Annotated in this window: 97 protein-coding genes and 5 pseudogenes (2 of these 102 running past the window's edge); 57 read left to right on the top strand and 45 right to left on the bottom strand. The window is 43.9% G+C overall.

Annotated features, from left to right (window positions below):
- The 5 genes from NLZ44_RS05080 to mnmG all read right to left on the bottom strand — a co-directional run.
- Positions 1-710, bottom strand: partial view of a Uma2 family endonuclease gene (locus NLZ44_RS05080; RefSeq protein WP_493752055.1) — the 5' portion only. It extends 19 nt beyond the left edge of the window; the window shows 710 of its 729 coding nt (coding positions 1-710); the start codon lies at positions 708-710; its stop codon lies off the left edge, out of view.
- 57 nt (positions 711-767) lie between these two features.
- Complete coding sequence (locus NLZ44_RS05075; protein ID WP_493752054.1) at positions 768-1,991, bottom strand: glycosyltransferase family 2 protein; 1,224 nt, start codon at positions 1,989-1,991, stop codon at positions 768-770.
- 3 nt (positions 1,992-1,994) lie between these two features.
- On the bottom strand, positions 1,995-2,207 hold the full coding sequence (locus NLZ44_RS05070) for a hypothetical protein (protein ID WP_035738179.1): 213 nt from the start codon (positions 2,205-2,207) through the stop codon (positions 1,995-1,997).
- An 87-nt stretch (positions 2,208-2,294) separates the two neighbouring features.
- On the bottom strand, positions 2,295-2,789 hold the full coding sequence (locus NLZ44_RS05065; RefSeq protein ID WP_493752053.1) for a DUF1269 domain-containing protein: 495 nt from the start codon (positions 2,787-2,789) through the stop codon (positions 2,295-2,297).
- 173 nt (positions 2,790-2,962) lie between these two features.
- Positions 2,963-4,876 (bottom strand): tRNA uridine-5-carboxymethylaminomethyl(34) synthesis enzyme MnmG, encoded by a 1,914-nt coding sequence (gene mnmG, locus NLZ44_RS05060; protein WP_493752052.1) that lies wholly within the window; start codon positions 4,874-4,876, stop codon positions 2,963-2,965.
- A gap of 241 nt (positions 4,877-5,117) precedes the next feature.
- On the opposite strand from mnmG, the gene NLZ44_RS05055 reads away from it, so the two are divergent.
- Positions 5,118-6,110, top strand: a complete 993-nt coding sequence (locus tag NLZ44_RS05055) for a hypothetical protein (RefSeq protein ID WP_493752051.1) — start codon at positions 5,118-5,120, stop codon at positions 6,108-6,110.
- Positions 6,111-6,137: 27 nt separating this feature from the next.
- Here the strand turns inward: NLZ44_RS05055 and NLZ44_RS05050 are convergent.
- The 4 genes and pseudogenes from NLZ44_RS05050 to NLZ44_RS05035 all read right to left on the bottom strand — a co-directional run.
- Positions 6,138-7,202, bottom strand: a pseudogene (locus NLZ44_RS05050) (adenylate/guanylate cyclase domain-containing protein); the annotation flags it as partial.
- Between the two features lie 510 nt (positions 7,203-7,712).
- A complete protein-coding gene (locus tag NLZ44_RS05045; protein ID WP_493752050.1) occupies positions 7,713-8,246 on the bottom strand; it encodes a Rab family GTPase in 534 nt (177 codons plus the stop codon).
- A gap of 10 nt (positions 8,247-8,256) precedes the next feature.
- Entirely contained in the window at positions 8,257-10,854 is a 2,598-nt protein-coding gene (locus tag NLZ44_RS05040) for an OmpA family protein (RefSeq protein WP_493752049.1), read from the bottom strand.
- Positions 10,855-10,963: 109 nt separating this feature from the next.
- The gene (locus tag NLZ44_RS05035) at positions 10,964-11,569 is read right to left on the bottom strand and encodes a hypothetical protein (RefSeq protein ID WP_493752048.1); all 606 of its coding nucleotides are present in this window, start codon (positions 11,567-11,569) and stop codon (positions 10,964-10,966) included.
- Positions 11,570-12,238: 669 nt separating this feature from the next.
- Here NLZ44_RS05035 and NLZ44_RS05030 point away from each other — a divergent pair.
- Positions 12,239-12,505 carry a hypothetical protein gene (locus NLZ44_RS05030; protein WP_493752047.1) on the top strand — a complete coding sequence of 89 codons (267 nt, stop codon included), beginning with the start codon at positions 12,239-12,241 and terminating at the stop codon, positions 12,503-12,505.
- Here NLZ44_RS05030 and NLZ44_RS05025 read toward each other — a convergent pair.
- Together NLZ44_RS05025 and NLZ44_RS05020 are read right to left on the bottom strand one after the other, a co-directional pair.
- Entirely contained in the window at positions 12,452-12,874 is a 423-nt protein-coding gene (locus tag NLZ44_RS05025) for a heavy metal-responsive transcriptional regulator (RefSeq protein WP_006616244.1), read from the bottom strand. The genes NLZ44_RS05030 and NLZ44_RS05025 overlap by 54 nt on opposite strands.
- A 9-nt stretch (positions 12,875-12,883) precedes the next feature.
- A complete protein-coding gene (locus tag NLZ44_RS05020; protein WP_493752046.1) occupies positions 12,884-13,183 on the bottom strand; it encodes a hypothetical protein in 300 nt (99 codons plus the stop codon).
- Between the two features lie 362 nt (positions 13,184-13,545).
- Here NLZ44_RS05020 and crtD point away from each other — a divergent pair, with 362 nt between their 5' ends.
- The gene (gene crtD, locus NLZ44_RS05015; protein ID WP_493752045.1) at positions 13,546-15,096 is read left to right on the top strand and encodes a C-3',4' desaturase CrtD; all 1,551 of its coding nucleotides are present in this window, start codon (positions 13,546-13,548) and stop codon (positions 15,094-15,096) included.
- 62 nt (positions 15,097-15,158) lie between these two features.
- Here crtD and NLZ44_RS05010 read toward each other — a convergent pair whose 3' ends face one another.
- Positions 15,159-15,572, bottom strand: coding sequence for a DUF4278 domain-containing protein (locus NLZ44_RS05010; RefSeq protein WP_493752044.1), 414 nt, complete (start codon positions 15,570-15,572; stop codon positions 15,159-15,161).
- 613 nt (positions 15,573-16,185) lie between these two features.
- On the opposite strand from NLZ44_RS05010, the gene NLZ44_RS05005 reads away from it, so the two are divergent.
- The 3 genes and pseudogenes from NLZ44_RS05005 to NLZ44_RS04995 all read left to right on the top strand — a co-directional run bounded on the left by NLZ44_RS05005 (position 16,186) and on the right by NLZ44_RS04995 (position 18,632).
- On the top strand, positions 16,186-16,797 hold the full coding sequence (locus NLZ44_RS05005; RefSeq protein ID WP_493752043.1) for a retropepsin-like aspartic protease family protein: 612 nt from the start codon (positions 16,186-16,188) through the stop codon (positions 16,795-16,797).
- A 154-nt stretch (positions 16,798-16,951) separates the two neighbouring features.
- Positions 16,952-17,560: pseudogene (locus NLZ44_RS05000) on the top strand (IS607 family transposase).
- Entirely contained in the window at positions 17,517-18,632 is a 1,116-nt protein-coding gene (locus NLZ44_RS04995) for an RNA-guided endonuclease InsQ/TnpB family protein (RefSeq protein WP_493752951.1), read from the top strand. The pseudogene NLZ44_RS05000 and the gene NLZ44_RS04995 overlap by 44 nt, the downstream one beginning before the upstream one ends.
- Before the next feature lie 26 nt (positions 18,633-18,658).
- Here NLZ44_RS04995 and NLZ44_RS04990 read toward each other — a convergent pair whose 3' ends face one another.
- Both NLZ44_RS04990 and NLZ44_RS04985 read right to left on the bottom strand, forming a co-directional pair.
- Positions 18,659-18,796, bottom strand: coding sequence for a hypothetical protein (locus NLZ44_RS04990; protein WP_006624191.1), 138 nt, complete (start codon positions 18,794-18,796; stop codon positions 18,659-18,661).
- A 17-nt stretch (positions 18,797-18,813) separates the two neighbouring features.
- Entirely contained in the window at positions 18,814-20,505 is a 1,692-nt protein-coding gene (locus NLZ44_RS04985) for a transglutaminase domain-containing protein (RefSeq protein ID WP_493752042.1), read from the bottom strand.
- 121 nt (positions 20,506-20,626) lie between these two features.
- Between NLZ44_RS04985 and NLZ44_RS04980 the strand changes: the two genes are divergently transcribed.
- From NLZ44_RS04980 to ilvA, 8 genes are all read left to right on the top strand, one after another.
- Entirely contained in the window at positions 20,627-21,475 is an 849-nt protein-coding gene (locus NLZ44_RS04980; protein ID WP_493752041.1) for a DUF928 domain-containing protein, read from the top strand.
- Between the two features lie 132 nt (positions 21,476-21,607).
- Entirely contained in the window at positions 21,608-23,350 is a 1,743-nt protein-coding gene (locus NLZ44_RS04975; RefSeq protein ID WP_493752040.1) for a ShlB/FhaC/HecB family hemolysin secretion/activation protein, read from the top strand.
- Positions 23,351-23,427: 77 nt separating this feature from the next.
- Positions 23,428-23,658 carry a hypothetical protein gene (locus tag NLZ44_RS04970; RefSeq protein WP_493752039.1) on the top strand — a complete coding sequence of 77 codons (231 nt, stop codon included), beginning with the start codon at positions 23,428-23,430 and terminating at the stop codon, positions 23,656-23,658.
- Positions 23,659-24,035: 377 nt separating this feature from the next.
- Positions 24,036-24,902 (top strand): ferredoxin:protochlorophyllide reductase (ATP-dependent) iron-sulfur ATP-binding protein, encoded by an 867-nt coding sequence (gene bchL, locus NLZ44_RS04965; RefSeq protein ID WP_006616040.1) that lies wholly within the window; start codon positions 24,036-24,038, stop codon positions 24,900-24,902.
- Positions 24,903-24,937: 35 nt separating this feature from the next.
- Entirely contained in the window at positions 24,938-26,515 is a 1,578-nt protein-coding gene (locus tag NLZ44_RS04960) for a DUF5331 domain-containing protein (protein WP_493752038.1), read from the top strand.
- 177 nt (positions 26,516-26,692) lie between these two features.
- Positions 26,693-28,096, top strand: coding sequence for a ferredoxin:protochlorophyllide reductase (ATP-dependent) subunit N (locus NLZ44_RS04955; RefSeq protein WP_493752037.1), 1,404 nt, complete (start codon positions 26,693-26,695; stop codon positions 28,094-28,096).
- 95 nt (positions 28,097-28,191) lie between these two features.
- Positions 28,192-29,100: a polysaccharide pyruvyl transferase family protein gene (locus NLZ44_RS04950; RefSeq protein ID WP_493752036.1), complete on the top strand. Its 909-nt coding sequence runs from the start codon at positions 28,192-28,194 to the stop codon at positions 29,098-29,100.
- A 37-nt stretch (positions 29,101-29,137) separates the two neighbouring features.
- Positions 29,138-30,649 (top strand): threonine ammonia-lyase, biosynthetic, encoded by a 1,512-nt coding sequence (gene ilvA / locus NLZ44_RS04945; protein WP_493752035.1) that lies wholly within the window; start codon positions 29,138-29,140, stop codon positions 30,647-30,649.
- A gap of 20 nt (positions 30,650-30,669) precedes the next feature.
- Here the strand turns inward: ilvA and NLZ44_RS04940 are convergent, their stop codons facing one another.
- The gene (locus NLZ44_RS04940) at positions 30,670-34,761 is read right to left on the bottom strand and encodes a PAS domain-containing protein (protein WP_493752034.1); all 4,092 of its coding nucleotides are present in this window, start codon (positions 34,759-34,761) and stop codon (positions 30,670-30,672) included.
- Between the two features lie 1,292 nt (positions 34,762-36,053).
- Between NLZ44_RS04940 and trpS the strand changes: the two genes are divergently transcribed.
- Entirely contained in the window at positions 36,054-37,064 is a 1,011-nt protein-coding gene (trpS, locus tag NLZ44_RS04935) for a tryptophan--tRNA ligase (protein ID WP_493752033.1), read from the top strand.
- 44 nt (positions 37,065-37,108) lie between these two features.
- Entirely contained in the window at positions 37,109-37,999 is an 891-nt protein-coding gene (locus tag NLZ44_RS04930; RefSeq protein ID WP_493752032.1) for a methylenetetrahydrofolate reductase, read from the top strand.
- A gap of 368 nt (positions 38,000-38,367) precedes the next feature.
- Here the strand turns inward: NLZ44_RS04930 and NLZ44_RS04925 are convergent, their stop codons facing one another.
- Complete coding sequence (locus NLZ44_RS04925) at positions 38,368-38,526, bottom strand: hypothetical protein (RefSeq protein WP_493752031.1); 159 nt, start codon at positions 38,524-38,526, stop codon at positions 38,368-38,370.
- Between the two features lie 321 nt (positions 38,527-38,847).
- Here NLZ44_RS04925 and NLZ44_RS04920 point away from each other — a divergent pair, with 321 nt between their 5' ends.
- Positions 38,848-40,749, top strand: coding sequence for a SpoIIE family protein phosphatase (locus NLZ44_RS04920; RefSeq protein WP_493752030.1), 1,902 nt, complete (start codon positions 38,848-38,850; stop codon positions 40,747-40,749).
- A gap of 41 nt (positions 40,750-40,790) precedes the next feature.
- A complete protein-coding gene (locus NLZ44_RS04915) occupies positions 40,791-41,306 on the top strand; it encodes a methylmalonic aciduria and homocystinuria type D protein (protein WP_493752029.1) in 516 nt (171 codons plus the stop codon).
- On the opposite strand, the gene NLZ44_RS04910 is transcribed toward NLZ44_RS04915, so the two are convergent.
- Complete coding sequence (locus NLZ44_RS04910; protein ID WP_493752028.1) at positions 41,254-41,676, bottom strand: hypothetical protein; 423 nt, start codon at positions 41,674-41,676, stop codon at positions 41,254-41,256. The two genes, NLZ44_RS04915 and NLZ44_RS04910, sit on opposite strands and share 53 nt — an antisense overlap.
- A 130-nt stretch (positions 41,677-41,806) precedes the next feature.
- On the opposite strand from NLZ44_RS04910, the gene NLZ44_RS04905 reads away from it, so the two are divergent.
- Entirely contained in the window at positions 41,807-42,436 is a 630-nt protein-coding gene (locus tag NLZ44_RS04905) for a M23 family metallopeptidase (RefSeq protein WP_493752027.1), read from the top strand.
- Between the two features lie 105 nt (positions 42,437-42,541).
- Here NLZ44_RS04905 and NLZ44_RS04900 read toward each other — a convergent pair whose 3' ends face one another.
- Together NLZ44_RS04900 and NLZ44_RS04895 are read right to left on the bottom strand one after the other, a co-directional pair.
- Positions 42,542-43,168: a hypothetical protein gene (locus NLZ44_RS04900; protein ID WP_493752026.1), complete on the bottom strand. Its 627-nt coding sequence runs from the start codon at positions 43,166-43,168 to the stop codon at positions 42,542-42,544.
- 211 nt (positions 43,169-43,379) lie between these two features.
- On the bottom strand, positions 43,380-43,556 hold the full coding sequence (locus NLZ44_RS04895) for a hypothetical protein (protein WP_493752025.1): 177 nt from the start codon (positions 43,554-43,556) through the stop codon (positions 43,380-43,382).
- 73 nt (positions 43,557-43,629) lie between these two features.
- On the opposite strand from NLZ44_RS04895, the gene NLZ44_RS04890 reads away from it, so the two are divergent.
- From NLZ44_RS04890 to NLZ44_RS04880, 3 genes are read left to right on the top strand one after another with little or no spacing between them, the layout of a single operon-like run.
- On the top strand, positions 43,630-44,223 hold the full coding sequence (locus NLZ44_RS04890) for an IS607 family transposase (RefSeq protein WP_493752950.1): 594 nt from the start codon (positions 43,630-43,632) through the stop codon (positions 44,221-44,223).
- Entirely contained in the window at positions 44,156-45,307 is a 1,152-nt protein-coding gene (locus NLZ44_RS04885) for an RNA-guided endonuclease InsQ/TnpB family protein (protein WP_493752024.1), read from the top strand. Before NLZ44_RS04890 ends, NLZ44_RS04885 begins: the two co-directional genes overlap by 68 nt.
- Before the next feature lie 39 nt (positions 45,308-45,346).
- Complete coding sequence (locus tag NLZ44_RS04880) at positions 45,347-46,111, top strand: HpsJ family protein (RefSeq protein ID WP_493752023.1); 765 nt, start codon at positions 45,347-45,349, stop codon at positions 46,109-46,111.
- Here NLZ44_RS04880 and NLZ44_RS04875 read toward each other — a convergent pair.
- The 6 genes from NLZ44_RS04875 to NLZ44_RS04850 form a co-directional block, all read right to left on the bottom strand.
- Complete coding sequence (locus tag NLZ44_RS04875; RefSeq protein WP_493752022.1) at positions 46,108-50,172, bottom strand: CHASE4 domain-containing protein; 4,065 nt, start codon at positions 50,170-50,172, stop codon at positions 46,108-46,110. The genes NLZ44_RS04880 and NLZ44_RS04875 overlap by 4 nt on opposite strands.
- Entirely contained in the window at positions 50,169-50,435 is a 267-nt protein-coding gene (locus tag NLZ44_RS04870) for a hypothetical protein (protein WP_493752021.1), read from the bottom strand. Before NLZ44_RS04870 ends, NLZ44_RS04875 begins: the two co-directional genes overlap by 4 nt.
- A gap of 225 nt (positions 50,436-50,660) precedes the next feature.
- On the bottom strand, positions 50,661-51,983 hold the full coding sequence (locus NLZ44_RS04865) for a flavin-containing monooxygenase (protein WP_493752020.1): 1,323 nt from the start codon (positions 51,981-51,983) through the stop codon (positions 50,661-50,663).
- Positions 51,980-52,804 carry an SDR family NAD(P)-dependent oxidoreductase gene (locus NLZ44_RS04860; protein WP_493752019.1) on the bottom strand — a complete coding sequence of 275 codons (825 nt, stop codon included), beginning with the start codon at positions 52,802-52,804 and terminating at the stop codon, positions 51,980-51,982. Before NLZ44_RS04860 ends, NLZ44_RS04865 begins: the two co-directional genes overlap by 4 nt.
- Positions 52,805-52,806: 2 nt before the next feature.
- Entirely contained in the window at positions 52,807-53,787 is a 981-nt protein-coding gene (locus NLZ44_RS04855; protein WP_493752018.1) for an SDR family NAD(P)-dependent oxidoreductase, read from the bottom strand.
- Between the two features lie 77 nt (positions 53,788-53,864).
- A complete protein-coding gene (locus tag NLZ44_RS04850) occupies positions 53,865-54,800 on the bottom strand; it encodes an NAD-dependent epimerase/dehydratase family protein (protein WP_493752017.1) in 936 nt (311 codons plus the stop codon).
- A gap of 303 nt (positions 54,801-55,103) precedes the next feature.
- On the opposite strand from NLZ44_RS04850, the gene NLZ44_RS04845 reads away from it, so the two are divergent.
- From NLZ44_RS04845 to NLZ44_RS04835, 3 genes are all read left to right on the top strand, one after another.
- Positions 55,104-57,095 (top strand): adenylate/guanylate cyclase domain-containing protein, encoded by a 1,992-nt coding sequence (locus NLZ44_RS04845; protein ID WP_493752016.1) that lies wholly within the window; start codon positions 55,104-55,106, stop codon positions 57,093-57,095.
- Between the two features lie 82 nt (positions 57,096-57,177).
- Complete coding sequence (locus tag NLZ44_RS04840; RefSeq protein ID WP_008052697.1) at positions 57,178-57,768, top strand: Uma2 family endonuclease; 591 nt, start codon at positions 57,178-57,180, stop codon at positions 57,766-57,768.
- Positions 57,769-57,776: 8 nt separating this feature from the next.
- A complete protein-coding gene (locus NLZ44_RS04835; RefSeq protein WP_493752015.1) occupies positions 57,777-58,373 on the top strand; it encodes a Uma2 family endonuclease in 597 nt (198 codons plus the stop codon).
- On the opposite strand, the gene xth is transcribed toward NLZ44_RS04835, so the two are convergent.
- From xth to ileS, 6 genes are all read right to left on the bottom strand, one after another.
- Entirely contained in the window at positions 58,370-59,161 is a 792-nt protein-coding gene (gene xth, locus NLZ44_RS04830; protein WP_006624231.1) for an exodeoxyribonuclease III, read from the bottom strand. The genes NLZ44_RS04835 and xth overlap by 4 nt on opposite strands.
- A gap of 105 nt (positions 59,162-59,266) precedes the next feature.
- On the bottom strand, positions 59,267-59,410 hold the full coding sequence (locus tag NLZ44_RS04825) for a hypothetical protein (RefSeq protein ID WP_493752014.1): 144 nt from the start codon (positions 59,408-59,410) through the stop codon (positions 59,267-59,269).
- A 90-nt stretch (positions 59,411-59,500) separates the two neighbouring features.
- A complete protein-coding gene (locus NLZ44_RS04820) occupies positions 59,501-60,028 on the bottom strand; it encodes an AAA family ATPase (RefSeq protein ID WP_006624232.1) in 528 nt (175 codons plus the stop codon).
- 173 nt (positions 60,029-60,201) lie between these two features.
- A complete protein-coding gene (locus NLZ44_RS04815; protein ID WP_006624233.1) occupies positions 60,202-60,624 on the bottom strand; it encodes a type II toxin-antitoxin system VapC family toxin in 423 nt (140 codons plus the stop codon).
- Entirely contained in the window at positions 60,621-60,866 is a 246-nt protein-coding gene (locus NLZ44_RS04810; RefSeq protein WP_006624235.1) for a hypothetical protein, read from the bottom strand. Before NLZ44_RS04810 ends, NLZ44_RS04815 begins: the two co-directional genes overlap by 4 nt.
- A gap of 67 nt (positions 60,867-60,933) precedes the next feature.
- Positions 60,934-63,828 (bottom strand): isoleucine--tRNA ligase, encoded by a 2,895-nt coding sequence (gene ileS, locus NLZ44_RS04805; RefSeq protein WP_493752013.1) that lies wholly within the window; start codon positions 63,826-63,828, stop codon positions 60,934-60,936.
- A gap of 137 nt (positions 63,829-63,965) precedes the next feature.
- Here ileS and psb30 point away from each other — a divergent pair, with 137 nt between their 5' ends.
- Positions 63,966-64,148 carry a photosystem II reaction center protein Ycf12/Psb30 gene (gene psb30, locus NLZ44_RS04800; RefSeq protein ID WP_493752949.1) on the top strand — a complete coding sequence of 61 codons (183 nt, stop codon included), beginning with the start codon at positions 63,966-63,968 and terminating at the stop codon, positions 64,146-64,148.
- Positions 64,149-64,247: 99 nt separating this feature from the next.
- On the opposite strand, the gene NLZ44_RS04795 is transcribed toward psb30, so the two are convergent.
- Positions 64,248-64,652, bottom strand: coding sequence for a DUF4346 domain-containing protein (locus NLZ44_RS04795; protein ID WP_111890995.1), 405 nt, complete (start codon positions 64,650-64,652; stop codon positions 64,248-64,250).
- A 234-nt stretch (positions 64,653-64,886) separates the two neighbouring features.
- On the opposite strand from NLZ44_RS04795, the gene NLZ44_RS04790 reads away from it, so the two are divergent.
- The 7 genes and pseudogenes from NLZ44_RS04790 to NLZ44_RS04760 form a co-directional block, all read left to right on the top strand.
- Positions 64,887-67,145, top strand: coding sequence for a ribonucleoside-diphosphate reductase subunit alpha (locus NLZ44_RS04790; RefSeq protein ID WP_493752012.1), 2,259 nt, complete (start codon positions 64,887-64,889; stop codon positions 67,143-67,145).
- A 150-nt stretch (positions 67,146-67,295) separates the two neighbouring features.
- Complete coding sequence (locus NLZ44_RS04785) at positions 67,296-67,508, top strand: hypothetical protein (protein ID WP_006668400.1); 213 nt, start codon at positions 67,296-67,298, stop codon at positions 67,506-67,508.
- A 366-nt stretch (positions 67,509-67,874) separates the two neighbouring features.
- A complete protein-coding gene (locus tag NLZ44_RS04780; protein ID WP_228116611.1) occupies positions 67,875-68,354 on the top strand; it encodes a ribonucleotide-diphosphate reductase subunit beta in 480 nt (159 codons plus the stop codon).
- A gap of 359 nt (positions 68,355-68,713) precedes the next feature.
- Positions 68,714-69,052, top strand: a complete 339-nt coding sequence (locus tag NLZ44_RS04775; protein WP_493752011.1) for a ribonucleotide-diphosphate reductase subunit beta — start codon at positions 68,714-68,716, stop codon at positions 69,050-69,052.
- Positions 69,053-69,344: 292 nt separating this feature from the next.
- Entirely contained in the window at positions 69,345-70,124 is a 780-nt protein-coding gene (map, locus tag NLZ44_RS04770) for a type I methionyl aminopeptidase (RefSeq protein WP_493752948.1), read from the top strand.
- A gap of 148 nt (positions 70,125-70,272) precedes the next feature.
- On the top strand, positions 70,273-71,013 hold the full coding sequence (locus NLZ44_RS04765) for a response regulator transcription factor (RefSeq protein WP_493752010.1): 741 nt from the start codon (positions 70,273-70,275) through the stop codon (positions 71,011-71,013).
- A 244-nt stretch (positions 71,014-71,257) separates the two neighbouring features.
- Positions 71,258-71,650 (top strand): annotated as a pseudogene (locus NLZ44_RS04760) (zinc ribbon domain-containing protein); the annotation flags it as partial.
- 236 nt (positions 71,651-71,886) lie between these two features.
- Here the strand turns inward: NLZ44_RS04760 and NLZ44_RS04755 are convergent.
- The 3 genes from NLZ44_RS04755 to NLZ44_RS04745 form a co-directional block, all read right to left on the bottom strand.
- The gene (locus NLZ44_RS04755; RefSeq protein WP_493752009.1) at positions 71,887-72,648 is read right to left on the bottom strand and encodes a PHP domain-containing protein; all 762 of its coding nucleotides are present in this window, start codon (positions 72,646-72,648) and stop codon (positions 71,887-71,889) included.
- A gap of 185 nt (positions 72,649-72,833) precedes the next feature.
- Complete coding sequence (locus tag NLZ44_RS04750) at positions 72,834-74,030, bottom strand: HetZ-related protein (protein ID WP_493752008.1); 1,197 nt, start codon at positions 74,028-74,030, stop codon at positions 72,834-72,836.
- Positions 74,031-74,616: 586 nt separating this feature from the next.
- On the bottom strand, positions 74,617-74,751 hold the full coding sequence (locus tag NLZ44_RS04745; protein ID WP_257720169.1) for a hypothetical protein: 135 nt from the start codon (positions 74,749-74,751) through the stop codon (positions 74,617-74,619).
- Positions 74,752-74,804: 53 nt separating this feature from the next.
- On the opposite strand from NLZ44_RS04745, the gene NLZ44_RS04740 reads away from it, so the two are divergent.
- Together NLZ44_RS04740 and NLZ44_RS04735 are read left to right on the top strand one after the other, a co-directional pair.
- The gene (locus tag NLZ44_RS04740) at positions 74,805-75,548 is read left to right on the top strand and encodes an AAA family ATPase (RefSeq protein ID WP_493752007.1); all 744 of its coding nucleotides are present in this window, start codon (positions 74,805-74,807) and stop codon (positions 75,546-75,548) included.
- Positions 75,515-75,976 carry an AAA family ATPase gene (locus tag NLZ44_RS04735; RefSeq protein WP_006624252.1) on the top strand — a complete coding sequence of 154 codons (462 nt, stop codon included), beginning with the start codon at positions 75,515-75,517 and terminating at the stop codon, positions 75,974-75,976. The genes NLZ44_RS04740 and NLZ44_RS04735 overlap by 34 nt, the downstream gene beginning before the upstream one ends.
- Here NLZ44_RS04735 and NLZ44_RS04730 read toward each other — a convergent pair.
- From NLZ44_RS04730 to NLZ44_RS04720, 3 genes are all read right to left on the bottom strand, one after another.
- Positions 75,973-77,901 carry a cation:proton antiporter gene (locus NLZ44_RS04730; RefSeq protein ID WP_368662909.1) on the bottom strand — a complete coding sequence of 643 codons (1,929 nt, stop codon included), beginning with the start codon at positions 77,899-77,901 and terminating at the stop codon, positions 75,973-75,975. The two genes, NLZ44_RS04735 and NLZ44_RS04730, sit on opposite strands and share 4 nt — an antisense overlap.
- Before the next feature lie 234 nt (positions 77,902-78,135).
- Positions 78,136-79,452 (bottom strand): GH25 family lysozyme, encoded by a 1,317-nt coding sequence (locus tag NLZ44_RS04725; RefSeq protein WP_493752006.1) that lies wholly within the window; start codon positions 79,450-79,452, stop codon positions 78,136-78,138.
- A gap of 152 nt (positions 79,453-79,604) precedes the next feature.
- Positions 79,605-80,267: a class I SAM-dependent methyltransferase gene (locus tag NLZ44_RS04720; protein ID WP_493752005.1), complete on the bottom strand. Its 663-nt coding sequence runs from the start codon at positions 80,265-80,267 to the stop codon at positions 79,605-79,607.
- Between the two features lie 180 nt (positions 80,268-80,447).
- On the opposite strand from NLZ44_RS04720, the gene trxB reads away from it, so the two are divergent.
- The 10 genes and pseudogenes from trxB to NLZ44_RS04670 all read left to right on the top strand — a co-directional run.
- Positions 80,448-81,800, top strand: a complete 1,353-nt coding sequence (trxB, locus tag NLZ44_RS04715; protein ID WP_493752004.1) for a thioredoxin-disulfide reductase — start codon at positions 80,448-80,450, stop codon at positions 81,798-81,800.
- Positions 81,801-81,834: 34 nt separating this feature from the next.
- Positions 81,835-82,718, top strand: a pseudogene (locus tag NLZ44_RS04710) (ABC transporter permease).
- 966 nt (positions 82,719-83,684) lie between these two features.
- Positions 83,685-84,848 (top strand): RNA polymerase sigma factor RpoD, encoded by a 1,164-nt coding sequence (gene rpoD, locus NLZ44_RS04705; RefSeq protein ID WP_006668411.1) that lies wholly within the window; start codon positions 83,685-83,687, stop codon positions 84,846-84,848.
- Between the two features lie 273 nt (positions 84,849-85,121).
- On the top strand, positions 85,122-86,489 hold the full coding sequence (locus NLZ44_RS04700; RefSeq protein ID WP_493752003.1) for an NAD-dependent succinate-semialdehyde dehydrogenase: 1,368 nt from the start codon (positions 85,122-85,124) through the stop codon (positions 86,487-86,489).
- Between the two features lie 161 nt (positions 86,490-86,650).
- Entirely contained in the window at positions 86,651-88,288 is a 1,638-nt protein-coding gene (locus NLZ44_RS04695) for an acetolactate synthase large subunit (protein WP_493752002.1), read from the top strand.
- A gap of 214 nt (positions 88,289-88,502) precedes the next feature.
- Positions 88,503-89,393, top strand: coding sequence for a fumarylacetoacetate hydrolase family protein (locus NLZ44_RS04690; RefSeq protein WP_111893800.1), 891 nt, complete (start codon positions 88,503-88,505; stop codon positions 89,391-89,393).
- A gap of 150 nt (positions 89,394-89,543) precedes the next feature.
- Positions 89,544-90,668, top strand: a complete 1,125-nt coding sequence (gene cbiD / locus NLZ44_RS04685; RefSeq protein ID WP_493752001.1) for a cobalt-precorrin-5B (C(1))-methyltransferase CbiD — start codon at positions 89,544-89,546, stop codon at positions 90,666-90,668.
- A gap of 111 nt (positions 90,669-90,779) precedes the next feature.
- A complete protein-coding gene (guaA, locus tag NLZ44_RS04680; RefSeq protein WP_493752000.1) occupies positions 90,780-92,405 on the top strand; it encodes a glutamine-hydrolyzing GMP synthase in 1,626 nt (541 codons plus the stop codon).
- A gap of 16 nt (positions 92,406-92,421) precedes the next feature.
- A complete protein-coding gene (locus NLZ44_RS04675) occupies positions 92,422-92,766 on the top strand; it encodes a hypothetical protein (RefSeq protein WP_006624269.1) in 345 nt (114 codons plus the stop codon).
- Positions 92,767-93,050: 284 nt separating this feature from the next.
- Positions 93,051-93,446 (top strand): annotated as a pseudogene (locus tag NLZ44_RS04670) (zinc ribbon domain-containing protein); the annotation flags it as partial.
- 102 nt (positions 93,447-93,548) lie between these two features.
- Here NLZ44_RS04670 and treS read toward each other — a convergent pair.
- The 3 genes from treS to NLZ44_RS04655 form a co-directional block, all read right to left on the bottom strand.
- Positions 93,549-96,869 (bottom strand): maltose alpha-D-glucosyltransferase, encoded by a 3,321-nt coding sequence (gene treS / locus NLZ44_RS04665; RefSeq protein ID WP_493751999.1) that lies wholly within the window; start codon positions 96,867-96,869, stop codon positions 93,549-93,551.
- 43 nt (positions 96,870-96,912) lie between these two features.
- Complete coding sequence (locus NLZ44_RS04660) at positions 96,913-98,244, bottom strand: dihydroorotase (RefSeq protein ID WP_493751998.1); 1,332 nt, start codon at positions 98,242-98,244, stop codon at positions 96,913-96,915.
- A 72-nt stretch (positions 98,245-98,316) separates the two neighbouring features.
- Positions 98,317-99,054, bottom strand: coding sequence for an AsmA family protein (locus tag NLZ44_RS04655; protein WP_493751997.1), 738 nt, complete (start codon positions 99,052-99,054; stop codon positions 98,317-98,319).
- Between the two features lie 153 nt (positions 99,055-99,207).
- Between NLZ44_RS04655 and NLZ44_RS04650 the strand changes: the two genes are divergently transcribed.
- The 5 genes from NLZ44_RS04650 to NLZ44_RS04630 all read left to right on the top strand — a co-directional run bounded on the left by NLZ44_RS04650 (position 99,208) and on the right by NLZ44_RS04630 (position 104,707).
- Positions 99,208-100,503 (top strand): glutamate-5-semialdehyde dehydrogenase, encoded by a 1,296-nt coding sequence (locus NLZ44_RS04650; RefSeq protein ID WP_493751996.1) that lies wholly within the window; start codon positions 99,208-99,210, stop codon positions 100,501-100,503.
- A gap of 237 nt (positions 100,504-100,740) precedes the next feature.
- Entirely contained in the window at positions 100,741-101,337 is a 597-nt protein-coding gene (locus NLZ44_RS04645; protein ID WP_111892592.1) for a COP23 domain-containing protein, read from the top strand.
- A 37-nt stretch (positions 101,338-101,374) separates the two neighbouring features.
- Positions 101,375-102,262 carry a S1 family peptidase gene (locus tag NLZ44_RS04640; RefSeq protein ID WP_493751995.1) on the top strand — a complete coding sequence of 296 codons (888 nt, stop codon included), beginning with the start codon at positions 101,375-101,377 and terminating at the stop codon, positions 102,260-102,262.
- 36 nt (positions 102,263-102,298) lie between these two features.
- On the top strand, positions 102,299-103,549 hold the full coding sequence (locus tag NLZ44_RS04635; protein ID WP_233497806.1) for a S1 family peptidase: 1,251 nt from the start codon (positions 102,299-102,301) through the stop codon (positions 103,547-103,549).
- 87 nt (positions 103,550-103,636) lie between these two features.
- On the top strand, positions 103,637-104,707 hold the full coding sequence (locus NLZ44_RS04630) for a hybrid sensor histidine kinase/response regulator (RefSeq protein ID WP_493751994.1): 1,071 nt from the start codon (positions 103,637-103,639) through the stop codon (positions 104,705-104,707).
- 71 nt (positions 104,708-104,778) lie between these two features.
- Here NLZ44_RS04630 and NLZ44_RS04625 read toward each other — a convergent pair whose 3' ends face one another.
- Together NLZ44_RS04625 and NLZ44_RS04620 are read right to left on the bottom strand one after the other, a co-directional pair.
- Positions 104,779-105,246 carry a Tic20 family protein gene (locus NLZ44_RS04625; RefSeq protein WP_006624283.1) on the bottom strand — a complete coding sequence of 156 codons (468 nt, stop codon included), beginning with the start codon at positions 105,244-105,246 and terminating at the stop codon, positions 104,779-104,781.
- Between the two features lie 160 nt (positions 105,247-105,406).
- Positions 105,407-105,601, bottom strand: coding sequence for a hypothetical protein (locus NLZ44_RS04620; protein ID WP_006624285.1), 195 nt, complete (start codon positions 105,599-105,601; stop codon positions 105,407-105,409).
- Positions 105,602-105,899: 298 nt separating this feature from the next.
- Here NLZ44_RS04620 and glyA point away from each other — a divergent pair, with 298 nt between their 5' ends.
- The 6 genes from glyA (at position 105,900) to NLZ44_RS04590 (ending at position 111,357) form a co-directional block, all read left to right on the top strand.
- Positions 105,900-107,183, top strand: a complete 1,284-nt coding sequence (glyA, locus tag NLZ44_RS04615; RefSeq protein WP_008052609.1) for a serine hydroxymethyltransferase — start codon at positions 105,900-105,902, stop codon at positions 107,181-107,183.
- Between the two features lie 141 nt (positions 107,184-107,324).
- Positions 107,325-108,392: a glycosyltransferase family 4 protein gene (locus NLZ44_RS04610; RefSeq protein ID WP_493751993.1), complete on the top strand. Its 1,068-nt coding sequence runs from the start codon at positions 107,325-107,327 to the stop codon at positions 108,390-108,392.
- 31 nt (positions 108,393-108,423) lie between these two features.
- A complete protein-coding gene (locus NLZ44_RS04605) occupies positions 108,424-109,668 on the top strand; it encodes a competence/damage-inducible protein A (RefSeq protein ID WP_315645420.1) in 1,245 nt (414 codons plus the stop codon).
- Between the two features lie 227 nt (positions 109,669-109,895).
- Complete coding sequence (locus NLZ44_RS04600) at positions 109,896-110,033, top strand: hypothetical protein (protein ID WP_315638645.1); 138 nt, start codon at positions 109,896-109,898, stop codon at positions 110,031-110,033.
- 42 nt (positions 110,034-110,075) lie between these two features.
- Positions 110,076-110,516, top strand: coding sequence for a type II 3-dehydroquinate dehydratase (gene aroQ, locus NLZ44_RS04595; protein WP_006624291.1), 441 nt, complete (start codon positions 110,076-110,078; stop codon positions 110,514-110,516).
- A gap of 16 nt (positions 110,517-110,532) precedes the next feature.
- Positions 110,533-111,357 (top strand): hypothetical protein, encoded by an 825-nt coding sequence (locus NLZ44_RS04590; RefSeq protein WP_493751992.1) that lies wholly within the window; start codon positions 110,533-110,535, stop codon positions 111,355-111,357.
- A gap of 220 nt (positions 111,358-111,577) precedes the next feature.
- Here NLZ44_RS04590 and NLZ44_RS04585 read toward each other — a convergent pair whose 3' ends face one another.
- Positions 111,578-111,814, bottom strand: a complete 237-nt coding sequence (locus NLZ44_RS04585; protein ID WP_235677450.1) for a hypothetical protein — start codon at positions 111,812-111,814, stop codon at positions 111,578-111,580.
- Between the two features lie 36 nt (positions 111,815-111,850).
- Positions 111,851-111,997, bottom strand: a complete 147-nt coding sequence (locus tag NLZ44_RS04580) for a hypothetical protein (protein WP_006624295.1) — start codon at positions 111,995-111,997, stop codon at positions 111,851-111,853.
- A gap of 1,781 nt (positions 111,998-113,778) precedes the next feature.
- Here NLZ44_RS04580 and NLZ44_RS04575 point away from each other — a divergent pair.
- Positions 113,779-115,343, top strand: the 5' portion of a protein-coding gene (locus NLZ44_RS04575) for an HD family phosphohydrolase (RefSeq protein ID WP_493751991.1). Its footprint extends 949 nt past the window's final position; 1,565 of the gene's 2,514 nt are visible here — the first part of the coding sequence; the start codon lies at positions 113,779-113,781; its stop codon lies beyond the right edge, outside the window.

Genomic DNA, 115,343 nt, shown 5'->3' with positions numbered 1-115,343 from the left:
CCCGCCGCCCGCAATTGGGCGATTAATTTTTCAGCTCGTTGACGTTCCTGGTCTAATAGTTGACGTTCCTGGTCTAATAGTTCAGTCGCCCATAGGAGTAGGTTTCCCTGTTGATCCCACCAACGTAGCCAGTAGCCCGTGAGATTTTCGCGGGTTCCTTGCTCTGCACCTAAGAAAAGCTGCATTTCTGGTATCCAAAATCTGCCTTCTTCATTAGGTGACTCTAGGTGATATCGTTGGTTCTCGTCTAAACGGTAGAGTTCTAATGTGCCTGTGTCTGGATCAAAAATGCCATAATTAGGTACTTGTAGAATCTGTTCATAGAAAAAGAACTTTCCAGGGGGATAGGTTTCTTTTATTGAATATTCACTCCCACCTGGATCTGATAAAAATTCTAGTACCAGTGCGGGAATATCCCCTTGTAGTCGGGGGGTATAACTACGAACTACCTCTTCCCGATTGACGGTAATTTGCGGAATATACGCCCAATCTGGCGCTTTTATGCTTATTTTACCGTTTATGGTGGCACAAATGCCGTAGTTGGTCGGAGTGAGCGATGTTTCTGGCAGTTTTCCGGCTAACCTTAAACTTTCGGTAAGGGCTGCTGCTAGAGCTGGTTGATATATATTATCCACGGGGTCATCGGGTAACACAAAATCATCTGGCAACTTTTCCCAAGTGATAGTGTAAGTTGGGGAAGTGGCTAACATGACTAACCTTGCAGGTATTTGAACACTTTTATCATATCACAATTTGAGAAAGTGGATCTATATTTTATCGGAATTTGGGGAGGATTTATCCAGGGGTTCTCTTTGAGTCCTTACCCATTCTTTTTGGGGTTTAATGAAATAGGTTAAATATAGGGGAATTTTCCACAGTATATACAGAGGTATACCTAAGAGGGTTTTGAGGGGGATAAGCGATCGCCCAAAATTTGCCCAAGCCATACCAATGGCGGTAATTAGCAGCAGTCCCTCTAGGGCTATGATGATGGTGGGAATAGCAGAGACTCCTAGGCTACTGGCGATTAAGGATATGGCGGCTGCACCGACCCACAAAATTACCAGAAGGGAGAGGGGGGGAACACATAGATCTAATGCCATTTGTAACAGTTCAAAACGTCTTTGGCTTAGGGAGGCTTTTAGCAGGCGCGGCACTTGAGTTTTCAGGGTTTGTAAATGACCGTGTTCCCAACGGGTGCGTTGACTGGTGCTGGCGGTTTCGTCTTGGGGAAGGTATCCAATTACTTTGGCTTTGGCTGTAAATTGGGGGGAATAACCAGCGATCGCTAAATCGACGCCTAGCTGCATATCTTCGACTATATTACTACTCGCTAAGGATATGCTTTGAATAATTGACCAGGGAAAAGCCATCCCAGTTCCTGTTAATAAACAAGGTCCCCCTAGTTTCGCTAATCCTTGGGGACGCACCCAATTTTTGACTAAGAATGCCAACGCAGAAATGGAGTTCTTGACAGATGGATTGGGGGGTGTTTCCATTAAATATAATGCTTGCACTGGCTTGGCTGTGATTAATGCTTGTTGAGCAATAGTGGCGATCGCTCCTGGTTGCACTAAACAATCAGCATCAATCATAACTATCACCTCTGGCGGGTTGGGCGCTAGGTGGCGTAATCCATAATCGAGAGCATATCCTTTTCCTCGGTTGTCTGGATCTTGCCTTTCCAGAACTTGCACTCCGTTTTCAGTGGCGATCGCTACAGTTTCATCTGTGCAGTTATCCGCAATTACAATTATTTCATCTTCCGGTTTCAGTTGAGGTAAAATATTAGCCAAAGTTTGACCAATAACTAACCCTTCATTATGAGCCGGAATTAATACCGAAATTGTCGGTTCTGGTAGGTCGTCATTTGATTGAAAACCTGGGTAATTAAACCCGGCTGCCAAACATTCAACGAACAGAACCATGATCGGAATTGCCAAACCAAAAGCTATTAATCCCAGCGTGAAACCAACCCAGATAGTGATCATTTTTTACATAGGCTCCATTTCAGGCACATCGGCTTCTGGCGCATCTAAATCAACTACAACATTGAGAGATTGGGAAATGAACCATTGACGAGGCATACCTTGAATAGTAATCTTTTTACCATCTCTTTCGATTTTAACATTGCCGCTTACTTTCTCAATATGTATATCTGAATTCATTAAGTAGGTAGCTTTATCTGTAACTTTAATCCACATCATTTAATTGCCTTATTTGGGGTGGGATATTTTTGTGGGGGATAATTCCAGCTTATCCCCCACATTTTACCAAGCTAAATTAGTGAAAAATTACTCGTCTGCGCCGAAGTCTTCCCGTAACTTAGCTTCCTGTTCATTGGTCAAGTTGGATTTAATTAACTCACCTTTTTCTTCATCTTTGAAGGCTTCCTCTACTTTATCTAAAGTCACACTACTGGTTAGTAAAAACAGTGCGGAAGTCCCTTCGGTTACTTGATTTCGCACATCTTTGATAAATTCATCATCGATCCCGTAGTCAGTGAAATATCCTGACAATGCTCCGGCTAAAGCACCGACGGCCATTCCTAATACGGGAACAAAGAAAATTAAGCCGAATAATAGACCCCAAAAAGCGCCGCCAAATGCACCAGAACCTACTAGGTCAACGGCTTGGGTGGTTTTGGGTTTCTTGCGACCTTGTGGCCAGAATACTATAGCCGCATCTTCGATTTGAATTAAACGTTGTTTCTGGAGTTCAGCCAGTTTACCCAGAGCCTTTTTAGCACCATCAGCGCTATTGTATTTCCAAACTGTTAGAGTTGCCATTGTTATCAATCTGGTGATAATTGTATGAGGATAGTATAATCAGAATTGTATAAAATTGTACAAATTTAAGCAAAATTTTATGATTAGTAGATGGCAATGTGGTTATATTTAAAATCAAAACCGGATTTCTGAATAAATAGAAACCCGGCGAATAGATAGTTAATCATCAACCGTTATTTAATAGCGATCGCCGGTTGACGGTGGCGCACTTCCAGATAAATTAACAAGGCGTTAATATCTGCGGGGTTGACCCCACCAATACGGGAAGCCTGACCAATAGTTAAAGGTTTGATCCGGTTTAATTTTTCCCGTGACTCCATAGATAGGGTTTCAATGGTAAGATAGTCTAAGTCTTGAGGGAGTTGGCGGTTAGCATGACGGCTGATCTGATCAATTTGGTTTTGCTGGCGTTCCATATAGCCGGAATATTTAATCTCAATTTCTGCGCCTTCTTTTTCCTCTAAGGATAACTGAGAATTACCTAGGTTATAATGTTCTAAATTCCCATAGTGGAAACCGGGACGACGCAACAATTCCGCCAGACTAATTGACCCTTTAATTTTTTGTTGAGTATCAGAGGCGATCGCTATACCAATTTCGTCGCGTTCCTTAACTCTGGTCTGGTCTAGCCGCTGCTTTTCCGCGATAATATTAGCCTGTTTTTGTTGGAATAATTCCCAACGGCGATCGTCAATTAAACCAATTTCCCGACCCAAGGGAGTTAGGCGGCGATCGGCATTATCCGATCGCAATAATAACCGATACTCCGACCGACTGGTTAACATTCGATAGGGTTCTCGCAGATCCTTCGTACACAAATCATCAATTAAAGTACCGATATAACTTTGTTCCCGAGGAAACACAATCATATCTTCACCGCGCACCAATTTAACCGCATTAATTCCCGCTACAATTCCCTGCGCGGCTGCTTCTTCATATCCAGTTGTACCATTAATTTGACCCGCACAAAATAATCCCTCAATTTTCTTAGTCATCAACGTAGGATAACACTGAGTCGCGGGTAAATAGTCATACTCCACCGCATAAGCAGGTCGCAGCATCACGCAGTTTTCCAAACCCGGAAGACTCCGTAACATTTCCAACTGTAATTTTTCCGGTAAACCCGTAGAAAATCCCTGAATATAAAGTTCCGGAATATGACGGCCTTCTGGTTCAATAAAAATCTGGTGACTTTCCTTGTCAGCAAACCGCACAATTTTATCTTCAATACTCGGACAATAACGGGGTCCTTTGGCATCCACCCAACCACCATAAACGGGGGATAAATGCAAATTTTCCCTAATTAATCGATGGGTTTCCGCTGTAGTTCTGGTTAAATAACAGTTCATTTGTTCCCTTTCCACCCACACTTCAGGGTCAAAACTGAACCATCGCACTCGTTCATCTCCTGGCTGAGGTTCCAAGTTGCTATAATCAACCGATCGCTTATCCACTCGCGCGGGAGTTCCGGTTTTTAGTCGTCCTGTTTCAAACCCTAAGCGGTTCAGCGTGTCTGTAAGTCCTACGGCGGCGAATTCTCCGGCTCGTCCCGCTGGCATGGATTTGTTGCCCACCCAAATAATTCCACCTAAAAAAGTCCCTGTAGTTAGGATGACCGCTTTACAGGCAAATGCTACACCGAAATAGGTTTCTACCCCTATGATTTCGTCATTTAATCCTAAGACTAAATCCGTTACCATTCCCTCCCGGACAGATAGATTTTCTTGGTTTTCGACTATTTGTCGCATTACTGCTGCATATTCGCGCTTATCCGTTTGCGCCCGTAACGCCCAAACAGCCGGTCCGCGAGAGTTGTTAAGTAGCCGTTTTTGCAGGTAGGTGCGATCGGCCATTTTGCCAATTTCTCCCCCCAGTGCATCGACTTCGTGGGTGAGTTGAGACTTCGCCGGAGCCCCCACAGCCGGGTTACAGGGTTGCCAGCCAATTTTATCTAAATTTAGGGTCAGCAGCAACGTGCGACAACCCAAACGCGCTGAGGCTAAAGCCGCTTCGCAGCCTGAGTGTCCGCCACCGACTACGATGATCTCAAATTCTTCTTGAAAGTCTACGGGTGAATTTACTGTCATAGTTGGGATATTTTACAATGTCGCTCTATTTGATTTTAGGGATATCTCATGATATTATAGTTATTTTAACATTGATTGGGGATTGTCTTATAGATAATTAGGGGCGATCGCTGCCAAATTTAGGTATTTTTTCAAGAGTAACCCTGGGAATAGATCATCAGTATATAGGATGATCACCCTAATTAATGATTACCCAGATGTATAATATCTGAATTAAATGTTGATTTAATCACCCACAAAAATGATAAATATTCCGGCTTTAGTTAATGTGGCGATCGGTCTGTTTTTTATTTACCTGATTTTTAGCCTGTTAGTCTCAAATTTACAGGAACTTATTGCCTCTTATTTGTTTGACTGGCGCGCCAAAAATCTGAAAGCATCTATTCAGAGCATTTTAGGGGATGCCATGACCGAAAAAATTTATAATCATCCTTTAATCGGGTCCTTACAAGATTATAAAATAGATAGATTTAACCTGGGTGTAGGTCCTTCTTATATTCCTGATGATACCTTTGCTTTGGTATTGATTAGTGTATTGATGGAAACGGCGGGACAAGAATCAAAAATTGTCACTTTATCTGTGGATGATTTTAAAGAGGCGATCGCTTCTCAACCCGTCGCCAAAATTCTCAAGCCGGAACATATAGGATTAATGCGATCGCTCGCTAATCAAGCACAAATTAATTGCTTTGAAAATGATTTTATTAAGGCTTTAGAAACCCAGTTAATTGATTGGTTTAATAAATCCATGGAACGCGCTTCCGGTGTCTTTAAGCGTCGAGTTAAGTTGATGATTTTAGCCCTGGGATTTGGGGTGGCTATCATCATGAATGTTGATACTATTAATATTGCTAACCGCCTCTCCTTAGAACCTGTTATTCGCCAACAAGTTAGCCAAGATATTCCGTTGATTTTAAGTGATAGTGATTCCTGGCAAAACTATATCAATTGTTTGAGTTCAAATTCCTTAGATAAAAAGGACTGTGAAACCCTTGTCAGTCCCGATTTTATGAAGATAGCACAAGAGAAACTCTTGGATCTTCCTTTGGGTTGGAGTTCCGCTAATTTACGCTACCAATTTGGGGGTGAAATTTCGGGATTGACAATTCTTAGAGTCATTGGTGGTTGGCTATTAACAGCGATCGCTATCTCCATGGGGTCTTCATTTTGGTTTGATCTCCTCAACCGATTGATTGATGTTCGTAACACCGGAAATAAGCCAGATGATACATAAAAGTAAATAGTCAACAGTCACAAGTTATCAATTCACATTAGTTGTGACTTGACTATAATTAACGTTGGGATTTCTTTTCGGTCCAAACAAAAAATAGGTAATCATTTTACCTTTACCTTTGACATCTATCATCTCTCGCTTTTCAAATAAATACTGATGTTGTAGGAGTTGATAAGTATCCTCAGAAACATGAATTTTGCCAGGTATACCATGGGACTCCATGCGAGATGCAGTGTTAACCGTATCACCCCATAAATCATAAATAAATTTTTTCAAACCAATCACACCCGCCACTACTGGTCCGCTGTGAATACCGATGCGGATACTTAATGTTCGGTTTTGTGTCTTATTTAATTCTGCCATAACTTTTTGCATATTAATAGCCATTTCTGCAATAGCAATAGCATGATCATCGCGACGGTTTGGGAGTCCTCCCACTACCATATAAGCATCTCCAATAGTTTTGATTTTTTCCAATCCATAGGCTTCTGTAAGCATATCAAAAGCCGAAAAAATATGGTTTAAAAGGTTGACTAAATCCACCGGAGAAAGTTCTGAGGCTAACTGAGTAAAACCGACAATATCAGCAAATAATACTGTAACTTCTGCAAAACTTTCCGCTACCACACTCGGTTTTTGTTTCAGCTTATCAGCAATCTTTTTAGGCAATATATTAAGTAAAAGACGTTCCGTTTGTTCTCGCTCATGCTGTAAAGCTGCTTCTGTTAATAAGCGTTCCGTAATGTCCCGTAAAATCGCTCGTGTGGCGATCGCTTTACCATTTTCTAATTTACAATTGATACTACCTTCTACGGAAATTTTCTGACCATCTTTAGTAATGAATTCCGCTTTAATAGAATCAACCAAATCTCCCGCCACTAGACGAGCCAAAATCTGCAAAAAATGAAATTTATTATCAGGATGAATAATCTCAAAAATAGTCAGATTAGATATTTCTGATTCAGTATATCCTAGGGTTTCTTTCCAAGCTCTGTTGACATAGATCAAACGACCATCCATCCCAAAAGACTGAATTAAATCACTAGCATTTTCAAATAAATCTCGATATTTTTCTTCACTTTCCGCTAACGCTCGTAATAACAGGCTAGTTTCGTTGGTACTTTGAACCAATTTCTGCTCTAAAACCATTCTATCTGTCACATCAGAAAAAAATAGAATTAGCTGATATTCTTGTTTCTCATCATCATAATAGCGATTTACAAAAAAATCTAAATAAAGCGGAGATTCTGGTTCAAAAAAACGACCAATTCCTTTGATTTCAAAAGATGGGAATTCTCCCCGCAATACCTCTATTAACATCTCCTCAGTTCCGAATAGTTCTGGTAAACCATTTCGGATATCTTCACCCGGTTGAAATTGCTCTGGTTCCTCAGCAAAACGCTCCACATTTGTTGACACTTCACAGATGATTAAATTAGCATCAACAATTAAATATTCTAAGTGATGGGGAACTACAATTTTAGAGCTAACTTGCTTCATATCATTATCTGGTATATTCAATATTTTTTAGACCCTGATTTTAACTAATTCTACCTGATTACTGAAATTTATGCCATTCTGGTCATCTCCCATGGCTAACCATTAAACAGTAACTACCATACTGTAAGCCAATTTTTGGAAGATTTCATCCACATAATCACCGGTTTTAGCCGAAGTTTGATAAATCCCCAAGGCTTTTTTTGTAACTGGTTCTGGTACATATTTAGTCAAGTTTTCCAGGTCTTTTTCTGCCACCAAATCCGCCTTATTCAAGGCAACAATTATTTGCCCTTTCGGGTTCACAGATAAAAATAAATTCAAGTGTTCAATTAACCGCTCAATAGTTTCTTGGCGAGTGAGATCTGCTACCAAAATCACCCCACCCGATCCCTGTAGGTAAGAAGGAGCAATTGCTTTAAATTTTGTGTGGCCTTCTATATCCCAAATTAACAACTGTAAATTGACTGTTTCTTGCTGTTTGACATTTTGTAATTCAACCGCTTTGCGGGAAATTTTCACCCCCACGGTTGACAGATATTGGTCGCTGAATTGACGATCTACAAAACGCCGAATTAGGCTGGTTTTACCAACACTAAAGTCGCCAACCATACACATTTTTTTAGAAATTGTAGACATTTGATTAAGGTTATTCTCCCTGGCCTGTTTCTTGGTTATCTATTATTTCAAATACCACAGTTCTCCCCAATAATAAAGGCTGATGAGATACAATGTCTGTAGGCGGCTGGGCGTTACCTACTACCTCTAGGCGCTTAGGGTCGATTCCTTGTTTTGTCAAAGCGTCGCGGACTGCTGTGGCTCGATTGAGGGCTAATTGCTGATTTATAGCAGCATTTCCCCTGAGATCAGTATGACCAATAATTCTCAGGGACAGTTGCGGATACTTATCCAAAAATTCTGTTATTCTGGTTATGATTTTCAGATCCTGGGGGTTGATCTGTGCTGAACCCGAATTAAAGTAGATGCGATTTTCTATGCGGACTGGATCAATTTTTAAGGTGCTAACAACTGATTTTACGCCGGGAATATTTTCAAAGGTGGCGGGAATTATTTGAGCATCTCTCATTTGTCTGACTTGACCACTAATAATAACTTGGCGATCGCTATAATTGGTTTCAATATTAACGCCAGACATTTCATTAAAAACCACCGTCATGCGTTCCACTTCCCCAGCCGTTACTATAGGCTCTGGAGGTACATCGACAGCGATAATTTGGTTGTCTATCTGCAAGTCAGAAGCCGTATATACAGCTAAGTTTTCCGCTAGTTCCCGTAATCTTTCATTAGGAACTTTTCCACTCAGTCTTAATTGCTCACCTTCCACTGATACAGCAATCTTATAAATCGCTAACTCAGGAGTTGCAGCCAAGGTTTGGGCGGTTTGATCTGCTATGCGTCTTTGTAGGTATTCTTGATAATAAAAATATCCCCAGGGAATGAAAATTAACATCCCTATCAATACTCCCAAACTAATGATAGCCAGAGGTAGCCGCTTTAATTTTTGTGCGAGGACAAATTTAATTAAACTTTCTAATAACTGATGTACAGCAATCGGAATATTATCGCGATCGCCATCAAAATTTTCGATAAATTCTCCATAATCTAAAACAATTAGACCCATAGTTTTTCGCATTTTCGTGATAAATTCTGGGGTAGGATCCCCTTTACTTACCACAGCTAAATAACAGTAACCCGCTACCTCTAGGATGATTTTAGAATCCCCATACTCAATCTCATTTAGTTCTGAATAATTATCAATTTGGACAATGCAATCATTCACAAAACTCCGAATAGCAGTTAACATCCCTGCTACCATTTCTGACTCAAGGCTATAGCTACCAGAAGCCTGCACCTCCGAAATCACTAACCCTGAGTTTTTATGAATTAAAAATATGGCTTGAACTGCAAAAGGTATAGATTCTTGAAGGATTAATTCTGCTTCCGAAACCCCCTTCATTTTAGATTTGATTTTCCGCGCCACTCCCTCCACGCTAAAAGCATTAGCTACTTTGTCGTTAATATTCTGAACAGCCTCGGCTAGATATTTACTGATGGTATTACCAATCACCGGATATAAAGCATCTACCATCGCATCACGTTCTAGGCGAATTTGCTCCTTAATAGCTTTACCCATTTCCGGTGCTAAAGCATTAGGTATGGCATTTTTATCTAATTTTATTTGCTCACTAATAGCGATCGCTATTTCCGGTGCTAAAGCCTTCGCCACTTCTTCCGGGCAGTTTTTCATGTGCTGAGAAATAGCCCCAGGTAATAAATCAGCGATCGCATTAATCATCCCCGACTTATCTTGTCGTTTTTTTCCCGCAATAATCTCATCAATAATCGGCACAATTGAGTCTATAACTTCTTGTTTAGACAGAAGCATTTGCTCATTAATGATAGCTGTTATAGCCGGAAGTAATAGGTTAAAAATCTGGTCAGGATCATCAAATTTATCCTGAACCGCTTGCAGTTTCTGTTCCGCCGAATTAATTTGGTTCTGTAGCCTCGGTAACTCAGTCTCAAGATAACTTTTAGTGACTTTTTCAAACTCCGAGAATTTGGAACCTAGCAGCAGATCTTGTAATGCGTCGAAAGGGTCAGACAAGTCCTGGCTTAGATCTACTTCTGTTTCTGTATCGCTGGTTTGGTTTTCTGGCGGCGCAGAAACAGAGGTTTTCTCCTCCTCCAAATCAGAACCATTATTATTATTTGCATGAGATTTAGCAGTTTCTCCAGACTCGACAGACACTGGATCATCAAAATACTTACTAAACTCATTTTGCGAAATTTCAATTAATCGAACCGCCTTAGTCACCACTTCCTCATCCTCTGGGATTAACTCAGAGAATGCTGTCTCTACCTTAGTCTCTACCTTCTTAGTAGTCTCTACCTTTTTAGTCTCTACCTTCTTAGTCTCTACCTGGGTAAAATCTTCTGGTTTAGCAGAAAGTATATCCTCCCTTTTCACCCCCAGATTTTGTGAATTACTTTTACGAGAATATGAGGATTTTTGTTCCTGCTTAATATTGCCATTTTGAGATGGAGAATTATCAACTTTGGGAGTTTGAGGTGAGTTAGTGATAGATTCATCATTAGGCTTCCCAAGCAACACATCAATCAAAAGATCAACCAACTCATCCAGTTGTGGTTCAGACTCAACAGATTCTAACTCAACCTCTTGTGATTGATTTATGCTCTTGGGAGTTTCTTGCGATATAGTCATAAATGCCACCCCTGATAGATAATTCAGTCACCTTACTAACAGTATAACCAAACCAACCTCACCCCAAAATCCTTTAAAATTCAATCAGCAATACTGATTAATTGCCCGATTAATTATCATTAGATTCCAGCAATTGAATATCAGTATACATATTAGTATCCGCCGCCTCTTGAAGCTGTGGCACAAACTCCGTCCCCTTTAGCTTCATCCCCATTTCAAACAGTATTTCTGCCATATCATGTTTAGAAACTTTGTCATTTCCCATCATCGACAAACGCTGCTCAAGTTGCTCAAATACCTGAGTTTTTAAATTCCTAAAGTCTTCTTGCAACCTATCTCTAGTTTGATTGAATTCATCACGGATCAGGTTAGTTTGAGTGTCCAGAGATTGATCCAAAGATTCAATACTGTTAGAAAACTTACGATTGATTCTCTCAAGCTGCTGTCGCAGTTCCGTGGCTTCTTCTTTACTCTCTGTACTTAGAGATTTAAACTTTTTATCAAAGGCTTCGTGAGTCGCCCTAATTTCAGTCGAAAAAACACTTTTTAGCTGTTGTGCATAATCATGCAATTCTTGCTGAAGCCTAGATAAATCAGACTCCATTTTCTCGAAGCGGTTATTAAACTCTCTGATATTAGAACCAAAAATGATATCGCGAATTTGCTCAATATTAGCTAATCTTTCGCGCATTTCTTCTTTACTTATATCCGACATAATTTCTCCTGGTAGTTGTAGCAGTTATCCTGGTTACTGAATCTTTGGGGGTATCCTCCCTACTTAACCCTGTGGATAAAGGGGGACATTTCCCAGACCCTATGATTGATAATTTTTGGGCTTTTTCCCCTAGGGCGGTTCTCGGGGGGTTGAGGGTTAGCGTGGCGAGATACACTCTCTTGGAGTCTTCCAGTCCTTACCCAGACTGATAGTCCGAGTCCCGCTGACCAAATATCAATGCTGGCTTTTCTGAACCTACCCCATAGCTGTTGGCTTGGCTTTGTAGGAAAGTTATCAATTTTCGCCACCCCTAATCACTGATAGCACGCGATCGCCTCCCATAGTAGGTTATTCCAGCCAAGTTCCAATTTTCCCACACTCTTACTTGCCCTTGGGGGTCCTTGCTTCCTGGCAAGGTGTCTTGATGACCATGACATTATACCATTGCACGACAAGTATTTGTTCGGTTTACTATGGGAGTTGTATATCACAAAACAAATAATTGTCAAGATGTATGTCACAATTGTTATGACCCTGTGTTATCCAATACTAGCAAGGACGGATACTGATAGTTATGTGGACTTAACCCAAGATACTATTGGCGCATTGACAGATTTTGGGTAATTAAGTTAAACTAGGGAGATAGTCCCAAAAACAACATAAAACCCAATGGCACAACAACTAAAGCGCTGGGAGTCCCCGCGTCGCCAAGGGCGCAACCACAAAGGTAAAGGTGGTGCGGCTAGAATGCGACAGCTAAAAAAACAACAGCAACAGTTGCGTAAACAACTCCAAATCAACCAACCCAAAGACCAACACCAACACCAAAACCCAAAATCACCAATTCAGGGGAAGGATCATTTATCCTTCCCTCTTTTGATTTTAGGGTTTCAGTTGAATATTGGGGCAAATAGTATCAGCCATGCGACTCGCTGACGGCTGATCTTCCCACTGACTCAGTAACTCCTGAAGTTCTCCCTTCAAGCCTTCTAGGGCGATAATTTGTTGATTAATATCCGCCACCTTAGCTTGTAAACGCTGCTTCACTTGGTCACAGGGAATGTCACCACGATCGCGAATTTTCAGAATTTCCGCAATTTCCGCCAAACTCAACCCCAACCCTTGCGCGCGTTTAATAAATGCCAGTCGGGTCAATACTTCCGGAGCAAATAGCCGATAACCCGACCTGCTACGATCAACAGTCGGCCAGAGTAACCCAATATCATCATAGTAGCGAATTGTTTTCACCGATAAACCACTTTCGGCCGCTACCTCTCCAATTTTCAGCAACTTATCAACCCCCAAGCTAACTCATTAGTAGGGAGGACGAGGCTTTTTATTCTGAGTCAGCATAGGTAAGGAAGGACGGGAACCACTCGGCGGTAAATAGTATTCCGGCGCGGTTTCCGTTTGTTGTTCCACCTGCGATCGCTGAAGAAGCCACCAACGCCAGGCTACCGCTACTCCCACGGTTCCCAGACCCAGGCTCAACAGCGGTAAACTCGCAGTTACACCACCAATTACACTATCAACAGCCCCAACTGTAATCACAAAACTGACAATTGGTTCTCTGCGGTAAGCAGACTTTAAAATTCTCGGTAACAAAGCGTTCATATTACTTTGACTCTGCTGTTTAGTATTAGTTTAGACGGAATCAGACTCAACCAGGTTGCTACAGCATTTAGGCTCCTTGTGAATTGTAGGGCAGCTAGGTCAACTTGAAAAGTCGCTTAGGTATCAATTTTTTGATCACCCCCCTACTGGTCGCTACTGGTCGCTATTCCTCCGACCCTTACCCTTACCCTTCCCCCATACCATTATAACTTCAGTCTAGGTGAACTGGAAACCGGGATAGTTTGACAAACCTACTCACCACCGGCCCCATTAGATTTTAACACAAGACAGAGCCAAAATAGGTAGTTAAGATTCCCCAAAATTTGCTATAATCCAAAACCAGCATTCCTACCCAATAATTAATGAAAGAAGTTGATAACCTTCCCACTCCAAATAGGGTAATTGTAATTGGTGCTGGTATAGGCGGATTAACCACCGCCGCACTACTGGCTCATCAAGGATATTCCGTGTTAGTCCTCGACCAAGCCATAGTTCCGGGCGGCTGTGCTTCCAGCTTTAAACGTAAAGGTTTTACCTTTGATGTAGGGGCGACCCAAGTTGCTGGTTTAGAACCCGGCGGCATTCATCATCGGATTTTCTCGGAATTAGAAATAGACTTACCAGCCGCCACCTTCTGCGACCCGGCTTGTGCCGTCTTTTTACCGGGAGAAACCCAGCCGATTCGAGTTTGGAGAGACCCAGAAAAATGGCAGCAGGAACGACAAGAACAGTTCCCAGGTAGTGAAAAATTTTGGCAATTAATGGGAACTCTATTTGAAGCTAGTTGGCGGTTTCAAAGTCGCGATCCGATTTTACCTCCTCGGAATTGGTGGGATTTAGTGCAACTGGTGAAAGCCTTGCGTCTCGATACGATGATTACCCTACCTTTTACCCTATTGACCGTAGGGCATCTATTGCGGATCTATGGAATAGACAACGATCGCCGTCTGAAAACCTTTCTGGATTTACAATTAAAATTATACTCCCAGGTGAACGCCGATGAAACCGCATTACTGTATGCAGCCACCGCCTTGGGAGTATCCCAATCACCCCAAGGACTCTATCATTTACAGGGGAGTATGCAAGTATTAAGCGATCGCCTAGTAGCCAGCCTGAAACGAGACCAAGGAACCCTATTAATGGGTCATACCGTAGAAGCGATCGAAACCGAAAACCGTCAAGTCGTAGCCGTCAAAATTCGCGATCAAAAAACCGGGAAAGTGTGGCGAGAAACCACCGATATAGTAGTTGCTAACGTCACAGTTCAGAACATAGTTAAGCTATTAGGTTGGGAAAACCACATTTCCACCAATCCCCTCGATCGCATTTACCACCACCGTATTAATAAACTCCCCCCAGCTTCTGGGGCTTTCGTGATTTATTTAGGAGTTGATCAGTCAGCCATTCCCCCGGAATGTCCCCCCCATCTCCAATTTCTTTACGACTATAACCGACCCATTGGCGAAAACAATTCCCTATTTGTTTCCGTCAGCCACCCAGGGGACGGACGCGCCCCCGACGGACAAGCCACCATTATTGCTTCTAGTTTCACAGATACGCAGCAATGGTGGCATAACCCAGATTATCAGAAACTCAAACACGAATACACCCAACAGGCCATTAATCGTCTAAGTTCCTCCTTTCAGCTTACCCCAGAAACAATCATTTATTCCTGTGCCGCCACCCCCCGCACTTTCGCCCGTTATACCGCGCGTGACCAAGGCGTTGTCGGTGGTGTAGGTCAGCGGATTTCCACCTTTGGACCTTTTGGCTTTTCCAATCGTACCCCCATTAATGGATTATGGCTAGTGGGAGACTGTACCCACCCCGGAGAGGGAACAGCAGGGGTATCCTATTCAGCTTTAACCGTAGTCCGACAACTCGAAAACCAGTTCACCCCTCCAAAACATTAGGGCGGCGCAGACATTTCTACACCACCCCAGACATTGATTTTGCGTCAAATATGCTGTAAAATCTAGCAGGCTATCTGTTGAGCTTCTGCCTCTAACAAACTCAACAATCTTTGGTCGCCTCGTTCCCGGGCTGCTTTCTGTCTCCGTTCCAGAAGACGGCACAAATTAGCCGAATGTACTTTAGCTAATTCTTCGGGAGCGATCGCACAGGTATCCCCACTCGTCGCCGGGGGTGGCTCAGGTTTAGCATCATTTGTCGCTACAGCCACCATCATAGTGTTTTGGTCTCTAGGTTCACCCACAGAGTACGAAGCACCCCTATATTTGAGGTTTCCGTGGGGTTGGGGGACAGGAATATGGCGAGGGTAATGGAAATGGCAATCTTGGCCCCTATATTTTCCACAAACCTCTGATTCTACCACATCCATTGGTTGAAATTCATGGTTATAGTTAACGCCGCGATAGGCTAGTTTCATATCTGTTTCTCCGAAAGGGTAATTTTTAAAGTCTACTTTGTTATTCTGTATTCATTGTTACATTTTTATCGGTTGATTCCCAATATTTTATAAAAATTTACATATTTCCCATAACAGCCTCAGCAGCGATTCTACCTAAGCCACCGACTGAGCATTCCCTCCAACCACACACCAGACACCCCATAAAACCTAATTCCCCTCCCCATCATGTAAATTTTTGTTACAAAAGTTAAGAAATATTACAAAAAATTTTTTTTGGGGGGGTGGGTTGCTGGTGGGGTTGACCTGTGCTATTATTTTAGATAATGGTAATATTTGCTTTTATTTACAAATTAAAAAGATTTGCATTATGAAGCTATTAACCTAAAGCGTACCATTAATTCTTGGCAGTTGTCAACCCCCGGCGGCAATTTGGCCGAACATTTTTTTTTAAATTGACGAAAACATCAACTTTGTCCCCAAAGATAAAGCTATAATGGTGGTAGACGGGTCCAAATGGGTCTGGGAATGTCAAAGTACCATCGAGATTAATCTTAGACCCCTATAAAAGGCGATAATCAAACCCTATAGAAACGAGATATAACTAAACCTCATTTCCAAGGAAAGTTGAGTTATGAATAACCACAGTATCAATGGTAAATCCCATTTTCCCAATTTGGTGCCGACTATACCTATTACAGTAGGTTTACTGGTGGTAAGTGCCGCCTTCTATCCCCAAGGGTTGGCTACGGCACAAGAACAACCAGGCTGTTTTGCTCGGACAAGATCGGGTCGGTTGATTAATCTTAATGAGATTTGTAATTTTCCCGAAGTTGTGACCCCCCCCGGCGGTACTGCTGTCCTTCCCAGCGCAGCGGGAGTTTACCAAGCACCGATTATTGACCGACACCAAGGCATCCCCGTTGTACTAGCTACTTTTAATGATAGCCAACCGTTTCCAATGATGATTGATACGGGGGCTAGTGGAACTGTCATCACGCCGCTGATGGCGGAGGTATTGGGTGTGATTCCCACGGGGCGAGGTTTGGCGAATACCCCCAGCCAGCAAAATGTTGAATTTGACCTGGGTCAAATTATCTCTATTGAAGTTGGCGGCGCAATGGCTAGTAATTTGACAGTGGCGATCGCACCTGCTTTAGAAGTAGGATTGTTAGGGCAGGACTTTTTTGGTCAGTATGATGTGACTATTAGAGAAGATGTGATCGAGTTTCGGACCAGGGGATAATCCCTAATCTGCCATTCCCACCCCCTCACCTACACTTACATTACCTTCACCCTAAATCAGAATCCCTGGGGGGGAGAGCATGATTTAATCTAAAATTAGGTTAATATTTTAGGGCAATAGGGTCTAATAAGCGAGAAGAGTTGAGGATAAACCTATTGCCAGATATGTCAAACCCAAGGAAGCCGCCCAAATCCTTGGAGTCCATGAAAGAACACTCCGCAGATGGGACAACAATGGCTCAATCGAGACCATCAGAACCCCCGCTGGGCAACGACGATACAACGTTGAGTGATATACTGCTGCCAAATCAGGCAGTGACAAACGCAAAGTCGTTATCTATGCCAGAGTTAGTAGCCGCGCCCAGCAGTCAGACCTCAACCGACAGGTGGCCGCACTGTCCAACCTCTACCCCGAAGCAGAAGTCGTCTCAGAAATCGGAGGCGGGCTCAACTTCAAGGGAAAGAAAATGCTGGCCTTACTGGGACATCATTTGTCAGGAGATGTCGGCATGGTTGTCGTTGCCCACAAAGACCGATTGGCAATATGGGGATTTGACTTGTTTCGATGGCTCTATGAGCAAAACAGGTGCTCACTCATGGTTCTCAACCAGACAAGTCTCAGTCCAGAACCAGAAATGGTTGAGGACATCCTCGCCATCCTCCACTGCTTCAGTTCCCGATTATACCGACGGAGTAAATACAAAACTCAGGTCAAAGAAGATCCGGATTTACCCCAGCCCCGAGCTAAATCAAGTCTGGCGTAAATGGCTGGCTGCTTGTCGGTATTGCTACAACCAAGCAATTGCATTATCTAGGAGTGGTAAACGACTAAGCAAACTGAAATTACGCAACGAAGTGATGCAGAGTGACTTACCCGAATGGGTCAAAGAAACACCCTGCCACATTCGGCAAAATGCCATCTTTGATGCCTATCTCGCCTTTTCAGCCAGTCCAGGCGCCAGGTTTAGGAGCTGTCGGGATAGTTCTCAAGCCATCAAGTTTAACGATGCTAATTTCTCTTCAGGGAGTTGGTATCCAAGACTAACGAAAGGATTAACTTTCATGGTTTCCGAACCCATCCCTAAAACTTGCGGGCAAGGGACTCAGTTGGTGTTTACCAAAGGTCGATGGTTTGCGGTGTTTCCTGAACCTGTGGCCGTTACCCCAACTGAAGCGAATGGCGTAATTGCATTAGACCCGGGTGTGCGAACTTTCATAACTGGGTTTGATGGTTCACGATTTCTGGAATTGGGCTCCGGGGATATTGGACGCATCACTCGGTTATGTCAACATTTGGATGATTTGATGAGCCGAATCGCCAAGGAACCCTGTCGTTCAAGAAGGCGACGGATGAGGCAAGCGGCTCAACGAATGAGAACCAAAATCCGCAATCTAGTTGATGAAGCCCACAAACAAATTGCTCACTACTTGACTCACAACTACAGCCTAATTTTTTTGCCCACCTTCGAGACTTCCGATATGGTTGCCAAGGTGAAGCGTCTAATCAGGTCTAAGACTGCCCGCGCCATGCTGACATGGGCGCATTATCGATTCAAACTAACCCTGAGACATCAAGGGGAAATAACTGGAACCACAGTTGTAGATGTGACGGAAGAATACACCAGCAAAACCTGTACTCACTGTGGTCATGTGCATTCCCAGCTAGGTGGCTCAAAAGTGTTCCGATGTCCTGAGTGTGGGTTCACTCTACCACGGGACTGGAACGGTGCTTTTGGAATCTTTCTAAAAGCTTTGCGGGATACCGCCTCTGTTACCTTAACCGGTAATAGTGCTATCGTCGCATTGTCCGGCAATAGCCGGATAAATGTCGCGTAAATGTATCAGGGTCAAGAAAAATGGGGTTATTGACCGCGACGTTCCTTTTCTCGGCGGCGGCGATCGCGCCAATCAGCAAAAGTCAAATAGGCGACACCACCGGTTACCAGAAGCAACAGAGCGATCGCCATGAGAAACAGAATATTAACCGTAGTAAACTCCATGAGTGTTGTATCTTCCCCTAAATGGCTGGCAGTTCATCCAAAATGGTAAACCGAACATGGTTAATCGCCAAATTCCCCAGAGAGACCTTTTCCTTATCGACAGGAAGCCCCTGGTTAGTCAGGCGTTGAAACTTCAGCCCCTTACCTATTTCTATATGATACCAAGCCAAGCCCATAAAAAACCGTAAAGGATAAGGTCCACTACCACCAGTATCATCAGGGTTAGACTCCATAGGAACCCAGCCAAAGCCAGGAATATAGAACTCCAGCCAAACATGATTATACTCTGGTTCTAGGGGAACGCCCCGGCGATCAGCAAAAGCCGGACATTTGTAGCGTCCCACCGTCCGACAGGGTATTTCATTTAGCCGTCCCAAAGCCAGCAAGACCCCCACATACTCACCGCAGGACCCTATCCCCCGGTCTAGTACCACGTCTGGGGTTTCAATTTTAGCGGTAAGGCTGTAGTCAAGGCGATCGTAAACATAATTCCGAACATTTAATAATTTCCGCAGAATATTAGTTTCTGTCCCCACGGCTTCTTCAGCGGCTTGACGGACTATGGATGATTCCATAGCGAGGTGATCATTATCTACTAGATATTTATCCTTAAATTCCTGAGTTAATGGCTGGATTTTTTCGACATCTAAAGGATGGATTTGATATTTAATTCCTCGGACTTCTAATAATGCTTTCCATCCAAAGATGCGTCTTTCGGCGGAGTTGAGGGGTTTAAACTTAAAAACTGCTACCCTTTCTCCGGCTTCTATTTCCTCGGTAAAGGGTGTACCAATATAGGAAATTTCCCGAACTTTTTGGCGATCAGTCTCGGAGGGTAGGGCGATACGCCATTCTACATCTTCTAGGTAAATCTCTTCTAAAGGTTCGATTTCCTCTACATAGGACATCTCAATCAGATATCCGTTAGATGTGGCATATCTTTGGGACTCATTGTAGTGAAAATAGAGGGGATGAATAAAAGTGCGATCGCGTTTAGCTAGTTGATATTGTTCATAGGAGTTCGGGTCATCTCGGATAAATAATTCATCTCCCGCATAGGCGACATATAGCACTTCTTCTCCGGTTTCCGGGTCAGTATAGAACCCCAAACCCGTGGGATACTCAAAGGGAGTTAACACATTAAACTTAGTTTCCCCGGTACCACGTTCGAGACAATAAACGGTTTGTTCGAGGCGATCGCATACCCACAATTCCTCATCTCGCACCGTCAAATTTTCTATCCCAATTCCCGGGGCATAAAACCGGGTAATTTCCCGACCGCTAATGAGACTATAAACAAAAATGCACCCCCCCTGTTTAGAACTAATATAAAGAGTAGAGTTCCAAACCGCAATCCCATCAAGATTATAGGGGAGAGTTACCAAAGGTTCCGGTTTCAGATTAGCGATATTCTCACCGACAAAAGCATCTCGACAAACATAAACCGTATCATAGCGAGTAAACCATAAATCATTGGACCACACCGCCAAACCCGTGACATCAGCAAACTCAGAAGTCTGATAAGGATTCACCACCGTAGCATTATCAGTTTCCGGGTCTATCCTGAGCAAAAACCCCCGCAAGGAATCAATCGCAAAACAATTTTTGCCGACAAAAGTGATACCATAGAGCGAAGAAACACCCATCGGTCTAATAGTTCGGCGCAGAGGATGGCTAGTTGTTCCAACATTCGTTAAATTGAGATTCATGCTAACTTTGACACTCCCACTTTAAAAATAAAACAATTTTTCACAGTCAATTACGGAAACATTGGATACAATTTAGCTATCGTTATACCCTGTATCTTAACGAGTTTTTGAGTTTAATCCTATGGTTAAGACAACCCCTACTATTTTGTGGACAACCCTGTTGGGTGCGCTGTGTACTCAAACCATTGTCTGGGGTAGCCTACTCCAAGCAGCTATAGCCTACCCATCAAAGGGAGATGTGATCAGTCAAAACCAACCATCTCCATGGTTAATAGCCTTCTCACCACCCCAGCGGGGAGTTCCCGGAAGACGGGAAGGGGGAGGAACCAGAGGGACACAATGTGCTGACTATGCAAGCCTGATCAGTCTGATTCCTGTTTCCACGATGGGTTTAACCGCCCATGAGAAACCCCAATTGTTTTTTTATCTCCCAGTAGCTAGTGGGGATACCCCCATTGAGTTACTTGTGACTAAGTTACCAGATTCAGAGTCTCCCGAAACAGAAGAAATAGTGATTTATAGCACCCAATTTCAACTGGATATGGAAAATCCTGGCATTGTGGGCATAGATCTGGGGGATCTCGATGGCTTTCCGGGTTTGGAAGTGAACCAATATTATCACTGGTACCTGACAATTTTATGTGATCCGGTGAATCAATCGGTGAACCAAATTGTGGATGGTTGGATCAAAAGGATCGACTTAGACTCTGATCAGATTCTGACATTAGAAGGACTCAATGGGAGCGATCGCCTAAAATTTTATACAGAAAAGACCCTTTGGTATGATATGGTCGCCGCCTTTTCGGAATTACTTTCAGATAATCGAAGAGATACTCAAGTCCAGCAGGCTTGGCTAGAATTGTTAAGATCGGAGAATCTTGATGAAGCAGGTCGTAACCGGGTGCGTCTGTATGAACAACCCTTTATTCCGGGTAGTGGCGGGTTACGCAATCAACTCCGTTCTTACTAAGTATCCCCACCAACCCCCCGTCAATCAAGTAAGCGAGAAATTAACCTGCTGGTAGTGCCACTAGCTGGGGCTACACTTGAAGCCCCCCCCATAACCCCTATGAGTTTACATATTCGATTGATAGGTTGTCAAATGACTACCGTTGGGTTGATTCTGTTTTCCCCCCCTGTTTCAGCCCAGGCTTTATTTTCCCCTAACTGTAATTCCGCAGACTGTTTAGGACTTTCTCAAAGTTTCCCCCTACCACCCCAAAGCGACCCTAACCGCGATCGCTTTTTACAACCCCTCCCGTCACCCCCCCAAAGACCACCCAACGGGGAACCGGAAATAGAAACACCACCCCCCTCCTCCCCGCCAATTCCCGGTGATGATACTCCCTTCCCCATTAGTCAAATTCAAATAATTGGCAGTAGTATTCTATCGACTGAGGAGATTAATGCGATCGCCTCTACCGTATCAAACCAGACCATCACCCTCAACCAACTGCAAAATATAGCCGATCAGATTACAGAAATCTATCTGAGACGGGGTTATATGACTTCCCGGGCTGTGGTTCCCCAACAGACTATCACAGATGGGGTCGTGGAAATTCTGGTCATAGAGGGAAGTTTAGAAAAAATCGAGGTCGAAGGAACCCGCCGCCTTAATCCTAACTACATTATCAGTCGGGTGAATTTGGGCGCACAAACTCCCCTAAATACCCTACAACTGGAAAATCAACTGCGACTATTGCGACTTAATCCCCTATTTGACTCTGTAGAGGCTAGTCTGCGTCCAGGAGGTGACGAGGGACAGAGTATTTTAGTGGTCCGAGTCACAGAAGCTAATCCCATACAGCTTAGTTTTAGCTTAGATAACTATTCCCCCCCCAGTATTGGTAGCCAACGTTTGGGGGTTAATTTTAGTCACCTGAACCTCACGGGAAGGGGTGATTTCCTCTTGGTTTCCTATCAAACTACTCGCCTAATTACTGGGGGGGAGTCGGATATCTTCGATTTTATCTACTCTATCCCGGTTAATGCCATGAATGGTACGATTCAACTGCGGATTCCTCCTTATCGCAATCGGGTGATTACCGAAGAGTTTGCAGACCTCAATATTCAGGGAAACTCTCAAGTTTACGAAATTAGCTATCGTCAGCCTTTGGTGAGGACTCCCTGGGAGGAGTTCGCTTTATCTGCGGGGTTGAGTTATCAGGAAAGTCAAACTTTGGTGGATAATCAGGGGTTGCGCTTTGGCTTTGGTCCAGATGATGATGGTGTGACCCGTCTGGTGGTTCTCAAGTTGGGACAAGACTATATCCGACGCGATCGCCTAGGAGTTTGGGCTTTGCGATCGCAGTTTAGTTTGGGTTTGGGGATATTAAATGCTACTAATACCAAATTTCTGCCCAATAGCGATTTTGTCAGTTGGCTAGGACAGATACAACGGCTACAGCGTATCGGTGACAATCACCTTTTGATTCTTCAGGGAGATCTACAGTTAGCCGCTAACCCCCTATTTCCCTCTCAACAGTTTGTTATCGGTGGCGCGCAGTCTTTGCGTGGCTACCGTCAGAATGTCCGCGCCGGGGATAATGGCTTTCGATTCTCTATTGAGGACAGAATTACCCTTAAACGCGATCGCTTGAATTTACCTACTTTACAGTTAGCACCTTTTCTCGATATGGGCCAGGTTTGGAATCATCCCAACAACCCTAATAGTTTACCCAGTCAGACCTTTTTGGTGGGAGGGGGTCTGGGGTTACTATGGGAACCTATCCCTCATCTGAATATCCGTTTAGATTATGGTTTCCCCCTCATACAACTTCGCGATCGTGGCGACAATCTTCAGGATCATGGCATCTACTTCAATCTAGTTTATACCCTTAACTAGGTAATCCTTACCTATGTCTCCCCCTCTGACCCAACCGAAAAAATTAATAACTTTTTACAAATGCTACCCGCTGATTTATGTCTACCCTCACTCAACCATCATCATTGCGGGGTAATGGTGGGTCAGAAGTCAATTATCCCGTTTCCCCATCATCATTGCCGGGTAATGGTGGGTCAGAAGTCAATTATCCCGTTTCCCCATCATCATTGCCGGGTAATGGTGGGTCAGAAGTCAATTATCCCGTTTTCCCATCATCATTGCCGGGTAATGGTGGGTCAGAAGTCAATTATCCCGGTTTCCCATCATAACTATCCCTATCTGACGCACCCTACTAATTTGTTTATTGTAACTCTTTTTATCTAAAAAATACATAAATTTTGATAAAAGTTTATAAATTAACTTGAGCTTTGATGAGAGACCATCAAAGATTAATATCTAACTGATAGACTGCAATACTCTGTTTTTCGAGCATAAATGAATTTATAGCCCCTTTCCATTTGGGGAAAATTCATCAATAATGGCAATCAAGAGGGACAGCGATGTGATCGGGTGAGACAAAAACCGTACTACCTGAAATAGCGATCGCCACCCCGACAAAACCAAAGATAAAAAACTTGGGATGCTGAGTTAGTCCCAACTACTCAGCCCCATTATTGAAAAACCACGCGCCGCAGGAGAAAAAATCGTGAAACTCGCAGTATATGGGAAAGGTGGAATTGGCAAATCAACAACCAGTTGCAATATTTCCGTGGCCCTAGCCAAACGGGGTAAAAAAGTCCTGCAAATTGGCTGCGATCCCAAACACGACAGCACATTTACCCTCACAGGGTTCTTAATTCCTACCATTATTGATACCTTGCAGGAAAAAGACTATCACTATGAGGATATATGGCCCGAAGATGTCATCTATAAAGGCTATGGCGGCGTTGATTGTGTAGAAGCAGGTGGTCCCCCGGCTGGTGCTGGCTGTGGTGGCTATGTAGTGGGAGAAACCGTTAAACTTCTCAAAGAACTAAATGCCTTTGATGAATACGATGTCATCCTGTTTGATGTTCTTGGGGACGTGGTTTGTGGTGGTTTCGCCGCCCCCCTCAATTATGCTGACTATTGCATGATTGTCACCGACAATGGCTTTGATGCCTTATTTGCGGCTAATCGCATCTCCGCTTCTGTGCGGGAAAAATCTCGGACTCACCCCCTACGGTTAGCCGGTTTGATCGGAAACCGGACTTCTAAGCGGGATCTGATTGATAAATATGTTGAGTCGGTCCCTATGCCAGTTTTGGAGGTATTGCCGCTAATTGAAGATATCCGGGTATCTCGGGTTAAGGGGAAAACCCTGTTTGAGATGGCGGAAACTGACCCATCCCTAAGTTATGTCTGCGATTACTATCTTAATATTGCTGATCAAATCTTGTCTCAGCCGGAGGGTGTAGTTCCCAAAGATGCGCCAGATCGGGAATTGTTCTCTCTTCTGTCTGATTTTTACCTCAATCCAACCAAGCCTTCTGTTCAAACTCAGGAAGATGAGCTAGACCTGATGATGGTTTAATAAGTCTAGCTACTCAGGATAAGGAATAAGAGGTTATGGCTTTCTTCCAGGAGTTTACTACTGCCCTGAAACAAAAATGGTTAGACTACTATCAGGCTAATCGTGAATGGTTGGTTTTACAAATGGACATCAGTTCCATTCCCACCCCGGATGGAGGTAGAAGGCCATCCTCAGCCCTAATCTTGGGGACTATCAACGCCTTGGACCCAGAAGCGGCTCTGTTGATGTTCCCCTTTTCCAAACTTAATCCTGATCCAGAAAAGTTGATTGAGGTTCTGGGTTTACATTTTGACCCAGATCATGAGCTGGTTAGGATTTCTGATTCTTCACCTGATCAGCCTCCGGTTTCTCAAGAACCTGTAAAGGCTGCGCCGGGATACCATCCTCCCCAACCCCTAGATACACTAGAGCCAGAGGAAGAATTAGTTAGCGATGGCTTAGATGATGCTCAGCAAAAATTAGACCTCCTTGATGGTGCTGGAGACGACTTAGCTACCGATGACATGGATTTAGGTCTAGGTGATGATGCTGAGGATGACTTAGCCACCGACGACATGGATTTAGGTCTAGGTGATGATGCTGAGGATGACTTAGCTACCGATGACATGGATTTAGGTCTCGATGATGCTGGAGATGACTTAGCCACCGACGACATGGGTTTAGGTCTAGGTGATGATGCTGAGGATGACTTAGCCACCGACGACATGGGTTTAGGTCTAGGTGATGATGCTGAGGATGACTTAGCCACCGACGACATGGGTTTAGGTCTAGGTGATGATGCTGAGGATGACTTAGCCACCGACGACATGGGTTTAGGTCTCGATGATGCTGGAGATGATCTAGCTACCGATGACATGGATTTAGGTCTCGATGATGCTGGAGATGACTTAGCCACCGACGACATGGGTTTAGGTCTAGGTGATGATGCTGAGGATGACTTAGCCACCGACGACATGGGTTTAGGTCTAGGTGATGATGCTGGAGATGATCTAGCTACCGATGACATGGATTTAGGTCTCGATGATGCTGGAGATGATCTAGCTACCGATGACATGGATTTAGGTCTCGATGATGCTGGAGATGATCTAGCTACCGATGACATGGATTTAGGTCTCGATGATGCTGGAGATGATCTAGCTACCGATGACATGGATTTAGGTCTCGATGATGCTGGAGATGATCTAGCTACCGATGACATGGATTTAGGTCTCGATGATGCTGGAGATGATCTAGCTACCGATGACATGGATTTAGGTCTCGATGATGCTGGAGATGATCTAGCTACGGATGATTTAGATTTAGGGGAAAGTAATCCATTTAAAGATGATTCCTCAGATGATATCGGAGAGCTAGATATGAGCCTGGATGGAGATGATGATTTAGGAGACTTTGGTAGTTCCTCTGATGATGATTTAGATATGGGAGACTTGGATGATGACGACAGCGATTTAGGCGATTTAGGAGACTTAGGAGATTTAGGAGATTTAGAGGACATCAGTTTAGATGAGTTAGGAGAGGTAACGACTGGAGATACAGATAAGTTTGATTTAGATCTGGACAGCCTGACCGAATCAAATGATGATGATGATATCTCAATATCAGACTTTAAATAAGTCAATCATTCCTTAACATCTAACAGGCTGGTGTACTCATTATGATTTTGGAAGTTAGTAGCCAAAGTCAACAGTTGATCATGTCTAAATTTCTGCCAGGTTGTCATCTCATAAATAGCTGGGTGTCAACAGCTTAAAAAATGACACTAAAACTGGCTTAATTATAAGGAGAAATATATGACTGTTGCTCAACCTGAAGCACTTAACTTTGAATGTGAAACTGGTAATTATCACACCTTTTGTCCGATTAGTTGTGTGGCATGGTTGTACCAGAAAATTGAGGATAGTTTCTTTTTAGTAATTGGTACAAAAACCTGCGGCTATTTCTTGCAAAATGCGATGGGGGTGATGATTTTTGCAGAACCTCGTTATGCAATGGCTGAGTTAGAAGAGGGTGATATTTCGGCTCAACTTAATGATTATGATGAATTAAAGCGACTGTGTTTGCAAATTAAACGCGATCGCAATCCTAGTGTAATTGTATGGATTGGAACCTGTACGACTGAAATCATTAAAATGGATTTGGAGGGGTTGGCTCCGAAATTAGAAGGTGAAATTGGGATTCCTATTGTGGTGGCGAGAGCCAATGGTTTAGATTATGCTTTTACCCAGGGAGAAGATACGGTTCTAGCCGCGATGGCTAATCGCTGTCCGAAAGAACCAGAAAAAGATGCGAATACGGCGGCTTCAAGCGATCGCAATGCGATTCAGAAATTACTGAGTTTTGGCAAAAAAAATGAGGATGTGACTAAGGAAGAGTCAGAATATGTAGACCATCCCCCCTTAGTGTTATTTGGTTCTCTCCCCGACCCGGTAGTAACTAATCTCAGTTTGGAGTTGAAAAAACAGGGGATTAAGGTATCTGGATGGCTTCCCGCGAAGCGTTATACGGAACTTCCGGTTTTAGAAGAAGGTTATTATGTATCGGGAGTGAATCCGTTTCTCTCGCGTACCGCAACTACTTTAATGCGTCGTCGTAAGTGTAAATTGATTGGCGCACCGTTCCCCATTGGACCTGATGGAACACGAGCTTGGATTGAAAAAATTTGCTCTGTATTCGGTATTGAACCCCAGGGATTAGATGAACGAGAAGCTCAAATTTGGGCGAATTTAGAGGATTATCTTGAGTTGATCCGGGGTAAGTCGGTGTTCTTTATGGGGGATAATTTGTTAGAAATTTCCCTAGCACGTTTCCTGATTCGCTGTGGGATGACTTGCTCGGAAATTGGCATTCCTTATATGGATAAGCGCTATCAAAAGGCGGAGTTAGACCTACTGGAAAAAACCTGTCAGGAAATGGGGGTTCCGGCTCCGAAAATTATGGAAAAGCCGGATAATTATAATCAGATTCAACGGATTTATGAACTTCAGCCAGATCTGGTAATTACGGGTATGGCTCATGCGAATCCTTTGGAGGCGCGCGGTATTAATACTAAGTGGTCGGTTGAGTTTACTTTTGCTCAAATTCATGGGTTTACTAATGCTCGTGATATTCTGGAGTTGGTGACTCGTCCCCTCCGTCGTAACCATAACCTGAAAGATTTGGGTTGGAGTAATTTGGTTAAGGAAGCTAAGGTCTAATCAATTACTTGTGTGGGAAAGGAGAGCGATCGCTTTTGGTCGCTCTCTTGGCGTGGGATGAGGATTTTTGAGAAATTATCCAGCAGATATGGACTATGAAAACTATTGTTAATTATCATGTGATTGACCCTAAGAATATTGGGGATTTGTTCTCGTCCCCAGTCAATTACTTTGAGTTTCCGGGTTATGAGGTTATTAAGCGAGATATTCGGAATCTGGATAATTCCCCAGCACCAGAAGACGGGGAAAGTTTGTTAAATCATCATGCGATCGTTGGTGGTGGTGGGTTAATGTTTGACCGCTTTTTGCACAATTTCCAACGTTTACAAGCTGGTAAAAATGGTAATAGTTTGATTTTATGGGGAGCCGGACAGCAGGTTTATAAAATTAAAAATTCTGGTGATAATTCCTCATCTTATCATGGTAGTGATTTTGACTATAAGCCTTATTTAAAAGATTTTAATCTCATGGGAATTAGAGACTATAACCAAGGCTATGATTGGGTTCCCTGTGTGAGCTGCATGGATAAAGTTTTTGATAAGGACTACTCGATACAACATGATTTTGTAGTATTTTCGCACAAAAAGTTTCAAATTAAAATTGATTCATTTCCTCGGATGACTAATGAAGATAAGAACTTTGAGGAAATTATTAGTTTTTTGGCTTCAGGGGAAACTATTTTAACCAGTTCTTTCCACGGAGCCTATTGGGGAACACTGCTAGGACGTAAGGTTTTAGCATTCCCATTTACCAGTAAATTTTTGACCCTAAAACACCCAGTTGCTATGTATCCAGGGATTCATTGGAAGCAACCAAAACGGGAGATTCAAATCTTGGGAAAAACTCTATATCAGCGATTTGATGAAAGTAAATTTTTGTGCGGTACGGATAATTGGCGATCGCATCTTAAAAACTGCCAATCTTATCCGGAAAGTTTGCCAGAATGTCGCGATCGCAATAATTGGTTTTATCAGCAAGTCATGAATCACCTAAGTACAGTATAATCTAAATTCATGCAATTTTGCCCTTTTGCCCAAAGTTATGCACTCCGACTACCTAAAACGAATCCTCACCGCCCGGGTCTACGATGTCGCCCAGGAAACCCCCCTAGAATTAGCGCCAAGACTATCAGAAAGGTTAAATAATCAAGTCCTCCTCAAGCGAGAAGATATGCAGTCTGTGTTCTCATTTAAACTGCGGGGAGCCTATAATAAAATAGCCCAATTAACCCCGGAAAGCCTCGCCCAGGGAGTAATAGCCGCCTCAGCGGGAAATCACGCCCAGGGGGTAGCTTTGGGAGCCAGTCGCCTAGGAAGTAGAGCAATTATTGTTATGCCAACTACTACCCCAGATGTGAAAGTACAAGCGGTTAAAGCTAGAGGCGGGGAGGTAGTTTTATATGGAGAAACCTTTGATGATGCCTATGCTTACGCGCGCCAATTAGAAGTCGAAAAAAACTTAACTTTTATTCATCCCTTTGATGATCCAGATGTGATTGCTGGACAGGGAACTATTGGTATGGAAATTTTAAGGCAATATCAAAAGCCTATTGATGCTATTTTTGTGGCTATAGGAGGCGGCGGTTTGATTTCTGGTATTGCGGCTTATGTGAAACGACTGCGACCAGAAATTAAAATTATTGGGGTGGAACCTGTTGATGCTGATGCTATGTCTCAATCTTTGAAAGCTGGACATAGGGTGAAATTATCGGAGGTGGGATTATTTGCTGATGGGGTGGCGGTGCGACAGGTGGGAGAGGAAACTTTTCGCCTCTGTCAAAGTTATGTAGACGATATTATTTTAGTGGGAACTGATGATATTTGTGCGGCGATTAAGGATGTGTTTGAGGATACTAGATCAATTTTAGAACCGGCTGGTGCATTAGCGATCGCTGGCATGAAAGCCTATGTCGAACGGGAACATATGCACAATCGTACATTAATTGCTGTAGCCTGTGGCGCAAATATGAACTTTGACCGCCTACAATTTGTGGCAGAAAGAGCCGAATTGGGAGAACGGCGCGAGGCGATTTTTGCCGTCACAATTCCTGAAAAACCGGGAAGTTTACGCAAGTTTTGTAACTGCTTAGGAAAACGTAATCTCACTGAATTTAACTATCGCATTGCGGACGAAAAAGAAGCCCATATTTTTGTCGGTGTTCAAATTAAAGACCGGGAAGATGCCCAAAAGTTAACGGAAACCTTTGCAGAACATGATTTAATCGCCATGGATTTAACAGATGATGAATTAACTAAAATGCACTTGCGCCACATGGTAGGCGGTCGTTCTCCTCTGGCTCATGATGAGTTATTATATCGTTTCGAGTTTCCCGAACGTCCAGGCGCATTAATGAAGTTTGTCGAGTCTATGAGTCACACTTGGAATATTAGTTTATTCCACTATCGCAACAATGGTTCAGACTACGGCCGTATTGTGGTCGGAATGCAAGTCCCCCCCCAGGAAATGCAGAAATGGCAAGAGTTTTTAGACACCCTCGGATATCGCTATTGGGATGAAAATCAAAATCCTGCCTATAAGCTATTTTTGGGTTAAGGATAATTGATAATTGTCCATTAACCATTGTCTCTGATTAACTGTTCGGGAATTTCGGCAAATTTAGCAACAGTTTTAGGAATGTTATCCCAATCAAAATCCTGAAGTTGCTGTTTGAGGGTTTCCACATAATCGAGTAAAACTGTAGATTGATGTTCCTGTGCTAACATCTCTAAATTTTGAAGAAATTGCTTAATTTCTCGGGAAACTAAAGTTTCTTGTAAATGGGGTAAAGTCACTTCTACTTCCTGACGCAATTTAGCGGCTAATTCTGTTAATCTCACGGGTTTTAAGGAGACTTTCTCTGAGGGCTGTTCATCTATTTTGTCGGTTAATTCAGCATGATTTAGGAACTTCTTGAGTTCAGCCACAATCTGTGATTTGGTCACTGGCTTTGATAAAAAACCATCGCACAATTGCCGCAAATCTTGTTCATTACGATGTTGGGGAGATGCGGTTAATAGGACAATGGGAATATGGCTAGTTAGTTCGTTGTGTTTGAGAAATTGGGTGGCTTCTCGTCCATCCATACGAGGCATCCGTAAGTCCATAAAAATAATATCTGGCTGATAAATTTGGGCTAACCTAATGGCTTCTTCTCCATCTTTGGCGCTGATAATTTTATGATATGTATTGGCGAAATATTCGGCTAGTAAATCCCGATTAGAACGGACATCATCAGCGACTAAAATAGTAGCAGTTTCAAATTGTTGTAAATTCTCATCAAGGGCTATTAGAGGCGATAATATTGTGGTTTCTGTGGCTATTTTGACATCGGGGAAATCAAAGGTAAATGCGCTTCCCTGGTTGATTTGGCTTTCCAGATGAATTGAACCACCTAGGAGATGGACTAACCTTTCTGTAATGGTTAAGCCTAAACCTGTCCCTCCGTATTTGCGGTTACTTTGACCTTGACTTTGGGTAAATGAGTCAAAAATCTTCTGTTGGTCTTCGGGAGAAATACCAATACCTGTATCAGTAATGGCAATTTTGAGGTTAATAGAATTATGGGGATGATTGGGTTTTGATTGTGAACAAGATGCTGTGATTTTCACTGAACCAAATTCGGTGAATTTGATGGAATTTCCGACAATATTAAATAGAATTTGTCGCAGCCTGACTTCATCCATGATAATACTGTAGGGTATTTGGGGGTCTACATAAACTTCTAGGTTTAGGTTTTTTTCGCTGGCTTTTTGTTCAAAAATATGCTCGATTTCATTAATGATGGTGCGGATATTAACGGGTTCATAGTGTAATTGTAATTTACCTGCTTCGATTTTTGATAGGTCTAAAATGTCATTGATTAATGCTAATAAAGTGCGACCACTAGAGGCGATCGCTTTAATATAAGAACTAGCTTGAGGGTCGGTAATTGTTGATTGCAATAAATCAGCAAAGCCTAAAACTGCATTCATTGGTGTCCGAATTTCATGGCTCATATTAGCTAAAAATTCGCTTTTCGCACGGTTGGCGGCTTTGGCTTCCTGAGTCATCTTTTTAAGTGTAATATTTTTATAAGTTAATTCTTGGCGTTGCTCTTTTTCTTGGGAAAGTAGTTGTGCGTGAGCGATCGCAATTCCTAATTGGCGTGCTACGGCTTCTATTAGTTCGATTTCATCAACAGTCCAGACTCGCTTATGGTCGCATTGATGCAGGCTAATAATACCATTAGGTTGACCATGATAGAAAGTGGCGATCGCTAACATGGATTTCAGATTGTCTGACTCCTTAAAATATTCCTTGGTCTGCAACAAAGGAGAGGTTAAATGAATTTCTGATAGCTTAATTAAGCAATCACTTTTATGGGATGAAATCGCCCTCTCTTGATCCACTAGGTATTCAATATAAGCGTCATTATCAAAGCTGACAGAATCATTTAAACTACCTAGTAAATGACATTTATGCTGAGAATATTTAGCTACCAATTTTCCATGAGCAAAAGGATGTTTTTGGTAAGTATGAATCAGACAACAGTTGACTTTAAAGGCTTTGCCAATTTCTGCGACGGCGGTTGTAAAAATTTCTTTAACATCTAAACTCTGGCGAATTTTTTCGGTGATTTTCTGCATAATTAGGGTTTTTCGTAGTTGATTATGCAGAGTATGTTCAATGGTTTTACGATGGGTAATATCTTCCGCAATACCAGTATATCGATAAATATTGCCCTGGCTGTCTCGCACCGGAAAAGCACGAGACTCAATCCAACGAATTGACCCATCTGGTCTGACAATTCGGTAAGTTTCATCAAAAGGAATACCTTGACTAATTTGCTTATTTAAAGCCTCAGCCATCCCGTCACGGTCTTCTGGGTGAACAGACATTAACCAGGAACTAGGATTTTTATATAAACCATCTCGACTTTGTTGCCAAATTGCCTCATAGGCTGGAGACACATAAATCATTTCTCCGGTAGCGCTATTAATAAAGAAGACTTGATGGATATTTTCTGCTAACTGACGAAACTTTTGTTCACTCTCTTTTAAAGCCAGTTCGGTTTTTTTGCGATCGCTAATATCTGTGTGAGTTCCAATGACCCGCAGCGGTTTTCCGTCGGGACTGCGATACATCACCCGACCCCGATCAAGAATCCATTTATAATTACCATCTTTGCACTTAATACGATGTTCACTAATATATTGCTCGGTTTCACCATTTAGGTGCTTATTTAATAGCTCTAAAACTTGCGGTTTATCATCAGAATGCACTCTGGTTTCCCACTCCTCAAGATTATCGCTAATTTCCTCCTCCCCAAAACCGAGAATTTGTTTCCAACGTCGAGAGAAATAAACCTTATTAGTTGCAGCATTCCAATCCCAAACGCCATCCCCATTTCCCTCTAAAGCAAATTGCCAACGTTGTTCACTTTCTTGTAAGGCAATTTCGGCTTTTTTGCGGTCGGTAATATCCCTAGCTGCTGCATAAATGCGATCGCCTACAGGAGTCGATCGCCACTCTATCCAACGATAAGAACCATCTTTAGCCTGATAGCGATTGACAAAATTAAGCACGGAATTGTGTTGGGATAAATCCGATATTGTATCTAGGGTAGGTTGAACATCATCAGGATGCACCAATTCTATAAAAAACCGACCCTCTAACTCTTCTAGCGGATACCCTAAGCTGATTTCCCACTGTTGATTTAATCGCAAAAATCGTCCTTGTAAATCAGCAATACAAAGCAAATCCAGAGCAATAGAAAAAAATCTATCTAATTCTTCGGTTTTCTGGTGTAAAGCCAGTTCGGTATTTTTGCGCTCCGTTATGTCAAAAATAGCGCCATCAAGACCGATTAAGTTTCCCTGTTCATCAAACTTACCCCTCCCCTTTTCATAAACCCAATGAATACTACCATCTCGATGAATAACTCGGTATTCTACAATAAATGATTCCTGTGCATCTAAAGCCTGTATAATCTTGGCTGTGACAGTTTTTTGGTCATCAGGATGAATTATGTTATTATAGGAGATAACCCGATTTTTGATGACTTCATCAGGTCGATAACCGCAAATATCTTCAATGGCATTGCTGATAAATTTCATCGTCCAAAACTCGTCACAAGCACAGCGATAAATAGCACCGGGAAGATTAGCAACTAAAGCACGAAATGAGACTTCCGAATATTGAGTATTGAGTGTATTGGGGTTGAAAGTTTGTGCTTTTGCTACCAAGTTGGCTTGTTGAATAGCGATCGCCAAATGTACAGATATCATATTCAGCAGATCTATTTCCTCTGGTAGCCAGTTCCGGCTATGGCTACATTGATCAATAATCAAATATCCCCAAATATCCCCACTAACCCAAATAGGGACTCTCAAACTAGCCCGCACTTGCAGCCGAGCCATAAATTCTATATAATCATCTCCTAGATGGGTCTGATAAATATCAGCGATCGCCATTACTTCGTCGATAAATTCCTGAGATTTCCAGAAGATTTTGGCGATATCTGGCTGACTGATTACAGTGCGAATATCACTAAAAGATGCTGCCCTTATGTGGACACTACCATCAGCTTGTAAGGGACAAATCAAAGCGCGATCGCTTTGCAACAACTCAGATAATTCCGTGACTACCGTATCAAAAATCGTGTTTAAATTAGCGAACTTAACCATCTGGTTAGCTATTTTGAAAAGCAAGTTTTCCCTAGGAGTCGCCGTAGTAAGTTCCCGTGAGTGTGCTAAAATCTGTGCATTGTGCGAGACGTTTAGGAGTCAAATAAGGCTGCAATGCCTGAAATAACCTCCTAGTGGGACTTTCACCCCTTGGTGAAATATAAGGGACTCGTACCCTGACCATCCCATAACTGTTTATATGTCCCAACGTTTGGTATAGAAATATACAAAACAAGGCAGGGAACTCAAGGTCAAAACGCCCAACTGGAAATATTAATGATTCCTTAACAATTGCGTTGAGAGTAACGGCGATAGCCACCCCCAGTTTTGGGAATCATAACCCCAGGATTGAAGCGGGGAACGGAAGGCGTGAAGTAGAACCTACTACCAAATGCGACCACTGCCAACCATCCATGATTAGGGAAACCGAATGTCCGGCTTGAACCATCGTAATGATTTAGCAGCGAAACAGGTTGATACGCTGCGTTCAAAAGAGCAAGGGGAAAAGTAGGGTAATCATGACATCACCTACACAGACTTTTAAAAGTACCCCGGTGGAGAGGACAAATCTAAAGATGGAATGCCCGTATAAACGGAACGTTTAAACCCCTTTTAGGCTCTCAAGTGGCAGGATGTACCTGCGGAGTAGTGAAAGTGTAAGCGTATACCTTTAAGGGGAAAGGATGTGACTGAAAGCCAATGCCTAACTGTAATGGTTAGGATATGCCCACTAGTCACGGTGTGGATATAGAGACTGCGACAATTAGGAGTGTTTACGACGAAAGCGAGTTTAAACACTACGATGTTGTATTTAGCTCCAAAAGTTGAAATCACAAAAGCAGGGAGTCGTTACCCTGTTCCCGATGTCAAAAGGGGTATCCACATCAGGAGCCGTGTGATGTGAAAGTATCAAGCACGGTTTTGAATTGGAGTTGGGGAAGGCGACTTCCCTTTCGACCATAACCATTTGATTGATCCCCTGTCTGAATCATCTTAGGACAAATTAACTAGGAAAATTAACAGTGTAGAGTTATATTCCCGCCCCCGTCTCAAATACTGTTGACTGAATCACTAAAAATTATCAACGCCTATGATTCCATTTTGCCAGATTTGCTAACCAAATATCTACTCCTGTAAATAAACCATGGTAAAATCTCCGCCTAGTGGGTTTAACCTGGTCTATGGGGACTATGGGAACAGGACCAAAATTCTGGTACAATTGCTGATCCAGTTCAAAACCCGGCTTTGTATTGTTTAAAATAGAGTTTTAAGTTAAGTTCACAGCAGCAATCATGGATAAGCAGCGAATTCTCTCAGGAGTACAACCAACGGGAAACCTACACCTAGGTAACTATCTGGGCGCGATCCGCAACTGGGTGGAGGGTCAGAAACAGTATGATAACTTTTTCTGTGTGGTAGACCTACACGCGATCACGGTTCCCCACAACCCCGCGACTCTGGCGGCGGATACCTACACGATCGCAGCCCTTTATTTAGCCTGTGGTATCGACCCAGAAGATTCAACTATTTTTGTACAGTCCCATATTTCCGCCCACAGTGAGTTAACCTGGCTTCTCAACTGTCTGACCCCCATTAACTGGCTGCAAGATATGATCCAGTTTAAGGAAAAGGCGGTTAAACAGGGGGAAAATGTCAGTACGGGTTTATTGGATTATCCGGTATTGATGGCGGCGGACATTTTGCTTTATGATGCCGATCGCGTTCCGGTTGGGGAAGACCAAAAACAACATTTGGAACTGACACGGGATATTGCTGGCAGATTTAACCATTTATTCGGTCAACCCGATCAGGAAATTCTCAAAATTCCCGAACCTCTCATTCGCACAGAAGGCGCACGGGTGATGAGTTTAACCGACGGGACTAGGAAAATGTCTAAGTCTGACCCCTCGGAGTTAAGCCGGATTAATTTGTTAGACCCCCCAGATGCGATCGTTAAGAAAATTAAACGCTGCAAAACTGACTCGGTGCGAGGGTTAGCTTTTGATGTTCCAGACCGCCCCGAATGTCATAATCTGCTGAGTCTATATGGTTTGCTCTCTAACCAAACTAAAGCACAAGTGGCCGCTGAATGTGCAGATATGGGGTGGGGACAGTTTAAACCCCTGCTGACGGAAACGGCGATCGCCGCCCTCAAGCCTATTCAGGAACGCTACAAGGAAGTTATGAGCGATCGTGGTTATTTAGAGTCCATATTGCGTACAGGTCGCCAACAAGCCGAGGCTGTAGCCAATCAAACTTTAAGCCGCGTTAAAGATGCCCTAGGTTATTCCAAACCTTTGTAATCTCCCTGAATTTACCTTTAATTTTTACATCTAAAACCGCCATAATGAACCGATTTAGGACTGCTTGTTTGAACCCCAAAGAATTTGTGATCACCGCCGAAGTAGCACCCCCAAAAGGCGGCGATCCCACTCACATGATCGAGATGGCGCGGGGTCTAAAAAATCGCGTCCATGGGGTTAATATTACTGATGGCAGTCGGGCTGTTTTAGGGATGAGTTCCCTAGCTTCCTGCGTGATTCTCCAACATCATGGCATTGAACCGATTTTACAAGTGGCTTGTCGCGATCGCAACCGGATTGGTTTACAAGCCGACCTACTGGGAGCGCACGCCCTAGGAATTAGGAATATTCTCGCCCTCACAGGTGATCCAGTCAAAGCCGGAGATCATGTTAATGCTAAACCAGTTTTTGATTTTGAATCCGTGCGCCTATTACAAGCTATTAATAAGCTAAATAATGGCATGGATTGGAATGATAAAAAGCTGCCTCATGGTCCGACAGACCTATTTCCCGGAGCCGCCGTCGACCCCCAATCTCCCAGTTTTTCCGGGTTACAAAGTCGTTTTTATCGCAAATTAAAAGCCGGGGCTTGTTTCTTTCAAAGTCAATTAATCACGGATTTTGAAAGTCTCTATAAATTCATGAATCAAGTCGCTTCTGATACGGATAAACCGATTTTGGCGGGAATTTTCCTCCTGAAATCCGCGAAAAATGCCCTTTTTATTAACAAATATGTTCCCGGTGTTAACATCCCCGACCACATTATCCACCGTTTAGAAAAATCATCACATCCCCTGGAAGAAGGCATTAAAATTGCGGCGGAACAAGTACAAATTGCACGTCAAATTTGCCGAGGTGTTCACCTTATGGCGGTTAAACGAGAGGACCTCATCCCGAAAATATTAGATGCAGCCAATATCCCCCCATTACCATAATAGCGGAGGGTAGAACCATCGAGTTTTTGATCTGATGGGATACAGCCTACTCCAGAAGAAGCCGCCGCGCGTCTACACCCCTTTCCCCCTGGGCGAGGGGCTTCAGAATGTACTTGATGGCTAGAGAAGGGGCTGTTCCTAACTTACAGCTTGTTCACCAGTCGCTTAATACATTGCCCTCACCCTAAATCTGGATCCCAGAGAGAGAGAAGGACTTTGAGAGGTGATCAGATGATTTCTGAACAGGCTGTATTCAGAGAAAAATAGAGGAGCGATCGCATAATTAAAATGCTATGAAATCCCCAAAGTTCTGTATAATCACCACATTTTTCGCCTATACAAACCACTAACTAGACTGTCGGAGATAGTTATGTCAGAGGAGAAAAAAGAAGTTTTACCTGGATTTTTTGAGGCTCATAACATCCCCAAAAACGGCGTTTATCCATGGAAAAAAAGAGGAGCGATCGCATAATTAAAAAGCCATCAAATCCCCAAAATTCTGGATTAAAAGCACTTTTTTCGTCCATAGCAACCACTAACTCGACTGTCGGAGATAGCTATGTCATAATAGAGGAGCGATCGCTTAATTTTTCCTGTTCAATAATATATAAGTTTACTGATATAAGTTGACAGTATCTGTATATCAGCTTAAAATGAGAGGGACAGGTGCGATTAGTTGACCCTAGAAATAGGGGTGCGATACTGTAAATGCTTAGTAGGCTTTTTAACCTGTTGGCTGAATATAAGGAATGCACTCATAACCCACCCTATTATTGTTGGTATTTTCCTAATTTTTTTATCTAGTATGGTTTGATATTTCATCAACACTAAAAACTCCCCATCAAGTCATGATGATTCCCTCGTTGATGCAGAAAAGTCTCCGGTGGCGTTTAATTATATTAATCGCTATTAGTATTATCTTCCCCATGTTCAGCACCTTATTATTAGCTGCTTATGAAGCCGGGCGGATTTTACATGAGCAAGCCAAAGCCGATTTACAAAAGGCAAATACCGGACTGGCTAATAATGTGAATCAATGGGATAAAAATGTGGTCGAAATTATCCAAAATATTAGTCAGCAACCGGGAATTTTGACCATGGATGAAGAAGTGCAACAAGGGATTTTAGCAGCGACTAGCCGTGTATACGAGGATATTTATTTAATCAACACCATTGACTTAAACGGCATGAATATAGCCCGATCTGATGGAGGGGAATTAACAGATTATAGCGATCGCAGTTATTTTAAACAAGCCCTCCTCCGACAAACCATCGCCAGGGAAATTGTCATAGGGCGAACCTCCGGTAAACCTGCCGTTGTCTTTGCTTCTCCAATTGTTAACGATAACCTCCCAGAAATCCTAGGAGTAGTCGCTCTGGCGATTAAACTAAGAGATGTTACCGAGAAAGTTAAAGCTGTCAGTGTGGGTAACACAGGTTTTGCTTTTGTGGTAGATGAACGAGGGAAAGTCTTGGCTCATCCTAATATGGAAACCGCTAATAATCTCCAGGATTTTAGTGATTATCCTCCCGTTAAAGCTCTACTTCAGGGTGAGTCAGGTTTTCTGACCTTTGAAGATGAAAACCAAATTAGATGGTTAGCCCATAGGATTTTGCTGTCTAATAATTGGGCGGTAATTGTCCAACAACAGGAGAAGGAAATTTTAGAGCCAGCTTACGGTTTTTGGACCATGGCTTTATGGTTAGCTTTCGCCATCTTAACCAGCGTGATTATCATCACTTGGAAAATTGCCAATCATATTATTAATCCCCTCCGAAAACTCAGCGAAGCTGTTGCCAAAACTGGTGAAGGTGATTTGAATCAAGTTGTCCTGACTAACCGAGTAGATGAAGTTGGCATTTTGGCGCAAGAATTCAATCAAATGGCAAAGCAACTCAAGGATTTATTCAATACATTAGAACAAAAAGTAGCGCTCCGAACTGAGAAATTATCCGAAGCCAATCAAGAGATTATTAACTTAAATCAGAAGCTATCCGATGAAAACCTAAGAATGTCGGCGGAACTGGTGATTATGGAAAAAATCCAAAAAATGGTTCTCCCAACCACAGAAGAACTGGCAGCTATTGAGAGTCTTGATATTGCCGCTTATATGCAGCCTGCCGCCGAAGTAGGGGGAGACTATTATGATGTTTTAAAGAATCAATCTGGGATTGCTTTTTTCATTGGTGATGTCACCGGACACGGCTTAGAAAGTGGTTTGTTAATGGTAATGACACAAGTGGCAGTCAGGACTTTAGTGAATCTGGGTTCAATTTGTCCGCCCGAATTGTTAAACCGCTTAAATCAGACAATTTTTCAAAATATTGAACGGATTAAATGTGACAAAAATCTAACTTTTGCCATAGTGATTTATCAGGAAAACCAGCTAATCATTAGTGGACAGCATGAAGAAGTAATTATCTGCCGAAACCAAGGAATAATTGAACGGATAGATACGATTGATTTAGGCTTACCGATTGGACTGACCGATGATATTAGTAGCTTTTTAAGCTATACTGTAATCAATGTGGACAAGGGAGATACAGTCATCCTGTATACTGATGGTATCACGGAGGCGATGAACCCCCAAAACGAACTTTATGGGATAGAGCGTTTATGTGCCATTATTAGCCCCAATTGGCAACAGGGGGCGGAAGAGATGAAAAATGCTATTTTAGAAGATTTACAGGAGTTTATCGGCGAACAAAATATTTTTGATGATATTACGTTAGTTATATTCAAATGCTGATGAATACTTAAAAACTGACTCAGAATTCCCCCCAAATTACCATGAGCGACAATATAACCGAGGTGCGATCGCCTGATATTTCCATCCATCCCCCCACCGCTTTTGTAGCCGCTAATTTAAGGCGGATTCTACCAGATTGGCACTCTGATGATATTTGGATAGTGATTTTTTTACAGCGATCGCAGTTCCCCTTAACCACAACTAATGATATCATTGAGCAGGAGAAAAACCGATTATGCGATCGCTTTTTAGAATTCGCCCAACCCGTAGCCCAACAACTCAATTCCCAGGGATGGATGACCGATATCATCTACCCTCCCAGCGGTTATCCGTTGCTGTCCCAACCCGGAGAAATCCACCATAGTGATGCTTTAACTGTCGCCACATCCTTAAACCTTCCTCTGCAAAAGGGACCCTGTACCATCGTAATTCATCCCCAATGGGGAACCGCCGTTTATCCCAGTGTGTTGATATCCTCTGCGCGGCCAGATGAAATCAACAAAGCTATCGATTTTGCTGGCTATCGCGTCGCCCCAACTCATAAACCCCACAGGTAACCGCGGCAATCACTCCCACACTGATAGACCAAGAAGGTCCCAACCCCAATTCAACTCCCCAATTCAATAATCCCCCCACCATTAGAAACGGTACAACGCTGAAGATAGAAGCAAAAAAAATATTTCCCGACTCCCTCCTAGTGCGCGTGTCCTCAAATTGTTGTTCTGACCCATAAAAGGGACGTTCAACCCAATCTAGCCACCCCGTGAGTTTTTCCATGAGTAATTCACTGAGGGGGGAAAACCCCAAACCTAATGCCAGCGACCATAACGCCGTCCCAGCCATAGCCGTTGTATTCAACGGGAACCAACCCAGAAATATCGATATAACAGGGGTTTCCATCGCCAATGAAAAATAATCAGTTAACATTATGTTCTGTTTATGCCTAATGGTGGCAGAATATCAAATGTGTGCTATACGGCAATTGATTTAAATATAACCCTTGTGGGTGCATCCGGTAATTCATTAATAGATTTTGGTGATTGAGGAATCAATAATCATGGCAAAACTCAACCCCCTGCAAGTTTTCAAGCGTCCGACCCTTCTGAAACGAATGCTATGGGTTCTGGTCGGTTTCGTGTGTCTGACTCTAATTCCTTGGGGGGGACAACAGTTAGATATAGGTGCAACTAGGGCGGAAGCATCGCAAGTGGCTGTAGGAGTCGATTGGGGTAATGCTTCTTTTCCCGTGGAAAATTTCCAGGAGTATACATCACCTTTTGGCTATCGTGGTGGTGGGTTTCACTATGGTTTAGACCTAGCCGCACCTATGGGGAGTTATATCCGCAATTGGTGGAGTGGACAGGTAGTCGAACTCTGGGAGGATAATCGCTGCGGCACGGGAATTATTATCCAGTCAGGACAGTGGGAACATATCTATTGCCACGTTCAGGGTCATGTTCAAAGTAATGCTAATGGTACTTACTTTATTGACCGTGGCGGCGGTCTGGAACTTCGTAAAGGTCAAATTGTGCCGGCCGGGACTAGAATTGCGCGGGTTGGGATGACCGGGAGAACTACCGGACCTCACTTGCACTGGGGACTCAAGTATAGTAATCGGTGGGTTGATCCGGCCCGTGTTCTGATTGCTATGTATAATGAACAAAACCAGCGTTTGTCTCAACGTTGAACAAGTCGCTGGCTAGGTGTTGTGGGGCGTAGAGTACGGTTTGTACTGTGCGCCTGGTTGTTTTGTTTTTTGTGGTCTTAGTTAGGATTGCTAACAGAGGTCAATTTAGCCCCGGGAAAGCAGATCAATGGATACCCGTTCCGATGGACTGCTTTGGGAAAAGGTGGGCAATTCTACGGAATTCTGACGCAATGCTGCTACTGGGTTAGTGGCGTTGCAGGCGTAGGTGTTGTCAGTATCGCCGTGGGCGAGGAAATTACAGGGTTGACTTGGGCTGGACTGTTGCCAAGTACAGTCAAGGGCTGCATAGTAAGCATCCTCATTTCGGCGTTGCAGACATCTCGCCCAGGCTTGGGGATCGTCACCTGAACCGATACATTGGAGACTGAGACCTAAACCAATGGCTTTTAAGGCGCAGTCGGCATTCACACTACAGCCGTTTTTGCTGAAGACACCCCAGCCGTCTCTGTTGATTTCTTGTTTACTGCCAGTGTGCAAGCCATCCATTTGACCAGGATCATCGAGTAAATCTTCGGTGGTAATTCCTATGATATCTGCTACATCATAGACAAAATCCGTTTGGTCCTCATTGAGGACTTCGCCATTAAAGATTAATTCCTCATCTGGTTCTGGTGCTGGCATTGCCCAAGGGAGAAAGGCGGCGGCGGGAGACACACTCCAGCCTACTACCAAGAAAGAGACGGTGCCGATGGTTGTTAGTAATTTTTTCATAGTTAGTTAGAATTTAGAATCAGTTGGTGAGGGAATTTAACAGTTAATAGCCGGGGTCTGAATCCATCAACAAATCAAGACAATTCTGGGTTGCTGAAGTTGCTTAACTTTCTTCCAGCATAGCTAAAGATAGGTGTTGATGTCAATATTTGTTATGTAAAGATGTTGTAAAATCTGAGGAAATTATGTAAAGGTGGTTGGGGGTAAGTGTCTACTTAAAATCTGCTGTCAAGTCGGTATTTTCACGGACAAAGTGGCTAGGTTTTTGGGGATAAAGAGGAAGCAGCCAATCAATATTGAGCGGAAAAATGGTGGCGAGACGGTGGTTTTGAGGTAATATCATAGCGAGTTCAGGGGAATGGTGGCTAAGGATAGAATGAGAGAGCATGATTTAATCTCAAATTAGGTTAACATTTTAGGGCAATACGGTATAATAAGCGAGAATAGTTGAGGATAAACCTATTGCCAGATATGTCAAACCCAAGGAAGCGGCCCAAATCCTTGGAGTCCATGAAAGAACACTCCGCAGATGGGACGAAAATGGCTCAATCGAGACCATCAGAACCCCCGCTGGGCAACGACGATACAACGTTGAGTCATATACTGCCAAATCAGGCAGTGACAAACGCAAAGTCGTTATCTATGCCAGAGTTAGTAGCCGCGCCCAGCAGTCCGACCTCAACCGACAGGTGGCCGCACTGTCCAACCTCTACCCCGAAGCAGAAGTCGTCTCAGAAATCGGAGGCGGGCTCAACTTCAAGCGAAAGAAAATGCTGGCCTTACTGGGACAAGTCTTGTCAGGAGATGTCCGCATGGTTGTCGTTGCCCACAAAGACCGATTGGCCAGATTTGGATTTGACTTGTTTCGATGGCTCTGTGAGCAAAACAGGTGCTCACTCATGGTTCTCAACGAGACAAGTCTCAGCCCAGAACGAGAAATGGTTGAGGACATCCTCGCCATCCTCCACTGCTTCAGTTCCCGACTCTATGGGTTGCGAAAATACCAAACTCAGGTCAAAGAAGATCCGGATTTACCCCAGCCCCGCGCTAAATAAAGTCTGGCGCAAATGGTTGGCCGCTTGTCGGTATTGCTACAACCAAGCAATTGCATTATCTAGGAGTGGTAAACGACTAAGCAAACTGAAATTACGCAACGAAGTGATGCAGAGTGACTTACCCGAATGGGTCAAAGAAACACCCTGCCACATTCGGCAAAATGCCATCTTTGATGCCTATCAGGCTTTGACCGCCAGTCCTGATGCAAGGTTTAGAAGTTGTCGTGACAGCTCTCAAGCGATTAAGTTCAATAATACTAATTTCTCTTCAGGGAGTTGGTATCCAAGACTAACGAAAGGATTAACTTTCATGGTTTCCGAAGCTATCCCTAAAACTTGTGTTCAAGGGACCCAATTAGTCTTGGCCAAGGGGCGGTGGTTTGCGGTGTTTCCTGAACCTGTGGCCATCACTCCGACTGACGCTACTGGCGTGATTGCATTAGACCCGGGCGTCCGAACTTTTATGACCGGGTTTGATGGTTCACGATTTCTGGAATTGGGCTCCGGGGATATTGGACGCATTACTAGGCTATGTCAACATTTGGATGATTTGATGAGCCGAATCGCCAAGGAACCCTGTCGTTCAAGGAGGCGACGGATGAGGCAAGCGGCTCAACGAATGAGAACCAAAATCCGCAATCTAGTTGATGAAGCCCACAAACAAATTGCTCACTACTTGACTCACAACTACAGCCTAATTTTTTTGCCCACCTTCGAGACTTCCGATATGGCCAGTCAGGTGAAGCGTCTAATCAGGTCTAAGACTGCCCGCGCCATGCTGACATGGGCGCATTATCGATTCAAACTAACCCTGAGACATCAAGGGGAAATAACTGGAACCACAGTTGTAGATGTGACGGAAGAATACACCAGCAAAACCTGTACTCACTGTGGTCATGTGCATTCCCAGCTAGGTGGCTCAAAAGTGTTCCGATGTCCGGAGTGTGGGTTCACTCTACCCAGGGACTGGAACGGTGCTTTGGGAATCTTTCTAAAAGCTTTGCGGGATACCGCCTCTGTTACCTTAACGGGTAATAGTGCTATCGTCGCATTGTCCGGCAATAGCCGGATAAATGTCGCGTAAATGTATCAGTCTCAGTAAAAATACGGAACTTGATGTGTTATGAAAGGAACAACTCCAAATCAAATCCCGTCCCAGGCTGCTGGATTTTTGAGGCTGGCGGGGGTAATTTTATTCTTTTTTGCCCTAATTAACTATATTTTGCTGTTTGTGCCACCGAATTTTGGGGATCTCAGGTGGCAACTGAATTTTACTACTCAGATGGTAGAACAAGGGGTGATTCCAGTGTTGGCGATCGCCTTAATGTTTTGTGCATACGGGTTACAGGAGGTAGCTGGTCTATCACCAGAAAAGCCTAAACAGGGGTTTAACAGTCTCAAATTTTGGGTTTATGTGATTTCTGGCATTCTGGGGGTGATGTATTTAGTGCTGATTCCCCTGCACGTTAGCACTACTATAGCAGCCAGTAATGAAACGATTGAGAAAATTAATCAGGATGCAGCGACGGCCCAAATGCAGCTAGACGAACGCCTACAAGAACAACAAACCCAAATGTTAGCTATCTTAGGCAATCAGCAGCGCTTAGAAGATTATATCCAAGAACAACAGCTTACGGAAGCACAATTAGCGCGCCTGCAAGAATTTCAGGAAAACCCGGAAGCGTTGGGAGTCCAAAGCGATGCCATTGGCCAGGAACTGAAAAAGGAAATTGAAAACCGTCGGCGAGAGGCAGAAAAGCGATCGCAACTGGGGACTTTCAAATCTAATCTCCGAGTCGGCTTAGGTAGTTTACTGCTGGCTAGTTGCTATCTGACTATCGCCTGGAGTGGCTTAATGAACAAACGCAGTGGCAAAAAAGCCGGTTAAATGGTCAAATTTGCGCTCGCTTCATTGGTCAGGGCTTCTTTGACTCTTTCTAACTCGGCTTGAATCTGAGTATAAACTGATTCAGCCGATGGTTGAGGAATGGGGACACCTGCATCTACTCCTTGACGGCCCATGATTTCTAATTGCAGACATAATTCGGATAAACCAAAAGCGCCTAAAGTCCCACTGATGGATTTCAGGGAATGGGCCGCCTGTTTTAGGGCTGTGGGATCATTTTGTTGGAGGGCTATTTGAATAGTGTTCAGAAGTTCCGGGGCGCTTTCGATGTACATTTCGGCGACTTCTTCCAAGGCTTCTATCTCTCGCAGTCCTTGTAAAACAGTGGGGTCAAGAATGGGGGAAGATTTGCTATCATCAGTGGTATTTAAATATGTTGAAGGTACAATGACATCGCAGGTGATGGGGCGACAGTTACGGAGAACTTTAACTAATTGTTCCATACGGATAGGTTTACTGATATAGTCATCCATTCCGGCTGCTATACATTCAGCGCGATCGCTTTCCATAGCATTGGCTGTAACGGCGATAATGCGCGGGCGTGGGGAGTAGGGTTTTTCTTGGTTATCATAGCGTTTTTGAATCTGTCGGGCTGCTTCTAAGCCATCCATAATGGGCATCTGCATATCCATTAAAATGACATCATAGGGCTGTCTTTCTAGGGCTTCGAGAACTTCTAAACCATTCCCAGCGACATCAGCCCTATATCCCATTCTTTGCAGGATTTGTAGGGCGACTTTTTGGTTAACTAGGTGATCCTCGGCTAATAAAATCCGCAGGGGGAGTTTTTCTGCTAACAGGGGAATATCTTGGGGCGATCGCATTTGGCTGCGACTCCAATTTTTAATCTGTAGAGGTTCCCCACACAGGACGTTAATCAGAATATTGTATAGGGGTGATTGTTTAATGGGTTTATTCAGAAAGGCGACAAAATCTCGATGATCGGTGGGGTTAAAATTTTGTTGACCGACGGAAATTAACATGACTAAGGGGAGGTCAACCCCGGCTGAAGTCTGTCGGACTTTGGCGGCAAAATTGAACCCGTCTAAATTGGCGATTTCCATTTCCACAATGGCGATATCGAAGGTTTGACCTTCTTTTAACCAGGCGATCGCTTCTGTGGGGCTGTCGGTATCTTCTACCACTAAACCCCAGCATTGAACTTGCTTGGTCAAAATTTTGCGAGTGGTGGGGTGAGAGTCAATAATTAATAGTCGTTTTTCGGCTAATTCTTCAGTATGATTCCACTGTGGTAATAAATTCTGGCTACTCTGAACTACTATGGAAAAATAGAATGTAGATCCCTGTGTGGGAGTATCTTTATTTATCTGCCAATTTTCTGGGGGATGACCACCGATCGCATCACCACTGACTACCCACATTTTACCCCCCATCATTTCCGCCAGTCGCTGACTAATAACTAGACCTAATCCTGTCCCGCCATATTGTCGATTCGTGGAAGCATCAACCTGACTAAAGGACTTAAATAAACGATTCATGCGATCGACTGGAATACCAATACCTGTATCGGACACTGCTACCTCAATTTGATAGTGGGTAGAATACATAGATTGTGCAGCCAATTCTAAATCCGAAAACAGTGGTTTTGCTGACACTGATACCAACACTTCACCCCGGGCGGTAAACTTAACGGCATTGCTGAGTAAATTCACTAAAATTTGCCTAACTCTTGCCATATCCCCCACCACTTCGTTAGGGGTAGAAGCATCAATTAAATATCCTAATTCTAGGGGTTTACTCGCGGCTTTGGTCGCCAATAAGTCTAGGGATTCTTCAATACAAGTTCGTAAACTAAAGGGGAAGGTTTCTAGGTCTAGTTTCCCTGATTCTATTTTGGAGAAATCTAGGATATCATTAATTAAAGAAAGTAGGGCATCACTACTGCTGCGAATGGTTTCCACAAAATCCTGTTGAACTAGACTTAAAGGAGTATCTAATAACAATCCCGTCATGCCAATTACTGCATTCATGGGAGTCCGAATTTCGTGGCTCATGGTGGCTAAAAATTCACTTTTGGCACGAGTGGCGGCGAGGGCATCATCCCTGGCTTTACTCAATTCTTGGGCGGTTTGCTGTCGTTCGATTTCACTACCTATCCACTGCGCCATTAGTTTTAATAGTTCTTGGTCAACGGCTCTAAAAGGCTCATGTAAGGGGTATTGACTCCAAAAACAAAGGGTTCCGTAAACCTGGCTATATACTTTAATAGGAATAGCCATATATGCCTCAATTTTCCAGCCGTTATCGTCGGCATAATAGGGCAATCCGGAGACTAACACCGATTCAAAAATCAAGGGTTTTTCAGCATTTACTGTCGCCAAAATAAACGGATTTTTTAAATCAAAATTATCCCCAAATGACAAGATATTATTAGGGTCAATTGCTGCCATAATATGGGTGGAAGGCTGGGGGGTGTCTAGGTTCAATATCTGGTTAATTATACCGACTTCTAAGTGAAATTTATCACAGCCTAACTTGAGAATTTGCTGGAGTTGTTCTTGCCAGTCTAAATGACGAGATGAGGTGATTTGATAAAGACTCCTAATCGAGGCTTCGCTGTCTTGTAGTTCCTGTTCCCGCTGTTTGCGATCGCTAATATCTCTGGATACACCCAGAATTTCTTGCACTCTCCCGGTCTCGGGATGATAAATGGCGCGACTGGTGGTTTCAAACCAAATATATTCGCCGTTTTTGTGGCGGATACGATAGGTTAGAGTATAGGATACTTTTTGAGTTAAAACAATTTCTAATGTCTTGCTGAGTGTGTTAATGTCATCTGGGTGAAAAAATTTACTGGGGTGTTGACCAATTAAACTTTCCGGCTCATATCCTAATAGCAACGAACTGGCGGGGGAGGCGTAGCGGATCAAACCTCGGCGAGAGTGACGAGTAATTAAATCGGTGGAATATTCCGCCATTAGCCGATATCTTTCTTCACTATCCTGGCTTTGAATATTGGCTTGTTCTAAGGCTTCTAACATTTGATTAATGGTTTGTCCTAACCCGGTGAGTTCATCTTCCCCTGGAGGTACTGTCAGCCGTAGGGATGGGTCGCGACTTTTGCCGATTTGATTAATTTTGTGGGTGAGGTCTAACAGTCTGGCTAAAATCAGTTTCTCAAATACCAGTATGGTAATTGCACTTAAAATTATGCCGATCAGAAATAGGGAAAATGTGAGATAAATTAGGCTGGTGCGACCTTGGCGGAAAATGGGGCGATCGCTTTGGATTTCCAGGTTGAGAATCGGTCGATTATAAATATCTAGGAGGGGAATAGACCCCAGGATAGTCGAAGTGTCTAGGGGTTGAACTCTGATGGGGTCTTCCGCATTGATGATTTGTTGGGTTTGTTGGGGGTTGAGGGGAGTCCAAGGGTTGATTTCTACGGAAAGTTGGGTAATTTGAGTCAGGCGATCTATTTCGTTATGATCAAGATAGCGACCTACTACTAGGGTTCCCCGGCTTGGTCCCTGGGCAATACTGGTAAGGATGGGACGGGCCGATAGCAGTAATGGCCCTTCTGGTAACATGACTATCCCTATTGTGGGACAGGGGATTTCCTCTTCTTTCTCAAAACAGGACGGGGAGGGGTTGGAAAATGACAGACTGACGGATTTTAGGTGGGGCGCGAGACTGGCGGGAATAGGGGTTTCTGTTTGGCTGTTGATGTCGAAACCTTTGCTGAAGACGATTTGACCTTGGCTATCTACCAGAATGAATAAATTTAGCCTCAGATCCATAAACATAGTGTTAACTAGGTTAGATCGCACATATCGGCTATTTTGTTGATTGATAAAGGCATAGGTATCATCCCATTTGGCTTGATCTTGAGCGATCGTATCTAAATTAGCCAGGTCATCCTCTAAGGCTTTAATTACCCGGACTACATCCTGATGCACCGACTCAATCTCCAGATTACGGAAATTCTGAATCAGGATACAGGATGCTGTTGTATACAACACCACAATTAGGCTAATTAGTGCTGCGCCAATAATGAGCAATGTCTTCTTGTGCAATTTCATAATCTTTCTCCGAGAAACCCCATCCCCTTGTGGGTGGGGAGGGATAGGAACAGCAATTGATACAGAGTGGGCGGGACCCCCGAAATTGCCCATTCAACAGCCATTTGAGTGCCATGGGTATTGTGCCAAGTCAGTTCTGCTGTTTCTCCCTCGCCAGCCACTGGTTCAAAGTAATACTGACCATCACTTCCCGTACTAACATACAATCCTGTTGCTTTCAGGGTAATTACCCTAATTCCCCCAAACAATAGCGATCGCCTCACATTGACCCCAGTTGGATCCCTGAGTCGCCTTTCAGTTGTCCCAAGACTCCCTGGAGTAAGTCTAATCAGCCCATAATCTGTTGATCCAACTCAAAACTAAGGTAGATACTTTGATTGTAGCCTGGCTTGTTGATACAGTTGGCTAATTACATCCATAGGACCAGTTATAGCCCTGTAGGAGGCCCTGGGGTTAAGAAATTTGCTCTGACCCGTTGATGGGTGCTTCTAGGCTTGAAAGGGATTTTCAAAATTAGGATAACGTTGATCAATTTGGTGGGCTTTTTTGGTGAACCAATTAAACAAGAGGTTAAATAGTTGAATTTGCCTCAAAACTTTGTGTGGATCAGATAGGTGAGTGGTCGGCAAAGTCTGTCCGATTTCCTTTAAGACTAAACCCAAGGGAATCTTGATTTCCTCTTGTAGTTTTAAACATCGGGTAAATAAGGGCACATAAGCAGAAATCAACGAACCTACACCGCCTCGCGCTTGACCCCATCCGATATAATATAGCCCTTTATAATCATCTAAAAAAGCCCCCCCATAACACTGCACAGTCGCCCCCTTGACTCTTTGTAATTCGGGAGGGAGAAAGGGATAGGAAACATGATAGCCTGTGCCACACACTATTAAATCAAAGGTTTCTCGAGTGCGATCGCTAAATTCTACATCCCAACCGTCTAATTTATCGACGGCGGGTTTGGGGGTGATTTTGCCGTGTTTTATATAGTAGGGGACTTCATTATTTAAGGTTGGGTGTTTATCGAAAATCCGATATTTCGGTTTGGGTAAACCATAGTTTTCATGGCTGCCAAAAGTTAGCTTAATGATACCATAAGACATTAATCTTTGCAAGGCTTCAGGCATCCACCAACGAATTAAATCCGATAGGGGAACACCAGCAAAGGTTTTGGGAATAAACCACACAGACTCCCGCAGGCTTAACACCGATTTTTTGCCGACTCTGGCGGCTTCCGCAGCTAGGTCGCAGGCGGAGTTACCACCACCAATTATTAAGACTCGTTTACCTCGGAGTTGGTCGGGGGTTTTGTAGTCTTTAGAATGGATGATTTCACCGTTAAAAGTTCCGGTAAATTCGGGAAATCGTTTGCACCAATGATGACCATTACATATAATCACCCCTTTATAAATTCGCTTTTCTCCATTATCAAAGCTGACTAACCAGAGATTTTTGGCAATAGGATTAACTAGGGTAACGGTGCGTTTTAGTTCAATGTTGGGGCGCAGATTAAAAGCATCAGCAAAATGGTTTAAGTAGTCCCACATTTGTTTGGCACTAGGAAAATCAGGATAATCATTCGGCATCGGAAAATGAGTGAATTGGGTGATTTTCTTCGAGGAAATAATATGGGCAGTTTCATAGACACCATGATACCAATTACCACCAATATTATCACTGGCATCTACTTGATCATAGGGAATTTTAGCGGTTTTTAAACCTTCAGCAATACCTAATCCTACAAATCCGGCTCCGATGATTAGATATTTATCGGCAGTTTTAGGGTTATTTTCTAAGATTTTAACAGTCATACTTTAGGATTTTTTACAAGTTTTTTATCAGCCCAAAACGAGATTTTATCTAACAAAAAAGGGGTGTAGCGTTTGAGTAAATGAATTAAATTTGCCGGGGAGTCTGGGAATACATGGAGTTGATTGGATTGAATACCTCGCAAAGTCGCTTTCATGACCTGTTTAGGGTCGGTTAACCAAGCCTCTGGTAAACCTTGATAGTTAGTGGCTAGGGTTCCATATTTTTCAGCGTCTAAAATGGGGGTGCGACTAAAAAATGGGTAGACGGCGGTGACTTTGACATTGTAGGATTTTACCTCATCCAAGAGTCCCTCACTAAAGCCTCGTAAGCCAAATTTACTGGCGCAATAGTGGGTTAAACCAGCTTTCCCACTCCAACCAGCCACGGAGGAAATATTGACGATATGACCTTGGCGACGGCTAATCATATCCCCTACAAATAGACTGCTTAAACGCATGGGTGCAAGTAGGTTTACTTCCATGAGGGTTTCCCATTTTTCCGGGGGTGTTTCGTCCAGACGACCATAAACGGCTAGTCCGGCGTTATTGATTAAAATATCGATGGGAACTTCCAGGCTTTTGACTTGATTAAATAAGATTTCGCATCCCTCACGGTTAGATAAATCAGCCTCGAAACAGGCGAGGATTTCTCCGGTTTTAATCTCCTGTTGAATTAGTTGTGCTTGTTGGTGGAGAGTGGGTTGATGGCGATCGCTTAAAATTAAACGGCTACCTGCTGCTAATAATTGGCGGGTGAGTTGTTGACCAAATCCGCCAGTAGCACCCGTTAAAACTACTGTGGCATTTTCTAATTTAGTCATGGTTAAATTTTCGGAGATTTTAGCATGGTTGATAATAGCACAGACCAGGGTATATTTACATTAGGAATTAGTGATGCGGATTTTTGGAGTTGCGGCCATTTCATCGGTAGTATAAAACGCAGCGATCGCAGAGAAACTGGACGATTACCATTTTCATCTACTAGATTATACTCTTGAGCGCGTTCGGCGACAATTTGCAGGCGACCACTGCGATGCATAATATTCGGATCGGCTGCTAAGGCTGCAATAACTCTCCCGGTTAAGAGAGGTGTTTCCCAATTATAGCGGTCAACAAGCGATCGGATTGCTGGATCATCTGTGGCGACATTGGAGGCTTCTATTTCCGTGGCGACCCTAGACATATGTTCTGTGTTAACAATTCCTGGCCAAACAGCAACGGAAGCGACATTATAGGGTTGGAGTTCAGTCGCAAAATCCGCCGCCAAGCGATCGCATGCAGATTTTCCAATCCCATAAACGGCACTAAAAAGATAGGAAAATCCCCCCCAAGATGAAATAGTACAGATTAAACCTTGACGACGTTTAACCATCATTCTAGCTGCTAAAACAGCCGCCACATAATGACTGCGTAAGCCTACATTATTAACTTCATCCCAAACTTGCGGTTCGCTTTCCCAAAAGGGTTTACCCTGCATTTCTGTTAAAGTTCGCACTCCCTTATATGCGTTATTTACCAATAAATCAAGTTGTCCCTGTTGTTCCTGATCAATGCGATTAAAAAGTAATTCCACTTGTTGATCATCACCGTGATCAACCGCAATCGCGATACATTTACCCCCGGCTTTTTCGACCTCTAACCGAGTCTCTTCTAAACTGCCTCCTACAGCATCATTGGCTTGCGATAGGCTGCGACCTGTGATATAAACAGTAGCGCCAGCTTCTCCTAAACCAATGGCAATTCCTTTACCTAATCCTCTGGATGCACCTGTAACTAAGGCTACTTTACCTGCTAAGTTGGTCATGTTCGATTATTCGATGTAATGGTATAATTAAACAATTGGGGGGTAATTAATTAATAACTACCCCTTTTTGATGGGATTTACCCGGCGGCTTTGATGATTTCATCGTCCGTAGAAAAGTCTACCTTTCCGGGATTGCTATTAGCTAGATAATCGTTTTGGCAGGAATCTTTTAATCCGGAAATTAGATCATATTTGGGTTGCCAATTTAGTTGATTTATGGCTTTGTGAACATCGGCGAAGAAATGCTGAACTCGCAGGGGAAATGCTTTGCGTTTCCCGAAATCAAAGTTTTTGGGGTCATAATGAATTAATTGCAGGTCATCTGGGGACTCACCCGCAGCGATCGCACAGGCTTTGGCTAACCCATCAAAGGTGACAAAGCGATCGCCTGAGATATTATACACTTGACCAATAGCCGTTTGATTTCCTAATACTGCTACCATGGCATTAGCTAAGTCTTCCACATGACCTAATTGGGTGATGTGCATTCCATTACCAGGAATAGGAATGGGACGTTTAGCAACAATGCGATCGAAAAACCAGGACTCTAAAGGGTTATAATTTTGTGGTCCGTAGATGTAAGTTGGTCGGATTGATGTCCAAGGAATACCCACTTTTTGCAAGTAGGTTTCCGTTTCATATTTCCCTAAATGGCGACTTTTGGGGTCGGTGGGATCTCCCTCAATATGAGGCATTTGATCAGACTTGAGATAGACTCCGGCTGAACTCATATAAACAAAATGTTTCACCTGACCATTAAATAAATCGGCTAGGGGTTGGGTATCACTTAATTGGCGACCATTATTATCAAAAATGACATCAAAGGTTTCACCGGATAGCTTTTCTTTTAATTGGTTAGCATCAGTGCGATCGCCATGAATTTGTTTAATTCCGTCTACCGGACTGGGTTTATTTCCCCGATTAAATAATACCACTTCATGACCCTGGCTGACTAAAATTTTGGTCAGATAAACCCCGATAAACCTAGTGCCACCCATGATTAAAATTCGCATTTTATTAATCTCCTAATGATTGATTTTTATGGTTGATAGTAAACTGGTCACGAGAGTTGGCTAATGTCTAGCCAAAAACCATAATACCATGGGGTTATACAACTTCTAACTAAAGTCGTAGGAATACATCCCAATGGTCACTAAATTAATCTTATATGATTCTGGGTATTGATACCAACAAGTTATACGATAGCATAATTACCCGATGACCAGACACTATCCAAAAGCCATTTTAGCAGTTACCGCAGTTTTCAAGGTATACTGACGACAGTTGAAACTAAAAGTTGTCAGGTAGTTAATTCCATGTTGGCTTTCTATCTTCGCCGTTTTCAGAGACAACTCAAGCGGATATTCAGTAACATTTCACTCCGCACTATTTTAGTAGTACCGTTTTTGCTACAAGTAGCATTAACTGTCGGTTTGGTCGGTTATTTTTCTTTTCGCAATGGCGAAGCAGCCGTGCGAGATTTAGCATTTCAACTGCGCCAGGAATTAACTGCTCGCATTGACCAGCAATTACAAGCATATATTAGAATACCTCATCAAATCAATAAGTTAAATACCGATAGCTTTTCCCAGGGTCAAATTGATTTTTATAGTGGGGAAAGAATTAATGTTTTTTTGCAGCACATTAAAAACTCACCTTATCTTAATGCCGTTTATTGTGCCGAAGAAGAAACCGGAAATTTTATCGGTGTGAGTTGGAGTGATGACGGGTCATTTTTTGAGTTAATGATTAGGAATAATCAAACCAATGGAAATATGCACTTATACGGTATTGATGTCCGTGGCGATCGCCTTTATTTTCTTAGGGATGCTGGACCCTATGAGCCTCGTCAACGTCCCTGGTATCGAGCCGCACAAGCCACAGGAAAGTCCGTATGGAGTGATATTTATTTAGATTTTACCACACAATTACCCACCATTACCGCCAGTTTATCTACTTATGATGGTTGGGGAAATCGTTTTATTGGCGTGTGCGGAACTGATATTTTATTATCTGAAGAACTCCGGCAATTTTTGCAAAATTTAGGAATTGGGAAAACCGGAGAAGCCTTTATTATCGAGCGTTCTGGTTTATTAGTTTCCAGTTCTACTGATGATAGTATGACCCGGAAAATTGGCGATCAGATCCAAATTCGTCAAGCTACAGAAAGTGAAAATCTATTAGTCCGAGAAACCGCCAAATATTTAACCAATAAAAATTTAAACTTGCACACAATCACTCAACCCAAACAATTCGATTTTAAAATCAAACGCGAACGGCAATTCGTGCAAATCTTACCATTTAGTGATGGTCATGGCTTAGACTGGTTAATTGTGTTAGTAGTTCCCGAAGATGATTTTATGGCTACTATTAATGCCAGCAAACGCACTACAATTTTACTGTGTATTTTGGCTTTAATCTTTCCTACAATTTTTAGCATTATGATAGCTAGATGGATTAGTCTTCCTATCTCCAATTTGAGTGACGCAAGTCAGGCGATCGCTCAAGGCAAATTACAGCAAAAAGTTCATGCTAATGGTATCAAAGAACTCAGGATTTTAGCCAAGTCTTTTAACATGATGACTCAACAGGTTCAAGATGCTTTTTCCGCCTTAGAAAAACGGGTAGAGGAGCGGACGTTTGAACTCCGATATGAAAAAGATAAATCCGAAAAACTATTATTAAATATCTTGCCAAAAGCTATTGCTGATCAACTCAAGAATGAACAAAAAACCATTGCTTGCTCTATGGAAAATGTGACCATTTTATTTGCAGATATTGTCGGCTTCACTCCTTTATCTGCTCGCATTCCTCCCATTCAGTTGGTGGAATTGCTAAATCAGATGTTTTCCCGATTTGATGAATTAGCCGACAAGTATAGTTTAGAAAAAATCAAGACTATTGGTGACGCTTATATGGTAGTGGGAGGCTTACCAATTCCCCGGGATGACCATGCAGAAGCGATCGCTGATATGGCTTTAGAAATGCAGCAAATTATGGATGACTTTAAGACTTGTAAAATCTTGGGTAATATTTCAGGTTGCGAACATTTTCAAATTAGGATTGGTATTAATACTGGATCCGTAGTAGCCGGAGTAATTGGCATTAAAAAATTCTCCTATGATTTATGGGGAAATGCCGTTAACATTGCTTCCCGCATGGAATCATCAGGAAAACCTGGCTCTATTCAAGTTACAGATATCACCTATGAACGCCTAAAATATCGTTATAAATTTAAACCCAGAGGCACAATTAATGTTAAGGGGAAAGGCAATATGACCACCTATTGGCTATTAGGTAAACTTTAGATAATTGTAAAATTTTATTAATTTAATATGTGGCTTTATTTGAACTCTGATATAATCTTAATTAGCATGGGAGACTTAACCGATGATTGCCACACCCAATTTTGCCAATGTATCCCCAGATGATTACCTAAAACTAGAGGAGCAAAGTTCTGTCAAGCATGAATATATTGATGGGGAAGTCTACGCTATGGCGGGTGCAACTGATACCCATGTTACTATTGCTGGAAATATATTTGCCCTACTTCGCGCCCAGGTCAGAGGTTCTAGTTGTCGGGTGTATATATCAGATATGAAAGTCCGTATTCAAAAAGCCAAAAGTGAGCGTTTTTACTATCCCGATATTCTCGTAACCTGTGACCAGCGTGATAGAGATACACCCACCTATAAACAATTTCCTCAACTTATCATTGAGGTATTGTCCGACTCCACAGAAGCCTTTGATCGGGGTGATAAATTTATGGACTATCAAAGTCTTGATAGCCTACAGGAATATATATTAATTAATACCCGTCATCCTCGCTTAGAGATTTTTCGCCGTCAGGATGACAGTTGGCTATTTAATAGTTATAGTTTATCTGAGGATACAGACGACACTACTTTTCAGATTGTTAGCCTGGATTTCACCGAACAAATTGCCGCCATTTACGAAGATGTTAACTTTAATAATCAATAAATATAAATATGATTGCCACACCCAATTTTGTCAATTTATCCCCAGATGATTACCTAAAACTAGAAGCCCAAAGTTCTGTCAAGCATGAATATATTGATGGGGAAGTCTACGCTATGGCGGGTGCAACTGATACCCATGTTACGATCGCTTTAAATATGGCGATCGCACTTCGTAATCATCTCAGAGGCTCTAGTTGTCGGGTGTATATATCAGATATGAAAGTCCGTATTCAAAAAGCCAAAATTGAGCGTTTTTACTATCCCGATATTCTCGTAACCTGTGACCAGCGTGATAGAGATACACCCACCTATAAACAATTTCCTCAACTTATCATTGAGGTATTGTCCGACTCCACAGAAGCATTTGATCGGGGTGATAAATTTATGGACTATCAAAGTCTTGATAGCCTACAGGAATATATATTAATTAATACCCGTCATCCTCGCTTAGAGATTTTTCGCCGCCAGGATGACAGTTGGCTATTTAATAGTTATAGTTTATCTGAGGATACAGACGACCCCACTTTTCATATTGTTAGCCTAGATTTTACCGAAAAAATTGCCGCCATTTACGAAGATGTTAACTTTAACTTACCCGAAAACTAAGTTCCGATTTCTAAAATAACGGGTGCATGATCACTCGGTTTTGGTTGGGTTCTGGGTTCAGTGTCAATGTAACAAGCGATCGCATTTTGATAGAGTCCAGGACTTAGATAATGGTGATCAATTCTCCAGCCTCGGTTGCGGGTAAATGAGGCGGCGCGGTAGTCCCACCAGGTAAAATGTCCGCCGTCTTGGGTAAACTTACGAAAGCCGTCTGCTAAACCCAAATTAGCGATCGCATCTAAGGCTTGACGTTCCGCCGCCGATGCCATAATATGATTTTCCCGGTTTTGAGGATTATAAATATCCCGATCTTCTGGCGCAATATTAAAATCACCACAAATACACAGATGAGGATATTTGATTAACATCTGTTGTAGATAATCCCCTAATCGGTTTAACCACTGTAACTTATACTCATATTTATCACTTCCCACACTCGACCCATTCGGGATATAAACATTGACAATACAGATATCATCAATCACCCCAGCAATTACCCGTTTTTGGTCGTCCAATTCCCCCACCTGGTCAGCACCCAAAATCGGAGTAAATCCCATAATTACAGACTCGATATTTAGGCGACTAAAAATTGCCACCCCATTATAGGCTTTTTGACCATAAATATAGACATGATAGCCCAATTCTTCAAAAGGCGATCGCGGAAAATCTTGATCAATAACCTTAGTTTCCTGTAGGCACAAAACATCAATATCCTGACCTTGTAACCAGCTCAAAACTTGGTCTTGTCGAGTCCGAATTGAATTCACATTCCAGGTAGCAATTTTCATATTTAGTCGGGGAAGAAAACATGATTTTTAATTATACCAAAACTCATGTAAACTTACAAATATTGCCTGGGATATTCTGAGCATAGACCACCTCTGGTAAACTAATTATAGGGGTGAGGATATCTCCCCTTTGATTTTCTCCTCCACCCTACAGCTTTTCCGCAGAGATTCATCGACGTTTCGCGATCGCATTTTCTCTGAGCAATTTAGTCTGAGCAATTTGGTCTGAACAATTGCGATCAATACCATAATATCTCACTGGAGATTTAGGGCTAAGATTAATAACCCCATTAGGTCAATCCCTGGTCAACACAGAAGGGCGATCGCATTTTTTAACCATCAACGAATGATGAAATTGGGCTTTAAGAAAATACATCTGGACAAATAAATTCTACTTTTACTCCATGAGTGGCTAATTGATCGCCAAAATCTCGCCAATCTGAATCTACCGCATTTAATATGGGCGATTGATGGTGCGATCGCCACCGCGACAAATTGGCGATCGGATAAATCAAGACCATCCAGATTTGGAGCAATGGAAAATAATGTGCGATCGGGTTCCCTTTCTAAATCGGGAATTTCTAGTAAATTGGGCAGCTTCCACTCGACAGAAATATAGAGTTTTCCCGGAATTTGATGGTTATGCAAGATGTCCGAAAATGTCCCCAACTCAACATAAGCCCCCCTCGTTTCCAGTACCCGTTGGCGATCGACTGCTTCAACAGTTTGCTTCAGCATCAGTAATAGTTGTAAGATGGAAGTTTTTCCCGAACTATTGGTGTCAAAAAAGCCAGTCAATGGGGCGATTCTGATGTAGCCAGTATCCTGCCAGGATTTGAAAGATTTGGCGCGTAACTGGGTAATCATTTTTATGGTTTACGATATCTCCTTAACAATTAAGACTAATACATATTACTATCGGGCTTGCCTCTTAGACTGAGAAAAAAGGAGAACAACCCGGTTTTCTCACGGAACAATTCAGTTAGTAAAAATCACCCGCTAAGGCAGCCACACACCGATATTTTGTCTACTTGTGATAATTATCGCTCGTTAGGAATCACTAAAGGGATGATTTCATTTTTATTTTTCCGATAGATTCTAAAGTCACTATCAAGGGTCAAGACAAGGCTATTCGGATCAATCTCTGCCATACGCACTAAACAGGCATCTGCTAGAGACATCGGAACAGACTGGTAACGTTGCATTAATTGATGAACCATCGAAAATTCATCGATGAGTCTAAACGGAATTTTGAGCTTTTGGCTGTTAATCAAGTTGAGAATGGTTGTTTCTGCACCATAAATTTTTCTGAACAAAAAGCAGGTTTCAGTTATCACAGGTTCGCAGGTTATGATTGGTGAAGAAATATTGTTTAGTTGATTTTTGACCCAACTATGGTATTGTTCGCTACGGTTTAAAAGAGCAACCAGAAACCCTGTGTCAATAATTACTGTTGGTTTCATTCTGTGCCGAATCCTTCTAAGTATTTTTTATTGGTGGCTAAATCGCCGGGTCCCCCTTCTAGGCATCCGATAAATTCATGGGCATCTTCTAAAAACGATCTGCTTTCTAGGGATACATCTGTTTTTTCGGTCTTGGTTTCTGGATAACGTTTTTTGAGAAGTTGAATGAAGTCAATGAGTAAGTCTTGCGCTTCTGGTGGCAGAGTTTGAATGTCGTTTTGAATTTGGTTTAGATTATTCATACTTGTAATCTCCTATGAAGTAGGAAAAATTTAATAAACCGGGTTGGGAGAAACCCGGTTTCTGTGGTTAAAACTCTCCGGCTAAAGCCGAAACACAACGTTCGCAGATAGTGGGATGTTCTGAAGACTCACCGACATGGACAGAGTAATTCCAACAGCGATCGCATTTTTCGCCCTCAGCATTCACCACAGCGATCGCCATCAATTCCGACTCACTTTTATACTGCAAATCTGCCAGTTTATCTGGATTTTCCAGTAACTCAACCTGAGAACAAATCAACAGATATCGCAAAGCATCAACGCCGTTATTCTGCTTAAATTCCGCCGGATTTGGATTCATTGCCGCTAACTGTTGACGCAATTTTTCATCTGCCACATATAGCAAGATTTTAGCATCCAGAGAAGAACCCACCATTTTATCTTTGCGCGCCTGTTCCATCACCTGATTAACCTCGGCGCGAATCTCCCGTAATTTCACCCAAAACTCTGCTAATTCAGGCTTTTTCCAGGTTTCATCTAACCGAACCCAACCAGATTCAAATACTGATAAATACGGCGTAGAATATGGTAGATTTTGCCAGATATCCTCTGCCGTATGACAAAGGACAGGCGCGATCGCTTTCGCCAAATTTTCTAGGGCGATCGCCAAAACAGTCTGACAACTGCGCCGCCGGAAACCATTTTCCGCGCTAATATATAGTCGGTCTTTCGCAATATCCAAATAGAAATTGGATAAATCCACCACACAGAAATTTTGCACCACCTGAAAGAATCGGAAAAACTGGTAAGTTTCAAAAGCGTCTGTCACCTCCGCAAACACTTCCGTCATGCGGTGCAACATATACCGATCTAACTCCGGTAAATCCTCATAAGCGATCGCATCTTTTGCTGGGTCAAAATCATGCAAATTCCCCAACAAAAACCGCGCCGTATTTCTAATTTTGCGGTAAACATCCGACATCTGTTTCAGGATATTTTTACCCAAAGGTACATCCGCCGAATAATCCACCGAAGACACCCACAAACGCAGGATATCCGCACCATAAGCGGGGTCTTGTTGTTGATTTTTGCCCCCATTAATAACCACAGCCGGGTCTACCACATTTCCCAGGGATTTACTCATTTTATATCCCTTTTCATCCAGCACAAAACCATGAGTTAGCACAGTTTTATAAGGTGCAATCCCATGATTAGCCACACTGGTTAATAAACTAGACTGAAACCAACCCCGATGTTGATCAGAACCTTCCAAATAAATATCAGCCGGATAAGCCAATTCTGGGCGCTGTTTAGCCACCGCCGCCCAAGAGGAACCCGAATCAAACCAGACATCCATAGTATCGGTTCCCTTGCGGTATTTCTTGCCATTATTAACGTAAGATTCCGGCAGTAATTCCTCAACCGAAAGTTTCCACCAAGCATCAGTACCGTGTTGAGCAATAATATCTTTTACATGGTTAATCGTTTCCTCATTTAGCAGAGGTTCCCCCGTTTCTTCCTCATAAAAAACCGGAATGGGAACCCCCCAACTGCGCTGACGAGAAATACACCAATCACTGCGATCGCTTACCATTGGCGTAATCCTATTTTCTCCCTGTGAGGGAATCCACTGCACCTGTTTAATAGCTTCTAAAGCCTGTTCACGGAAACCTTCCACCGATGCAAACCATTGTTCTGTCGCCCTAAAAATTGTCGGTTTTTTCGTCCGCCAATCATAGGGATATTTATGTTGATAGGGTTCCTCTTTAATCAAAGAACCCGCCTCTTGTAACGCTTCAATAATCGCGCCATTAGCATCTTTGAGAACATTTAAACCCGCGAACTCTCCCGCCTCCTCCGTAAAATCACCATTTTCATCTACTGGCGAAAGTATAGGTAAACCATAACGCTGACCTACGATATAATCTTCCTGACCGTGACCGGGTGCTGTATGAACCAAACCCGTCCCCGATTCAGTAGTCACATAATCACCACCAATTAAAATCCGACTTTCCCGGTCAAATAGAGGATGTTTATAGGCGCAATTTTCTAGTAGTGCGCCTTTCACCGTAGCTTTCACAGTTAAATTAGTGTTAAAAGTAGCTGATAACCTTTCCACCAATTCCGCAGCCACCAACAGATATTTAAACTCAATAGGACTTTCTGAATCCCCTTGAGTTTCTACCACCGCATAGGTTAATTCTGGATTCAGAGAAACTGCCAAATTTCCCGGAATCGTCCAAGGCGTAGTCGTCCAGATTGCTACTCCTAAATCCGGTAAATATGGACTCAGTAACTCTCGCACCGATTCCGCTAAACTCGTAATTCTGAAAGCTGCATAAATACTGCGGGAAGTGTGACCTTCGGGATATTCTAATTCCGCTTCCGCCAGGGCTGTTTTGGAACTCGGACTCCAATGGACTGGTTTTAGACCCCGATAAATGTATCCCTTGAGAACCATAACACCGAATACAGCAATTTGAGCCGCTTCGTATTCCGGAGTTAGGGTTAAATAGGGGTTTTCCCAGTCTCCCCACACCCCATAACGTTGAAATTGGGTTTTTTGTTCTTCAACGGTTTTCAGGGCAAAATCTCGCGCTTTCTCACGCAAAGTTAGCGGGGTGAGTTGTTCCCTTTCTGACTGCTTCATCTGTTGCAGCACTTTCAATTCAATCGGGAGTCCGTGACAGTCCCAACCCGGCACATAGCGGACTTTTTGCCCCTGTAGGGTTTGGTAGCGGTTAATAATATCTTTGAGAATCTTATTCAGGGCGTGGCCTATGTGTAGCTGTCCATTGGCATAAGGCGGGCCATCATGAATTATAAACCGATCGCCCCGATTGTTTTCACAGAGGCGATCGTATATCTGGTTATCCGCCCAAAATTTTTGTAATTCTGGTTCCCGTTTGACGGCATTAGCCCGCATATCAAACTTAGTTTTGGGCAGGTTAACCGTGTCTTTGTAGGCGTTTTTTTCGGTCACGGCAGTATACTGAACGATTCTCTAGGGTTAGCAGTTTTCAGATATTTTAACTCTGTTGGGGACAGCTTGCCACAAATTCACCATCGCGCTTGTTGAGTTTTGTAACGTTCCTTAAAATAATTGGGCGATCGCCTGATATGATTAGACCTTGGTTTGTATCATCGCTTTGGGAAGTTTTGGGAGGAACAATGGACTTTATTACCAACTTGTTCAGCAATGTCAATTTTGAACTGATCGCCCAGTTACTAATGCTATCACTGATTGTGATTGCTGGCCCGGTGGTGATCGTATTGTTGGCGTTTCGTGGGGGCGACCTGTAGCATCAGACCCCCAAAATCTCTGAATCCAACGGAGGCGGGTGGGTTTTACCTAGCCTCCCGTTTTCCTGTCCCTACCAGCAGACCTACATCGACTAGAATTTAGTCCTGGATGTAATCCTGTCCATTCACTAAAGCCATTTCCGCCCGGACGAACTCCCGCCCCAGGTATAGGGCATGATCCAAACAAGTCAGCGGACTCTTACTCGCTTCTTCTGTGATTTTAATGCCTAATTCTTTCGCCGTTCTTCCCCGGTAAATACCAATCGGAGTCCGCTTTAGTTCCCCTTTACACGGGAAAGGTTCCCCCGTGTCTGGATCCACAGCTAGACCCTGTTCGTTGATATCGTTGCTATAATGTTCCGCGCAAATTAAGCCCTTGTCCCGGTCAATATAAATGATAAAATAGCCCCCCGGATCGAGTTTAATAAAACGCTGGGAGAGCTTGTCATCTAAGGCTATGCGTTCTTCTGGAGATAGGTTGGTGTTCGTTGATAGAGTAGACACAAAAGTTAAAAATGCGATCGCTACAATACAGTCTACTTATTACTTTACAATATCTCGATTATTTAACAGAGGATTGTATCAATTTATACAGAAACCCCCAACTGTTAAAAAATATTAATTGGGCCATTTAGCACTAGATATAGCGTAAAACGAGAAATTTGTCAATACCTGTCACTAAATATATATATAGAGTAAATTAGTAAAGCTGATTCAAATTCCAGACAGAAACAGACCATGCAAACCCTATCAACCACAACTGATACCCCCTTCAATCGCCAAATTCAGGTAATCCGGCGGGATGGATCATTAACTCTTTTGGATGTGTCCAGAATTCGCGCAGTCGTCAACTGGGCTTGTGAAGGCTTAGATGCTAACCCCATTACTTTGGAAGCTGGACTGACCACTCGCCTGAAAAATGGAGTCACCACCAGGGAAATTCAGGATAACTTAATAGGTTGTGCCTTAGAGTTGTGTAGCCCCTCAGACCCAGACTGGCGGTATGTAGCCGGGAGGCTGCATATTTGGAACTTGTGGAAAGATACCCTAGTTAGCCGTGGCTACCAATATGAGGATTATTGCCAAACCGTTACTAGCAAAGTGAAATCTGGTCAGTATGACGCGCGCTTATTAAAATATACCCCCGACCAGTTGAGAGAAGCGGGAAGCTGGATTAACCCCCAATGGGATAAAGATTATGATTATGCGGGGGCGGTTTTACTAACTAAACGTTATTTATTACCCGAGGAATTACCCCAAGAAGCCTTATTATCTTGTGCCTTATTATTAGCCGTAGTCGAAGCCCCAGAAAAACGAATGTTTTGGGCGCAGAAATTCTATAAAGCGATCGCCCTGCGTCAGATTTCTTTAGCCACCCCGATTTTAGCTAATTTGCGGATTCCTAACGGGTCTTTGAGTTCCTGTTTTATTATCGGTATGGATGATAATTTAGAGAACATATTTGACACCATTAAAGACGCTGCTCGGATTTCCAAAAATGGCGGCGGTGTTGGCGTAAATGTCAGCCGCATTAGGGCAACAGGTAGCTGGGTAATGGGTAAGCCTAACGCATCCGGTGGCGTGATTCCCTGGATTAAACTGTTAAATGATACCGCCATTGCTGTCAATCAGGGAGGCCGTCGCGCTGGCGCAATTACCGTCAGTTTAGATGTGTGGCATTTAGACATTCTCGAATTTTTGGAGATGCAAACCGAGAATGGAGACCAGCGCCGGAAGGCTTATGATATTTTCCCTCAATTAGTCATTTCTGATGAGTTCATGCGCCGGGTGCGTAACTGCGAAAACTGGACTCTGATAGACCCCTACGAAGTCCGGGTAAAATTGGGCATAGAATTATCAGAATTATGGGGAGAAGAATTTGAGTCAGCTTATCAAAAAATTGAATCTTATTTAGATGGTGAATTAAAGCTATATAAGCGGATAAATGCTAGGGAACTGTTTAAAAACATTATGCGATCGCAAGTAGAAACCGGGATGCCTTATCTGTGGTTTAAAGATACTAGCAACGCCGCCAATCCTAACCAACACGAAGGATATATTCCTGGGGGTAACTTGTGCCAAGAATCTTGGTCTAACGTCAAACCAGGAGAACTCGCCCATACCTGCAACTTAAATAGTCTCAATCTCTCTAATTTAGATTGGCAAGACCTACCCAATATTTGCGAAATAGCCGTCCGCATTTTAGACAACACCATCGAAATTACCCACCCACCATTTCAAGCCAGTATTGACCATAATCAACGTTATCGCACCATTGGCGTGGGTGTCATGGGGTTAGCGGATTGGTTAGCCAAACGGCGTTTTTCCTATAGCCATTTACAGGAAATTAGCAACCTGTTTGAAGATATCGGATTTTACTGCACTAAAACCTCAATGGAACTCTCCAAAGAAAGGGGGGCTTATCCGGCATTTGCTGGAAGTTCCTGGAGTCAAGGTAAGTTAATTGGTGCTAAACCAGTCGATTGGTTTTTAACCCACGCCGACGATAAACACAGGTGGAAAGAATTAAGCGAAGATATCCAAAAATATGGGATTAGGAACTCTCATATAACCGCCATTGCCCCCAACACCTCATCATCCTTAGTCCAAGGTTGTACCGCCAGTGTATTACCCTGTTATAGTCGTTTCTTCTATGACAAATGGGCGAAAGGAACCGTACCCATTGCGCCTCCCTTTATTAAAGAAAACTTCTGGTTTTACCCAGAGAATAAAACCCTAGACCAGCAAATTGTTGTCAAAGCCGTAGCCACCATGCAGCAATGGATTGATACAGGGATATCAATGGAGTTGATGTTTAACCTCAATCAAGGCGTATATTTCCCCGAAGAACCCGCGCGCAGCCTTAAAGCTAAAGATATCTTTGAAACCCTGATGGCGGCTTGGGAACAGGGGTGCAAAGCCATCTATTATGTGAGGACAGTTCAGCGGGACAGCTTTCAAGAATCCGAAGATGCCTGCACAGCTTGTGCAAATTAGCTATAATATCCGTTACCACTAAACTTCTGGTCGGGGGAATCCTAAATTCTCCCGATTAGTTTGGTGTTGTTGATGAAAATTAACCGCTGATAAATACAACTTTTCAGCATTGATAAACATCAACAAAAACTCCCGTTTTGGATGGAAAAAATGACGCTTGTACTAAACTTTAACGGTCACAACAATAAGCAAATCAACAAAATGCCTCTCAATCCCATCTTTAATCCTGATGGTAACGATGATGTGGCTCACCGTTCAATGTGGTTTGGCGAGACTACCAACCTAATGCAACTCAATGATGTTCGCTATTCTTGGGCAGTCGGTTTATACAAGCAAATGCGCGAAAATTTCTGGGTTAATTAGGTAGCCCAGATTAAACCCCTTGAAAACGGGGGAACTCTGGAGTTGCATGGTTCGCCAAAACTGGGGATAAACGACAAGGAACCTTAACAAGTTGATGTTAAACAAAGAAAAGGTTTTTTTGCGCTAATGGCGATCGCATATAGCACTACAGACAATCCCGTGCCCAGCTCACAGATACTGAGAAGGTGTAGAGACTATCCAGGTTATGGAGTAGGCAGTAAGCGGTTGACTGTCGAAGCGGGGGGCTCTTTTGTTTCACAAGAGATGATGATATAGTCCGATCTATGTGGTGACACATAGCAGCTTGAATAAAGCGGGCAACACCTAGCGACTGTTGTTGAACATCAATGACCTGAAAAATTAGACATCACCCAGGATGTTGTCGATTACACTAATTTAACCCCTGATGAACGGACGGCATTTGATGGAATTCTATCTTATTTAACTTTCTTGGATTCCATTCAAACCTGCAACATTCCGTATCTGAAAAATAGTGTAACTGCCCCAGAAGTCAGCCTCTGTATGGCCGAACAAATCTCTCAAGAAGGAATGCACAATCAGAGTTATCAATACATGATTGAAACTATCATTCCTTCGGAACGGAGAAACTACGTTTATGACTTTTGGCGCACCGATAAAGTTTTACGCGATCGATGTGAGTTTATCGCCGGACTTTATCAAGAATATGTTGATGATCCCACCCCGGAAAATTACTTTGTCTCATTGATGGCAGATTACTTGTTAGAAGGAATGTACTTTTATAATGGGTTCATTTTCTTCTACAATTTGGCATCGCGAATGTTAATGCCTGGAAGTGCCGATATTTTCAAGATGATTAACCGTTAATGTTAGCGGCTATTGTCAGTAATGATAATAGAAAACCCCTTGAATTCAGGGGAAGTCTCATTGAGATAATCCTGAGCGAAACCTATGCTAATTAGCATAATGTTCAAACTATGTCAGAGTTAAAATCTGGTAACTGTATGAACAAGGGACGTGCAAAGACCATCCAGAAATGGAGTAGAGTCAAGCGACTCGAAGCGGGGGGAATCCTTCTTACATAAGTTAAGGATTGTGATATGGTCTGTTCTATTCGGCGACGGGTAGCTGCTTAAATCAAGCGGGTAGGGAATAGCGACCCCTACTGAACATTAAAGGACGAACTTTCTCATGTGCGGTTATTCCAGAAAATTATCCCGGAAGCTATGGCAATTTTTCCCCATTCCCAAGACCGGATTTATGAAATGTTCGATGCGGCTGTTCAACATGAATGCCGCTGGACCAATCATATTGTTGGTAACAACATTTTGGGAATTACTGAACACAGTACAGAACAGTACACTAAATATCTCGCTAATATCCGACTGCGTTCTATTGGTTTAGAATCCCTCTATCGTGACCCTAAATACGAAAAGAGTCCCTATACTCATTTAGAGCGTTTCTCGGATACTAAAAAAGAAGCTCACACTAAGGCGAACTTCTTTGAAGCCAGTGTTACCAGTTATGTGATGTCTTCCGGGGTCAGTGGTTGGGATGAAATTTGAGGATTACCCACCACTAAACTGTTAGCAACGCAACCAAGACAGGAAGAGACTATCACAAACCTTCTTCCTGTTTTGATTTCTACGGTTCTCTGTCTCGAATTGCTACCATGAGTAATCATACTGAGTGCTTGATACCCATATAACCCAGACATTCCTCAACAGGTGTTCTACAATAAGATATTGCACCCCTGTAAAATCCCATTAATTTAATCTTTGAGATAATGAGAAAACTGTTTAGCGATTTAATTTCCAAACCTACACCCCCAGCCCCACCCCAACCCAAACCCCCCAAATTAAAAAACGCCGTGGCGGTATCAGCATTAAAACCCCCGAACAAATCGAAATCATGCGAGAGTCGGGTAGAATAGTCGCGACAGTCCTCAAAGAGATCTCACAACAGATCAAGCCTGGTATGACTACCGCAGAAATCGACGCCTACGCTGAAAGGCGGATTAGGGAATTAGGCGCTGTTCCTAGCTTTAAAGGCTATCATGGCTTCCCGGCTAGTATTTGCATCTGCATTAATAACGAAGTAGTCCACGGTATCCCCCGTAAAAATAAGGTGATCCGTAACTCAGATGTGGTAAAAGTCGATACAGGAGCCTACTACCAGGGTTTTCATGGAGACTCCTGCATCACTATTGCTATTGGTGAAGTGACACCATCAGCTAGTAAACTGATTAGAGTGGCTGAAGAATGTCTCTATAAAGGCATTGAACAAGTCAAAGCTGGAGCCTACTTGCTAGACATCGCTGGAGCTATTCAAGACCACGCAGAAGCTAATAACTTTCAGATTGTCCAAGAGTTTACAGGTCATGGGGTAGGAGAAAACCTGCACGAGGAACCTTCGGTGTTTAATGTCCGCACCTATGATTTACCTAATGTCAAGCTCAAAGCAGGTATGACCCTAGCCATTGAACCTATTTTAAACGCTGGCTCTCGATTTACCCGTATCCTTAGCGATCGCTGGACGGCAGTTACGGTTGATAACGCCTTATCTGCCCAATTTGAGCATACTGTATTAGTGACTGAAAACGGCTACGAAATTTTAACCGATCGCCATCAAGTCTAAACAGATACCCCACCAGCCAAAACAGGTAAATTTTCCTCAACCCTACTAAATACCCTCTTCCTTGGGTCTAGGGTTGAGGAGAGATCCACTTTCCCCGGCTTCGGCTGATAAGTCATCAAACCTGTTAACTTTTATCAACTTTATAAAAATGTCAAATCAAATCCCAGAAAATGAGCCACAAGGGGAAGAAATACCCCCAGTATCTCCCCGACTTTTATTAGTAGATGATGAACCTGGATTAAGGGAAGCTGTTCAAGCCTATTTAGAGGACAGTAACTTTATTGTAGATGTCGCGGAGAATGCTAAACTGGGCTGGGAATTACTACAGCAAAATCTACCGGATTTGGTAATTACTGATATTATGATGCCGGAAGTTGACGGCTATCAATTCCTCGAACAAATGCGGTCAGAACCCAAATTTAAAGCACTTCCTGTGGTGTTTTTAACTGCTAAAGGTATGAAAGGCGATCGCATTCAAGGTTATCAAGCCGGTTGTGATGCCTATTTATCTAAACCCTTTGACCCAGAAGAATTGGTAGCCATTGTTAAAAACCTGTTAGAACGTCGAGCCGCCACCCGCCAAGAAGCCGAAGACGGCACCCCAGATATTACCGCCTTAGCCGGACAAATTGCCCGCATTGAAAATATGCTCAAGGGTAAAACTGGCATCAATTTGAGTCCTTCCCCCATTAAAATTGACCTAACACCCAGAGAACAAAGTGTTTTAGATTTAGTCGCTCAAGGACTAATGAATAAAGAAATAGCCAGCCGTTTAGAAACCAGTGTCCGCAATGTCGAAAAATATGTGAGTCGGTTATTTACTAAAACTGGAACTAATAGCCGCACTGAATTAGTCCGTTATGCTCTCGAACACGGTTTAACCAAGTGAAAATACTTGGGTATTTGTTAAGATTTATTGAGAATCATCATGAAATCTCCATTTTTTTGTTAGCATTCAGTCAGAGAGCATGATTTAATCTCAAATTAGGTTAACATTTTACGGCAATACAGTATAATACCAAGTATGGTGCTCGACCTTCGGGTATGAAATAGAGCTGAAATGGGCGAAATAACTACCCGGTGAGGACTTCAACCCCTTGGTTGATTGGGTCGCATCCCTGACCATCCCATAACACAGCCGGATTTTTTGGCTCACCTTCGAGACTTCCAATATGGTTGCCAAGGTGAAGCGTCTAATCAGGTCTGAGACTGCCAGCGCCATGCTGACATGGGCGCATTATCGATTCAAACTAACCCTGAGACATAAGCGCGGAAATAACTGAACAGTTGTAGATGTGACCGAAGAATACACCAGCAAAACCTGTACTCACTGTGGTCATGTCCATTCCCAGCTAGGTGGCTCAAAAGTGTTCCGATGTCCGGAGTGCGGGTTCACTCTACCACGGGACTGGAACGGTGCTTTGGGAATCTTTCTAAAAGCTTTGCGGGATACCGCCTCTGTTACCTTAACGGGTAATAGTGCTATCGTCGCATTGTCCGGGAACAACCGGAAAAATGTCGCGTAAATGTATCAGTTCAAATTGACAACAGTCAATCCGATTATGAAAACCTCTGTTTGGCATAAAGAATCAGTATCAACCCTAATCCAAACATTTTTACTCCTGGTGCTGCTGTTGAGTTTTTTCCTGATGATTAGTATGGCAGGCACCGTTTGAGATTAGAGATGATCGAATTATCGCGATGCACGATGCTCAATGACCAAAAATACACCCCGTCTCTTTTGAGCGGGGGAGTTGAAAATTTAAAGTCGCACTAATAGGTTAAGGCCGTGGGTATCGGTGCCACAGGTAGGCAGTAAATTGTAATCCCAAGCCAGTTGTTGTATTTCTTCAGTAATTTTCGGCGTTGGATACCAGGGGTTAGTCCGGCGATAGCCATAGAAAACCTCAACGCCATCAATTCCCAGGCGACTGGCTTCTGGGATGAGTTCTGCTGCTGGGCGGCGATAGCGTGCTGGGTGAGCTAAAACAGCTAGACCGCCAGCATTTTGGATAGCGGCGATCACAGCCCCAGCCCCGGAATTTTGACGAGGGGCGGAATGATGCTGTAAATAGGGATAGATACTGGGAGCATCTGGGTCAAAAGCATAGCCCAAAATATGCACGTCGGTTTCCAGGAGGTGGGCGTTAATTTCAACACCCGTCCACAGGGTCAGGGATGAGGTGTTGTCTGGTTCGCCAGCATGACTTTTCCGGTGATTTAACCAATGCTGGGCGATTTGATAGCCCTCAGTGGTATGGTGGTCTGTGATTGCAAGTCCTTTGAGTCCAATAGCGATCGCCTGTTGAATTAGGGCGATCGGGTCAAGCTGTCCATCCGATTTCGTGGTATGAGTATGGAAATTGTAGGATGTGGGACAGCTATCCGCATCAATTTTCTGTAAGACTTGAATAAGTGCTGACCGACTCATAGCCGTAGACTCAACATATTGCTTATGAGCATTTTCCCAAGTTTTCGATAAACTGGAGAAGGATGCAGAAGCCGGGACAAGATTGACTGACATAGCCGTCGATTTCTTAATAAACCTTTACCTACATCTACTGTATCGAATTTATGAGGCCTGATGTGGGATTTTGGCTAATTAAATCACGATTTTAGATTTAAAATTCTTATATACACTTACTAACTGCCATTTTAGGGAAGGATGGGGCGATCGGGTGGAATTGCCGATGCCCATTTTTCCCCACCCTAAGCTGATGCTTCACTGTTGCGATAAGTAGCGGCCTGATTAAGCAATTTAGACCAACGCTTCTGTACCTGTTTGGGAGTACATTTGAGAGCGACTGCGATCGCCTTATCAGTTTCTCCATCGCGCTTGAGTTGCAATAAAGTCCTTTCCGTCAGAGACAGATTATCTTGAAACACCCGCCATTGCTCAGTAGTCATCCCCAGTTTTTGGTCTAAGTCCGCTCCCAACCACTCATGAACCAGTTTCCAGTTATTAGAGTTAGCAAACTTTTCGACATGGTACTTAAACCGCTGTTGTAAGTAGTCCCGTTGACGAGGGGTGAGATTAAGGGCCTTATCAATATCGCAGGCTTGCCAATCCTGAAGTTTCAGAACCAGATAATCTACACAATCATTCTGACCCTGAGCTTCCAGATATTGTATCAGTTCTGCAATGACGCGATCGCGCAATACAGCATCAGCCGGGTCAACCATCTCAGACACCATCAAATCGCGAATTTGCTGCATAGCGTGGGTGCGACTTTGAGCCTCAGCTTCCTCAGTTTTGCCCCCCTCAACCGCCAATTCAATATCAAGAGACATTTCTGGGGGTTGACCTTTAGCAAAACCTTGAGCCCGCAGGACGATTAACCGTTGGCGGTTGCGACCCGGTAAACCAATCTGACGCTTGGCATATTGTTCTGTAAAAGCCATATATTCCGAGAGTTCTAACCGAGTTTGGGGGGTGTATTCCGCTTCCAGTTGATGTTCACGACGAAACGCCCGCAGAGACTCAATATAGAAGCCTTGGAGGAAATCTTCAATCAAATTATACCGAGCCTGGAAATGCAGATTAGAGTTAAAAGGAGCTACATGGCGGTACACCATCGCGGCCAAATTTGAGTGCAGTTCAACCCGACCTTGGCGAGAACCCAGACGATAGTATTGTAAGCATTTTTGCAGGCGATGGCGGGCTAAGTTCAGTTGCCAGGTTCCTACTTCCCCGGAATCTTGAATCCGCTTGCTTTTGCTGCAAATGCGATCGACTTCTATAGCAATTCGCATCATGACTGACTCGCTGCTGGCTGGTTTCAGTTTCAGAACTTGCTGAATTTCCTCTAGGAGGCTGTTAACTACCGTTTGAGTATGTAAGGTCTCAACACTGTTATCTGACAGTTCAGCGGTGGCGACGACGTTGGTAGAATTAGTATTAAACATTTTAATTACCTGGTATAAGTGGGCTGTTGCAGAGGTTGAGGCGTAGGTGCAAGGTCTTGGCTGGCTTGTTTGTTTCCCTGTCCTGATTCAACTCTCTACAATTTGAATAGTAGGAGCAACCACATTCAAACAGGGTCTGAACTGTTCCACTCTTTTAAGTAACTGCAATCACTGCTAGGGTGAACTGACCCACTATGTGAATATCACTCTCGAACCTATTTCGCTCAAACTCCCTCTGGATAAGGATTTAGACATAAGCGCGATCGCTCCTTTTCCCCCATCGTTCAACCTATAGGACTACCCCCATTTCGTAGACAGTTACCTAACTGGTTCCTTCTGTAGTCTTCTCAAATTGATCTTGGGTTCCACTGGCTTACACCCAACCTATTAAATATGTTGGGTTCCCCAAAAGTGACAGCAAAACCCCCTGATGTTGGGTTCCACCACAGTGACGGCAAAACCCCCTGATGTTGGGTTCCACCACAGTGACGGCAAAACCCCCTGATGTTGGGTTCCACTGCGTTACACCCAACCTACTTAAAATAGATGGCTGTATCATGGCCTGAGTTCCTGGTATAATATTCGTCTACTGGTGATTAGATGGCACAAATCCCTGAGATTCCACGAGTCCCTTCCACTGAGCATTAGAAATCTGTCGATAGTAATGTAGTAATAGCGATCGCCCTGAGCCGAAATAAATTAAATTAACAATTATTCCCATTCAGCCATCAGCTCATCCCTCCCCAAATCGATAATTAATATGCCCCCTTTTTTATGAAAATAGTAGCTCTCCGAATTAAAAACTATCGCGCCTTTGAATCCTTAGAAATTAAAGATATTCCCCCCTTCTGCGTCATCATTGGAGCCAACGGCACAGGCAAATCAACCCTCTTCGATATCTTTGGATTTCTGCGTGATGCTCTCCAAAATAATATTCGGCAAGCCCTGCAAGTTAGAGGCGGATTTAACGAAGTAGTTACCAGAGGAAAAAGCCACGAAAATATTGAAATAGAATTAAAATTCCGCATGGAAATATCCAACACAGAACGCCTGGTTACCTATATTTTGATTGTCGGTCAAGAGAAAAGACGACCCATAATCTATCGAGAAATTCTCCGCTATAAACGTGGTGAACATGGTAAACCATTTCACTTTCTGGAATTTCAAAAAGGTCAGGGATATGCTATTATCAACGAAGAAGACTTTAGCCAACCTGATGAACACCTAAAACGGGAAGAACAAAAACTTGAATCCAGCGATATTTTAGCCATTAAAGGATTAGGACAATTTCAAAGATTCAAAGCCGCCAGTGCCTTCCGTTCACTTATCGAAAACTGGCACGTTTCCGATTTTCATATTAGCGAAGCCAGAGGCAGCAAGGATGCTATGCCGAACACCTCTCCCCCACAGGCGATAAGATGGCAGTCGTTGCCCAATATATCTATCAAGAACACCCGGAAATATTTGACGAAATTATCCAGAGAATGCAGCAAAGAGTCCCAGGAATTTCTAAGGTAGAAGCTCAAGAAACGCCAGATGGTAGATTAATCCTTAAATTTCAAGACCAAGCCTTTAAAGATCCTTTTATCGATCGCTATGTTTCCGATGGAACCATGAAAATGTTTGCTTATCTAATCCTCCTGTTTGACCCTAAACCTCACCCTTTACTCTGTGTCGAAGAACCAGAAAATCAACTCTATCCGAGTCTTTTATATGAACTGGCTGAAGAATTTGCCAGCTATGCTGCTAGAGGCGGACAGGTCTTTGTATCTACCCACTCTCCAGACTTTCTCAATGCTGTTCCCCTGGACAGTATTTTCTGGCTCACCAAAGAACAAGGAATCACCAAAATCTCAAAAGCCAGCCAAGATAAAAGCCTGATTAATCTCGTCAACGCCGGAGACTTACCTGGGTATCTGTGGCGTGAAGGCTGGTTGACTAGCTAGTTACTAGGTTCTTTAGCGGAAATAGTTTCGAGGTGAGGAGATGGAATCGGAACTTCCTCGACGACAGGATGCTTATCGAGGGTGAGATCGGTTTGTTGAGAACCGGATAAACGTTTAAGTAGTTTAGGTTTAGGGTCATGGAGTAAGTAAATAATACGATCGCCTGCTTGCCAAGTTTCCGCCACTGGGACTACCTGAAGCTGTTCTTGACGCAACAGTAATAGAGGGAGAAACTCCCCTGACCGAATCATCGCTTGTAAATGCGATCGCTGAAACTCCAGTCCCGGTTGTCTCAGCAAAGTTTCCCCCAACTTCACCTCACGGTCTTGGACATATTGACTCCACTGTTTGAGGGGAAACTCTGGAATAAAAGCCTGTTGTACCTTCTCTTTACCATTACTGTTAGCCGTTTTCTTTTGAGGTTCTTGGGGAAAAATCGCCAACACACGGGGAGGCTGGAACTCTTCCGCCGCCCGTTGTGCTAAAACTAGATTCACCTCACCATTGCTAGTCATAGCCAGGAAAGTCCCCATAGACTCAAGTCCCGCCTCTTCCAAGACATTAGGATCAAGGGCGCTACTCTGATAAACACGCAACCCTTCATCCTTAGCCTGTTCGCAAGCCTCTGGGTCAGTATCAATAATCACCACGGACTCATTGCGTTCTTGGAACATTTGTCCAATCAGGCGGCTGATGGGATTTGAACCGACAATTACGGCTCCGGTAGCTGTAGATGATGTAACTCTTAATAGTTGAGCCACATATTTAGCCGTTAGTCCTTGGGTGACAACAGTCATAATAATCGTCAGGAAAACCAAAGCCTTAATGGAGTCTCCCCCATTCATTCCCCGTTGAGTCAACAGAATCGCAAATAGGGAAGACACAGAGGCTGATACAATTCCCCTAGGTCCTATCCAAGCAATAAAAAACTTTTGTCGCCAGTTAAGTTTACTCGATAGGGTACAAATCAAAACGTTAATGGGACGGACAATAAACATCAGAGCGAGTACAGTTAACACACTCCCCCACCCCAAGGCGACAATACTTTCTAAAGACAGATCCGCGGCTAACAGAATAAACAGCACGGACACACATAACATGGTCAGTTGTCCCTTAAAGCGGCGCAGTTGACGCATTTCTGGAACCCCGACAGAACGCACCACCATACCGGCGACAACTGCAGTCATTAGCCCCGATTCACTACTGACCAATTCAGCAGCATCATAGAGTCCCCACAGAGCAGCTAAGACGACTAAACTGGTGAGATCCTCAGACATAAACTTAGCTTGTTTGAGACTCCACCCCATTAATGCACCACCGACGACCCCGATAGTGGCACCAATTCCTAGACGAGTGATTAATTCCCGGAACAACTCCACGGGGTCAGCACTGCCACTGAGAACTACATTAAGCACTAAGACGGCGAGAATAGCACCAATGGGATCGATTAGCACTCCTTCCCCTTCCAAAATCGCGGCTACGGGTCGATCCACAGAAACCTGTTTGAGTAGGGGACCAACTACAGTAGGTCCGGTCACAACGACTAAGGACGCATACAGAAAGGCGATCGGCCAGGGAAATTCCCCTAGCCAATGAGCAGCCATACCACCACCGACCAAGGTGATCAATGTTCCGGCTGTTACTAAGTTACGGATACTTCCCGAAACAGCCCCTAAAGCTCTCAGTTCTAGACTTAATCCCCCTTCAAACAGAATTAGGGCTACCGAAAGGGAGACAATGACTTCTAAGCCATCGCCGAGTAAGTTGGGATGAACTAGCCCTAAAATATCATTGCCTACTAGGATACCGAATATCAGTAGAAAGACAATGGCAGGAACTTTCAGGTAGTCCGCTAAAACTTGAGCACCGATACCACTAATGATGGTTATGACCATCAGCATGGTGATCTCAAAGGATGTGTCCATAAGGGTTACTGTCGCACGCTCAAAATATCTTTCTTAACTTGATATCAGACCCGCCATGAAACAGAGGAGGATTCCATCTACTCCAACAAATCAAAAATTGATTATTGTTGAACTTCTGGCGGGGTAACTACTTGGGGTAGATAGTCTGACATGAACCCAATGGGAACTGGGAACTTAGATGTTAATGTTAACCTATCCTAGATTGGGCGATCGCCTTACCCCGTATATAGCAGTTTATCGAGAACTGGGTCTACGCCATAATCTGGCAAACTCTACCATGGTAGGGGCGGGAATTTGCGTTTGTAGCCATTCGATCGCCTCTTTTTGGGTAGCAGTCCCCTTGTAGAATTGACAGACATCGAGTAACCGAATATCAACCACTACTTCCGGGGTGGCGTTCCATTTCTGTTCAAATTCCAGCAAGATAGTCGCTGGAATTTCCCGCTGTAACCACCGCAAGGCTTGATTTTGGTTCGGCAGATCCCGATAATAACGGCACACATCTATAATTCTAATCGACTGGGTTTGGGGAGTAGCCTGATTTCTCCACAAACGCGCAAACTCTAATAAGGTCTCCGATGGGATTCTCTCCTGTAACCAGACTAAGGCTTTATCTTCCGTCGCAGAACCACGATAGATCCTACAGATATCAATTAGTTCTAAGGTTGGTGTCGGTGCGGGTTCCGGTGCGGGTTCCGGTGCGGGTTCCGGTGCGGGTGTCGGTTCTGGTGTCGGTTCTGGGGTCGGTTCGGCTTCTACCCTTGGTGGGACGAAGTTTTCCACTTGACCCATTAATGCAGTCCAGGTTTTTAAGCCAGCTACCCCATTTTTTTCTTTAATGCTCTTGTTATCCTGAAAACTGATGACAGCCCTTTCGGTTCCCGCGCCAAAAATGCCGTCAATTACTCCGGGTTCAAAGCCGCGTTTTTTCAGCATTGTCTGCATCAATTCTACTTTCGGTCCCCGTTCCCCTCTGCGGATACTCTCAAAGATGTTTATATCTACCCCGCCTCGGATACCATCAACTTGACCGCGATCTGTATATTGCCAAAATACCCAGGTTTTCCATTTTCCTGGTATGGCTGGTTTTTCGGCTTGGGTATAGTGGGCGATCCATAGGGGATATTCCGAAAAGCGATCGGTGTTCAGTTGTTGCCAAAATCCTGGATAGGTGTAAATTATCGGTTGATATCCGGTGGCTGCTTCGATCGCTTCTAGCCACACAGCAGCGCGATCGCATATTGTTTTGGAGTCTAGCCCGTCCGTGGTTTCAATATCTAACACCGGGGGTAAATCTCCCGGTTCCAGGGGAACAGTTCTCAGGAAGTTATCGATTTGTCCTTGAATATTGCTGGCAGGCCTAAAAAAGTGATATGCTCCCCTAATTAAGCCGTTGGCTTTGGTTGCTTTCCAATAGGGAGCAAAAACATCCGCCACAAAGGTGGCTCCCTCCGTTGATTTAATTACAGCAAACTCCATACCGGAATTAGCCACTGCTTTCCAGTCAACGTTGGGTTGGTAGTCTGAAACATCTATACCGCGTATACTCATGGGTTTGACATTTAACAATAATATTTTGATCGGGTATTGGCGAAAATTCGGATCAGCTCATCAAATCGCTATCGGGCCAGTAAATTGAGCCATTGACTCTAGTTTCGCACTTTGACTATAATACTTCTGAGTTCCGTTGATTAACAGTTATGTTAGCCGATCGCTATTTGTTCCGCCGTCCAGTGGCGATCGCTTGATGTATAAACTTTAACATCCCCTAATCCGGCTTGGTTCAACATCTCCTGCACTTCTTCTAAGGTAAACGCCGCCTGTAGGGAATCTCGGAATAGTTGTTTTTGATGCTGGTTGCAGTCCCCTGCATATTCCTCTACTAGGCGATCGCGATCGGCTTCATTTTTCGGTCGCTGTAAGTCCCGCAGGAAAATCCCTCCCCCCGGTTTTAATACTCGTTTTACCTCACACAAAAAAGGTAAAGGGTCCCCTAGATGATGCACTATACTATTGGAAATTACTAAATCAAACTGACCGTCAATATATGGCAACTTTTTGGCATCCACTAAGGCTAATTCTACTTGATTACTCACTGCCGCAGCCTTGATATTACTCTCCCCTATTTTCAGCATATTTTCGGATAAGTCAATCCCGATAATTTGCCATCCTGGCTTGTGTTGGGCTATCAAAATCGGGATGCGCGCTGTTCCCGTTCCCGCATCTAATACCATCCCTTTTGATTTGGGTAAAACGGCGATCGCCTGTTCCGCAAAAGCTCTATTCACCTCTAAAAAGTCCATAGAGTCATACTCTACAGCCTCCGACCAACTATCCATTACTTCCGGTTCTAACACTCGTTTCATTTAGATGCCTTTACCCATCAACTTTGACAAAAAATCATTTATTAACCTTCAATTATTATTGATGAATTATTGATTGTCAAGTCCTGAACCCTCCTCGGATGATTTTAGGAAACTTGCCTTAAACAAAGTCCTGATGGTTTATAATGAAAGATTGTATAATTTCCCCCTACCATATTGAAAATGGTTGAAAATTTAGTGATTATCGGTTCTGGTCCCGCTGGATACACTGCCGCTATCTATGCAGGACGCGCTAACCTCAAACCCATTGTATTTGAAGGATATCATAAGGGTGGGGTTCCCGGTGGACAATTAATGACCACCACAGAAGTAGAAAACTTCCCCGGTTTTCCTGATGGTATCACCGGACCGCAATTAATGGATCGCATGAAAGCACAAGCCGCGCGCTGGGGGGCTGAATTAATTACCGAAGACGTGATTAAAGTGGATCTCAGTCAAAGACCCTTTACCCTCACTTCCCCAGAGCGGGAAATCTCTACCCATAGTATTATTATTGCTACGGGAGCTACTGCTAAACGCCTAAACCTACCAGGGGAAGAAATTTTCTGGAGTAATGGCATTTCCGCCTGTGCTATTTGTGATGGCGCTAGTCCCCTATTTAAAGGAGTGGAATTAGCCGTTATCGGTGGCGGCGACTCAGCCGCAGAGGAAGCCGTTTATTTAACTAAATATGGCAGTCATGTACATCTTTTGGTGCGTCGAGATGAGTTGCGTGCTAGTAAAGCTATGCAGCAGCGGGTTTTACAAAACCCCCAAATAACCGTTCATTGGAATACCCAGGCAGTTCAAGTATTTGGCAATGGTAAACTTGCGGGAATTGTCGTCAAAAATAACCGCACCAACCAGGAAAGTGAATTGCGGGTTAATGGTTTATTTTATGCCATTGGTCATACTCCCAACACTGATATTTTTGAGGGACAGTTAGAACTGGATGCTGTCGGTTATATTGTCACTAAAAATAATGGCGTAGAAACCAGCGTTGAGGGTGTTTATGCCGTGGGAGATGTTCAAGATCATGAATTCCGTCAAGCCGTCACAGCCGCAGGTAGTGGCTGCATGGGGGCGATGTTAGCAGAACGATGGTTATCCTCTCATAATTTGGCTCGGGAATTTGCACAAACTCAATCATCATCAGAGACAACAGCCGCCCACCCAGAAACTGAGGCGGCAGACACTGAGGAAACTTACGATATCAATAAAACTAAGCATAAAGGAAGTTATGCCCTGCGGAAACTCTACCATGAGAGCGATCGCCTAATTATGGTTAAATATGTATCCCCCGCCTGCGGCCCATGTCACAGCCTCAAACCGATTTTAAATAAATTGGTCGATGAGTTTGATGGTGAAATCCACTTTGTCGAAATTGATATAGAACAGGACCCGGAAATTGCACAAAATGCCGGAGTGATGGGAACTCCAACTATTCAGTTTTTTAAACATAAGGAGTTAGTCAGAGAAATGAAGGGGGTTAAACAAAAAAGTCAGTATCGAGATGTCATTCAAAGCAATTTATAGTTATCCTTTCGGTATGTTGATTGTTAACTGAACAATGACTTCCACTAAATCTCGATTGGCTCGATTTTGGACCCGCGCGGGTTCCCCTAGTGTTTCCAGTTGGATGATGACAATTGGTTTTGTGATCACAACTGTTTTTGTGGCGATCGCTATTTTCTCCCCAGTATTAGAAAGTTGGGGATGGATACAGAGTCCCACCGAATTTCTCGCCAACCCCATTCATCAACCCCCGGACTCAAGCACTGGTTTGGAACCAATCGCCAGGGGTATGATATCTTTTCTCGTACCCTATTCGGCACTCAAGCAGCCTGGAAGGTGGTACTGTTAGCAACAGTATTAAGTTTATGTATCGGCGTTCCTCTGGGGCTTCTGAGTGGCTATCAGGGCGGGAAAATAGATCGTTGCTTGTTGTTTTTGATGGATACCATCTACACCTTACCGGGACTGCTGCTATCCATTACCTTAGCCTTTGTCGTTGGTCGTGGGGTGTTTAATGCAGCCTTAGCCCTTAGTATTGCCTATATCCCCCAGTATTATCGGGTAGTTCGTAACCATACCACCAGCGTCAAAACCGAATTATTTGTCGAAGCCGCCCAAGCCATGGGGGCTGATACTTGGACAGTGCTTTCTCGCTACCTGTTCTTAAATGTAATTCAGAGTGTCCCGGTTTTGTTAACTCTGAATGCAGCCGATGCGATCCTGATTTTAGGAGGATTAGGATTTTTAGGCTTAGGGCTACCACCAGAAACTCCTGAATGGGGCCATGATTTACGCCTAGCCTTAGAAGCCCTTCCCACCGGGATTTGGTGGAGTACATTGTTTCCCGGATTAGCCCTTACCATCATGGTAGTGGGGCTATCTTTGTTAGGAGAGGGAATTAGTGAGTGGATAAATCCTAAGACCCGAAATCAAAGTTAAACCCAGAAAATGATGAATAAATCAACAATTGACCACCAAATATTAAGAGATGACAGCAAAAACTTAATGTGATTTAACATTTTATGGGATTCCATTTTTTCAAATTTGAGCTACCTTAACAGAAAAGGCTGACGCAATCTGAGAACTCAATGATCACGTTTACCGTGGAAGTCTTTATTGAACTGGAGTTCTCCGATTCATCTGGTTTCAGTTTTTTGAGCAGATCCCTTGGCTACTGACCAAACCCAGCAACTTAGCCTCTATATGATGCAAGTTGGCATTAGTCCTGTGAAAGCGGGAAAACTGAGGATATCCTGTATTCGACAACCCAGTTGGCCGGTTTGAGAATACCCAGTCTTGAAAATTCTCTATTGAGGACAGACCAAGGGATTGAGACCTGAAGTAGCGCCAGCTATGGAATCACCGAGATGGTGCTGACCAGATATGTATTTCAATTCTGAATTAAACTCCTCGAAGTTTCTCCGCGAGGTTTGGGATGAAAATTAAAATAGGATTGCTCAATTAACCTAACCCCCATAGTTCGTGATCTGGGCTAACATAGATTGGGAAAGCGATTCATAAATAACTTAATGAATTGTACCTACCATACTTATTGTGTTCCTTGACACGCTAGGGGTAGGGTAAGCCAGAATGAATCGATGGCAGTAGTAGTCAAACTCCCTTGGTCTCCAATGCTGTTGCTAATGGGACTGAGTTGGCTGTTGTAGTTCACCCGGTCAGGGCCGACCCTGGTCAATGAAACCTGAGATATTTTATCTATATGGTTTGAACAACTTTTGTCACCCCTAGCTGATTGGCTGTGTCGGAATTAAATCATCAATAGTTTATGATGATCAAGCCGATGTTACAGTCAGACCCAGTGGGTAATTGGCTAAACTGTCATAAGACAGATATATTCTGTCTCTCGTGATGGATTCTTGAATTGAGGAGCATGAGGAACGCGGCATGATCCAAATAAAAGACGGACTCGCAACCACCATTGAGCCTGAAATGGAAACAATTGAATTATCTGACCCGAAATCTGATCCAGATTTAGTTGAAAATTTGTTTGAACATGGAGAATCTCTCCAACAAGAATTAGAGGAGTCTCAATCTGAAACAGAACTAGCTAAGGCTGGGAGTGCCGGGAAATCTCGGCGACGTGCCCAGACAAAAAAAAAGCACTATACAGAAGATTCGATTCGACTGTATCTTCAGGAAATTGGTCGGATTCGCTTACTGCGAGCCGATGAGGAAATTGAACTGGCTCGTAAAATTGCCGATTTGCTGGAGTTGGAACGAATACGCGAAAAGCTAATAGAGCATTATCATCGCGAACCTAACGAAAAGGAATGGGCAAATGCGGTTGATATGAGGCTACCAGAATTCCGCCGTCGCCTATTTCTGGGCAGACGAGCTAAGGATAAAATGGTTCAGTCTAACTTGAGGTTGGTGGTTTCCATTGCTAAAAAGTACATGAATCGGGGTTTGTCGTTTCAAGACTTAATTCAAGAGGGAAGCCTAGGGTTAATCCGGGCGGCGGAAAAATTCGATCACGAGAAAGGCTATAAGTTCAGTACCTATGCGACTTGGTGGATTCGTCAGGCTATTACTCGGGCGATCGCTGATCAGTCTCGGACGATAAGACTTCCAGTTCACCTGTATGAAACTATCTCTCGGATCAAAAAGACTACTAAACTCCTATCTCAGGAAATGGGTCGTAAACCGACGGAGGAAGAAATCGCTACCCGGATGGAAATGACCATCGAAAAGTTAAGATTTATTGCTAAATCTGCTCAACTACCTATTTCTCTGGAAACTCCCATTGGTAAAGAAGAAGATTCTCGCTTGGGAGACTTTATTGAGTCTGATGGAGAAACCCCAGAAGATCAGGTTTCTAAGAATTTGCTACGGGAAGACCTCGAAAGTGTATTAGATACTCTTAGCCCCAGGGAACGAGATGTTTTGCGACTACGCTATGGACTCGATGACGGACGGATGAAAACCCTAGAAGAAATAGGGCAGATATTCAACGTGACTCGGGAGCGCATTCGCCAGATAGAAGCTAAGGCTTTACGAAAGTTACGTCACCCCAACCGCAATAGTATTCTCAAAGAGTATATTCGCTAGGGGATACCTACAGCCTGAACCATAATTTGGTCTTATATCACCCAGAGAACAACTTTCTGGGTGTTTTTTTAGTTTTGTAAATAAGATGAGAAAAAATTAATTTTTTGGGGAATTTGAGCCGGATGTTTTCTCATAAATTTTAAGTTATTTCAATAAAGTTATAGATTTGTGTAAACAGTTGGCTGAAGGGGAAATTAATTGATAATAGATGGTTTTTCAGAGGTAGGATGATTAGATGTAAACATTTAATTTTATGAAAAACATCAATTTGTTATGGGAATCGCCACCATCAACCCAGCCACGGGAGAAGTGGTCAAAACCTTTGAATCCCTGACTGACTCAGAGATAGAAGCCTGTCTGGAATCAGCAGAGCAAGCCTTTACCCGTTACCGCTATCTGCCTTTTGACAAAAAAGCTGAATGGATGAACCGGGCGGCGGAGATTTTAGATCGAGATGCACAGAGATTTGCTCAAATCATGACATTGGAGATGGGAAAACCTATCAAAGATGCGATCGCCGAAGCGAAAAAAAGCGCCTTGGTTTGTCGGTTTTATGCGGAAAACGCGCCTCAGTTTCTGGCTGATGTTCCGGCTGCCAGTGATGCGACTCGGAGTTTCGTGCGCTATCAACCCCTAGGAGCCATTTTAGCGGTCATGCCTTGGAATTTCCCATTTTGGCAGGTGTTCCGCTTTGCGGCTCCGGCTTTAATGGCGGGAAATGTGGGGTTGCTCAAACACGCCTCTAACGTGCCTCAATGTGCTTTAGCTATTGCCGAAATCTTCAAAGCGGCTGGGTTTCCCCCTGGAGTTTTCCAAACCCTCCTAGTGGGAGCAGACAAAGTAGCTCAAATTGTGGCTGACCCGCGCGTTAAAGCGGCCACCCTGACAGGAAGTGAACCGGCTGGAGCTAGTTTAGCTTCGGAAGCTGGTAAAAATCTCAAAAAAACAGTGCTAGAATTAGGAGGCAGCGATCCATTTATTGTGCTAGAAAGTGCCGATCTAGAAGCAGCAGTACAAACGGCGGTGACAGCTAGAATGCTGAATAACGGTCAGTCTTGTATTGCTGCCAAGCGGTTTATTCTTGCCGATCGCATCGCCGGAGAATTTGAAAAAAAACTGGTCGCCAAATTTAAGGCGTTGAAAGTGGGAGACCCAATGCTCCCAGATACAGAAGTAGGTCCCCTGGCTACGCCGGGAATTCTCAAGGATATTGACGAACAAGTGCAAACTTGCCTAGCAGCAGGAGCCAAAGCGCTCACTGGCGGTCATCGACTCTCTGAGCGTCCGGGAAACTTCTATGCGCCTACTATTTTAGCTTCCATCCCCCCCGGAACACCTGCTGATCAGGAGGAATTTTTTGGACCTGTGGCGCTCTTATTTAGGGTGAAAAGCCTAGATGAGGCGATCGCATTAGCGAATAGCACATCTTTTGGTCTGGGTGCAAGTGCATGGACTACAGACACTGCCGAACAGGATCGTTTAACTTTAGAACTAGAAGCCGGAGCCGTGTTTATTAACGGTTTGGTCAAATCCGATCCGCGCTTGCCCTTTGGTGGCATTAAATGCTCTGGCTACGGACGAGAGTTAAGCATCCAAGGCATTCATGAGTTTGTCAATGTGAAAACGGTCTGGATTAAATAACTCCGACTCAAAATTAGGCGAAAAAATTACCTGGTTAATTGTTGATATATGACATTTTTACTGGGAGATTTTCCGCCTATATTTGACCCAAGAAACTGCGGAAATTATGCGGATAATTCTCCGGTTTTTTTAATCTATTTGTATAGTTGAAAAAGTGCCCAATGAATACAGCCGAACTTTTGGTTAAATGCCTCGAAAATGAAGGGGTTAAATATGTCTTCGGACTACCGGGAGAAGAGAATATGGAAATTCTCGAATCCCTGAAAGATTCTTCTATCCAATTTATCACCACCCGCCATGAACAAGGTGCTGCATTTATGGCAGATGTCTACGGACGTTTGACCGGAAAAGCAGGGGTTTGTTTGTCTACCTTGGGACCTGGTGCTACTAACCTAATGACAGGGGTCGCAGATGCTAACCTTGATGGCGCTCCCTTGGTGGCAATTACGGGTCAAGTGGGTACAGACAGAATGCACATTGAATCCCATCAATACCTGGATTTAGTGGCAATGTTTTCCCCTGTAACTAAGTGGAATGCTCAAATTGTCCGACCTAGCATTACCCCGGAAATTGTCCGCAAGGCTTTTAAATTAGCCCAAACGGAAAAACCCGGTGCGGTTCATATTGATTTACCGGAAAATATTGCTAGTATGGCTGTGGAAGGGCAGCCACTAAATCGCGATCGCCGCGAAAAAATTTATTGTGCTTATCAAAGCATGAATGAAGCAGCCAGCGCTATCTCTAAAGCTGTTAATCCCCTCATCCTAGTAGGTAATGGAGCTTTGAGATCTAATGCTAGTGAGGCGGTGACTGAATTTGCTACCCAACTAAATATTCCTGTAGCTAATACTTTTATGGGTAAGGGGGCGATTCCTTATACCCATCCTTTATCTCTGTGGACGACAGGACTTCAGCAGCGCGATTTCATTAGTTGCGCTTTTGATAAAGCTGATTTGGTGATTGCCATTGGCTATGATTTGATTGAATATTCCCCGAAAAAATGGAATCCTAAAGGCACAATTCCGATTATTCATGTGGGGGCTAATGCGGCGGAAATTGATAGCAGTTATATTCCTATTGCCGAAATTGTTGGGGATATTTCAGATTCTCTTCATGAGATTCTGCGTCGGTCTGACCGCACTGGTAAACCTGACCCCTATGGGGTAAAACTGCGCTCAGATATTCGACAAGATTATGAACGCTATGCTAATGATGATGGTTTCCCCATTAAACCTCAAAAAATTATCTATGATTTGCGGCAGGTGATGGGACCGGAAGATATCGTGATTTCTGATGTCGGTGCCCACAAAATGTGGATGGCAAGACATTACCACAGCGATCGCCCTAATACTTGTTTGATTTCCAATGGTTTTGCGGCTATGGGAATTGCTATTCCCGGGGCGATCGCCGCTAAACTTGTCAATCCTGAATTAAAAGTAGTGGCTGTTACTGGAGATGGCGGTTTTATGATGAACTGTCAGGAATTAGAAACCGCCCTGCGAGTTGGTACACCTTTTGTCACCCTGATTTTTAATGATGGTGGCTATGGTTTGATTGAATGGAAACAAGAAGACCAGTTTGGCTCGTCCTCGTTTATTAAATTCGGTAATCCTGATTTTGTCAAGTTTGCTGAAAGTATGGGATTGAAAGGATACCGGGTTGAGGCGGCGACTGATTTGGTTCCTATTCTTAAAGAAGCACTGGCTTCCGAAGTTCCTGTGGTGATTGATTGTCCGGTAGACTATCGGGAAAATGCCCGCTTTAGCCAACGGGCTGGCGGTTTGTGCTGTCCTATTTAATTATTGATTTGATTTCACCACCAACCCGCTGAGACTTTCGGATTTTCTCAGATTTGCATTTCTCAGACCCAGCGATCGCCTTTGGTCGCTGGGTACTCCCTTTCTGGGAGAGGGCTTGGGGGCGAGGGCTTATTTGTCGGTTGATTCAGGATTGCTATCAATAGCCTGATACAATTGTGGTCATGTAGGATGTGCAGTGGGTGAGATTCTAAGTATGAAGTTTGTAACCCTAAAAAATGGACAATTGGGGACTTTAGTTGCTCAGACTGTTGTGGACTTAGTTAAAGCTAGTCAGATTTTGGATGAGTCCTTAACTACTCAGACTTTATTAGAATTAGTAGAAGCTGGAGCAACTGCCCTTCAGGCGGTTGGGGATTTGACCGAGAAAGCGATCGCGGCGAAAATTGCCTGTGCGCCGTTGACAGATACTCAAATTATAGCACCTTTTCCTCATCCTAAACGCAATATTTTTTGTTTGGGTAAAAACTATTTAGATCATGCTAAAGAAATGCTGGGTAGAGTTGACCAAGACGACAAACTACCCACCCAAATGATTATTTTTACTAAAGCTACCACTACGGCGATCGCTACCGGTGACATAATTCCTAGCTATAGCCATTTAACCTCGAAATTAGACTATGAGGCAGAATTGGCGATTATTATTGGCAAAAAAGGCACTAATATTTTACCAGAAAATGCCTGGGATTATGTGTTTGGTTATACGGCTTTAAATGATGTATCGGCAAGGGATTTACAAGCAGATCACCGCCAATGGTTTCGGGGAAAAAGCCTAGATGGTTTTGCGCCTATGGGTCCGGTAGTGGTGCATCGTTCAATTATGCCACCCCCGGAAAATATTGAGATTTGCTGTTGGGTGAATGGGGAAAAAAGACAACAAGCTAAGTTTGATCAAGTTATCTTTGATGTCCCCGCAATTATATCTACTCTGTCGGCGGGAATGACTCTATTGCCAGGAGATATTATTGCCACAGGTACTCCGGCAGGGGTAGGTATGGGATGTAATCCGCCCCGTTTCCTAACTGCTGGAGATGAGGTAGTTGTGGAAGTGACAGGGGTAGGTAAATTGATTAATAAGGTAGGGTAAATTAATTAATCAGATCTGGTTTTAAGTATTTGACTTAATATGGTAAAATATGGGAGAGGTGGCAAGTTTACATTTAGATAAATACGGGCAACCTGTGGCTGAAAATGATGGAAGATGATATATATAATTTACTCATACTAGGTTTGACTTATGACTAAACCTCGTTCTGGATATACACTCCCGGTTTTTGCTTGTGCGGCGGCGATCGCCGCTTTGGATCATCTCCAAGACCCGACCCCTAATGATAAAAATACGGTGACGGTGGATTTAATTGACCCACCAGAAACGGCGGAAATTGCGATCGAACAGGTGGCCCGTATTAGTGATCATGCGGCTTTAGGAATTACTCGTTCGGACCCAGGAGATAACTTAGATATTACTCGCCATACACCAGTTTGGGCAATAGTAGAAAGGATAGGTAGTAACATTAACTCCCTAGAAATCCCCATTAAAATTGTCGGTGGTGAAGGGGTAGGAGTGCAGAAAAAAGGGGAAGAGGCGGCGATTTATAAATATGCGAAATCCCTGATTTTAAGTAACCTGAAATCTCTGGTATCACTAGGCGATCGCATTCAAGTTACCATTATTTTACCAGAAGGCAAAAAACTAGCCAAACGCACATCTAACGAAGCCTTTGGAGTCATCCAAGGACTATCATTGCTGGGGACAACAGGTATATCCCAACCCCTGAGCGTTCCGGAACAGTTGGAAGTATATCGGGAGACCCTGGAAGCCAAAGCTACCGACTTTCAGACCCTAGTATTTTGTATTGGTGAAAATGGATTCGACCTAGCCACCCATTTAGGTATTAAGCCCGAACAAATTGTCAAAACGGCTAACTGGTTGGGACCAATGCTAGTAACAGCAGGATTTGTGGAAGTTGAATCAATTTTACTATTTGGATATCACGGAAAGCTGATCAAAATAGCTGGGGGTATTTTCCACACCCATCACCACCTCGCAGACGGACGCTTAGAAATTTTAACAGCCCACTGTGCGGATATGGGATTACCAACCCCAGATCTACAGAAGGTTTTGCATTCTCCGACCACCGAAGATGCTTTATTGTACCTGCGGGAACTAAAAGGGGATTGGGTCGATCGCATATATGGTTCGATCGCCTCGGCTATTGATCATCGCGCCGCCGCCTATATCCACACCCACGCCGAAGTAAATGTCCAGGTGGGATCAGTGTTATTTGATCGCCAACGTCAAATTATCTGCAAAAGCGCGATCGGTGATACAATTTGGCAGCAAATTTGTTATGCTGGTTAAGATAGTCTCTCAACAAATTATCAGCAAAATTCTCGCGTTTGTACTCCTCCCGGTGCTACCAGAACCCACTAGCCCCATGACTCTATTAACATCTACAACCCTGAACTTAATATGACTGTGCAAACCTCAGCCCCAGAGCAAACTCTACCGACACAAATAACCGAACCGGTTACCTCAGTTAATCGGGAAATGGTTGTCATCTTAGATTTCGGTTCCCAATACTCCGAACTGATCGCCCGTCGCATTCGGGAAACCGAAGTCTATTCCGAAGTCATTTCCTATCGCACCAGCGCCCAAAAATTAGCCGACCTGAACTTAAAAGGGATTATCTTATCCGGTGGACCTAGTTCGGTCTATGACGAAAAAGCCCCCCATTGTGACCCAGAAATTTGGAATCTGGGGGTTCCGGTGTTGGGTGTATGTTATGGAATGCAGTTAATGGTTCAACAACTGGGGGGCGAGGTAGAACGGGCTAAACTAGCCGAATATGGTAAGGCTTCCCTAACTATTGATGATCCGACCGATTTACTCACTAATGTAGAGCAAGGGTCTACCATGTGGATGAGTCATGGTGACTCCTGTACCAGACTACCAGAAGGGTTTGAGGTTCTCGCCCATACCGAGAATACACGCTGTGCAGCGATCGCAGACCACCAACGCCAACTCTATGGAGTTCAGTTTCACCCCGAAGTAGTTCACTCTATTGGTGGTCAAGCCTTAATCAGGAATTTCGTTTATCATATATGCGACTGTGAACCGACCTGGACGACAGAAACCTTTGTGGAAGAAGCTATCCGCGAGATTCGGGCTAGAGTAGGAGATAAACGGGTATTATTAGCCCTTTCCGGCGGCGTGGACTCCTCAACTCTGGCATTTTTACTCCATCAGGCGATCGGAGATCAACTTACCTGTATGTTTATTGACCAGGGGTTTATGCGGAAATATGAACCCGAAAAACTGGTAAAATTATTTGATGATCGGTTTCATATCTCTGTTGAATACGTTAACGCCCGTGATCGCTTTCTGGAAAAACTCAAAGGAGTTACCGACCCCGAAGAAAAACGCAAACGCATTGGGGCGGAATTTATCCGGGTATTTGAAGAAGAATCAGTCCGTCTCGGACCCTTTGACTATCTCGCCCAGGGAACCCTTTATCCTGATGTCATTGAGTCAGCCGATACCAATGTTGACCCGAAAACTGGGGAAAGGGTAGCCGTGAAAATCAAAAGCCATCACAACGTTGGCGGTTTACCCAAGGACTTACGGTTCAAATTAGTTGAACCTCTCCGTAAACTGTTTAAAGATGAAGTTCGCAAAGTTGGGCGATCGATAGGTTTACCCGAAGAAATCGTCCGCCGCCACCCCTTCCCCGGTCCGGGTTTAGCCATTCGTATTCTGGGGGAAGTTACCGCCGAAAAACTGAATATTCTCCGTGATGCTGATTTTATCGTCCGTGATGAAATTCACAAATCCGGCGTTTATCATGATTTTTGGCAAGCCTTCGCCGTATTGCTTCCCGTCCGCAGTGTAGGAGTTATGGGAGATCAGCGTACTTACGCCTATCCCGTCGTGTTGCGATTTGTCTCTAGTGAAGATGGTATGACCGCCGACTGGTCGCGGGTTCCCTACGATTTACTCGAAACTATTTCTAACCGCATTGTCAATGAAGTGCGAGGGGTCAATCGGGTAGTTTACGATATCACATCTAAACCCCCAGGAACCATCGAATGGGAGTAATTGTTACTGATGAAAAATGGACTATAAAACTGCCCGTAGTTTCTTAATTGACCAGGGTATGGCTTTGGAAATACAAAATAACCCCGATGCCTTTTTAATTCGTCTGAAAGAAGGTAAGCCCCCGGTTCCTGGTCAAGTGACATCGATTTTGTTAGCAATTAAACTGGTGTATGACTCCCTCAAAGAAACCGATAACTTCGATCGCCCCCTGGTGTTGGCTTTGTATCAATTAGCCATGGAAAGCCATCAGCAATTGATTCTCAAGTCTAAACAGGGTGTCGAATGGCCTCCCCTACTCCAAGAAGATCTTAATCGGATATCTCTGGGGGTGAAAAGTATTTTTTCCGGTCAATGGTATTGACAAAAACTAGATTGTATGCTTACCATACTAAACCCCATGGCAGAGGGCGGGTATATTGTAAAGTTTCAATACATTGGTGGGTGGCCACGGGAGCCGATATTTGCCTATCTTTAGAGAGCATGATTTAATCTCAAATTAGGTTAACATTTTACGGCAATACGGTACAATACCAAGTATGGTGCGAGACCTTCGGGTATGAAATAGAGCTGAAATGGGCGAAATAACTACCCGGTGAGGACTTCAACCCCTTGGTTGATTGGGTCGCATCCCTAACCATCCCATAACACAGCCTGATTTTTTTGCCCACCTTCGAGACTTCCAATATGGTTGCCAAGGTGAAGCGTCTAATCAGGTCTAAGACTGCCCGCGCCATGCTGACATGGGCGCATTATCGATTCAAACTAACCCTGAGACATCAAGGGGAAATAACTGGAACCACAGTTGTAGATGTGACGGAAGAATACACCAGCAAAACCTGTACTCACTGTGGTCATGTGCATTCCCAGCTAGGTTGCTCAAAAGTGTTCCGATGTCCGGAGTGTGGGTTCACTCTACCCAGGGACTGGAACGGTGCTTTGGGAATCTTTCTAAAAGCTTTGCGGGATACCGCCTCTGTTGCCTTAACGGGTAATAGTGCTATCGTCGCATTGTCCGGGAACAACCGGAAAAATGTCGCGTAAATGTATCAGCAACCCATAGAAGGGACGGAATTAGAATTTCACAACCCGGTAGAGGCGGGTTACACTGTCAATGACCCGCCTCCCCATCGATTCGATAAACCTTTAAACTACAACCTCTAAGAGTTGCCGTAAGGGAATATCAATTAGTTGTTGATTGCGATGATAGTGGAAGTCTAAACTTTGGATAATTCGCTCTAAGAGGTAGCTGTCCAGCAATACCTGTAATTCCTGGTTGGTCTTGGGTAAAAATCCATCCTCTTTAGCTACTTCTAAATAACTGCCCAAAAATTTAGCACCTACCCAATTATACCAGATTTTCGCCCATTGTTCCATTTCGGGTACGTTTTCGGGTCGAATCATGCCATTTTCTACCTCGCTGAGTAAAGCCACACGAGTGCCATAATTGAGGGATTGTAACATGGCGGCGACATCCCGCAAAGGCGATCGCTTCATTCGCCTTTCATTTAAAGTGCGGTAGGTTTCTCCCTCAAAGTCAATCACCCAAAAATCCTTACCTGTATAGAGGATTTCTTCTAAGGAATAGTCCCCATGACAACGGGTTCGCAGTCCGGTAATTTTGAGGTTGAGTAGGGATTGAAAACGCCCTAAAATATACTCATGTTTACTCAGAACTTTTTTGGCTAATTCCTGGGTTTCCGGTTTCATAGAACCCAGTCCTTTTCTCAGCTTCAGCATTACCTGTCCGGTCAGGTTTCGGGAATATTGATAAATCGATCGCTGATACAAAGATGAAAAGGGTTCTGGGGTAAAATTCGGATCGTCCGTATCGCTGGATAAGGCAATATGTAACTCGGCTGTGCGTTGACCTAGTAGTTGAATATTACTCAGATATGATCCGATCACCATCCCTACTTCTTCGGGAATTTCCTCATTTTTTAAGGTTAGCAGAGATTCTGAGGGAACCTCCACCGGAGTTTCCGTGGTTGGTAAAGTTATGCGATCGAAAAAGTCTCGGAGATTATCTAAAGTATAATTCCAAGCCTTAATACCATCGGGAATATATACCTGCAAAACTCCTAAAGTTGTAGACTCTCCGCGACGGGGTTGATATTTTAACCCTCCCATTACTGGCGCAATGTGTTCTAATTGTTGTTTCTGTCCTAAAAAACTGCGAATTTCTAATTCGGGATTAATACCCGGTTCGACTCGGCGGAAGAATTTAAAAATTAGGCGATCGCCATAAACAACTAAGGCATTTTTATCCGTTTTTCCCATTAGCTGAGGGTTGAGTTTCTCTTCACTCATATCTACCCCAGCCAGCGCGTCCGTAGTCATCGCCGTTAAGGTGCCATATTTACCCTTATACTGTTGGCGGTTCCGAATCATATCTAGGGGGAGAGTTAAGAAGTCTTGATCAGCACTTGCTTCAAATAAAATCCCCTCCTGATCATCGATTTTTACTGAAGCCAGCACCGCACTAGGAAGGTTAGCACTAACTTCTTTTGATTGTTCACCAATAGCACAAGATAACAGCACTACATAGGTTTCTGCAAACCCTTCTGTATAGTCTACATTTAGCATGACAATAGCTGCTTCCTGTTTCGGAAAAGGAATCGGAATAAAATCAGCAATTTTCACCGACTGCATAACCCTAGATTTACTAAGAAACCACGAGGATCGATGCAGATATTCCGGTAACAAAGACTCTAAACGTTCGCGGGTATCCGACTGAGAAAAGATTTGATGCCAACTTTTAGCCACTTCTAAAGCTGGCAGTTGGTGGCGGGGACGTGGTAGCAGGCTGGTGGCTGGATCAAACTGAAGCATAAACCAGTAAAATCCATAGGGTGCGATACTCAGAAAATAGCTAGATTCACCAATTTTGGGGAACTGATTTCGCCCGAAAATTTCCACGGGAACCATTCCCTGGAATGGGGTTAAATCTAATTCTACACTCTGCACAAATCGCGACAGGTTTGCCACTACTAAAATATGTTCCCCAGAGTAGGTGCGGACAAATGCTAATACTTTCCTGTTTTCGGGATGTAACAGTTCAAAAGTTCCACGTCCAAAGGCTTGAAAACGTTTCCGCATCGCAATTAAACGTTTCATCCATGACAGCAGGGAATTCGGATTAGCGCTTTGCGCTTCCACGTTGATGGCTTCGTAGTGATATTCAGAGTCTAAAATAACTGGTTGATACAGTTTCTGAGGGTTGGCACGACTAAAGCCAGCGTTACGGTCAGGACTCCACTGCATGGGGGTGCGAACTCCATTGCGATCGCCTATATATATATTATCCCCCATACCAATTTCATCACCATAGTACAGCACAGGAGTTCCTGGTAAGGAAAGCAGCAGACTATTCATTAGTTCAATTTGGCGGCGATCGTTTCCCAGTAGTGGCGCGAGACGGCGACGAATGCCTAAATTTAGTCGCGCTTGGGTATCTTCTGCATAGACCCGATACATATAATCTCGGTCCTCGTCTGTCACCATTTCTAAGGTTAACTCGTCATGGTTACGCAGAAATAATGCCCACTGACAATTATTAGGAATAGAGGGAGTTTGGTTGAGAATATCCACAATGGGGAAACTATCTTCCATTCGTAATGCCATAAACAAACGAGGCATTAACGGGAAGTGAAAATTCATCTGACATTCATCACCTTCACCATAGTAAGCGGCGGCATCTTCCGGCCATTGATTGGCTTCCGCTAATAGCATCCGATCCTCATATTTGCTATCAATATAAGCCCGTAATCTTTTCAAAAAGGCATGGGTTTCTGGCAGGTTTTCGCAGTTGGTTCCTTCCCTCACACACAGATAGGGGACTGCATCTAAGCGCATCCCATCTACTCCCATTCCTAACCAAAAATCCGCGAGTTCTAACACGGCTTGCTGCAATTCGGGACTCTCATAATTTAAGTCCGGTTGATGGGAGTAAAAACGATGCCAATAATAGGCTTTTGCTACCGGGTCCCACGCCCAATTAGAGGTCTCAAAATCCTGGAAAATAATCCTAACTTCTGGGTATTTTTCGGGGGTATCACTCCATACATAAAATTCCCGTTCTTTACTGCCTTTGGGGAGTCTCCTCGCCCGCTGAAACCACGGGTGCTGGTCGGAAGTGTGGTTAACTACTAACTCGATGATTACCCTAATTCCCCTTTCATGGGCGGCATCAAGAAAGGTTTTAAAATCATCTAAATTACCATAGATAGAATTAACATCTCGGTAATCGGAAATATCATAACCATCATCTCGCAAGGGAGATGGGAAAAATGGTAAAATCCAGATGGCAGTGATGCCGAGTTCTTCCAGATAATCTAATTTTTCCGTGAGTCCAGCAAAGTCGCCAATACCATCGCCATTACTATCGCAATAGGCGCGGACTGGCACTTCGTAAATAATCGCATCTTTGAACCAAAGCGGATCATTATTGAGTTTTGATTGTGGCATAGGTTTAATTTCGGTTCGTCAATATTTGCTGATGTTTACGAGTTTACTGATGGTCAAATGTCAAGGCTTTGCCTCTTACTTCTAAGTTAAGTTTGCCATGGTCATACACTACTTGACCTCCGACAATAGTAACCACTGGCCACCCGGTTAGCTGCCAACCCTCAAAGGGACTCCAGCCACACTTGGTTTGCAATTCTGAGGCTAAAACTGGGCGATAATTGTTTAAATCAACTAACACTAAGTCAGCATCATAACCAGGGGCGATCGCTCCTTTATTCGGGATATTATAACCTTTTGCTACGGCTGTTGACATCCAGTTAGATACCTGGGCAACACTACAACGTCCGACGGCGATCGCCTGAGTTAGCATCACTGGTAAGGATGTCTCAACTCCCGGCATTCCTGAAGGGCTATTGGGATATGGTTTAGCTTTTTCTTCTAGGGTGTGGGGGGCGTGATCTGTAGCAATAAAGTCGATAACTCCATCTAACAACGCTCGCCAGAGAACCTCATTATTTTCAGGCGATCGCAAAGGCGGATTCATTTGAGCTTTGGTGCCAATTTTACCATAATCGGTGATATTTAGCACCAAATGTTGGGGGGTAACTTCTGCTGTTACCCAGGCGGGTTTATCCTGTCGCAGCAATTCGGCTTCTATACCTGTAGATAGATGCAAAATGTGCAATCTTCGTTGATACTTTTTAGACAGCTTCAGAGCCAGTTGGGTGGCTTCTAGGGCGGCTTGTTCATCCTGGATCTGGGAGTGAATTGCTGGATCTGTTTGTCCCGCAAATTCCTCGCGCCGACGATTAATCCGGTCCTGGTTTTCCGCGTGTACCGCAATTAGGCGATCGCCTTTAGCAAAAATCGGTTCTAAAATTTCTTCGCGATCGACCAACAAAGGTCCGTGCATTGACCCCATAAAAATTTTAATCCCAGGAGTCGGGTTAGCCTCTAATAAATCCGGTAAATTCTCAGGAGTCGCCCCCATAAAAAAGCCATAATTTACCAAACACTTTTGGGCAGCCCTTTCTAGTTTATCCGCTAACGCTTCCTTTGTCCTAGTTAAAGGGCGAGTATTCGGCATCTCCAAAAACGACGTAACGCCACCTTTAGCGCAGGCGCGACTGGCTGTTGATAAATCTTCTTTATATTCTAGTCCCGGTTCCCGAAAATGAACCTGGGGGTCAATTACTCCCGGTAACAGAGTTAACCCCTCTGCATTTAGGTCGATTTCTGACTCTCCGGCGGCGGGAAGTTCTGAACTAATTTCCAGAATTTTACCCCCCCCCAGTTTAACATCTCCTAAGCTGAAATTGCCATCCGGTAGCAGAATATTCGCGCCACGGATATAGATAATTGGGGTAGCAGACATGACTGATTTGTGACCGTGTAGTTTACATAACCACTACCATTTTACCATCAACTGGTTACAAGTTATCATCATTTAGTTCGGATTAGTTTCTGGGGCGATCGCTTCTTGTAAAATCTCCGGGATTTTTTCCCCACCATCTCTAATAATACTCTCGAATATATCTTGTACAACTTCCCGAATCAAGTCGCTGGTCAAAATTTCTTCAAAGTCCTCTGATGACACATGAGTTAGACGCAGGTTAGGGAGTTGAAAATCGATAGAACTCGCAAATCCCAAAGGTGCTAAAGTCACATTAACTTTAGTATTCTGAACATCGATAACATCAAAGTTAATTTTTAGCTTGGTTTTCGAGGTTTCCTCTGTAGTTTCAGTCCTTGTCTGCGGTTCCGAAGGTTGGGTAGATTTCAGATTATTGATAATTGCCAGGATATTGTTATTTAGTAGTCTCTGTTCGATGTTCACATCAATATAGTTAATCGCGAAATTATTGATTTCCACCACATCAGTTAACAGGCTTCTCGGAGTCACATCAATATCCACCTGATCAATCTTGATCGCATGGGGAGTGCTAAAATTATCAGGATTGTTGATTGTCAGATTATTAATCCGCAAATCACCCCGCAATTTATCCAAACTCAAAGATTGAATTTCGGTCGGTACTCCTAGGGTAGAACTCACTGTATTTTCTAGGTAGTTTTGCAATTCGCTATCTACCCTTGATAAAGTCACATTGGCGATCGCAGCTAGGACAATCAGCACCCCGCCCACAATCCCAGCAATAGTCAACCAATTTTTCCGTTTTTTAGTCATGGTTTCACTCCAGATTTAGCCCGTGATTTGGATATATTATAGACCAGAAAATTTCACAGTTGATAGGTTCCCCGTCAATTGTTTGCTATAATTATTATAGCTGTCTACTGTCCACTACTACTGCTTAACTATATTTTACATAAATTGCTGACCATGACTATTTCTCCGTTGCTAATTGAAACCGCCCAAAAAACCCAAGCAGCAGCCCGCCAATTGGCTGTTTTATCTACAGATGCCAAAAATCAGGCGATCGCATCCATAGCCCAAGCCCTAGAAAATGCCGCCCCAGACATTCTCGCCGCCAACCAGATGGACTGTCAGCAAGCCCAAGCTGATGGTATTGCGAAACCTCTTTATAACCGATTAAAACTCGATGAGACCAAGTTAAAAGGCGCGATTTCCGGCTTGCGAGATGTCGAAAAATTAGCCGACCCAGTAGGCGCAATTCAAATTAATCGGGAACTAGACCAAGGCTTAAACTTGCGCCGGCTAACTTGTCCTTTAGGAGTCTTAGGAGTAGTCTTCGAGGCGCGACCAGATGCCGTTATTCAAATTTCCGCCTTAGCCGTCAAGTCGGGAAATGGCGTAATCTTAAAAGGTGGCAAAGAGGCGATTAATTCCTGTCGAGAACTCGTCAAAGCCATCCGCCAGGGACTAGCCACAACAGCAGTCAATCCCGAAGTCGTACAGTTATTAACTACTCGCTCCGAAATTATTGAGTTATTGCAGTTAGATAAATATGTCGATTTAATTATCCCCAGGGGTTCCAATTCTTTTGTACAATTCGTCCAGGAAAATACCCGGATTCCCGTTTTAGGTCATGCCGATGGTATTTGTCATCTATATATAGACCGGGAGGCAGATATATCCAAAGCCCTACCCATAGTCATCGACTCAAAAATCCAATATCCAGCCGCTTGTAATGCCCTAGAAACCCTGTTAGTGCATCAGGAAATAGCCCCGCAATTTTTACCCAAACTAGCCGCAGAACTGCAACAAAAAGGAGTAGAATTAAGGGGAGATAGTCACAGCCAAAAAATCGTCAATATTGCCCCAGCCACAGACGCAGACTGGCAGACAGAATATACTGATTTAATTCTCTCAATTAAAGTAGTCGAAAATTTAGAAGCCGCCATTTCTCATATTAATACCTACGGTTCAGGGCATACAGATGGCATCATTACCGAAGACCCAGAAGCCGCCCAAACCTTTATGGCTATTGTAGATTCAGCCGGAGTATTTCATAACTGTTCCACCCGTTTTGCTGATGGTTTTCGCTATGGTTTTGGGGCGGAAGTTGGTATCAGTACCCAAAAAATGCCCCCCAGAGGTCCCGTAGGTTTAGAAGGGTTAGTGACCTATAAATATCAATTAATTGGGGATGGTCATATAGTCGCCACTTACGCCGGAAATAATCCTAAACCATTTACCCATAGAAACTTACTTTAATAACAGCCTAGCCATTTCCACCTAGAAAGGCGGGAGCAATTATTCAGGTTGATCATCTCACCCCCAACATTGCTTAACCCGCCTAACTGATTATGGTTAACTAGATTACACCAAGTTACTAGAATTATTATTTAGCATAAATTTTCCTAAAATTCCCAAAACATAATCATTTCTTAATAGTTGACGATCGCCCCCAAACCGTCCATAATATAAGGTAAGGTCTCAAAGGCTTAGAAAATGAAAAAAAATCCAACTGTGCAACTAGCAACTGTAGCCGCCATTGCCTTGGGAGGTTTCGCCGTATTTCAGCCACCTGATGTCGCCCAAGCGCAAGTAACATCCTTTTACTGCGACATGAACTCCCCCATAGGCTATCCCACCGTCTACGCTCGCACACCCGCCGGAAATAAACCCGTAGTTAGCTTATATTCTGAATATTTCAGCGCCTCTGGCTATTCCCCAGAACGCCGCTGTCAGGAAATTGCCCAAAGGTTTACCAACTTTTCCCAGACCGGACAACTGAAATATCTAACCGCCGGATATGTCAACAATTTACCAGTAATTTGCGTAGTTTCCGATCATGGAATGCCCTGCGCTAGTAACACCATATTATTTACCATGAAAGCGGACGACCCCGAACCCGCCGAAAGTAAACTTCAGCGACTGTTCAACATCCGCCGAGGAGCCAGTGATATCCTATTTGAAAGCGAAGATGATGCAGGTGTCTACATCAACTTTGATCAATTTTTAGGGGGAGTTCCCGCCGAAGCCGCTACCCCCGCACCCATGACACCATCAGCCCCCCCCAGTTCTCAACCGGGGACAGCGTGGTGAGCCTTAAAATATCTACCAAGTATCTCAAGTATCTAAGGTGCAGCAATCACTCAAATTTTTAGCGAGAGCGATCGCCATTAGTTTTCCCCTGTTAGGATTAAGCTGTCAAGCACAAGTGCTGACAGAAGAAGAAAGCAGACAATTTCAGCGGGAACCAACCCTAGCCGCCAACACCAATCTACCAATTCCCTCAACAGCCGCACTGCACCAAAAAGCTAGACAGATTACTGTCCGCGTTTATTCAGGAAGGATGTGGGGAACCGGGGTAATTATTGACCATCAGGGTGGCATTTATACAGTCGTCACCAATGATCATGTTTTGCTACCAGGGGGAGGGCAAAATTATCGAGTCCAGACCTACGATAACCGCATCCATGCTGCCGAAATAGTTAACTCTATATCTTGGTTTCACAATGATTTAGGGATTGTGCAATTTCGCAGTGTAGATCACTCCTATAATGTAGCAGCGATCGCCTCCACCCCAGTAGACCTAGGAGAAACCGTAATCGCGGCTGGATTTCCCTTAGAACCCGACCCATCAGCCCCCCAAGGGTTTGTGATTACAGAAGGTCAAGTCTCCCTTTGGATGCCACAGCCATTTATCGGAGGTTATCAGGTAGGATACACCAACGACATTTTTTCAGGAATGAGTGGCGGACCCCTATTAAATCGCCGAGGGGAACTCGTGGCTATTAATGGAATGCACAAATATCCACTGTGGGGAAATGCTTATGAATTTGTAGACGGTTCATCCCCCGACCCCGCCCTAGCAGCAAAACTGGTTGAGTACAGTTGGGCGGTTCCCATTCACACCGTGTTACAACTCGCCCCCAATTTCACATCAGCAAACACCATCAACCCCAAACCCTCACCCCCCGTTGAACCCGTTTCTCCCGTATCTTCACCCTCGCAATGGTTTTGGTAAACCAGAACAAATATCAGGTTAGGAACGATGACAAAAATGCGATCGCTTACTCAAAATCTACTACTGTTAGCCGGAGTCTCCCTATTAGCGACTCTAGCCCCCGCAGCCCTGGCTGCACTTTCCCCCGCAGAAATCAACTCCATCGCCAGCCAAACCACCGTATTAATTGCGCCAGAATTGCGACCGGAACTCATCGAAGCCCTAGAAAATAACTACAGAAATCCCCTAGCCAGCCAAAACAACCCCGATGGCGTATGGCATCCCGGTTCTGGTGTCATTATCGCCCGCGAAGGTAATCGCCACTATGTTCTGACTGTTAGCCACAACTTCCGACAGCGAGACCTAAATGCTGGAATCTCTTACGGTATCCGCACCAGTGACGGTAAAGTTCATATAGTCCAACAACCCAACGATGGGCGAGGCTGTCCCCTCAACGGTTCTCCCACCCCAGGAAATTTAATGAGATTTGGCTGTTATTCCATCACCCTACCCACGAGAGTAGACGGACCGGATCTAGCCGTAGTAGTATTTGAAAGCGATCATCACTATCCTGTAGCCCCTTCCGCCACCGAAAACTCCCTCAATGTGGGCGACCCTATTTATGTTTCCGGCTGGCCTGACCCCGAAAAAGAAAGAGATGCCACCACCGGACGCTGTACCGGGAGGGCAGCCCGTCGCCAAAGACGATTTACCTGGGGACCGGTCACCGGAGTAGTTAACCCCGCCAGCAGCGAAAACGGTTATAGCATTTTTTACTTAGACAATACCCGTCCCGGAATGAGTGGCGGTCCTGTATTTGACAACCAAGGTCGCGTGGTGGGCGTTCACGGTCGCGGTTCCGGTGGGAAAGCCCAACTGGTCAATCAATTCTGTTCCGTTAGTAATGCCCCCAACGCCCAAGCCTTTGAGTCGGGGGATTTTGCCATCGAAGGTCAAGGAACCGGACGCGCAGACCCAGCCACCCTACGAACCCGCTTTAGTAGTGGTCAAGCCTTTAATAATTTTATCGGCTTAATTCGCCGCACGGGTTTAAATCTATCATTTAACACTAATCCTCCACCGCCCCAAATTATTCAAGCCGCCCTGACCGCCATTCCCGCCCGAAGTAGCACGGGAACGGTAGATTTTGCGATCGGATCTGTTCCTGTTGGCAGTTTTGATGACCCTCAAGATGTAATTCCTAACATTTATGATAGTTACAGTTCTTTTGAGGGCTTAGGTTCTCGACTGCGAGATACACCCTCTGGCGGTTGCGATAGTCTACTTTTGGGAGAGCCTTGTTGGTAAATTTATGTTAGAATAGCCCAAATTATACTGGCTCCCGTGTCTTGGTAGTTGCGACAACTACTGGGATATCATCTGAAAAGTTAACTTATGACATCTTCCTTGCCATCTATTCTGATTGTAGATGATGACCCCGATAATTTTGATGTAATCGAAACTTTATTATCAGACCAAAATTATCAGTTGCATTATACATCTAATGGGACTCGGGCGATCGCCTCCTTGGATACACTGCAACCCGATTTAATTTTACTCGATGTCATGATGCCCGACATGGATGGTCTGCAAGTTTGTCGCGCTATTAAAGATATTCGCAAATGGCAAACTTTACCCATTATTATGGTCACCGCCTTAGACAGTAAAGAAGACCTCGCCCGCTGCTTAGAAACCGGGGCTGATGATTTTATTAGTAAACCCATTAATCGGGTGGAACTCACTGCTAGAGTTAACTCGATGTTGCGGATAAAGTCTCAATATGATGACCTGCAAGCTATTCTAAAATCCCGCGAAGATATGGTCAATATGATAGTTCATGACCTGCGGAATCCTTTAATGAGTGTATTATTTAGCCTATATCTTTTACAGAGGACAGAACTTCCCCATAAAATTGAAGATAAAATTGGTAAATGCTTACTCTCCGCCCAACGTTTACAAGCTTTAATCAACGACTTGGTAATCATGGGGAAAATGGAAAACCGACACATTGAGTTAAATTTGGCGGATGTTGATCTGTGTACTGCTCTTCAATCCACTGTGGAAAATTTCCAGGTTATCGCCACTCAAAAAAATATCCAACTTATTTGTAAACTTCCCGCGCCGGGTGGTACAATTAGAGTGGATGAGGCACTATTTACACGAGTTTTAGATAACTTACTTTCCAACGCCACGAAATTCTCACCCCGTCATAGTGAAATTATTATTAATGCTGATTATCTTACCCCCAAAGGTGCTAGGGTCCAAGTAGTTGATTTTGGTCCGGGAGTCCCGGAGGAATTTAGAGCGAGTATTTTTAATAAATATGACATCGGTAAAATAGTTAAAAATGTCTCTCAAATTGGTTTGGGATTGGCTTTTTGTAAAATGGTTGTTGAAGCGCACGGCGGACACATTAGAGTTATCCCTAACCAACCACAAGGCAGTATTTTTGAGATTACTATATAATAGTTATTTCCGACTCTCGGAAAACCAGGGCAGCCCCTAAGACCGCCCCCAGATATTAACAGTTGCTAATTTTAGCGAACCTGCATATAAACGGCATCGGATATAGTCGGAATTTCTGCATACTGTCCCCGGATAGATTGGACAATACCATAACTAACAGAGGCTAAAACACCCAAGAAAATCATATTAAAGAGAGTTTCTTGGATAAACCCTTGCAATGGGATAATCCCCAAAATCAGACTACAGCCCAAAATGATAATATTCAACAAAATCGACTGCATGGCATTAAATCTGATAAAGTGGGGGATATTTTCGTTACGCACCACCAGCAGATACAGCAAGAAAAAGACAATCAGACCCGCAAAAGGAATAGACTGAAAAATTGCCATTAGGGGAGCTACGGGAATCAAAATAATCTGTAGTATGGGAAATTGAGTTAATAAAAATCTGCCGAACTGTACTCCATACATCAAGGGTAGCATATAGGGCAAACAAGCAAAAATGCGATCGCGAACAGTCGTTGTCCCACGCCAATTCATAGTCAGCTCTCCTGTTAACCAAAAAAAGTCCATACTCCCAGGATAACGCAGTGACGACGGAATATGGCTCAACTACCAATTTAGATTTCACAGAGACGGCTCCCGTTATAGCCAAACCTAACGGGAGTATGAATAGCGATCGCTCAACCCACGCCGCCAGTTAAATATTAGCAATGCGGAATCCCATCTGACACTCATACTGACCGGGTTGATTATCTCCGGGTTTACGGATCAGATGACCACAACTGAGGTGGTCGCCACGCCATCGGGGTTGACCGCTATGGTCGGCGAGTAAACACCCCTGACACACTTGATGGCTTTCAATAATTTGGTTTTCCATGACCATGACTAACATAATCCTCCCTCCCCGCGATTGCTGAAGCCCTATCCCCATTATATTTTGAGATTCGTTAAGACCCCAGGATTGATGCACAACTTAACATGGCCATTAATATCAGGTTGTGTCACGGGATACATCCAATGCTCAGATTTTGTTGGCTGGGGTGGAAATATCAACTGGCCGCGGCCAGATTTTTCTGGGTTAAATGTATCTGGGGGCAGTAAGCGGGTTATGATGGTGAATTTGGGGCGCACTTTCAAGCGATCGCTCCATAGTACCAAAACCTAAGAACTCTGAAAGGGGAATTTATACAGTGAGTGACACCAACCTAGACCAATTAGCCCAAAGTGATCCAACGGTAACAGAACTCATCGGACAGGAATTACAGCGTCAACGGGAACACCTGGAACTAATCGCCAGCGAAAACTTTACCTCCGCGGCCGTTTTAGCTGCCCAAGGGTCAGTCCTCACCAACAAATATGCGGAAGGACTCCCCAAAAAACGCTACTATGGCGGTTGCGAATTTATCGATCAAATCGAGCAAATAGCCATCGATCGCGCTTGTCAGCTCTTTGATGCTACCCATGCGAACGTTCAACCCCATTCAGGCGCTCAAGCTAATTTTGCGGTGTTCCTGGCTCTCCTACAGCCGGGAGATACAATCATGGGGATGGATCTATCCCACGGGGGACATTTAACCCACGGTTCCCCGGTCAATGTGTCGGGTAAATGGTTTAATGTTTGCCACTATGGAGTCAGTCCAGAAACGGAAACCTTGGACTATGACAAGATTTTGGAACTGGCTAAACAACATCAACCCAAACTGATGATTTGTGGCTATTCCGCCTATCCCCGGATTATTGAATTTGACAAATTCCGAGCGATCGCCGATGAGGTGGGAGCATATCTCCTAGCGGACATCGCCCATATTGCGGGACTGGTCGCCACAGGTCATCACCCCAACCCATTACCCCATTGTCACGTGGTCACCACCACCACCCATAAAACTCTGCGGGGACCTAGGGGGGGGTTAATCCTTACCCGTGACCCAGAATTGGGCAAAAAACTAGATAAAGCGGTTTTCCCCGGTACTCAAGGCGGACCCCTGGAGCACGTGATTGCTGGTAAAGCGGTCGCCTTTGGGGAAGCACTAAAACCGGAATTTAAAACCTACTCAAGCCAAGTGATCGCCAATGCTCAAGCGTTAGCTAACTGCTTACAGCAACGGGGCTTAAAAATTGTTTCTGGTGGTACAGACAACCATCTGATGTTGGTGGATTTGCGATCGGTGAAAATGACCGGAAAAATTGCCGATCGCTTGATGAGTGAAATCAACATCACCGCCAATAAAAACACAGTCCCCTTTGACCCAGAATCACCCTTTGTCACCAGTGGTCTGCGGTTAGGTTCTCCAGCCATGACCACCAGAGGGATGGGAATTTCAGAATTTATGGAAATCGGTAATATTATCGCCGATCGCCTATTAAATCCTGATGATGACACAGTGACAGCCGACTGTCGCGCGCGCGTCGCCCAACTTTGCGATCGCTTCCCCCTATATCCCCATCTACAAATCAAAGTTCCCGCACTGACTTAATCAATTTCTGGGTCTGATGGGTGCCAAAATAACCAACAATACCCCCATCTTTTAAAGGGAGACTGTGATCAGGCGGTTCAAAATATAGTAGACTCACCCTGAACTAGCTTTTAGCACCCATCCCAAAAAAACTTTGATCAGATGCCCTATCCTTTTTATCATCTGCTGGCCTTTGTAATTTCTACCGTCGTGGTCCTGTGGAGTACACCGATAGTCAAAAATATCGGGCTGAAAAGTGGACGAGTAGATTTACCCTGCGATCGCAAAGTGCATAAGCGTCCTATGGTTCGCTTGGGGGGAGTTTCTATCTTCATCGGTACACTCATCGCACTACTATTAGTTTGGTGCTTGGGTGGTTTTATCGGCGCAGATGGTCAGCCCCTCCCCCCTAAACAAGAATTTGAAATTTTAGGGGTTGCTATAGGCGCTATAGCATTCTTTCTCATTGGCTTGGGAGACGATTTATTTGGTCTGTCTCCCTTCACTCGATTAATCTTACAAACAGCGATCGCCAGTTTAGTCTGGTGGGTCGGAGTCCGCATTGAATTTCTGAGTATCCCCTACTTTGGCGGCTTAATACATATCGGCTGGTTAAGTTTACCCGTCACCGTCCTTTGGTTAGTGGGAATGACTAATGCTATAAATTGGATTGACGGTCTCGACGGTCTCGCTGCTGGAGTTTCCGGTATTGCAGCCGTGGTGATGTTAATCGCATCTCTATATATGAATCAACCCGCCGCCGCCCTCATTGCCGCCGCCCTAGCTGGGGGGTGTCTGGGATTTCTCCGATATAATTTTAACCCCGCTCAGATTTTTATGGGCGATGGTGGTTCCTATTTTATGGGGTTTACCTTGGCTGGTGTCGGAGTTATTGGTTTAGTTAAAACTACCGCCGTAACCTCTGTTTTACTACCCTATCTAATTCTAGCTGTGCCGATTTTGGATATGTCAGCAGTTATTATTGAACGATTACGACATGGAAAATCTCCCTTTGCTGCTGATAACCGCCATCTGCATCACCGACTACTAAAAGCGGGTTTATCTCAAAGGTTAACCGTTCTCTTTATCTATACTCTCACCCTATGGGTAGGGAGTTTGGCTCTGGCTTTCTCCGGTTTTCCCAGTGGTTTGGTCTATGCTTGGGGGGCTACCGGATTGTTGGGTTATACCAGTTGGAAAGCCGTAAAGCGTGCCAAATCATCAAGTTAATAATCTCTGACGATTTTTCATCATCAAATATATGACGGCTGAAATTATTTGTGTGGGGACAGAATTACTCCTGGGTAACATTACTAATACTAATGCCCAATTTCTGGGAGAACAATTAGCCGAACTTGGTATTCCTCACTATTATCAAACTGTGGTGGGAGATAACCCAGAACGTCTCAAAAAAGCGATCGCGATCGCCTCGGAAAGATCACAACTCCTCATTTTTACCGGAGGCTTGGGACCGACTCCCGACGACCTGACGGTAGAAACCATTGCCGACTTTTTCCAGACCCCCCTGATTGAAAAACCAGAAATCATCCAAGATATTGCCCAAAAATTCGCCAGCCGTGGGCGAGAAATGTCTCCCAGTAACCGCAAACAAGCCCTAATTCCCCAAGGGGCAGACATCCTCTACAATCCTATTGGTAGCGCTCCGGGAATTATTTGGCAACCAAAAGGCGATCGCCTCACCATCCTAACATTCCCCGGAGTTCCCGCCGAAATGAAACGAATGTGGGTAGAAATCGCCATTCCCTACCTACGGCTACAAGGCTGGTGTTCTCAGACCATCTACAGCCGCATCCTCAAATTTTGGGGCATTACCGAATCAGCATTAGCCGAACAAGTAGCCCCCTTCCTAGACCTACAAAATCCCACAGTAGCCCCCTATGCTAATTATGGCGAAGTCAAACTGCGAATTTCCGCCTGTGCCGAATCTGCCACCCGCGCCGCCGCACTCATTGAACCAATCGTAACCCAATTAAGACAAATTGCCGGATTAAACTGTTATGGTGCCGATGATGACACCCTCGCCTCCGTGGTCGGTCAGCATTTGCGACAAACACAACAGACCCTGAGTGTAGCTGAATCCTGCACCGGCGGCGGTTTGGGTAAAATGATTACCGAAATTTCTGGCAGTTCCGAATATTTCTTAGGTGGAGTTATCGCATACGATAACCGCATCAAACACCAACTTCTGGGAGTTAATGCCACCGACTTAGAGCAATTGGGGGCAGTATCCGCTACAGTTGCCGAACAAATGGCTCTGGGAGTGCGATCGCTCCTCCAAACCCACTGGGGACTATCCATAACCGGAATTGCTGGACCATCAGGAGGTACAGACAGCAAACCCGTCGGATTAGTATACATCGGACTAGCCCAACCCGACGGAACCGCTACCGCCAAAGAATTTCGTTTCGGGGACCAGCGAGAACGCTCCTGGATTCAACGAGCCAGCGCCTGTAGCGCCCTAGACCTACTCCGCCGCCAATTTTAACCTGATCAACTTGCCAAATTCTATGAAGATTTGTTATGATTAAATCAGTGCTGGGCAACTAGCTAATCTTAGGGTATGTCAATTTTGCTAACAGTAGGCACTGAAGGCATGAGGTCTACCCGTTCCGTGTAGAAGCAATTCCGAAATTGCTGCTACCCTACAATCAAAGAAATTGCGGGTTTGAGTTAGATTAGCCTGCGAATTTGTAAAAAGGAGCCATTTTTGCAATGGAATACATTGAAAAGGTACTGGAGAAACTCCGGGAATGGGCGCGGGAGCTAATCGAAGCATTATTAGGTCCAGAAGCACAACCGGAAGCGGAACCAGTTCCTGTGCCAGTAAGAGATTTTCCTCGCCAGAGATAGTAGTAAACTCAGTTTAAAGTCAACTACTGAGGTATTAAAAAATTGTTAAGTATTCTGGTGCTGCATGGTCCTAACCTAAACCTCTTAGGTCAGCGGGAACCGGGTATCTATGGCAAAGCCACTTTAGATGACATTAACCAACTGCTAACACAGGAGGCAGCATCATTAGGGGCTGAGGTTGTGGCTAGGCAGTCTAATCACGAGGGAGTCTTGGTCGATGCCATTCACTCAGCATTAGATCACCATCATGGCTTGCTGATCAATGCAGGAGCCTATACTCATACCAGTATTGCTATTAGGGACGCTATATCAGCAGTCAAAATTCCCACTGTTGAGGTTCACCTGAGTAATATTTACACCCGCGAACCCTTTAGGCATCATTCCTATATCGCCCCGATCGCGATCGGTCAGATTAGCGGTTTTGGGGCTGATAGTTATTGTTTAGGTTTGAGAGCATTGGTAAACTATCTGCGATCGCCCTAAAACCCAAACCTTCCACATGGAACACCCATTATTAGCAAAGTTCCAAGGCGCTTTGCTAGGCGCGGCTTGCGGTAGTTATCTCAGTCATCACCCACCCGAACCGGACTGGGTGGGTTTAACTATGGCTTTCACCGCCAGTCTCATTGAGCATCAAGGCTTAGATTTAGACCATTGGGGTCAAATTTGGCAAAAAAGCTGCCAGCGCCCCCCAGATAGCCCACCAAACCCCGATGAAGCCGCTTTAATTGCCTTCCCTGTGGCTCTATTTTTCCATGAAAACCGACCCCTCCAGCAACAGCAATTAAAACAATTAGCCGAAATATGGTCTGAGAGTGATGGCAGTCTGGAAAGGGAAGCCACAATGTTAGTGATGGGTGAAATCATAGCCCAAATCATGGCAACAGCAAGGGATAATCGCCCCATAATACCGAGGATATTAGAAAACCTATCCACCAACAACACCAGGGTTGAGCAGCAACTGTCTCAGGTGCAAATAGCCCTAGCTGAATCAATGACCCTGATACAAACACAGGCGCATTTGTCGAGTTTTCCTCATTCCAGCCTAGCCCTAGGATTGTACTGTTTTCTGAGTACACCTGAGCAACCCCTATTAACCCTAAAGCGTTCATCCCAAGTTAATTCAAGGTCTGCACTGACAACCATCATCAGTGGTATATTATCGGGAGCCTATAATACTCTGTTAGGCATTCCTGTCGGTTGGAGAATCAACCATCAAACTCCCCACCCCCCAGCGGAAATCTCTATGCTTGACCTAGGAGAAAAATTATTTAAAATTTGGTCTGGCGTTGATCCATGCGCCCTGGACGGTGCTTTAATTTAACAGGTCCACAATATGGCGGGGGTTATCTAGCGATCGAAAGGCGATCGCATTATTCTCCATAGTCTTAGATCAGGGGTTTTGCTTCTGGAAGTTTGCCGATCCGATATTTGCTGGCAATTTCCCAGACGGTGGGACTGCTAACCATAATGTAATGGTTGGGGTTACGAATTGTGGTCATTGAAAAGCCACCAGAGGAGGATATGAGTATCAACGAGATAGCTTATTCCCATCGCTGCAATTCTTCTTCTGGTAAAGGTTCAAAAAATGCGTATGATAGTTCTCCGGTGAGTAAACCAGGGCGGCGCGGTTCCGCTTCGTTATCGGTCACAGTGGCAGATTTTTCTGGATTTAAACCCAAACGGAAATAGTGAATTAGGTCATAAATTTCGGTGAGTTTGTCTTCGGGAATAGCTTGTAATTCTTGGATGATTTTTTCAATTAACATAAATTCTGCCATATTCCATGGTTAGATTAACTAGAAATATCCCAAATTTTAGGCGGCGGTGTCCTCGTTACTGGCAGCCATTTCTTTAGCCTTTTCGCTGGTGAGATTTTTCTGGGTGTTGGGTTTCGTCCCATAACTCATCCAAGCTGAGGGCGTGGGAGTAACTTTACCCCAGCCACACTCTACACACTGCACATATGTTGTCCCCACCTGAGAACATTGCCCGGATCAATACATTGAAACTGCCGAACAGAACCATTGACTATTCCAAAAGTTCGACTCAGACCTGTGCTATATTTGGCATAGGTAACAGCACTGACATCGCCACAATTGCTGATTATTTGGTGCGATAGAGAGTTAAGCATTTGAGGAGAATTTAATATATCATCCGCCCACTCAAATTGTCGTGGATGAAAGGGGTATCCACCTAACTTAACTACTAGATGAGCCAATCGACCGGAAGGAAAAGCCCGCCACCTTTCTCTAACGTCCCTAACTTCAAAGTTAACAACGATATTCCGACGATTTTGAATAGTGGTCCTAACGTTTATTACTGCATTACGACAAGAATTAGACTGTGCAAAAGATGGCAATTGACTGCCAAAAAGCAGACTTATACTACAAAAGAGAACGGTGATTGATTGTTTCATAAAAAACTCCTATCCGTGATGGCGGCGAGGGTGGTAAAGGTTTCTTAGGAGGTTTGGGGGGTGGCTATGGTCTCAAGGCGGGGGTTCCCGGCGGATAGATTCTGGCCTTGACTCCCTTGTGAATAAACTCGATCGCACTATTAGCACTATAATACCATCAGAGGAGAGGTGATTGTCGATTTTCCGGGCAAGTCGCCCCTCAATTCCCGCCGCCAATCTATGTATCCCGACACTCAAAAAAGGGGGTAGTTCGCGGGACTTATACCCGTCCGAACAAAACACAAGTTAAAATAACAAACACTGCCCGCCGCTAGGCAGAAAAGGGGCGGATTCGGGGGGTCTATGGCCTAAATAACTACTGGTGCGGAAATATGACTCATCCCAATTGAGGAATATCGCGCCGGGGATTTAGGTTAAATTTAAATCGTGGTGCGAGACGTTTAGGAGTCAAATAAGGCTGCAATGCCTGAAATAACCTCCTAGTGGGACTTTCACCCCTTGGTGAAATATAAGGGACTCGTACCCTGACCATCCCATAACTGTTTATATGTCCCAACGTTTGGTATAGAAATATACAAAACAAGGCAGGGAACTCAAGGTCAAAACGCCCAACTGGAAATATTAATGATTCCTTAACAATTGCGTTGAGAGTAACGGCGATAGCCACCCCCAGTTTTGGGAATCATAACCCCAGGATTGAAGCGGGGAACGGAAGGCGTGAAGTAGAACCTACTACCAAATGCGACCACTGCCAACCATCCATGATTAGGGAAACCGAATGTCCGGCTTGAACCATCGTAATGATTTAGCAGCGAAACAGGTTGATACGCTGCGTTCAAAAGAGCAAGGGGAAAAGTAGGGTAATCATGACATCACCTACACAGACTTTTAAAAGTACCCCGGTGGAGAGGACAAATCTAAAGATGGAATGCCCGTATAAACGGAACGTTTAAACCCCTTTTAGGCTCTCAAGTGGCAGGATGTACCTGCGGAGTAGTGAAAGTGTAAGCGTATACCTTTAAGGGGAAAGGATGTGACTGAAAGCCAATGCCTAACTGTAATGGTTAGGATATGCCCACTAGTCACGGTGTGGATATAGAGACTGCGACAATTAGGAGTGTTTACGACGAAAGCGAGTTTAAACACTACGATGTTGTATTTAGCTCCAAAAGTTGAAATCACAAAAGCAGGGAGTCGTTACCCTGTTCCCGATGTCAAAAGGGGTATCCACATCAGGAGCCGTGTGATGTGAAAGTATCAAGCACGGTTTTGAATTGGAGTTGGGGAAGGCGACTTCCCTTTCGACCATAACCCGGATAGGTTTGTATGGATAGGTTTGAGTCAATCACCCGACAGATTGAAAGGCTTCGGAGTCATACTCGCCATTTATCATCGCGAGGAGGGACGGCTGAAGTGGTAAATCAGGGTACAAATAAGCAAAAATCCAGGGCGATCGCATTGAATAACTCAGAAACTCAGGCGGGAAACGGTAACAGTTCCCCGACCCGGAAAAGGCGATCGTCTCAAATCGGTTATCCCCTCCTGTGGGTAATAGCAATTAGCACCCTTACAGGTGTCATGGGGGTTCGCTTTTATAACCAACCCAGATTATCAGTCGGCAGATATGCTCCCGAATCCTTTATCGCTCCGGCTGATGCTACTATTGAAGACATAAAAACCACCGAAGAAAAGCGCCGAGCCGCTCAAATTGGCGAGATATCCGTTCTGGTTATCGATCCGACTATTGACCGGGAAATTCTGCAAAACCTGGAATCAGTATTTGATCAAATTAACACCATTCGAGAATTAGCTGGACCCCTTCCCTATGTTAACACTGGCATTGTCTCCACAGATGTCCAGAGCCATATTCGCCAGCTACCACAACGACAATGGCAAGAGTTGATTACCAAAGTTAATCAGACCCCTAGTTTAGAAACCACCGACGAACCGGAAACCGTCACGGTCGATAAATCTAATATCCAAAAGTTTAAGAGTAAATTGGAGCAGGAAAGACAGCAACGTAAGGCTTATTTACAACTGTCTCAATACCGCAACCGAGTTGACGAGGAAGTTTTTTCAGATTTAATCTCGGAAATCTCAAATGCTCGTCGCAGCTATGCCCAAGCGGTTGATTTACTCTCCGAACAACAGACCTCAGAAGCTAGAGAGCTATATGATAGCACTGTATTAAACTGGTCTGATCAACTATGGCAAGAGACCCAATTTAGCATTTTACAGATAGCTAGACAAATGCTATCCCAAGGTATCGCTCTAGGTTTACCTAATGACATTATCAGACAAGCTGCCAGTCTCCATATTAACGGTGTAATTCCCCCAGAATCCCAAGGCTTTGCTAATACAGTTTTAACCAGATATCTCCGACCTAATTTGATTAAAGATCCCGTAGCTACCCGACGACGAGCTGAATTAGCTGCCCAAAAAGTTGAAACTGTGATGGTGAATGTCAATCAAGGTGATGTGATTATCCAAGAAGGTGAGACGATCACTCAGCGAGAATTTGTCATCCTTGACTATTTTGGGAAGAGTGAACGGGGGATTAATTGGAGAGGCTTAATGGGGTTTGTCTGCTTAGTGACAGTCTCGATTGTGATTGTGCTTGTAGTACAAAGAAAATTCCGTCCGGGTTTGCGACGACGAGATTATATTCTCTTATTGATACTAAGTCTCAGCACTCCGGTGTTATTACTTTTAAAAATACCAGCTACGAATTTGCCAGCGGTGGGGTTATTAATCGGGAGTTTTTATGGCTCTGCAGTCGGTGTGACTGTGGTAACTCTCCTATCAATAATGCTTCCCATTGGTATGGAAATTGAGACCATTTCCCTGGTGGCTAGTGCCGCTGGTGGTCTGGTGGGTAGTTTAATGGCTGG

The organism is Arthrospira sp. PCC 9901 (genome assembly GCF_059013425.1).
This window is presented reverse-complemented; position numbering and strand designations above follow the sequence as displayed.

Bases quoted from the DNA above. Each gene is read 5' to 3' on its own strand.
- NLZ44_RS04740 (WP_493752007.1), top strand. From the start codon at position 74,805: ATGAAAATAGTAGCTCTCCGAATTAAAAACTATCGCGCCTTTGAATCC.
- treS (WP_493751999.1), bottom strand. From the start codon at position 96,869: ATGCCACAATCAAAACTCAATAATGATCCGCTTTGGTTCAAAGATGCG.
- NLZ44_RS05045 (WP_493752050.1), bottom strand. From the start codon at position 8,246: ATGTCTACAATTTCTAAAAAAATGTGTATGGTTGGCGACTTTAGTGTT.
- NLZ44_RS04590 (WP_493751992.1), top strand. From the start codon at position 110,533: ATGGAACACCCATTATTAGCAAAGTTCCAAGGCGCTTTGCTAGGCGCG.
- trxB (WP_493752004.1), top strand. From the start codon at position 80,448: ATGGTTGAAAATTTAGTGATTATCGGTTCTGGTCCCGCTGGATACACT.
- NLZ44_RS04750 (WP_493752008.1), bottom strand. From the start codon at position 74,030: ATGTTTAATACTAATTCTACCAACGTCGTCGCCACCGCTGAACTGTCA.
- NLZ44_RS04765 (WP_493752010.1), top strand. From the start codon at position 70,273: ATGTCAAATCAAATCCCAGAAAATGAGCCACAAGGGGAAGAAATACCC.
- NLZ44_RS04980 (WP_493752041.1), top strand. From the start codon at position 20,627: ATGGTTAAGACAACCCCTACTATTTTGTGGACAACCCTGTTGGGTGCG.
- NLZ44_RS04650 (WP_493751996.1), top strand. From the start codon at position 99,208: ATGACTATTTCTCCGTTGCTAATTGAAACCGCCCAAAAAACCCAAGCA.
- NLZ44_RS04745 (WP_257720169.1), bottom strand. From the start codon at position 74,751: ATGGGAATAATTGTTAATTTAATTTATTTCGGCTCAGGGCGATCGCTA.
- NLZ44_RS04835 (WP_493752015.1), top strand. From the start codon at position 57,777: ATGATTGCCACACCCAATTTTGTCAATTTATCCCCAGATGATTACCTA.
- NLZ44_RS04585 (WP_235677450.1), bottom strand. From the start codon at position 111,814: ATGGCAGAATTTATGTTAATTGAAAAAATCATCCAAGAATTACAAGCT.
- NLZ44_RS04960 (WP_493752038.1), top strand. From the start codon at position 24,938: ATGGCTTTCTTCCAGGAGTTTACTACTGCCCTGAAACAAAAATGGTTA.
- NLZ44_RS04880 (WP_493752023.1), top strand. From the start codon at position 45,347: ATGAAAGGAACAACTCCAAATCAAATCCCGTCCCAGGCTGCTGGATTT.
- NLZ44_RS04730 (WP_368662909.1), bottom strand. From the start codon at position 77,901: ATGGACACATCCTTTGAGATCACCATGCTGATGGTCATAACCATCATT.
- NLZ44_RS04915 (WP_493752029.1), top strand. From the start codon at position 40,791: ATGAGCGACAATATAACCGAGGTGCGATCGCCTGATATTTCCATCCAT.
- NLZ44_RS04910 (WP_493752028.1), bottom strand. From the start codon at position 41,676: ATGTTAACTGATTATTTTTCATTGGCGATGGAAACCCCTGTTATATCG.
- NLZ44_RS04975 (WP_493752040.1), top strand. From the start codon at position 21,608: ATGACTACCGTTGGGTTGATTCTGTTTTCCCCCCCTGTTTCAGCCCAG.
- NLZ44_RS04625 (WP_006624283.1), bottom strand. From the start codon at position 105,246: ATGAATTGGCGTGGGACAACGACTGTTCGCGATCGCATTTTTGCTTGT.
- NLZ44_RS04850 (WP_493752017.1), bottom strand. From the start codon at position 54,800: ATGCGAATTTTAATCATGGGTGGCACTAGGTTTATCGGGGTTTATCTG.
- NLZ44_RS04990 (WP_006624191.1), bottom strand. From the start codon at position 18,796: ATGGAGTTTACTACGGTTAATATTCTGTTTCTCATGGCGATCGCTCTG.
- NLZ44_RS04785 (WP_006668400.1), top strand. From the start codon at position 67,296: ATGACGCTTGTACTAAACTTTAACGGTCACAACAATAAGCAAATCAAC.
- NLZ44_RS04860 (WP_493752019.1), bottom strand. From the start codon at position 52,804: ATGACTAAATTAGAAAATGCCACAGTAGTTTTAACGGGTGCTACTGGC.
- NLZ44_RS04930 (WP_493752032.1), top strand. From the start codon at position 37,109: ATGAACCGATTTAGGACTGCTTGTTTGAACCCCAAAGAATTTGTGATC.
- NLZ44_RS04940 (WP_493752034.1), bottom strand. From the start codon at position 34,761: ATGGTTAAGTTCGCTAATTTAAACACGATTTTTGATACGGTAGTCACG.
- NLZ44_RS04725 (WP_493752006.1), bottom strand. From the start codon at position 79,452: ATGAGTATACGCGGTATAGATGTTTCAGACTACCAACCCAACGTTGAC.
- NLZ44_RS04865 (WP_493752020.1), bottom strand. From the start codon at position 51,983: ATGACTGTTAAAATCTTAGAAAATAACCCTAAAACTGCCGATAAATAT.
- NLZ44_RS04695 (WP_493752002.1), top strand. From the start codon at position 86,651: ATGAATACAGCCGAACTTTTGGTTAAATGCCTCGAAAATGAAGGGGTT.
- NLZ44_RS04925 (WP_493752031.1), bottom strand. From the start codon at position 38,526: ATGGACGAAAAAAGTGCTTTTAATCCAGAATTTTGGGGATTTGATGGC.
- mnmG (WP_493752052.1), bottom strand. From the start codon at position 4,876: ATGACAGTAAATTCACCCGTAGACTTTCAAGAAGAATTTGAGATCATC.
- NLZ44_RS05055 (WP_493752051.1), top strand. From the start codon at position 5,118: ATGATAAATATTCCGGCTTTAGTTAATGTGGCGATCGGTCTGTTTTTT.
- NLZ44_RS05005 (WP_493752043.1), top strand. From the start codon at position 16,186: ATGAATAACCACAGTATCAATGGTAAATCCCATTTTCCCAATTTGGTG.
- NLZ44_RS04635 (WP_233497806.1), top strand. From the start codon at position 102,299: ATGCGATCGCTTACTCAAAATCTACTACTGTTAGCCGGAGTCTCCCTA.
- NLZ44_RS04885 (WP_493752024.1), top strand. From the start codon at position 44,156: ATGGGTTGCGAAAATACCAAACTCAGGTCAAAGAAGATCCGGATTTAC.
- ilvA (WP_493752035.1), top strand. From the start codon at position 29,138: ATGCACTCCGACTACCTAAAACGAATCCTCACCGCCCGGGTCTACGAT.
- NLZ44_RS04735 (WP_006624252.1), top strand. From the start codon at position 75,515: ATGCAGCAAAGAGTCCCAGGAATTTCTAAGGTAGAAGCTCAAGAAACG.
- NLZ44_RS04905 (WP_493752027.1), top strand. From the start codon at position 41,807: ATGGCAAAACTCAACCCCCTGCAAGTTTTCAAGCGTCCGACCCTTCTG.
- NLZ44_RS05030 (WP_493752047.1), top strand. From the start codon at position 12,239: ATGGCACAACAACTAAAGCGCTGGGAGTCCCCGCGTCGCCAAGGGCGC.
- NLZ44_RS04675 (WP_006624269.1), top strand. From the start codon at position 92,422: ATGGACTATAAAACTGCCCGTAGTTTCTTAATTGACCAGGGTATGGCT.
- rpoD (WP_006668411.1), top strand. From the start codon at position 83,685: ATGATCCAAATAAAAGACGGACTCGCAACCACCATTGAGCCTGAAATG.
- NLZ44_RS04920 (WP_493752030.1), top strand. From the start codon at position 38,848: ATGATGATTCCCTCGTTGATGCAGAAAAGTCTCCGGTGGCGTTTAATT.
- NLZ44_RS05010 (WP_493752044.1), bottom strand. From the start codon at position 15,572: ATGAAACTAGCCTATCGCGGCGTTAACTATAACCATGAATTTCAACCA.
- NLZ44_RS04985 (WP_493752042.1), bottom strand. From the start codon at position 20,505: ATGAATCTCAATTTAACGAATGTTGGAACAACTAGCCATCCTCTGCGC.
- NLZ44_RS04820 (WP_006624232.1), bottom strand. From the start codon at position 60,028: ATGATTACCCAGTTACGCGCCAAATCTTTCAAATCCTGGCAGGATACT.
- NLZ44_RS04755 (WP_493752009.1), bottom strand. From the start codon at position 72,648: ATGTCAGTCAATCTTGTCCCGGCTTCTGCATCCTTCTCCAGTTTATCG.
- NLZ44_RS04810 (WP_006624235.1), bottom strand. From the start codon at position 60,866: ATGAATAATCTAAACCAAATTCAAAACGACATTCAAACTCTGCCACCA.
- NLZ44_RS04845 (WP_493752016.1), top strand. From the start codon at position 55,104: ATGTTGGCTTTCTATCTTCGCCGTTTTCAGAGACAACTCAAGCGGATA.
- NLZ44_RS04970 (WP_493752039.1), top strand. From the start codon at position 23,428: ATGTCTACCCTCACTCAACCATCATCATTGCGGGGTAATGGTGGGTCA.
- NLZ44_RS04955 (WP_493752037.1), top strand. From the start codon at position 26,693: ATGACTGTTGCTCAACCTGAAGCACTTAACTTTGAATGTGAAACTGGT.
- NLZ44_RS04620 (WP_006624285.1), bottom strand. From the start codon at position 105,601: ATGTTAGTCATGGTCATGGAAAACCAAATTATTGAAAGCCATCAAGTG.
- NLZ44_RS04855 (WP_493752018.1), bottom strand. From the start codon at position 53,787: ATGACCAACTTAGCAGGTAAAGTAGCCTTAGTTACAGGTGCATCCAGA.
- cbiD (WP_493752001.1), top strand. From the start codon at position 89,544: ATGACTAAACCTCGTTCTGGATATACACTCCCGGTTTTTGCTTGTGCG.
- NLZ44_RS04645 (WP_111892592.1), top strand. From the start codon at position 100,741: ATGAAAAAAAATCCAACTGTGCAACTAGCAACTGTAGCCGCCATTGCC.
- NLZ44_RS05040 (WP_493752049.1), bottom strand. From the start codon at position 10,854: ATGACTATATCGCAAGAAACTCCCAAGAGCATAAATCAATCACAAGAG.
- NLZ44_RS04605 (WP_315645420.1), top strand. From the start codon at position 108,424: ATGACGGCTGAAATTATTTGTGTGGGGACAGAATTACTCCTGGGTAAC.
- guaA (WP_493752000.1), top strand. From the start codon at position 90,780: ATGACTGTGCAAACCTCAGCCCCAGAGCAAACTCTACCGACACAAATA.
- trpS (WP_493752033.1), top strand. From the start codon at position 36,054: ATGGATAAGCAGCGAATTCTCTCAGGAGTACAACCAACGGGAAACCTA.
- NLZ44_RS04900 (WP_493752026.1), bottom strand. From the start codon at position 43,168: ATGAAAAAATTACTAACAACCATCGGCACCGTCTCTTTCTTGGTAGTA.
- NLZ44_RS04825 (WP_493752014.1), bottom strand. From the start codon at position 59,410: ATGGTATTGATCGCAATTGTTCAGACCAAATTGCTCAGACTAAATTGC.
- NLZ44_RS04610 (WP_493751993.1), top strand. From the start codon at position 107,325: ATGCCCTATCCTTTTTATCATCTGCTGGCCTTTGTAATTTCTACCGTC.
- NLZ44_RS04775 (WP_493752011.1), top strand. From the start codon at position 68,714: ATGGCAATTTTTCCCCATTCCCAAGACCGGATTTATGAAATGTTCGAT.
- NLZ44_RS04690 (WP_111893800.1), top strand. From the start codon at position 88,503: ATGAAGTTTGTAACCCTAAAAAATGGACAATTGGGGACTTTAGTTGCT.
- NLZ44_RS04630 (WP_493751994.1), top strand. From the start codon at position 103,637: ATGACATCTTCCTTGCCATCTATTCTGATTGTAGATGATGACCCCGAT.
- NLZ44_RS05035 (WP_493752048.1), bottom strand. From the start codon at position 11,569: ATGTCGGATATAAGTAAAGAAGAAATGCGCGAAAGATTAGCTAATATT.
- NLZ44_RS04790 (WP_493752012.1), top strand. From the start codon at position 64,887: ATGCAAACCCTATCAACCACAACTGATACCCCCTTCAATCGCCAAATT.
- psb30 (WP_493752949.1), top strand. From the start codon at position 63,966: ATGATTAGACCTTGGTTTGTATCATCGCTTTGGGAAGTTTTGGGAGGA.
- NLZ44_RS04660 (WP_493751998.1), bottom strand. From the start codon at position 98,244: ATGTCTGCTACCCCAATTATCTATATCCGTGGCGCGAATATTCTGCTA.
- NLZ44_RS05065 (WP_493752053.1), bottom strand. From the start codon at position 2,789: ATGGCAACTCTAACAGTTTGGAAATACAATAGCGCTGATGGTGCTAAA.
- crtD (WP_493752045.1), top strand. From the start codon at position 13,546: ATGAAAGAAGTTGATAACCTTCCCACTCCAAATAGGGTAATTGTAATT.
- NLZ44_RS04600 (WP_315638645.1), top strand. From the start codon at position 109,896: ATGGAATACATTGAAAAGGTACTGGAGAAACTCCGGGAATGGGCGCGG.
- NLZ44_RS04895 (WP_493752025.1), bottom strand. From the start codon at position 43,556: ATGCTCTCTCATTCTATCCTTAGCCACCATTCCCCTGAACTCGCTATG.
- xth (WP_006624231.1), bottom strand. From the start codon at position 59,161: ATGAAAATTGCTACCTGGAATGTGAATTCAATTCGGACTCGACAAGAC.
- NLZ44_RS05075 (WP_493752054.1), bottom strand. From the start codon at position 1,991: ATGATCACTATCTGGGTTGGTTTCACGCTGGGATTAATAGCTTTTGGT.
- NLZ44_RS04700 (WP_493752003.1), top strand. From the start codon at position 85,122: ATGGGAATCGCCACCATCAACCCAGCCACGGGAGAAGTGGTCAAAACC.
- NLZ44_RS05070 (WP_035738179.1), bottom strand. From the start codon at position 2,207: ATGATGTGGATTAAAGTTACAGATAAAGCTACCTACTTAATGAATTCA.
- NLZ44_RS04875 (WP_493752022.1), bottom strand. From the start codon at position 50,172: ATGAAATTGCACAAGAAGACATTGCTCATTATTGGCGCAGCACTAATT.
- NLZ44_RS04840 (WP_008052697.1), top strand. From the start codon at position 57,178: ATGATTGCCACACCCAATTTTGCCAATGTATCCCCAGATGATTACCTA.
- NLZ44_RS04815 (WP_006624233.1), bottom strand. From the start codon at position 60,624: ATGAAACCAACAGTAATTATTGACACAGGGTTTCTGGTTGCTCTTTTA.
- NLZ44_RS04720 (WP_493752005.1), bottom strand. From the start codon at position 80,267: ATGAAACGAGTGTTAGAACCGGAAGTAATGGATAGTTGGTCGGAGGCT.
- NLZ44_RS05020 (WP_493752046.1), bottom strand. From the start codon at position 13,183: ATGAACGCTTTGTTACCGAGAATTTTAAAGTCTGCTTACCGCAGAGAA.
- NLZ44_RS04655 (WP_493751997.1), bottom strand. From the start codon at position 99,054: ATGACTAAAAAACGGAAAAATTGGTTGACTATTGCTGGGATTGTGGGC.
- NLZ44_RS04950 (WP_493752036.1), top strand. From the start codon at position 28,192: ATGAAAACTATTGTTAATTATCATGTGATTGACCCTAAGAATATTGGG.